At 45.5% G+C, this 102,827-nt stretch carries 80 protein-coding genes and 1 pseudogene; 29 read left to right on the top strand and 52 right to left on the bottom strand.

Annotated elements, in window-relative coordinates:
- Positions 1–472, bottom strand: a pseudogene (locus H735_RS28190) (hybrid sensor histidine kinase/response regulator); the annotation flags it as partial.
- A 303-nt stretch (positions 473–775) separates the two neighbouring features.
- Here H735_RS28190 and H735_RS28185 point away from each other — a divergent pair.
- A complete protein-coding gene (locus H735_RS28185) occupies positions 776–1,393 on the top strand; it encodes an HAD family hydrolase (RefSeq protein WP_020197466.1) in 618 nt (205 codons plus the stop codon).
- 67 nt (positions 1,394–1,460) lie between these two features.
- Here the strand turns inward: H735_RS28185 and H735_RS28180 are convergent, their stop codons facing one another.
- Positions 1,461–2,009 carry a GNAT family N-acetyltransferase gene (locus H735_RS28180; protein ID WP_005437703.1) on the bottom strand — a complete coding sequence of 183 codons (549 nt, stop codon included), beginning with the start codon at positions 2,007–2,009 and terminating at the stop codon, positions 1,461–1,463.
- Positions 2,010–2,302: 293 nt separating this feature from the next.
- On the opposite strand from H735_RS28180, the gene H735_RS28175 reads away from it, so the two are divergent.
- From H735_RS28175 to H735_RS28160, 4 genes are all read left to right on the top strand, one after another.
- A complete protein-coding gene (locus H735_RS28175) occupies positions 2,303–3,427 on the top strand; it encodes an acyl-CoA desaturase (RefSeq protein WP_020197465.1) in 1,125 nt (374 codons plus the stop codon).
- Between the two features lie 375 nt (positions 3,428–3,802).
- A complete protein-coding gene (dcuC, locus tag H735_RS28170; RefSeq protein ID WP_005437706.1) occupies positions 3,803–5,170 on the top strand; it encodes an anaerobic C4-dicarboxylate transporter DcuC in 1,368 nt (455 codons plus the stop codon).
- Between the two features lie 244 nt (positions 5,171–5,414).
- The gene (locus tag H735_RS28165) at positions 5,415–6,005 is read left to right on the top strand and encodes a LemA family protein (RefSeq protein ID WP_009704181.1); all 591 of its coding nucleotides are present in this window, start codon (positions 5,415–5,417) and stop codon (positions 6,003–6,005) included.
- Positions 6,005–7,888 carry a M48 family metallopeptidase gene (locus tag H735_RS28160; protein ID WP_020197464.1) on the top strand — a complete coding sequence of 628 codons (1,884 nt, stop codon included), beginning with the start codon at positions 6,005–6,007 and terminating at the stop codon, positions 7,886–7,888. Before H735_RS28165 ends, H735_RS28160 begins: the two co-directional genes overlap by 1 nt.
- A 65-nt stretch (positions 7,889–7,953) precedes the next feature.
- On the opposite strand, the gene H735_RS28155 is transcribed toward H735_RS28160, so the two are convergent.
- Positions 7,954–8,310, bottom strand: coding sequence for a hypothetical protein (locus tag H735_RS28155; protein ID WP_009704179.1), 357 nt, complete (start codon positions 8,308–8,310; stop codon positions 7,954–7,956).
- A gap of 576 nt (positions 8,311–8,886) precedes the next feature.
- Here H735_RS28155 and H735_RS28150 point away from each other — a divergent pair.
- Together H735_RS28150 and H735_RS28145 are read left to right on the top strand one after the other, a co-directional pair.
- Positions 8,887–10,119, top strand: coding sequence for an L-lactate MFS transporter (locus tag H735_RS28150; protein WP_009704178.1), 1,233 nt, complete (start codon positions 8,887–8,889; stop codon positions 10,117–10,119).
- 95 nt (positions 10,120–10,214) lie between these two features.
- Complete coding sequence (locus tag H735_RS28145; RefSeq protein ID WP_020197463.1) at positions 10,215–11,831, top strand: VRR-NUC domain-containing protein; 1,617 nt, start codon at positions 10,215–10,217, stop codon at positions 11,829–11,831.
- Between the two features lie 18 nt (positions 11,832–11,849).
- On the opposite strand, the gene H735_RS28140 is transcribed toward H735_RS28145, so the two are convergent.
- The gene (locus tag H735_RS28140) at positions 11,850–12,923 is read right to left on the bottom strand and encodes a HEAT repeat domain-containing protein (protein WP_020197462.1); all 1,074 of its coding nucleotides are present in this window, start codon (positions 12,921–12,923) and stop codon (positions 11,850–11,852) included.
- Positions 12,924–12,933: 10 nt separating this feature from the next.
- Positions 12,934–14,256 carry an anaerobic sulfatase maturase gene (locus tag H735_RS28135; protein WP_020197461.1) on the bottom strand — a complete coding sequence of 441 codons (1,323 nt, stop codon included), beginning with the start codon at positions 14,254–14,256 and terminating at the stop codon, positions 12,934–12,936.
- A gap of 176 nt (positions 14,257–14,432) precedes the next feature.
- On the opposite strand from H735_RS28135, the gene H735_RS28130 reads away from it, so the two are divergent.
- The 4 genes from H735_RS28130 (at position 14,433) to H735_RS28115 (ending at position 17,506) form a co-directional block, all read left to right on the top strand.
- Positions 14,433–15,221 carry a formylglycine-generating enzyme family protein gene (locus H735_RS28130; RefSeq protein WP_020197460.1) on the top strand — a complete coding sequence of 263 codons (789 nt, stop codon included), beginning with the start codon at positions 14,433–14,435 and terminating at the stop codon, positions 15,219–15,221.
- A gap of 166 nt (positions 15,222–15,387) precedes the next feature.
- Complete coding sequence (locus H735_RS28125) at positions 15,388–16,368, top strand: HAD family hydrolase (RefSeq protein WP_005431814.1); 981 nt, start codon at positions 15,388–15,390, stop codon at positions 16,366–16,368.
- Positions 16,369–16,505: 137 nt separating this feature from the next.
- Positions 16,506–17,153: an AcfA family outer membrane beta-barrel protein gene (locus H735_RS28120; RefSeq protein ID WP_005437726.1), complete on the top strand. Its 648-nt coding sequence runs from the start codon at positions 16,506–16,508 to the stop codon at positions 17,151–17,153.
- Positions 17,154–17,170: 17 nt separating this feature from the next.
- A complete protein-coding gene (locus H735_RS28115; protein ID WP_005437727.1) occupies positions 17,171–17,506 on the top strand; it encodes a YgiW/YdeI family stress tolerance OB fold protein in 336 nt (111 codons plus the stop codon).
- 65 nt (positions 17,507–17,571) lie between these two features.
- Here H735_RS28115 and yegS read toward each other — a convergent pair whose 3' ends face one another.
- The 20 genes from yegS to H735_RS28015 all read right to left on the bottom strand — a co-directional run bounded on the left by yegS (position 17,572) and on the right by H735_RS28015 (position 37,219).
- Positions 17,572–18,474: a lipid kinase YegS gene (gene yegS, locus H735_RS28110; RefSeq protein ID WP_020197459.1), complete on the bottom strand. Its 903-nt coding sequence runs from the start codon at positions 18,472–18,474 to the stop codon at positions 17,572–17,574.
- Positions 18,475–18,486: 12 nt separating this feature from the next.
- Positions 18,487–19,389: a LysR family transcriptional regulator gene (locus H735_RS28105; protein ID WP_020197458.1), complete on the bottom strand. Its 903-nt coding sequence runs from the start codon at positions 19,387–19,389 to the stop codon at positions 18,487–18,489.
- A 139-nt stretch (positions 19,390–19,528) separates the two neighbouring features.
- On the bottom strand, positions 19,529–19,954 hold the full coding sequence (locus H735_RS28100; protein ID WP_027726810.1) for a bifunctional diaminohydroxyphosphoribosylaminopyrimidine deaminase/5-amino-6-(5-phosphoribosylamino)uracil reductase RibD: 426 nt from the start codon (positions 19,952–19,954) through the stop codon (positions 19,529–19,531).
- 207 nt (positions 19,955–20,161) lie between these two features.
- Positions 20,162–20,599, bottom strand: coding sequence for a F0F1 ATP synthase subunit epsilon (locus H735_RS28095; RefSeq protein WP_020197455.1), 438 nt, complete (start codon positions 20,597–20,599; stop codon positions 20,162–20,164).
- 15 nt (positions 20,600–20,614) lie between these two features.
- The gene (gene atpD / locus H735_RS28090; RefSeq protein WP_005431749.1) at positions 20,615–22,000 is read right to left on the bottom strand and encodes a F0F1 ATP synthase subunit beta; all 1,386 of its coding nucleotides are present in this window, start codon (positions 21,998–22,000) and stop codon (positions 20,615–20,617) included.
- Positions 22,001–22,023: 23 nt separating this feature from the next.
- Positions 22,024–22,884, bottom strand: coding sequence for a F0F1 ATP synthase subunit gamma (gene atpG / locus H735_RS28085; RefSeq protein WP_005431811.1), 861 nt, complete (start codon positions 22,882–22,884; stop codon positions 22,024–22,026).
- A gap of 21 nt (positions 22,885–22,905) precedes the next feature.
- On the bottom strand, positions 22,906–24,444 hold the full coding sequence (gene atpA / locus H735_RS28080) for a F0F1 ATP synthase subunit alpha (RefSeq protein WP_005437731.1): 1,539 nt from the start codon (positions 24,442–24,444) through the stop codon (positions 22,906–22,908).
- 12 nt (positions 24,445–24,456) lie between these two features.
- A complete protein-coding gene (locus tag H735_RS28075) occupies positions 24,457–24,999 on the bottom strand; it encodes a F0F1 ATP synthase subunit delta (RefSeq protein ID WP_020197454.1) in 543 nt (180 codons plus the stop codon).
- An 8-nt stretch (positions 25,000–25,007) separates the two neighbouring features.
- Positions 25,008–25,478 (bottom strand): F0F1 ATP synthase subunit B, encoded by a 471-nt coding sequence (locus H735_RS28070; RefSeq protein WP_005431830.1) that lies wholly within the window; start codon positions 25,476–25,478, stop codon positions 25,008–25,010.
- Positions 25,479–25,521: 43 nt separating this feature from the next.
- Positions 25,522–25,758 carry a F0F1 ATP synthase subunit C gene (gene atpE / locus H735_RS28065; RefSeq protein ID WP_004727739.1) on the bottom strand — a complete coding sequence of 79 codons (237 nt, stop codon included), beginning with the start codon at positions 25,756–25,758 and terminating at the stop codon, positions 25,522–25,524.
- A gap of 49 nt (positions 25,759–25,807) precedes the next feature.
- Entirely contained in the window at positions 25,808–26,575 is a 768-nt protein-coding gene (gene atpB, locus H735_RS28060) for a F0F1 ATP synthase subunit A (protein WP_005533315.1), read from the bottom strand.
- Positions 26,576–26,974: an ATP synthase subunit I gene (locus tag H735_RS28055; RefSeq protein ID WP_005431832.1), complete on the bottom strand. Its 399-nt coding sequence runs from the start codon at positions 26,972–26,974 to the stop codon at positions 26,576–26,578. It lies immediately after the preceding gene.
- 607 nt (positions 26,975–27,581) lie between these two features.
- On the bottom strand, positions 27,582–28,889 hold the full coding sequence (locus H735_RS28050; RefSeq protein WP_020197453.1) for a BatD family protein: 1,308 nt from the start codon (positions 28,887–28,889) through the stop codon (positions 27,582–27,584).
- The gene (locus tag H735_RS28045) at positions 28,886–30,637 is read right to left on the bottom strand and encodes a vWA domain-containing protein (RefSeq protein ID WP_020197452.1); all 1,752 of its coding nucleotides are present in this window, start codon (positions 30,635–30,637) and stop codon (positions 28,886–28,888) included. Before H735_RS28045 ends, H735_RS28050 begins: the two co-directional genes overlap by 4 nt.
- On the bottom strand, positions 30,630–31,721 hold the full coding sequence (locus H735_RS28040; RefSeq protein WP_020197451.1) for a vWA domain-containing protein: 1,092 nt from the start codon (positions 31,719–31,721) through the stop codon (positions 30,630–30,632). Before H735_RS28040 ends, H735_RS28045 begins: the two co-directional genes overlap by 8 nt.
- Positions 31,714–32,265: a DUF4381 domain-containing protein gene (locus H735_RS28035; protein WP_020197450.1), complete on the bottom strand. Its 552-nt coding sequence runs from the start codon at positions 32,263–32,265 to the stop codon at positions 31,714–31,716. Before H735_RS28035 ends, H735_RS28040 begins: the two co-directional genes overlap by 8 nt.
- Entirely contained in the window at positions 32,266–33,228 is a 963-nt protein-coding gene (locus H735_RS28030) for a DUF58 domain-containing protein (RefSeq protein WP_020196640.1), read from the bottom strand.
- A gap of 12 nt (positions 33,229–33,240) precedes the next feature.
- Entirely contained in the window at positions 33,241–34,224 is a 984-nt protein-coding gene (locus H735_RS28025) for an AAA family ATPase (RefSeq protein ID WP_020196641.1), read from the bottom strand.
- Positions 34,225–34,289: 65 nt separating this feature from the next.
- Positions 34,290–35,606 (bottom strand): anaerobic sulfatase maturase, encoded by a 1,317-nt coding sequence (locus tag H735_RS28020; protein ID WP_020196642.1) that lies wholly within the window; start codon positions 35,604–35,606, stop codon positions 34,290–34,292.
- Positions 35,607–35,701: 95 nt separating this feature from the next.
- Positions 35,702–37,219, bottom strand: a complete 1,518-nt coding sequence (locus tag H735_RS28015) for an arylsulfatase (protein WP_020196643.1) — start codon at positions 37,217–37,219, stop codon at positions 35,702–35,704.
- Positions 37,220–37,346: 127 nt separating this feature from the next.
- On the opposite strand from H735_RS28015, the gene H735_RS28010 reads away from it, so the two are divergent.
- The gene (locus H735_RS28010) at positions 37,347–38,216 is read left to right on the top strand and encodes a LysR family transcriptional regulator (RefSeq protein WP_020196644.1); all 870 of its coding nucleotides are present in this window, start codon (positions 37,347–37,349) and stop codon (positions 38,214–38,216) included.
- Here H735_RS28010 and H735_RS28005 read toward each other — a convergent pair.
- The 3 genes from H735_RS28005 to H735_RS27995 all read right to left on the bottom strand — a co-directional run bounded on the left by H735_RS28005 (position 38,203) and on the right by H735_RS27995 (position 44,071).
- Positions 38,203–40,557, bottom strand: coding sequence for a tetratricopeptide repeat protein (locus H735_RS28005; protein ID WP_020196645.1), 2,355 nt, complete (start codon positions 40,555–40,557; stop codon positions 38,203–38,205). The two genes, H735_RS28010 and H735_RS28005, sit on opposite strands and share 14 nt — an antisense overlap.
- Positions 40,558–40,699: 142 nt before the next feature.
- Positions 40,700–42,247: an arylsulfatase gene (locus tag H735_RS28000; RefSeq protein ID WP_020196646.1), complete on the bottom strand. Its 1,548-nt coding sequence runs from the start codon at positions 42,245–42,247 to the stop codon at positions 40,700–40,702.
- A gap of 276 nt (positions 42,248–42,523) precedes the next feature.
- Positions 42,524–44,071: an arylsulfatase gene (locus H735_RS27995; protein WP_020196647.1), complete on the bottom strand. Its 1,548-nt coding sequence runs from the start codon at positions 44,069–44,071 to the stop codon at positions 42,524–42,526.
- 345 nt (positions 44,072–44,416) lie between these two features.
- On the opposite strand from H735_RS27995, the gene H735_RS27990 reads away from it, so the two are divergent.
- The 6 genes from H735_RS27990 to H735_RS27965 all read left to right on the top strand — a co-directional run bounded on the left by H735_RS27990 (position 44,417) and on the right by H735_RS27965 (position 52,997).
- Positions 44,417–45,982, top strand: coding sequence for an arylsulfatase (locus H735_RS27990; protein WP_005437756.1), 1,566 nt, complete (start codon positions 44,417–44,419; stop codon positions 45,980–45,982).
- Between the two features lie 187 nt (positions 45,983–46,169).
- Entirely contained in the window at positions 46,170–46,928 is a 759-nt protein-coding gene (locus H735_RS27985; RefSeq protein WP_020196648.1) for a response regulator transcription factor, read from the top strand.
- Entirely contained in the window at positions 46,925–48,265 is a 1,341-nt protein-coding gene (locus tag H735_RS27980) for a sensor histidine kinase (protein WP_020196649.1), read from the top strand. Before H735_RS27985 ends, H735_RS27980 begins: the two co-directional genes overlap by 4 nt.
- Positions 48,266–48,373: 108 nt before the next feature.
- The gene (locus H735_RS27975) at positions 48,374–50,299 is read left to right on the top strand and encodes a TonB-dependent receptor domain-containing protein (protein WP_020196650.1); all 1,926 of its coding nucleotides are present in this window, start codon (positions 48,374–48,376) and stop codon (positions 50,297–50,299) included.
- A 130-nt stretch (positions 50,300–50,429) separates the two neighbouring features.
- Positions 50,430–52,787 carry a fatty acid cis/trans isomerase gene (locus H735_RS27970; RefSeq protein WP_020196651.1) on the top strand — a complete coding sequence of 786 codons (2,358 nt, stop codon included), beginning with the start codon at positions 50,430–50,432 and terminating at the stop codon, positions 52,785–52,787.
- A gap of 18 nt (positions 52,788–52,805) precedes the next feature.
- Positions 52,806–52,997: a hypothetical protein gene (locus tag H735_RS27965; protein ID WP_005447215.1), complete on the top strand. Its 192-nt coding sequence runs from the start codon at positions 52,806–52,808 to the stop codon at positions 52,995–52,997.
- Positions 52,998–53,063: 66 nt separating this feature from the next.
- Here H735_RS27965 and torS read toward each other — a convergent pair whose 3' ends face one another.
- Entirely contained in the window at positions 53,064–56,027 is a 2,964-nt protein-coding gene (torS, locus tag H735_RS27960; RefSeq protein WP_020196652.1) for a TMAO reductase system sensor histidine kinase/response regulator TorS, read from the bottom strand.
- Between the two features lie 43 nt (positions 56,028–56,070).
- On the opposite strand from torS, the gene torT reads away from it, so the two are divergent.
- Both torT and H735_RS27950 read left to right on the top strand, forming a co-directional pair.
- A complete protein-coding gene (gene torT, locus H735_RS27955) occupies positions 56,071–57,120 on the top strand; it encodes a TMAO reductase system periplasmic protein TorT (protein WP_080637388.1) in 1,050 nt (349 codons plus the stop codon).
- 63 nt (positions 57,121–57,183) lie between these two features.
- Entirely contained in the window at positions 57,184–57,639 is a 456-nt protein-coding gene (locus H735_RS27950) for a methylglyoxal synthase (protein WP_005437764.1), read from the top strand.
- Positions 57,640–57,718: 79 nt separating this feature from the next.
- Here H735_RS27950 and helD read toward each other — a convergent pair whose 3' ends face one another.
- Positions 57,719–59,788 (bottom strand): DNA helicase IV, encoded by a 2,070-nt coding sequence (helD, locus tag H735_RS27945; protein ID WP_020196655.1) that lies wholly within the window; start codon positions 59,786–59,788, stop codon positions 57,719–57,721.
- A 292-nt stretch (positions 59,789–60,080) separates the two neighbouring features.
- Here helD and yccS point away from each other — a divergent pair, with 292 nt between their 5' ends.
- The 3 genes from yccS to H735_RS27930 all read left to right on the top strand — a co-directional run bounded on the left by yccS (position 60,081) and on the right by H735_RS27930 (position 63,021).
- Positions 60,081–62,234 (top strand): YccS family putative transporter, encoded by a 2,154-nt coding sequence (yccS, locus tag H735_RS27940; protein WP_020196656.1) that lies wholly within the window; start codon positions 60,081–60,083, stop codon positions 62,232–62,234.
- Positions 62,235–62,477: 243 nt separating this feature from the next.
- Entirely contained in the window at positions 62,478–62,603 is a 126-nt protein-coding gene (locus H735_RS31945) for a hypothetical protein (protein WP_265100896.1), read from the top strand.
- Between the two features lie 151 nt (positions 62,604–62,754).
- On the top strand, positions 62,755–63,021 hold the full coding sequence (locus H735_RS27930) for a hypothetical protein (RefSeq protein WP_005437768.1): 267 nt from the start codon (positions 62,755–62,757) through the stop codon (positions 63,019–63,021).
- 118 nt (positions 63,022–63,139) lie between these two features.
- On the opposite strand, the gene H735_RS27925 is transcribed toward H735_RS27930, so the two are convergent.
- On the bottom strand, positions 63,140–77,086 hold the full coding sequence (locus tag H735_RS27925) for a retention module-containing protein (protein WP_020196658.1): 13,947 nt from the start codon (positions 77,084–77,086) through the stop codon (positions 63,140–63,142).
- A gap of 280 nt (positions 77,087–77,366) precedes the next feature.
- Entirely contained in the window at positions 77,367–77,630 is a 264-nt protein-coding gene (locus H735_RS27920; protein WP_020196659.1) for a hypothetical protein, read from the bottom strand.
- A 322-nt stretch (positions 77,631–77,952) separates the two neighbouring features.
- On the opposite strand from H735_RS27920, the gene H735_RS27915 reads away from it, so the two are divergent.
- Positions 77,953–78,201, top strand: a complete 249-nt coding sequence (locus H735_RS27915) for a YgjV family protein (RefSeq protein WP_005431786.1) — start codon at positions 77,953–77,955, stop codon at positions 78,199–78,201.
- An 80-nt stretch (positions 78,202–78,281) separates the two neighbouring features.
- Here the strand turns inward: H735_RS27915 and H735_RS27910 are convergent, their stop codons facing one another.
- A complete protein-coding gene (locus H735_RS27910) occupies positions 78,282–78,563 on the bottom strand; it encodes a DUF2218 domain-containing protein (protein ID WP_009704151.1) in 282 nt (93 codons plus the stop codon).
- A 79-nt stretch (positions 78,564–78,642) separates the two neighbouring features.
- Positions 78,643–80,649: a TonB-dependent siderophore receptor gene (locus H735_RS27905; protein ID WP_020196660.1), complete on the bottom strand. Its 2,007-nt coding sequence runs from the start codon at positions 80,647–80,649 to the stop codon at positions 78,643–78,645.
- 116 nt (positions 80,650–80,765) lie between these two features.
- Here H735_RS27905 and H735_RS27900 point away from each other — a divergent pair, with 116 nt between their 5' ends.
- On the top strand, positions 80,766–81,737 hold the full coding sequence (locus tag H735_RS27900) for a helix-turn-helix domain-containing protein (RefSeq protein ID WP_017190703.1): 972 nt from the start codon (positions 80,766–80,768) through the stop codon (positions 81,735–81,737).
- Positions 81,738–82,097: 360 nt separating this feature from the next.
- On the top strand, positions 82,098–82,484 hold the full coding sequence (cueR, locus tag H735_RS27895; RefSeq protein WP_005437780.1) for a Cu(I)-responsive transcriptional regulator: 387 nt from the start codon (positions 82,098–82,100) through the stop codon (positions 82,482–82,484).
- An 87-nt stretch (positions 82,485–82,571) separates the two neighbouring features.
- On the opposite strand, the gene vctC is transcribed toward cueR, so the two are convergent.
- From vctC to H735_RS27875, 4 genes are read right to left on the bottom strand one after another with little or no spacing between them, the layout of a single operon-like run.
- A complete protein-coding gene (gene vctC / locus H735_RS27890) occupies positions 82,572–83,327 on the bottom strand; it encodes an iron chelate ABC transporter ATP-binding protein VctC (RefSeq protein ID WP_020197542.1) in 756 nt (251 codons plus the stop codon).
- Between the two features lie 2 nt (positions 83,328–83,329).
- Positions 83,330–84,280, bottom strand: coding sequence for an iron chelate uptake ABC transporter permease subunit VctG (vctG, locus tag H735_RS27885; protein ID WP_020197541.1), 951 nt, complete (start codon positions 84,278–84,280; stop codon positions 83,330–83,332).
- Entirely contained in the window at positions 84,273–85,208 is a 936-nt protein-coding gene (gene vctD / locus H735_RS27880; RefSeq protein ID WP_020197540.1) for an iron chelate uptake ABC transporter permease subunit VctD, read from the bottom strand. The genes vctG and vctD overlap by 8 nt, the downstream gene beginning before the upstream one ends.
- Positions 85,209–85,230: 22 nt before the next feature.
- Positions 85,231–86,139, bottom strand: coding sequence for a siderophore ABC transporter substrate-binding protein (locus H735_RS27875; protein WP_009703143.1), 909 nt, complete (start codon positions 86,137–86,139; stop codon positions 85,231–85,233).
- A gap of 247 nt (positions 86,140–86,386) precedes the next feature.
- On the opposite strand from H735_RS27875, the gene H735_RS30560 reads away from it, so the two are divergent.
- Positions 86,387–86,542 (top strand): DUF3012 domain-containing protein, encoded by a 156-nt coding sequence (locus H735_RS30560; protein ID WP_005452237.1) that lies wholly within the window; start codon positions 86,387–86,389, stop codon positions 86,540–86,542.
- Positions 86,543–86,626: 84 nt separating this feature from the next.
- Here H735_RS30560 and H735_RS27870 read toward each other — a convergent pair whose 3' ends face one another.
- The 10 genes from H735_RS27870 to rbsD all read right to left on the bottom strand — a co-directional run bounded on the left by H735_RS27870 (position 86,627) and on the right by rbsD (position 95,552).
- A complete protein-coding gene (locus H735_RS27870) occupies positions 86,627–87,307 on the bottom strand; it encodes a Crp/Fnr family transcriptional regulator (RefSeq protein ID WP_020197539.1) in 681 nt (226 codons plus the stop codon).
- A 122-nt stretch (positions 87,308–87,429) separates the two neighbouring features.
- Positions 87,430–88,161: a nucleoside phosphorylase gene (locus tag H735_RS27865; protein ID WP_020197538.1), complete on the bottom strand. Its 732-nt coding sequence runs from the start codon at positions 88,159–88,161 to the stop codon at positions 87,430–87,432.
- 4 nt (positions 88,162–88,165) lie between these two features.
- A complete protein-coding gene (gene pnuC, locus H735_RS27860; protein WP_020197537.1) occupies positions 88,166–88,903 on the bottom strand; it encodes a nicotinamide riboside transporter PnuC in 738 nt (245 codons plus the stop codon).
- Between the two features lie 158 nt (positions 88,904–89,061).
- Positions 89,062–89,280 carry a hypothetical protein gene (locus tag H735_RS27855; RefSeq protein WP_005452242.1) on the bottom strand — a complete coding sequence of 73 codons (219 nt, stop codon included), beginning with the start codon at positions 89,278–89,280 and terminating at the stop codon, positions 89,062–89,064.
- A 226-nt stretch (positions 89,281–89,506) separates the two neighbouring features.
- Entirely contained in the window at positions 89,507–90,514 is a 1,008-nt protein-coding gene (locus H735_RS27850; RefSeq protein ID WP_005452243.1) for a substrate-binding domain-containing protein, read from the bottom strand.
- A 15-nt stretch (positions 90,515–90,529) separates the two neighbouring features.
- Positions 90,530–91,447 carry a ribokinase gene (gene rbsK, locus H735_RS27845; protein ID WP_005452244.1) on the bottom strand — a complete coding sequence of 306 codons (918 nt, stop codon included), beginning with the start codon at positions 91,445–91,447 and terminating at the stop codon, positions 90,530–90,532.
- Positions 91,448–91,651: 204 nt separating this feature from the next.
- Positions 91,652–92,530 carry a ribose ABC transporter substrate-binding protein RbsB gene (rbsB, locus tag H735_RS27840; protein ID WP_005452246.1) on the bottom strand — a complete coding sequence of 293 codons (879 nt, stop codon included), beginning with the start codon at positions 92,528–92,530 and terminating at the stop codon, positions 91,652–91,654.
- A gap of 92 nt (positions 92,531–92,622) precedes the next feature.
- Complete coding sequence (gene rbsC, locus H735_RS27835; protein WP_005452248.1) at positions 92,623–93,606, bottom strand: ribose ABC transporter permease; 984 nt, start codon at positions 93,604–93,606, stop codon at positions 92,623–92,625.
- Entirely contained in the window at positions 93,603–95,108 is a 1,506-nt protein-coding gene (gene rbsA / locus H735_RS27830; RefSeq protein WP_020197536.1) for a ribose ABC transporter ATP-binding protein RbsA, read from the bottom strand. The genes rbsC and rbsA overlap by 4 nt, the downstream gene beginning before the upstream one ends.
- Positions 95,109–95,132: 24 nt before the next feature.
- Positions 95,133–95,552, bottom strand: a complete 420-nt coding sequence (gene rbsD / locus H735_RS27825; RefSeq protein ID WP_009696124.1) for a D-ribose pyranase — start codon at positions 95,550–95,552, stop codon at positions 95,133–95,135.
- A 515-nt stretch (positions 95,553–96,067) separates the two neighbouring features.
- Here rbsD and H735_RS27820 point away from each other — a divergent pair.
- Entirely contained in the window at positions 96,068–98,404 is a 2,337-nt protein-coding gene (locus H735_RS27820; RefSeq protein WP_020197535.1) for an EAL domain-containing protein, read from the top strand.
- 114 nt (positions 98,405–98,518) lie between these two features.
- On the opposite strand, the gene H735_RS27815 is transcribed toward H735_RS27820, so the two are convergent.
- From H735_RS27815 to H735_RS27800, 4 genes are all read right to left on the bottom strand, one after another.
- Positions 98,519–99,274, bottom strand: coding sequence for a 5'-methylthioadenosine/adenosylhomocysteine nucleosidase (locus H735_RS27815; RefSeq protein WP_020197534.1), 756 nt, complete (start codon positions 99,272–99,274; stop codon positions 98,519–98,521).
- 357 nt (positions 99,275–99,631) lie between these two features.
- Complete coding sequence (locus tag H735_RS27810; protein ID WP_020197533.1) at positions 99,632–100,330, bottom strand: aspartate/glutamate racemase family protein; 699 nt, start codon at positions 100,328–100,330, stop codon at positions 99,632–99,634.
- Positions 100,331–100,338: 8 nt separating this feature from the next.
- On the bottom strand, positions 100,339–100,956 hold the full coding sequence (locus H735_RS27805; protein WP_020197532.1) for an NUDIX hydrolase: 618 nt from the start codon (positions 100,954–100,956) through the stop codon (positions 100,339–100,341).
- 187 nt (positions 100,957–101,143) lie between these two features.
- Positions 101,144–101,554, bottom strand: coding sequence for an NUDIX hydrolase (locus tag H735_RS27800; protein WP_020197531.1), 411 nt, complete (start codon positions 101,552–101,554; stop codon positions 101,144–101,146).
- Between the two features lie 574 nt (positions 101,555–102,128).
- Between H735_RS27800 and H735_RS27795 the strand changes: the two genes are divergently transcribed.
- Complete coding sequence (locus H735_RS27795) at positions 102,129–102,773, top strand: murein L,D-transpeptidase catalytic domain family protein (RefSeq protein WP_020197530.1); 645 nt, start codon at positions 102,129–102,131, stop codon at positions 102,771–102,773.
- Positions 102,774–102,827 lie beyond the last annotated feature (54 nt).

Here is a 102,827-nt window from a genome sequence, read left to right as displayed (position 1 = left end):
ACAAGAAGATTGGCACATGCGTCCAATCCATTGTGAGTTCGAGGTGGAACCCTTGCGCTATCCAAGCGAAGAATGTCGCAAGCCCAATACCGGAAAAGGTCTGAGCAAACATCACCCAAGTGATATGGACGAGCAGAATATGAAGAAATATCGCCGACATAAACGACATTACCCATACATTCGACCAGTTGTTCATCAGCAACATGTAAAAGAAGAAACAGGGTAAGCAGAGCGTTATGGCGACTTGATAACAAGCAGGTAAAAACCGACGCCATTCAAATGGCACGCGGTTACGATAAATGATACCGAAGAATAAAATCGAGCAAAGGACACGAAGTGGCAGGTTTTCGTATGGCTGTGGGAACATAAACGCCCAGACCACGTAGTAAATTGGAAAGCCGACAAAACCCATCCATCCTACAAGGGTAAGATTGGGTTCTGCGTACTGATATACTTTGCGAATCGCGTCCATATTTACTTTATCTACTGAGCCTAGCGTTTACTGATTTTGTGTTTTGCATTGTTTTGTTTATATTTGCTTTCCAATTATATATTAGTTAACGCACATAAGCAGTGAGACATTAATCAAATATTTCGCGACGCTCTACTTTAAATTCAGCGCTTTATATTCATGAAACTAATAGCTAGGCAAATTTGATTGTTAATTCAACAGAAAATGGGATGTAACGCAAAGCCTTGTACATGAATGCCGTGCAACATACACACAGCGAAGCAACCCCCTCTCTCCTATTCAACTTATCAAACAAGGACACCTATGCAATCAATGGCAGTTAAAAATGTCGTATTCGATGTAGGTAATGTGTTAGTGAGATGGTCGCCTTTAGAAATTGTAAGGCTGACATTTGGCAATGATGTCGACGCCGAGGCGTTAGCCAAAGACTTGTTTATGAGCACAATCTGGTTAGATTTGAACAAAGGGCTTATTACTGAAGCACAAGCCAAACAGCGATATCAATCAGAAAAAGCACTTTCACATAGCGAAGTCGAACGTTTCTTTTATTACGTGAAACACTCCCAATTACTGATGTATGGCAGTGTCGAGCTTCTTAAACGCATCAAAGCCGCAGGATATAACGTGTTCGCACTGACCGACAACGTGGTAGAGATCGTTGAATTCCTCAAAGCCACTTACGACTTTTGGCCACTATTTGAAGGCGCGACGGTATCAGCAGAACTGGGATTGTTAAAGCCTCAGCCAGAGATTTATCAAAGCTTGTTGGAAACCCATCAACTCCTCGCGCAAGAAACTGTGTTCCTTGATGATATGCCTTATAACGTTGAAGGAGCACGAGAGGTAGGGTTAGCGGCAATTCAATTTAAACATGCAGAACAATGTGAACATGAATTAAAAGCGATGGGATTACGCTTTTAGAGTGGCACGAACTAAAAAGAGCAGCACATCGCTGCTCTTTTCTGAATTAGGCTTCTATTTAGAACCGTTACGAGTAAACCACGTTTTCTTCTATGCCGTTAACCAGTGATTGTGCATTTGACCAACGGAACACTTTCTCAAGGACTTCACCACCACCCGGCGCTTTCCAGTTGCGTTCTTGGCATTCTTGTCCACCAATATGCTGGTAGAACTGGATTGCTGGTTCATTTTGAGAAATCACTTCAAGGTACAAACCACTGTCTTTAAAGTACTGTTGTTGCCATTCTGCAACCGCTAATAGAAGTTGCTTCCCGATCCCGCGACCGCGATAACTGTCATCCACATGAAGCGCTTCAATAAAACTGCCGCGTTCAAAATCATGATTACCAAACACACAAACAAAACCAAGAAGAAGCCCACCCTCTTCGGCTAACACAACATGCTGGTTAAATGGTGGGTTGGTTAAGCGAGTTTGCCAAATCAACAATTTGTCGTCGATGGCTTCGCTATCAAGGTAACCATCACTTAGCATACCACGGTAGTGACGCTTCCAACTGTCCACGTGCAACTGAGCGATGCGTTCATAATCCTTATATTCCGCTAATCGTAATTCCATTACGTATTCCTATGTTCTTTTATTGCTTCTCTAACGAGCTTTGGCATTTTCCACCTCTTTAACTACATATTTTTGGCAGATTTTACAAATCTATAGCCACAGCTCATTGATTAATACTACTCATTATTCGTTTAAAAGCAAAAAATCCCACTGACTACACCAGATTATTGCGAGTTTGACCTTAGCGATATAACTGTCACAACTCGAAACAAAGTCGTCTAACTTTAGTTTGACTTACACGTGTACGCTGATATTCTAGCGAACAGTTGTTAGCTCAAAGTTAGGGACACATCGTGACGCATAATAAACCGCCCATTATCTGGTTGAATCTATTGATATTTTCTGCCAGTTTTATTCTGACTTTTGTTGTATTGCCTTGGTATGCATACCACTACGGATTAGGTTGGGAACATCTGATCTGGGGTATCATCGCCTTTAGTTTTACCAATCTCTCCATTACCGCGGGTTATCACCGTCTGTGGAGCCACAAAACCTATGAAGCCCACCCAGTTTTACGATTCATCTTTGCCATCGGTGGTGCTTTCTCTCTTCAAAACAGTGCAATGCATTGGTCTTCTGATCATCGTGTTCACCACAAACATGTTGATGACAATGACAAAGACCCGTACTCAGCGAAACGCGGATTTTGGTACTCGCATATTGGTTGGATGCTTCGCGATTACAACAAGTCAAAAGAGAACGAGTACACAAACTGTCGTGATTTGAAGCGAGACAAGATCGTTGCATGGCAGCACAAGTATTACGTTCCTTTGGCCATTGCGACTAATATTGGCTTCCCTCTTGCACTAGGTCTTATCTATGGTGATATCTGGGGAATGTTCCTGATCGTTGGTGCCGCGCGCCTGTTCTTGAGTCATCACACCACGTTCTTCATCAATTCGTTGGCGCATGTTTGGGGTAAGCAGACTTTCACCGACAAAAACACTGCTCGTGATAATGGCATCTTAGCCTTCTTCACTTTTGGTGAGGGTTATCATAACTTCCACCACATCTTTGAAAACGATTACCGAAATGGTGTGTACTGGTGGCATTACGACCCGACTAAATGGTTGATCAAATCGTGCTCTTGGCTTGGGTTAACAACCAAACTTCGTACGACATCGACCTTCCGTATCGAAAAAGCGCGTGCAACTCAGTTGCTGAAAAAGGCAAAAGAAAAGTTAGAAACGAAACCGAATAGCCAATCGATTCGTGACCAACTTCAGCAGGAATTCGATGCACTCGTACACCACATGCAAGAATATTATGAAGCGCGAAAAGAAGTGCTTGGTGAGAAAACAGCAACCGTAGTGAAAAAGTACGAACGTTCCGTATCAAAGCTGAAATACGAACAAATTAAGGAAGAATTTGAACGTCAACAACGCAGTTGGAACCTCTTGGTGCGACGCTACGCATAACGTGTAACTCGCGCTTCAATATAAAGACGTCAAAACAAAAGCTCCGTTCATTCGGAGCTTTTTTGTTCAATCAAGCCCCTTTAACGTGATCTAGCTCGAACTATCGCTTTTCCCACTTTTTAATCATTTCGTACGATTTTTATTCGACAAATTGTTCATATTTTCGTTTCTTTAAAAACAACAAAACCAGTACATAACACCTGAAGAACGTAATTTAAACAATATAATCCAACGCAATTATTTATTAATCTATTATTTGTTTTAGATCATGCTAGCTCTAATTTAGTCTCGTGCCACAGGAAAGAATTCTGTAAATTCTCTGACATAAACTGAAACAGTTTCTTTCTTTTTTTCATAATATCTGGAGACAACCCTATGTTAGAGCTCTTAATTGGCTTGGTAGTGACCATTGCTGTGGGTTATTTCATTGTCAAAGGCTACAAAGCCGCTGGCGTGTTATTAACCGCAGGTATTAGTTTGCTTCTTATGACTGGTCTGCTTGGCCATGACGTTCTGCCATCAAAAGTAACCTCAACGGGTAATATGGTGACGGACGCACTAGAGTACGTAAAATACATGCTTCAATACCGTGGCGGCGGCCTTGGTATGCAAATCATGCTACTTTGTGGCTTCGCGTCTTACATGACACACATCGGCGCAAACAATGTAGTAGTAAAACAGTTCTCTAAACCGCTTTCTGTTATCAAGTCTCCATACGTCCTTTTGGTAGCGGCTTACATCGTGGCATGTTTGATGTCTCTTGCCGTGAGTTCAGCAACCGGTCTAGGCGTGCTATTAATGGCTACCCTATTCCCAATGATGACAGCAATGGGTATCTCCCGCCCTGCTGCGGTAGCAGTGTGTGCTTCACCGGCGGCAATCATCCTTTCACCAACTTCTGGTGACGTGGTTATCGCGGCAGAAAAATCAGGCCTAGCGCTTGACGTGTTCGCGGTTCAAACCGTACTGCCTGTGTCTATTTGTGCGATCATCGTAATGGCTGCAGCGGCATTCTTCTGGAACAAATACCTAGATAAGAAAGACAACACGCCAATGGAAAAGATTGACGTATCTGAGATCAAAGCAGATGCACCAGCGTTCTATGCGGTTCTTCCTTTCCTACCAATCATCGGTGTATTCCTATTCAACGGTCGCACGATTCCTGGCCTGACTCTAGACATCTACACTATCGTGGTAGGTTCTATCTTCTTGGGTGCTGTGATTCACTATGTGGTGAACAAGTTTGACGGTAAGAAGTCGCTTGAGGATCTTGATTCTTGTTATGCGGGCATGGCAGATGCGTTTAAAGGCGTGGTAATGCTGTTGGTTGCAGCGGGTGTATTCGCGCAAGGTCTTATGTCAATTGGTGCTATCGATAACCTACTACACCTTGCAGACAACGCAGGCGCTGGCGGTATCGCGCTAATGCTTATTCTAACCGGTCTAACTGTTGCTGCTGCGATTGCGACGGGTTCTGGTAACGCTCCATTCTACGCATTCGTAGAGCTTGCTCCTTCACTGGCTGCGAAGATGGGTCTTAACCCTGCGTTCCTAATCATCCCAATGCTACAAGCATCTAACCTAGGCCGTACTATCTCGCCAGTATCTGGTGTAATCGTTGCGACTTCTGGTATGGCAAACATCAGTCCGTTCGAAGTAGTAAAACGTACATCAGTGCCAGTTCTGGCAGGTCTGATTACTGTAATCATCGGTACTATGGTGCTTGTACCAATGACGGCATAAACTGCGGTTACATCGCGTCAATCAACAAAGGCTCGGCTTCTATGTCGAGCCTTTTTTATTCTACGACTCTTCTCTTACGCCCTTCTCTTCTTCATTCACCAGTCCTTCGTTTTATTAGGTAGTGCGTTTTATTAAGCAATGCGTTCCATATTTTCAAAGTGCTCCACATTCTCAGCAGTCTGATTTGCTTACTATCTCAACAGCTTATATAAAAATCTCATACATTCACAAAATGGAACTTACTATGACTTCACTTATTGTTTTTATCGTCATCATTTTGCTTATCGCGGTGTTTGCGGTCAGCATTTACAACAAGCTAGTGACGCTACGTAATCGCTTTAAAAACAGCTTTGCTCAGATTGAAGTACAGTTGAAACGACGTTACGACTTGATCCCAAACCTTGTTAGCACCGCAAAAGGCTATATGGAGCATGAGAAAGAAACGTTTGAGCGAGTAATTCAAGCTCGAAACCAAGCAATCACTGGTTTAAAAGCAGCCAGTGATGCGCCAGACAGCGACGCCGCCATCAGCCAATTAGCACAAGCAGAAGGCATGCTACAAAATGCGCTAGGCAAGTTAAATGTGGTTGTAGAGGCGTATCCAGAACTGAAAGCCAACGAAACCATGAGCCAACTGCAAGAAGAGCTGACTAGCACAGAGAATAAAGTCGCTTTTGCTCGCCAAGCCTTTAATGATGCAGTCACCAGCTACAACACCTACAAGCAAACTTTCCCACCAGTCTTGTTTGCCAATATGTTTGGTTTCCAAGACGGCAAGTTGTTGGAATTTGCAGACACTGAAGCCATCCAAGAAGCACCTAAGGTTGAGTTCTAATGAATTTCTTTGACCATCAAGATACCGCGCGACAACGCACCGGGCTTTTGGTGTTTCTGTTTTCCTTAGCGGTATTTGTCATTACGGGTTTGGTCAGCGTCCTATCGATTGGTATTTACTATGGGGTGACGGGTGAGCCATTTGATCAAAACACGGCCATTAGCTATGTCTTACTGTGCTTTGCGGGTGTCGTGTTGATCGTAGCAATAAGTTCGATGATTCGCCTATCTGACTTATCTTCGAACGGTGGCCGAGGCGTTGCGGAAAGCATTGGTGGTAAGCTGATTTCCTCCAACACGATAGACGCCAAACACAGGCGACTTCTTAACGTGGTAGAAGAAATGGCGATCGCGTCAGGGATTCCCGTTCCTCCTGTTTATGTGATGCAAGAAGAACGAGGCATCAACGCGTTTGCTGCAGGTATGAGTATTGATGATGCTGTAATCGGTGTTACACAAGGCGCACTAGACACCTTCACACGTGATGAATTACAAGGCGTGATTGCTCATGAGTTCAGCCACATCTTAAACGGAGACATGCGCCTGAACACACGTTTAATCGGGGTACTCTTCGGCATCACTTGCATTGCCCATTTCGGTCATCTGGTGTTAGACAACACACACCACACCAGTCGCGTCTCAAGAAGCTCTTCCGATTCAGATAAAGGCTTTGCCGTCATTATGTTGATAGCGATTGTCTGCTTGATTCTAGGCTGGGTTGGCACTTTGTTTGGTTCAATGATCAAAGCGGCAATCTCAAGACAAAGGGAGTTCTTAGCCGATGCGAGTGCGGTTCAGTTTACCCGTAACGATCAAGGCATCGCTGGCGCTTTAAAAAAGATAGGTGGTTGCAACGCTGGGTCTTATCTTAACGCCAAAGCAAGCAGCCAAATGAGCCATATGATGTTTGGTCAGAGCAACTTATCTGGCTTTACTGGTTTATTTGCTACTCACCCACCACTTGAAGAAAGGATTCGCCGGATTGAGCCTAATTGGGATGGCAGCTTTTTGAGTAAAAGTCGTAGTCAAGGAGCAACTTTCGGTAATGGACAAGTCAGTGGATTTGCGTCGGATGCCGGCTTGAGTACCCAAGACTTAAGTACCCAGAACGTTGAGCCACAGAGTGTCGCGCCAACTTCCTCAGAGTTAAGTGAGACAGGGAAACAGCTCATTAGCCAATTGCCACAAGACTTGGTCGACATAGCACGTGAACCTTATAGCGCTCGTTTTATTGCATTGCTGCTAATTTTTGATGGAAGCAAAGTGCAGCGTGAGATGATCAAAGGTCATATTCCAATGGTGTCGCACGCAAAGTTATTACCTTGGTTAGATTACGAGCTGCCAACGCATTTGCGCCTTCCTCTTTTGGAATTAGCGGTCCCTGCCCTAAAAGCACTCAGTGAAGGCCAAAAGAACCGGTTGTGTGAAGTGCTGCGTGAATTATCACAAACTGACAATCATTACTCTCTCGGTGAGTGGTGCGTCATTAATTTACTTGAGAAGCAGCTCATCGCACCTTTTGGGTTTACTCGCCAGAACAAAACCCTTAAGCAACTGGAAGAAAGTGTACATTGGTTACTGAGGGAGCTAGCTTGGGTCAGTCACTCAGAACCACAAGCGGCGCAACTTGCATTTAATTCAGCCCTAACATCTTTAGGTTTCGCGGAAGTAACGTTAGAGCCTGCAAACAAGAATTGGCGCTTGAGCCGCGCTGCACTAGAGCTGTTGTTGCAACTGAAACCCGTTCAACGACGTCAGTTCGTTAAAGCATGCCGCTTGGCCATTGAATCGGATGGGAAGATCACCGTTGCAGAAGGTGAATTGTATCGAGTGATAGCATGCTTTTTGGAAGTACCAGAGCCTCCGCTGACTGTGACGCTTTAAACACAGAAAGCAAAACGCCAGCGATAATCGCTGGCGTTTTTGTGTTCATCAATTGATTACTTTGATTAAGCCGCTTTGAAGCGCTCAGGAATCTTGGTGATGCTTTGACGGTAGCTGAACCATAGGTAGGTTACTGCTAGTGAGAAGAACAGGTAAGACAAAGCAAATACGATTGGAGACGTAATCAGCTCAGCTGACATACCCCACATCACACCGACCACAGTAATCGTCAATTTAGACAACATGCCACAGATCAGTAAGAACAAAGCAAGCTGTGGGAAACGCGAACTACGGAATGCGAAGAAGTAGCAGCTACCTACTGCAAGCGATGCAATAGAAAGACCTAGCATGAATGAATGGATGTGATCTGCTGATGCGACACCTGCAGAAACAGAAGCCATAAGTAATAGGAACAATTTCATAAGTCACCTCACTACAAGTAGAGAAAAGCATCCTTTCATTAATGAAAACTCATTTTGCGCCCTATTTTGCTTATCTATTTAGCAATTACAAGCACATTTTTTGCTCACTTTGTGTTCAACCCTTCCTTTTGAATCTAGTTATTACAAGCGGTTAACATTCTCGAATTTATAAACCCTTTAGATCCTGCACTTACAAAAAGCAGTCTCTATTTTGGCCACTTTTGTTACAGAACATTAACACTTAAACATTTTGAAACTTTTTGCTTAAACTGTGAGCCAAACACCCATGTTCGAGCTATCAACCTTGTTTCACTTAGGATCTCACTACCAAACCAAAGCTTCTTTACGTTAGATCAACATTTTCGTCATATATAAAACGCCCTCATTACAATCATTTTTAATGTTTCAAATTATTTTTAGCTACAGGGGTAAAAAGAGATTCCAATCACACATTTATTGGTTATAATCCGCGCTCATTACGTTATGTGTTGAAAAACGCAAACTTATTTTGAGTAAACCCTATCTTTAAACCGACCCCTCTTTGCTATCTGCCAAGAGGTATTACTGAGAACAAAAATGAGCAAGATTGATAAAGCTATGCGCATCCTGTTAGCAGGATTCTGTATCAACCTTTGTCTTGGCATCCTGTATGCTTGGAGTGTATTCAACAAAGCACTAGTGACTGAGTCAGGCTGGAGCGCAGCAGAAGCATCTGCACCTTACGCGACTGCAACTATTACTTTCTCTATCTGTCTTCTTGTTGCAGGTATTCTTCAAGACCGTATGGGTCCACGTTTGATCCTAATCCTAGGTACTGTTCTAACTGGTCTAGGCATGATCGCTTCTGGTTTTGTTAACTCACCACTAATGCTGAACATCACTTTCGGTGTGATCACTGGTGCAGGTATCGGTTTTGGTTACGCGTGTCTTTCTCCTTCTGCAATGAAGTGGTTCCACGCATCTAAAAAAGGTATGGTTAACGGCATCATCGCAGCAGGTTTCGGTCTAGCAGCTATCTACCTAGCTCCTGTGACTTCTGCGCTGATCGACAGCATGGGCATCCAAACAAGCTTCTTAGTTCTTGGTGTTGGCATCCTTGCTATCGCTGTTCCTCTAGCAGCAACAATCAACAACCCACCAGCAGACTACACGCCAGCTGAACCTAAAGTAAAAGAAGGTCAAGCACCTAAGGTTGTGAAGAAGTCTGACGACCTAACTTGGAAAGCAATGCTTAAAACGCCACAGTTCTACTCTCTATGGATCATGTACGCGTTCGCAGCTTCTGTTGGTCTTATGATCATCGGTAACATCACAACTATCGCAAGCGTTCAAGCGAACCTACCAAACGCGGTTTACCTAGCGTCTATCCTTGCGGTATTTAACTCAGGCGGTCGTGTAGCAGCAGGTATGCTTGCAGACAAGATCGGTGGCGTACGTACTCTTCTTCTAGCGTTCGTTCTACAGGGCATCAACATGGTTCTGTTCGCAACGTTCAAAACTGAGTTCACGCTAATCATCGGTACAGCAATCGCAGCAGTAGGTTACGGTACGCTTCTAGCAGTATTCCCTACTCTAACGGCTGAATTCTACGGTCTGAAGAACTACGGTACTAACTACGGCGTGCTTTACACAGCATGGGGTATCGGTGGTGCAATCGGTGCAGCTGTTGTTGGTTTCTCAATGACTAACGGTGACGGCTACGGTCTTGCTTACACTATCTCAGCAGTAATGATGGCAGTGTGTATCGTACTAGCGTTCATCACTAAACCACTGACTGAAGCGAAAGTAGCACAACTGAAAAACGCTTAATCGCCAGTCCAGTTCTATTTATCTAATAGATCTGCAGAAATTGATTCGAAAAAGGCTTAACCTATGGGTTAAGCCTTTTTTATTGTTAGTTGGTTATGGAAAACACCGTCGAACTCGCGCCAGATTACTATCTCGATAACTTCTTTAAGCTCACACAGCACGCTACCAAGTGGTACAGCGATTTACTTAGCGAAGATGAACACCAATGGCTATCCGCGTTTAAGAGCTTAAGCAAGCCTGCACAGTGCCTTCTTGTACGCCTATACAGCCGTAAAGGGTGCTGGTTTCGTAGCGACAAACTCAACTATCAAGAAATTGAGAACATCCAGTGGGCTTTGGATGAATTGGCAACTCATGGTTTTGTCTCGCTCTCCCCTGACCTAACGATACGGGAGTTAGCAGCGAATCTACTGACCAAGCCAGAGATCGTCACGCTCTATCCTGAGCATCCTAAATCTCTCAAGAAAGAGGCATTAGTGGCATGTCTAAGTGAAGAGCGTTTCGAGCTATTTGAGGCTCTGGATTTCACGGTGATTAAGCTTAACTCCGCACACATGATTGATGTTTTGCTGACGCTGTTTTTTGCTAATACCCATCAAGACCTCAGTCAGTTCGTGCTTGATGACTTAGGCTTACACCAATTCGAACAATACCAGTTAAGTAAAGCGCGTCGATTCTTCGAGAGTAGAGAGCAAATCGATCGGCTTATTGAACTCAGCCAACTCTCCAACCTTTATTGGCAATGCGACAGAAAACAAAAAGCGAACCTCGATATTCTTATCGAAGCAATGCCAGAAAAGGTTGAACATCGCTACGTCGATCGTAAACGCGAGCACATGATTAACGACATTGCCCGTGATTACGAACGCATAAACGAACTTGAGATTGCAATTGCGCTGTTTGAGACGACCACACTCGCGCCAAGCCGAGAGCGTCGTGCTCGCATTTACGACAAGCTAGAACAAAACGATTTATTTAGTGACATTGTCACGGAAATGCTCACCCACCCTATCGATGTCTCTGAGTTTGAGGTAGCACAGAAGCTCGAACAACGCGTTAAACGTAAACAAGGCTTGAAAGTCCCGAGAGCCACCAAGCCAAAATGCAGCGAATACCACATCGAATTGGATCTGTCCCAACAACGTGTGGAGCTGGCAACCAAAGCGCATTTCGAAAGTTTAGGTTGGACCGTTTTCTATTCCGAGAATACCCTACTCAACAGCTTGTTAGGATTGACCTTGTGGGATGCGATTTTTGCACCGATAGAAGGTGCATTCATTAACGCTTATCAACATCGACCATTGGATTTGTATCACGCCGATTTTGCCGATAAAAGAAAGCAGCTTATCGACAATGCACTTGTGCAAGTTCAACAAGGGAATAAACCGGCGTTGTTTGATACATACAGAGATAAAGTTGGGATCAGCAATCCCTTCGTCAGCTGGGCATACGTGAACGAAGAGCTGATATCCCTTGCTCTTGAACACATCCCTAATGCCCTGTTGGTCGAACTGTTTAACGTGCAATTAAGCGACCTAAAACTCTATCGAAACGGTATGCCGGACTTGATTGCTTTTAAAGATGGGAAGTTTGAATGGATAGAAGTGAAAGGTCCGGGCGATAAACTCCAAGATAACCAATGGCGTTGGATCAAGGAGTTCAATCGCCTCAATGTACCGTTCTCAGTCTGTTATGTAACAGCACAAGCTTAGAAAAGAGCCAGAATGGTCTTAGCTACTTACTTTGGCGTTCTTCTGCCCTTTCTTCTCTTTCAATTGATCAATCACGTAGCTTGGTGCGACTTTCTCTAGTTCGCCCAAGCACTCGTCCGTTTTCGGGTTGTCGTAACGAACATAAATGTCGCAAACCGCGTAAAGTTGCTCTGGAGCACCAGAGATCAAATACGCTTGTTCAAAAGACTTCACCGATTTGTCTAGGTTGTAGTCTTCTTGCAATACGCCATTGAGATACCAGTAGTAGCTGTTATCTTTTGCCATGTTGGCCGCTTTTTCGATTTCTGTCGCTGCATTCTTCTTCTCATCCAAACGTACTAGTGTCAGCGCTTTCGAATAGTGCAAAGACGCATTGTCAGGGTGAAGTTTGATTGCAGAGTCCAACGTCTTGACCGCATCAGCATCGCGTTGCTGCGCTCGGTAGTTGTCAGCCAAACTTAGCCAGATTTGTGGATTCTCCGGCTGATTGGTCACCAAAAATTGATAGATTCTATCTGCTTTATCCCATTCATGGTGCCAACGATAGACATCCGCTAACAGCAGTTTCGAGCCGTCATCTTTCTTGTGCTCTAAGTAGCTGATCAGTTCTGCAACCGGCGCTTCCAGCGTTTGCTGTTGCTCGCTGCTCACGTTAGAAAAGTCACGCACTAAGTTGGTCGCAGCAGTAATACGGACCATCGCCTCTGGATCACTCAATAGTGGCTCAATCATGCGCCAGCGATGTTCAATCGTGTAAGGTTCTGCTCCGACAATCGCGGCTTCACGAACCGCTGGGTCTTGATCTTGAAGGCTGCGTGCAACTGCCACCAGCGCGTTTTGACTTGGGTATTTTGCCAACTCATGCAACGCTTCAATGCGCTTTTCTACTGGTTGTTTCACGTCTTGTGCTTGATAAGACCACTTCGCAACCACTTGTTGCGGCGACATCTGCGCTGAATGGGTTTCCTCTGCACTTGTCACGCTCGCAGAAGAAACTTGGTCCGGTGCTAGCAAGGTCTCATCCTGCGCTGCAACAGATTGGCTTACGGTGACGCCTAGAGCGATGGCTAATAACGTTTTTGAGAATGTCATATCAATCCCCTTAAAATTTGGTTTCGAATACAGGACGCTTCGCCGCTTGTTGGCGTAACACTGCATCACTGTATTTGCCATGTGCCACAGGGTTACCCGTTGCACGAAGAATGTATGCCATTGCCTTATCAGCATGAGAGAAGAACTTTTTCCAACCTGCACATAGGTAGTTCAACCCAGGTTCACCGTCTTTAGTGCGAATGAAACGGTTTTTCGGACACTCGCCGTAGCAAGCAAATTGGTAATCACACTGTTGGCACTGCTTGGTTAGCGAGCGAGTCTTGGCAAAGCCAAACTTTTGTTGTTCAGGACCATACGCCAAGGTGTCTAACTTTTCGTGGTGGATGTTGCCAATCTTGTATTCTGGGTAAACGTAATGGTCACAAGCGAAAACGTCACCGTTTGGTTCCATTGCCAAGCCTTTGCCGCAAATCTCGCCCAGTGTACAAAGTGGGTTTTTGCGCCCCATCCAAGTCTCTACACTCGCTTCAAAGTACTGAACAAACACCTTGCCAATGTCGTGTTGAATCCACTCATCAAAAATCGCGATAAGGAAGTTACCCCACGCCTCGTCTGCCACACACCATGGCTCAACCACAGAGTCTTTGTGACCAGGAATAAGACGCTTGTCGCCTTGTTTCAGCTGCTCTTGCGGGTCCCATGTTTGAGGTGCGGTAGTACGGAACGTTTTCTGTTCCACGATGGGAATAAACTGCATTTGAGGAGAACGCACTTCATCACGCAGGAATCGGTACACCTCAAGAGGATTACGGCTAGTTAGATTGTTTACACAAGTCAGCGTTGCGAACTTCACTTCGTGTTTGTGCAGCAGTTCAACAGCCTTCATCACTTGATTAAATGTGCCACGACCTGCGCGGTTGGTTCGGTAAGCGTTGTGCATCATTTCTGGCCCGTCGATACTCAAACCGACCAAGAAGTTATTTGCTTTTAGAAATGCACACCAATCGTCGTTGAGCAACGTGCCATTGGTTTGTAAGTCGTTAGAAATGACCACGCCTTCAGGCTTGTACTTAGATTGAAACTCAACAATCTTTTTAAAGTAATCCAAGCCCAACATCGTTGGTTCACCCCCCTGCCAGGAGAAGATGATTTCCGGCGTGTTCTGTCCTTCAATGTACTGACGAATGTAGGTTTCTAACGTCTCTTCATCCATCACAGGCGTGCAGCCTTTTTTGTACTCAAGTAAGTCCTGTTTGCTGAGGTAATAGCAGTAAGTGCAATCAATGTTACAAGCCGCCCCAATAGGCTTTGCCATGACATGTAAACGCTTAGAGGCTTTACCGTTGAACTGAGGACCTTGAGTAATGTGCATACGTCACCTTTTTCGTTATGAAATGCAGCTGAGAACGCTCATAAGCGTGCCATTCTCACCTTGATGACCTAATCATAAATCCCATTAATACAAGAGGCTTGTTATACCGTTTATAACCTTTTTTCATAGCGTTTATTGCTAATATTTATCGTGACTTTTTTGGCGAGAAACTATTGATGAAATCATTTAAAAGCAAATCGTTAACCGCACTTTCCATTCTATCATTCAGCGTATTAATGAGTGGTTGTGCGACTCAATCACCGCACCCTATCGCGCTCAACATTGATCAAGACATGGTGTTGGTTGAAGGCGGTTCATTTGTCATGGGATCGGACAGCGACTCCGCCAAGAAGGCAGAAACCCCAGCACGTGAAGTAAAGGTAGACGGCTTCTACATTTCCAAATTCGAGGTCACTCAAGAGTTGTTTGAATCTGTCATGGGTTCTTCAATGAGTTACTTCCAAGGTGCAGACATCCCGGTTAACAACTTGAGCTGGCAACAGGCGAATTACTTCATTGAGAAGTTGAACGAGCTGACCGGTGAAAACTACCGCTTACCGACAGAAGCGGAATGGGAGTTTGCCGCAAAAGGCGGTAACAAGAGCCAAGGTTTCACTTACGCAGGCTCGAACAACATTGCTGATGTGGCGTGGTATGCCGACAACTCCAAAAACCAAGCTCACCCCGTTGGGCAAAAACAACCTAATGAACTTGGTCTGTATGACATGACAGGTAACGTTGGTGAGTTCGTGATCGACGCGTATGACGATACTTTCTACCGTTATGGCCCAGCCGAGAACCCAAACAACGCTAAAGACGAAAAAGCCGGCCTAGCACACAAGTCCGTACGAGGCGGCAGCTTTGCCTATGATTCTGATGAATCAGAGAATTTCCGTCGAGATTTCGCAAGCCAGTCTATAATTATGTCGGACATGGGACTTCGCCTTGCTAAAGATGCTGATTAAGCACGATTACGCATGAGAAGCGACGTTACTGCCCCTTTGCGCATTCTTACCAATTAACACGTCTCTTGGTTAGGGAAATGGTTAGGGAAAGAGGCTAAATCCACGTTGTTCTCATTTCACCTCAAATGTATACAAGCAATACATTCAAACTTAGGTAAATAATAATATGAAGAAACACATCTGTGCCCTTGCAGTCTTATCTGGTTTATCGTTCTCAGCGATGGCTTTAGATTGCGACCCAAGCTTGCTACCTTCTTGGAAAGATGGAGCGAGTAAGACCGCCATCGTAAACTACGTTGACCAATCTTTGGATACAACTAAATCGACCTTCATCCCTGAGCAAGACCGTATTGCCGTGTTCGATAACGACGGTACGTTATGGTCAGAGAAGCCTTTCTACTTCCAGCTGGCCTATGCGCTAGACGAAGTGAAAATCATGGCAAAAGACCACCCAGAGTGGAAGACGCAAGAGCCGTTCAAATCAGTATTGAACGATGATATCGAAGGCGTTTTTAAGGGCGGTGAAAAAGCACTACTTGAGATCGTTAAAGTCACGCACAGCGGCATGACGGTTGAAGAATACCAAGAGAAGGTCGCACAGTGGCTGAAAGCTGCGAAAGACCCACGTTTTGGTAAGGCGTATACCGAGCTGACTTACAAGCCAATGCGTGAAATGGTGACCTATCTTCAAGAACACGGCTTTAAGACCTACATCGTCTCTGGTGGCGGCGTGGACTTTATGCGTGTTTGGGCACCAGAAGTGTATGGCATTCCTGAAGAACAAATCATTGGTAGCGCACTAAAATACAAGTACGACTACAACGACGGTAAACCAACTGTGACTAAGTTAGGTGAGATCCTAACGATTGATGACAAAGCCGGTAAAGTGGAAAACATTCAACACATCATCGGTAAGAAACCTGTTCTCGCAATTGGTAACTCAGACGGTGACCACGCGATGATGCAGTGGGCAACCAGTCAGCCAAACTCGATGGCGATGATCGTTCACCACACCGATGAAGACCGTGAGTGGAAATACGACCGTAAATCTAGCGTCGGCCACTTAGATAAAGCGATGGATGAAGCCAACCAACGCGATAACTGGCATCTTATCGACATGAAAAACGAATGGTGCACTGTCTACTAACACCATGACGACTTCTTTAAAGCTCCCCTTCTTGGGGAGTTTTTTTATTCATTTTCAATCGTTAGCCTTTTCTTCACGATCACTTCACGACTCTTCACACACAATGCCTCCCATCAAAACGAAGAGGTAAAAACAGAATGAAAAGAACAGTCCTGACGATTCTAGCAGCAAGCTCATTTTCGGTAGCCGCAGCGCCTTACGTGGGTTTGGAGTATGGATTCGGCACCACCGACCACGATTTTGAAACATCTTTTGACGCTGACGGTGTGAATCTAAACCCTGAATTGGAAGACGGTATTTTTGGTGGCTTTGTTGGCTACTCTATTAACGACTCTTGGGCGGTAGAACTGGGTTACAACCAATTTGAACTAGAAGATAGCCGCTCAAAGAACCTAGGCATCCAGAATATTGATGGAAAAGACTACCACCGTGAAATGGAATGGGATTCATCCATCAAAGCAAAACAAATCACTCTTGCTCCTGTGTTTAGCTACGCATTAAACGACAAATGGACCACCAAAGTAAAAGCGGGTCTGAGCTACACACAATACGAATCGAAAGCCGGTAAGTACGAAGAGCACGAACTGGTTTCAAATGACGATGTGGAAATGAGCAAAACACTTTTCCACAGCACAGAAAAGAATAACGAGTTGGGTGCCGTGTTCTCTGTTGGCGCGGAATACAAAATCTTCCCTCAATTGACCATCGGTGCAAACGCGAAGTACCAACTTGATAGCTACGCAAACACAGCATCAATCAACGTAGGTTCTACTTACTATTTCTAAATTAGGAAGCCATTAGCATGAAAAAACTGATTCTTGCGTCAATGCTCGCCCTACTTTCAGGCTCAGCATTGGCTGCCTTTACCGGTCCTGAAACCGCTGCAATCAATACCGTCAAAGAAGCACAAAAAGCGGCTGATGACAGCTATGTGTTGTTAACGGGTAACATTGTGCAAGCGTTGGGCAATGAGACTTACCTATTTAAAGACAATACGGGTGAAATCCAAGTGGAGATCGACAACGAAGACTGGATGGGGCAAGACGTGTCACCAAAAGATCAAGTTGCTATCCGTGGTGAAGTGGATTCGGAATGGACGAAAACTCAAATTGAAGTCGATACCATTCAGAAACTTTAAGCACTAGCGATTATCCCTTGTTCCAATTAAGCAAAAGCCACCGTCAGCGGTGGCTTTTCGTTTTTCTAGTGAACACTCAAGCAAGGGCAATGTGGCGGAAGCACCAAGCGAATGCTTTGTGGTTTGACATCAAATCGAATCTTATTAGAACGGTAAGGCTCGCCGTCTAAGTTCAATGGTAGCGTTTTAGGAAAATCAATCTCCAACCAACTCGCCTGAGTATGCTTAACAAACTGCCCAGTCTCAGTTGGATTTTGAATTTCATCAATCACTTGAGGTAGCTCATGAGGCAAGAATGGATGCACCAAAGTAATGTCCATTAAACCATCATCAATAAGTGCGTTTGGCGCGAGCTCCTGTCCGCCACCAGCTAAACGACTATTACAAAACGCGCCAACGAGAATTTCTCCCTGATAGCTGCCCTGTTCTATCGTCAACGAGCCATCATAAGGTTTAAAGCCTAGCGCTTTTACTAGTCCTGTTAATGTGTAAGCGCCACCACCTAAAAAGTTCTTCAGCTCTACGGGCGTCTCTGCGGTAATCTCTGCACCAAAACCTGCTGCTGCAATGTTCATAAAATAACGGTCGTTGGCTTGAACGCTATCTACCGCAACGGCGTCACCATTAACCGCGAGCTCGATGGACTCTCGAATCGTAGTTGGGATTTTTGTTGCCGTCGCGAAATCATTCGCCGTCCCCATTGGGATAATGGCCAATTCAGGCCGAGCATTCGCGTCAATCTGGTTGAGCGCTGTGACTGCTTCATTCACAGTTCCATCACCACCCGCGACAACAATACGTCTAATGCCTTCATGGACCGCTTCTTTAACTAAACGCTCCATATCCGCTGATTCCCAAGTCACACGAACTTGCAAATCTACACCCTGCTCTCGCATTCGCATGATCTCGTTGCAAAGTTCAGGGGTTCCGGCTTTCTTACCGTTTAGAATGGCACGTATTGTCTTCATGCTCGCTCCTCGTTATCGAATCGTTTTACCCGCTTGTTTTAGCTGAGCTCTTAACCATTGATGCGCGCTTTCATTACTGCGGCTAGAGTGCCAGATCGCACAAAGGTCATGCACACTGTCATTGAAAGGCAACGGCACGGCTTTGATGTCATAGGTTTTTGAGAAGTGTTCGATGGTCGACAGTGGCAACATACCGATGTATTCACTGCCGTTGATCACTGGCAACATTTCCATTGCACCCGCCGCACGATACACAATGTTGCGACTCGCCAAATCTTCAATGTCTTCACCCGTTAACAAACTATTGCGAGCGTGCCAACGAGATACAACAACGTGTTCTTCCGCCAAAAATTGCTCAACCGAACAGGAATCTTGAATGCGCGGGTGCTCAGAGCTGCATACCACCATCAAACGCTCAGAAAAGATTGGGTCCATTTTTAATACCGTTCGCCCACGTGGCGGCAAACCGATGATCAAATCGTATCTTTGTAGACGTAAGTCGCTTTCGTAATCTTCGGTAAACAGCGGATGCACTTCCAACCCGATATTAGGGGCTTGCTCGCGGATTTGACGCATCAGTTGTGGCATCAACTCATAGCTCGCTACAGATACACAGGCGATCGAAAAAATGCGGTTAGAAACTTTAGGATCGAAACTGCTAGAAGCGGAAAGCGTAGAGGTGAAGTTTTTTAACGCAGCAACCATTGCGGGATAGATATCCATCGCAAAGCTGGTTGGCTCTACACCAGAAGTACTTCTGTGGAAAAGTGGTTCATCGTAGATATCACGCAGACGAGCCAGTGCTTTGCTCACCGCAGGTTGGCTGATATCAAGACGAGCAGCGGCCTTAGACAGGTTCTGCTCTTCGTAAATCGCCACAAAAATTGGGATAAGGTTTAAATCGGTGCTCTTCATTTTGCAAACATAAAACAGGACATGGTCTTATTTTAGCTAACAGTATGATAGTTAACGACTCAGAACACCGGATTTGAGCGTCTATGCATGTTTTCGCGAGTTTTAACCCTGCATTGACGAAGAATATTCTGAAAATCGCTCAGGATTTTCCTAGGTAAGGGGTTAAAAAGGCACTCACCTCTTCTCCACACAAACCAATTTCTACTTCTACGCCGCCTTCTTTTAGGATGTCGATACCACGACCAGCGTTACGTGGGTCAGGATCTAACATGGCAACCACCACTTTTTTGATGCCGCAAGTCACTAAGGTTTTTGCGCAAGCTGGTGTACGTCCAACAAACGAACACGGCTCTAGTGTTACGTACGCAGTCACGTCACTTAAATCGCCGCTGTAAGCTTTGAGAGCTTCAACTTCTGCATGATTGCCGCCAATCGCCTGTGTATGCCCTTCTGACACGATTTCACCGTCTTTTACCAGCACGCAACCGACAGGTGGGTTTGGTTGACAAGCAGGCAGCGCGTTGCGTGACACTTCCAACGCACGAAGCATAAATTGTTGGCTCATTTGGATCTGATACTCGTTATTCAAAATTTGGGTGATGGATTCTAACGCCAGCATGCTTTCCTCGCTATATAAAAGTGTTTGCAAAGCTCTTACGTTTGGCCTCTCCAAACAAATCAATCCCTTTATGATTTTCACTAAAAATAAAACGGGGCGAACCGAAGTTGCCCCGTTGATTACCACTCTTCAGACCGCATTCCGAAAAAGTGACTAACGAATTCTCATCGTTAGTTCTACTGCACGAAGTTGCGCCAATGCCTTGTTCAACTCCATGTGTGCCTGTGCAAAGCTGATGTCGTCCACATGCGCGCGAATGTTTTCTTCCGCCGCTCTGCGAGCTTCTTCCGCCCTTGCTTTGTCGATGTCTTTACCGTGAAGCGCAGTATCCGCTAGCACAGTAACCACATCAGGTTGGACTTCGATCAAACCACCAGAGACATACAGAATCTCTTCAGGCTTCGACAAGTCACCCGTAATACGAGCAACACCCGGCTTGATTTTACTGATCAGCGGTGAGTGACCCGGACGAATACCTAACTCACCATCCGCACCTGCTACCGCGATAGCGTGCGCTGGACCTGAGTAAAGTGTGCCCTCTGCACTTACCACATTCAGCTGAAACGTATTTTGTGAAACCGCTATGGCCATATTGCCTCCCGCGCTTTACAGTTTTTTCGCTTTTTCAAGCACTTCGTCGATGTTGCCGCAGTACATAAATGCCTGCTCTGGGATGTCATCGTACTGACCATCAAGCAGCGCTTTAAAGCCTGCAATGGTGTCTTTTAGTGGAACGAATACACCCGGTTGACCCGTAAACACTTCAGCTACGTGGTAAGGCTGAGTTAGGAAACGTTCAACTTTACGAGCACGAGATACCAAGCGCTTATCTTCTTCAGACAGTTCATCCATACCTAGGATGGCAATGATGTCTTTTAGCTCTTTGTAACGTTGCAGCGTTTGCTGAACTTTACGCGCCACATCGTAGTGCTCTTGACCAACCACTTGAGGATCAAGCTGACGTGATGTTGAATCCAATGGGTCAATCGCTGGGTACAGACCCAAAGCAGCGATGTTACGAGACAGAACAACGGTCGCATCCAAGTGCGCAAACGTGGTTGCTGGCGATGGGTCGGTCAAGTCATCCGCTGGTACGTAAACCGCTTGGATAGACGTGATAGAACCATTCTTAGTCGACGTGATACGCTCTTGAAGCACACCCATCTCTTCTGCCAGTGTTGGTTGGTAACCTACCGCAGATGGCATACGACCAAGCAATGCCGATACCTCAGTACCTGCCAAGGTGTAACGGTAAATGTTATCCACGAACAACAGTACGTCACGACCTTCATCACGGAAACGTTCTGCGATGGTCAAGCCTGTTAGCGCAACACGTAGACGGTTACCCGGTGGCTCGTTCATCTGACCGTAAACCATGGCTACTTTGTCGAGAACGCCCGCTTCCTTCATTTCGTAGTAGAAGTCGTTACCCTCACGAGTACGTTCACCTACACCGGTAAATACCGACAAACCTGAGTGAGCTTTAGCAATGTTATTGATAAGCTCCATCATGTTTACCGTCTTACCTACACCCGCACCACCGAACAGACCGATCTTACCGCCCTTCGCGAACGGACAAATCAAGTCGATAACTTTAACGCCCGTTTCTAGTAGCGCAGTGCTGTTAGATTGCTCTTCGTAGCTTGGTGCATCACGGTGGATCTCGTAAGACACTTGCTCACCGATTGGACCACATTCATCGATTGGATGACCCAACACGTTCATGATACGACCTAGGGTTTCTTCACCCACAGGTACCGTGATTGGGTTGCCCGTAGATTCCACTTCTAGGCCACGTTTAAGGCCATCCGAAGACCCCATTGCGATACAGCGAACCACACCGCCGCCCAACTGTTGCTGAACTTCCAGCATCAGTGAGCCATCGCTGCCATCGTTGATTTTCAGTGCATCGTAAACTTTTGGGCCTTTGCCTTGTTCGAACTCGACGTCGACCACCGCACCGATGACTTTGACGATTTTGCCAATACTCATAATTTAAACCTCAAATTCTCTCTCTAAACCGCTTGTGCGCCGGATACAATTTCACTCAACTCTTGAGTAATCGCCGCTTGACGCGCTTTGTTGTAAACCAACTGTAGGTCTTCAATCAGTTGCGCTGCGTTATCAGTCGCGGCAGACATTGCCATCATCCGCGCGGCTTGTTCACAAGCGATACTCTCAACCACACCCTGATAAACCAGTGATTCCACATAACGTTGAATCAGGTGGTTGAGAATGTCTTGAGGAGACTGCTCGTAGAGGTAATCCCAACGAGCCTCTTTATCACGTGAAATGTCTTCTTTCGGGAACGGCAGCATTTGCAATACCGTTGGTTTTTGCACCATGGTGTTTACAAACTGGTTGTAAACAAGGAACAAGCGGTCGATTTTGCCTTCGGAGTAATGCTCCATCATGGCATTAACCGCACCCAACATATCTTCCAGTTTTGGTGCATCACCAAGGCCAGAAGTCTGTGCCATTACTTTCCCGAGGGACTGGAAAAAGCTGATTGCTTTCGAACCAATGAGCGTCGTATCTACTTCAACGCCCTTCTCTTGCCAGTCCTGCATTTCTGCCAATACTTTTTTGAACAAGTTACTGTTCAGGCCACCACACAAACCTCGATCGGATGAGATGATGATGTAAGCCACTCGCTTCACTTCACGTTCTTGAAGGAAAGGATGACTGTACTCCAGCGTACCGGACGAGACGTGACCGATAACCTTACGCATGTTCTCCGCGTAAGGACGGGACGCCTGCATGTTCTCCTGCACTTTGCGCATCTTGCTGGCGGCGACCATTTGCATCGCACTCGTAATCTTTTGCGTGCTACTCACGCTAGCAATTTTGGTGCGAATCTCTTTGGTATTTGCCATAACGGACTCCTGTTAGTGGTCCTACGATTGCAGCGCAGTGAACTCTTTCAGCAAGCTGTGTAGCTCACTCTCGATCTCGTCGTTGTAATCACCGGATTGGTTGATCTTGTCCAGTAGCGGCTGCGCGTTTGTACGACCAAATGCCATCAACTCTTCTTCAAAACGAGAGATTTGGTTTAGCGCGACATCCGTGAGGTAACCTTTCTCTGCTGCAAAGATCGCCAGTGCTTGCTCAGCAACCGTCATTGGTGCGTACTGTTTCTGCTTCATGAGTTCCGTTACTTTCTCACCGTGGTCAAGCTGACGACGTGTCGCTTCATCTAGGTCAGAAGAGAACTGAGCAAATGCGGCCAATTCACGGTATTGCGCCAACGCGGTACGAATACCACCCGACAGTTTCTTGATCACTTTGGTTTGCGCTGCACCACCTACACGAGATACCGAAATACCTGGGTCAACCGCCGGACGTAAGCCTGAGTTGAATAGCTGAGTTTGTAGGAAGATTTGACCATCGGTAATCGAGATTACGTTGGTTGGTACGAACGCCGATACGTCACCCGCTTGGGTTTCGATGATTGGCAGTGCAGTTAGAGAACCTGTTTTGCCTTTTACTTCACCGTTAGTGAATCGCTCTACGTATTCTTCGTTAACACGTGCTGCACGTTCTAGTAGGCGTGAGTGGAGGTAGAAAACATCACCCGGGAAGGCTTCACGACCTGGTGGGCGTTTTAGAAGTAGTGAGATTTGACGGTAAGCCACCGCTTGTTTTGATAGATCATCATAGACAATCAGCGCATCTTCACCACGGTCGCGGAAGTATTCGCCCATGGTACAACCTGCGTATGGCGCTAGGTATTGCAGCGCTGCCGCTTCTGATGCTGACGCTACCACCACAATGGTGTTTTCTAGTGCGCCGTGCTCTTCTAGTTTGCGAACCACGTTGGCAATGGTCGATGCTTTTTGACCAATTGCGACGTAAATACATTTAACGCCCAGTTCTTTTTGGTTGATGATGGCATCAATCGCCATCGCGGTTTTACCTGTCTGACGGTCACCGATGATCAACTCACGTTGACCACGACCGATTGGCACCATGGAGTCTACCGCTTTGTAACCGGTTTGGATTGGCTGGTCGACAGACTTACGGTCGATAACACCAGGGGCAATCACCTCAACTGGGTCCATACGATCGAATGACACTGCGCCTTTACCATCGATTGGTTGACCTAGCGTGTTCACTACACGACCTAGCAAACCGTTACCGACTGGCACTTCAAGAATACGACCTGTGCCTTTTACTTTCATTCCTTCTGACAAGTCCGCATATGGGCCCATCACAACGGCACCGACGGAATGACGCTCTAAGTTCAGTGCCAACGCAAAGCGGTTATCTGGCAGTTCTAGCATCTCGCCTTGCATAACGTCTGCAAGACCGTGAATTGTGATGATGCCGTCACTCACAGAGACGATAGTACCTTCATTTCTCGCTTCACTTTCGAGGTTGAAGTTAACAATTCGCTCTCTGATTAATTCACTGATTTCATTTGAATTTAATTGCATTTCTATACCCCGTTACACATGTAGGTTGGTCGCCAATCGGCTTAGGTTGGTGAGGACACTGCCGTCATACACGGTCTGCCCTGCTGTGATCACCACACCACCTACAAGGGATGGATCCAGTTGTGTTTCTAGTGTGATGACTCTACCGTACTTTTCGGTTAACGCTTGTTTAAGCCTTGCCATCTGTTCCTCATCCAGAGGTTCTGAAACACGCACTGTTACTGTCATGGTTCGTTCGTAATCCGCTTTCATCTCTTGGAACTGAACATTTACTTCACTGAGCGCTTTTAGGCGCTTGTTCTCTTCCATAATGCGAAGAAAATTCTCGAAGTTTTGATTCAACCATTCACCACCAGCATGAAGAATCAGATCCAACAATGGTTGTTCAGAACCGTCTTCATCAAGGTCATTCAAGACCAGAAGTGTGTTAGGTTGTTCCAAGACCACTTGGGTAATCGCAAACATTTGTTGCCAATCGTCCAAGCATTCTGCGTCGCGTGCGTAATCAAACGCCGCTTTTGCGTAGGGTTGAGCTACCACTGTCAATTCGGACATGTGCCCTCCTACATTTCGTTGATGAAGCGGTTCACCAAGTCGCGGTTAGCCGAGCTATCCAGATTGCGATTAATCAGCTTGCTGGCGCTTTCAATCACCAGATCCGCCATTTCATCTTTCAGCTCTTGGCGAACTTTGCTGCGTTCGCTTTCCACTTCTGCTTTGCCTTCTGCGACAATGCGCGCTTTCTCTTGATTTGCCAGATCAACCGCTTCCGCAACCATCTGTTCTTGACGTTGCTTACCTTGGTTGATGATGGCTTGAGCTTTTGAGCGAGCTTCTGTCAGTAGCGCTTCACCATTCGCTTTTGCCAGCTCTAACTCTTGTGCTGCTTTTTCTGTTTGCTCAAGACCTTGGGCAATTTCAGCACGACGCTCATCAAGCAGTTTTACAAGTGGTGGCCAGACATATTTCATGCACAGCCAAACGAAAATCACGAAGGAGATCGCCTGACCAAACATTGAGGCATTTAAGTTCATAGCACCCTCTCTTCTATAACGTTATGAAAATTATTAATTCGAATTACGCTACAGCGAAGATGATGTACAAGCCGATACCTACACCGATCATTGGCACCGCGTCCACAAGACCCATCATGATGAAGAACTGAGTACGAAGCATTGGGGTCAAATCAGGTTGACGAGCCACACCTTCAAGGTATTTACCTGCAAGGTTACCGATACCTGCTGCGGCACCCGCTGCACCAAGACCGATCAGTAGTGCACCCGCCACGTAAAGAACTGCGCTAACGATATCCATAACAACTCCTAGAATTGAATTTTTTAATTAAGAAACAAGATTTTTGAAATTAATGCTCTTCAACAGCCATGCCGAGATAAACCACGGTCAATACCATAAAAATAAACGCTTGAAGAACAACAATAAGAATGTGGAACAGTGCCCAAGGAACACTTAGTGCCCATTGCATCCACCACGGCATTAATGCAATTAGAATGAAGATCATTTCACCTGCATACATATTGCCAAACAATCGAAGACCTAAAGATATTGGTTTAGAAATTAACGTTACCAATTCAAGAACTAAGTTCACTGGATATAACAACGGATGTGAAAATGGTTGAGTAGTTAACTCTTTAATAAAACCTTTCACGCCTTTGTTTTTAAACGTATAACCCAACACCAAAATAAATACGCCTAATGCCATCGACATCGTAATATTGACGTCGGCAGATGGTAAGTCACGGAAGTGTTCAACCCCTACAGCACGAGTAAGTGCAGGAATTAAATCAATCGGTAACAAATCCACGGCATTCATTAATAACACCCAAACAAATATTGTCAGTGCTAAAGGACCAATTAACTTGTCCTTGGCTTGAAATATTTCTTTTACGATATCATCGACGAACTCAAATATTATCTCGATCAAACACTGGAATCGTCCTGGTACTCCTTTCGTTCCTTTCGTCACCGCATAACGGAATGAAAGGATGAAAACGAGCCCCGTCAGCCAGACCATGATCATGGAATCAAGGTTAATTCCAAACCAACCGTCGCCGGCGGTGAGAAAGGTCAGGTGGTGCTCAATATATTCATGAGCGGACTGGACAGTCTCCATTTATGCCTTCCTTTCGAAGCGGTCTCTGAACAGCGGCGTTAAGAAGTGACCAAACATCGTCACACAAAAGCCTATCAGGACCACGATGTTGCGAAGAGCCATAAATCGAAACGTCAAAACAAACATCACAATGGTGTAAATGACTTTGATATTTCGACTCAGATGCATGAGGTCACGCAAACTCTCTTCTGGTTTCACCCTAGATTTAATGGACGCGAATACCATGCCGAACAGAGATGGAAGAATCGCGATAAGCACCCCAGTAATCGCTGACTCAGCACTGAGAGAGCCGCTTCGCATGTACTCATACGCGATGAATACCAGACCCAAAGTTGCTTGAGCAATCAGAATCCTCTTGCCTGCCACCAATATTGGATCGTCGTGAATATTAGCTTCCATAAATCACCCTTTAAAATAATTTCGAATTAAACTTCTGATAATTAAACTTCACAAAATAAAGCTGCCTAGTGACGACGAATTATATTAAGATAAATTTAATACACAGAATTAAATTTAATCTGATAATTATTATTCACATATTTAAAAATCAAAACGGAATCACTCCGTATTTCCGTTTCCCCAGAAATATACACCGATAATTTTAATAATCTAAATCGAAAAACTTGCAAATTATCATTCCATTTTTGAAGTGTTATTTTATTTGAACAAACCAAAAATGAAATATACATTGATTAAGCCGTCTTTATCAGGGTTAAGACGAAAAGCTTGTCACATGGAAGTGACACTCCATCAGAAAGGAATTAAAGTGATTTTAGGGTATATATTTTCAAATATAGCAGTTGTAAATATATAACCGACTAATAAACCTGTTTAATATCGCAATGAAATATCTTTTAAATAGAAGCTTAAAAGATAAGAATTAAATATATTTGAAATATATTATTTCTTTACGTCAGTTGTAGCACGTTAAAATAGACATCCCATTTACTTATTGCGATTGAAAAGAACAAAAAAAAGGACGCTGAATCAGCGTCCTTTTTCGTTTTTATTTCTTATTACTTGCCTGCTTATCGAGTTGCGGCAAGGCCTTTGGTATCGCCCACTTAAGGCGTTTTGGCTTCAGCGCTTGTATCCCTTTCCAAAGCGCATTCATCAAGCTTGCGTCCTCCTGCCCCTCTTGTAGGCGCTGTGAACGCTTCTGCCAAATATCAGTGTCACTGGCTTTACTCATTTCAAGGCCACCCGTATTGCTTCTCAGCTGCTTATACAAGCTTGCTCGAGCAGCGCCCCATCGATTCGCTTTCACCATTCGTCTGAACACTAACCATGGCGGCGTAGGACGAGAACGATAATAACGGTGAATGCTCAAGGCGGCGATAACGAGAACAAATAGCGTCACTGCGCAGCCAATCAACCAGCCAGAATAAGCTCTAACAAAGGATTTAAATGTATGCTTGGCTTTGAAGGTCTTACCCTCAATCACCACCGTTTCCAGCTGTTTACTCTTGCTATTCCACCATTGGAACTTGTGTTCAGGCAAGGTGAACTCACCGCCTTGTTGAATCACATACACGCTTTCTTCGATACGACTCGATTGGTAATCGCCACGCGTTTGCTTATCGTCTAAGCGGTTTGGTTGAGGGTATGCTTGATAACTGGCAGTAGAATCATTGGATAACAAGTCTGGAAGCAATACTGACAAACTGTCTTGTGCATTGATCGTTATGGTGCGAGTGATTGCATCACCGACTTTCAGCTCATCGTTAGACGTTGCCCATTTCTGATCCACACTCACCTTAGTCGCGGTAAACCATGCAGATTCATCACTGAGCAACCCAGAAGGCATAGACGCTTCGAACTTAATTGGCTGCGTATAAAGCGTACCAGCCACTTTCGAGCCATCAGGCGCAGAGACTTGCACACCAACGGCGACAGGTGGAATCACAAACTGCCCCGAGGCTTGCGGATACAAGGTTATTTCCCAACGCTGACGAGACCACGTTTGCCCTCCTTTGCGCTCGGTATAGTTGGTTGCTAATTGGTTACGCTGCTTTGCAATCACGTTGGGGATTTCTACGCTGCCAATGCGTGTACCACCAGTGAACCAACGAGGCGTTGCAACTTCGATGTACAAGATCACCTGCTCATTCACACTGAACTTAGGCGCTTCTTTCGTATCTGCTCCTGTCCCCTGCTTGCCAACCCACGCTAATAACTCGACATCATTGCTGCGCTGCAAGTCTTGGATATCTTGTGCGTTCGCCAAGCCAGTAAAAAACAAGGTAAACATCATCAAGATACTGCTTAAACGCCCAACCACGGAGTCAGCGCCAAGTTTGAATGCATTCATCATTGTGCTTGCTCCTCTTCTTGTTGTGGTTGCGGTTGTGACTGCGGCTCCGTTTTCACGGGCTCACGCAGTTGAATTTGGAATTTAGCGCGCAAGAAGTACTTAGGATCGGCTTCTACGCGTTTTAACCACTTATCCGCCAGTTCTTGACTACCAAGGATTTCGTTCGCATTGAGTTTCTCTTTCAGCATTAATTCAGCAGCGGTTTTTTCGTCTGCCCCATCTGCCGTTTGCGGGTTGTCACCCAGTTCAAACGACTCTTCGGGTCCGTCTGTTGTCCCCGCTTGGCTTTCACTGGTGCGATTAATCTCTTCGACAATGCCACCAATGACTTTTAGGTTGTGCTCGACGTCTGGTCGCAATTGCTCACTCAAGGTGTCTTTGTCTGCCAGTGTTTGCAACAAATTACGCGCGGCCAAGTACTCACGTTGACGTGCCAACGCACTCGCAGCGTTGTACAACCCATAGTCTTTTACCGCATCTGATGGATCGTTTTGCATCTCCAAGAAAGCGGTATGAGCCAGTTTGTATTCGCCTGCGTAGTAATAAGCCGTCCCTTTACGCAACGGATCCGTAAAGTGCTTTGCTGCCTCAAGGTATTCGTTTTTGTTGAACAAACGTTGCCCTTGTTGATTTGGGGTGAGCCATAAATCCCACCACCATTGAGACGCTTTATCCCAGACGGTTACCTCTTGCACCACTTCAGGCTTATCCGCCTTGAGCGAGACCGTTTCCGCCATGGCTTTTGGCGTCATAAACAAAGACGTTGATACCATCGCCACCACACACCATTGCACTAACCAGCCTTTGCGGAACCAAAGCATCATCATGAGAGCAATTGGGAACAGCAGTTGATAGCCCATATCTTTCCAAGGCATGGATGATTCGCCATTGAGTTGCATGTTTCGCTCAACAAAACGATTCAGCTTCTCTATGTCGCTGTTGTCGACCGTCACTTCAACAAGGCGTCCACCTGTCGCGCTGGCAAGATTATTTAACGAGTCCAAATCGACCGGGTTGTTAGAAACAATGTCCGAGTTACCCGCTGCCAAGATAAGCAATTGATAAGGCTTGCCAGCAAAATAGTTTTTGTAAGCGGTAATGGTCGCCGGATTGACGCCATCTGTAACCAACAGAACCGTAGAACCCGGTTGGCCTTGTAATTGTTGGTCAATCAAAGGCAACGCCATTTCAGCAAGTTTACCTTCAACTGGCATGATTTCTGGTGTTATCGCCGCTAGAAACGGTTCGAATACTTTGCTGTCTTGTGTCACAGGCATCGCGACATGAGCAGAACCCGCATACACAACCAACCCAGTGCTGCCACCTTTTCGTGCGGCCAAGAGGTCACGGATCTTTTGCTTAGAACGTTCCAAACGGCTTGGCGGAAGGTCTTTTTGCAACATCGAATCGTTGTTATCCAACACCACCAGCATGGAGGCTTTATCTTCGCCAAACGGTGAAGCTTGGCGCTCCCAAGAAGGTCCCGCACAGATGATGATGGCAATCGCCACTATCACCATAAGCAGCTTGAGCGGCAGTTGTTTTCGCCAACCATAGTCGCCAATCGTTAAGGCTTTGCGTAAATGCTCAGGAAGAATATCTTTCCAGCTTGGTTTGGATTCTTCTCGCCATCTTAACCAAAGCAAAAGAAACATTGGGATGAACGCCAATAGCCACATTGGACGAATGAAATGGAACTGTGTGACAAACTGTTCTAGCCCCATGCTAGAGAAAGGAGAATCAAACATGGCGCTCTCCTTCTACGTTGTCTGTTTGTGTAGAAGCTTCACTGTTCACTGATAGTCGACGACGCTTAAATGTCGCTAACGAGAACGCGGTTAGGTACATCGCAACCACCAAAGCCATTAAGTAATGATGCAAACTTTGCTTAGGACGGTAAGTGGTACTTTCATAAAGCTGTGGCTCTAACTTACCAATCTCATCATAGGCTTTAGCAAGTTCGTCACGGTTGAGCGCTTCAAACGCCTCACCACCGGATTCTTTCGCAATACGTTTGATCGTATTCATATCTAGTGCAGTTTCACCCACGGTTTGTGGATCACCCATGGCAATCACGTGGATACGTACATCTTTGGCTTTCGCTACTTTCGCAGCATCAATCGGCTCAACGAAGCTTCCGGTATCATTACCATCCGTTAGAACAATGGCGACTTTCTCTTTGTTCTCTTCCACGTCGGTACGCGACTTTTCACTTTGCTCAAACACCTTAATCGCCAAACCAATTGCATCACCTAAGTGAGTGCTTTGCCCAGCCATCGCCACGTCCGTTTGGTTAAGTAGCTCTAGCCACACTTTTTGATCGGGCGTGAACGGGGTTTGCACAAATGCTGCGTCACCGAACAAGATCAGACCTAAGCGGTCGCCTTTGCGCGTTTTGGCAAAGTCACTCAAAACTTCTTTGGCTGCATGGAGACGAGAGATCTTTTCACCGGTTTTGGACGTGAAGTCTTGCTCTGCCATTGAGCCAGACAAATCGACGACGACCATAACATCTCGGCCTAAGCTTTCACGCACCTGTGGCTCGCCAAGCACTGTCGGCTTTGCCATTGCTGTCACGACCAAAAGCCAAGAGATGATGAGCGTTGCGCGCTGCCACCAGCTCGGAGTGAGTTGGCTTGCCCCTTCTGATGGGGTTTCACCAATGGCGTCCACAAGCTGACTAAAGAACGGCACTTTGATGGCCATTTGTTTGGTGCGGTAAGCTGGGACGAGGAAATACACCACTAAAGGCAGCGGCAAGATGATGAACCAAAGCGGATGCTCAAATTCAAAGCTGCTCATGCCCAGCCATGAGGCAAGAAGATCACCCATGGCGACCTCCTTTTAATGCACGCGCTTTGTAGGCAAGCGTGCGCTTTTCAATGTTGTGAGCGTTCTCATTGTGCTCTTTCACCCACTCAGTTGCGCGTTCAAGAAGTTGTAAACGCTCTGTTTTTTCCAGTTCAATACTTGGGTCAACGATACTTTGCAGCCATCGCTTCGAGACTTCGTCATCAAACATTTTATGCTTAGGGTTAAGCTCATCTAACTTGCGCAGGAACGCAGTATCAAACAAGCGAGCATGAGAGCTATCAAGATGAATCAATACGATTTTCAGAATCGAGAACAGCGCTTTCGGCATGCTGGCATCATCTGGGGTCAAACGAAAAATCGCTTCAATGGCTTCTTTACGGTAACGGTTATCCCACCAATGGTGTGCCAGTCGGTAGCCGACATACATGAGTACAATCGCACCCACAATTGCAAGGATCTTCCAACCAATGGTTTGCGGCACCCAGCTGACGCTTTCTGGCACCGCGACGTCATGCAGCTCACGCAGAATATACGTGCTTGGAGGCGTGTGTAAGTCTGTCATTTATCGACCTCCAACGAGTTTTTGGAATTGAGTAATGTGGTCACCTGTTGTATCGATTTCGATATGAGGCAGCTTTTTGATCGCCATGAGTTGTGCCAGTGATTGACGTTGTAACTGAGCTTTCTCAACCAAGCTGGCGCTGGCTGCATCGACTTTGGCTTTACTGTCTAGGTTTAGCTGGTAACGACCATCACCAATCACCCATTTCACTTTCGCCAAATCTTGAGGAAGCGACTGCTCTAAAGGATCGCTTACCATCACCGCGAGAACATCGTTATGCTGTTGAAGCTGCTTAAGATGATCAAGATGGTGCTCTTCGCAATCGCGCCAATCACTGATGAAAATCAGCGTGGATTGTTTTAGCTTCATCCGTTTAATGAGCTCAATCCATTTACTGAACGTCACTTTGTCTGAATCTAACGAGTCCACATTTAAGCGCTGATTGGCTTGAGAGAGTCGTTTCAGTTGAGCGAGCAAATCGTTTTGGGAACGCTGAGCTTTGCTGTGATATAGAACGGAGTCAGAGGCGATAACAAATCTGACTCGGTCACCGTCTTTCAATACTCGCCAACCACACATAGCCGCAACTTCAGCAGCGACCACAGATTTCATGACCTCGGTAGAGGCGAAAAACATCGCACTGCGCTGGTCAACACAGACAATCACATTACGGTCTTTTTCTTCGGTGTAACTGCGCACATGAGGCTTACCTGTGCGCATGGTGACTTTCCAATCTAGGTTTCGGATGTCGTCCCCTAGTTGGTAGTGACGCAGTTCTTCAAAGTTCAAACCACGTCCGCGGAACAATGAGCTATGACGACCAGAAAGCACACTGCCCGCTTTTAAATGAGGCAGTAAGCTGAAGGATTCGGCTTGGGCTTGTAAACGCACCAATCGTGAGTAATCGCAATACAAGCGAGGGTCGAGCCCTTGGGATTGAGGAGCAAGCGTTGGCTTTGCCATAGTCCCTCCCGCTTATCCGATTTCTACACAATCAAGCAACTCTTGCACCACACGTTGATGATCAACACCATCGGCAAGTGCATCGTAAGAAAGTGAGAAGCGATGTCCCAGCACCGATGGCACCATTGCACGCACATCATCAGGCGTTACATGGTCACGCCCTTGTAGCCACGCATAAGCGCGCGCACATTTGTCTAACGCAATTGAAGCGCGAGGACTTGAGCCGATTTCAATCCATTTTTGTAGCTGGGAATCGGCGTAACGCTCTGGTTTACGTGTCGCCATGACTAGCGCCACAATGTAGTTCTCGACCAAATCGGAAACAGTAATGTTTGGTAATTGGCGTCGCGCTTCAATAACGAGCTCTGGTTCAATGTGTTGTGGCGTCACTAATTCGCTACTGATTTCTGAACCCAACTCTTCGCTACGCACCAAGCGAATAATGTCACGCTCTGCTTCATCTTCTGGGTAGTCGACGGTCACTTTCATAATGAAGCGGTCCATCTGCGCTTCTGGCAATGGGTAAGTACCCTCTTGTTCAACTGGGTTTTGCGTTGCAAGCACCATAAACAACTCAGGCAAGACGTGGGTCTTATCACCCACCGTAATCGTACCTTCTGCCATTGCTTCTAGCAGGGCAGCTTGTACTTTAGCCGGAGCACGGTTTACCTCATCCGCCAACACAATGCTGTTGAAAATTGGTCCCGGTTGGAAGTGCAACTGAGGCTTACCATCCAACTCTTGGTACACTTCGGTACCCGTTACGTCTGAAGGTAATAAGTCGGGAGTAAACTGAATACGACCAAAGCTGGTGTTAAGAAGGTTCGCAAGCGACTTTACCGAGCGCGTTTTTGCCGTTCCCGGTAAGCCCTCTAAAAGTACGTGACCATTGGTCAGTAACCCTATCACCAAAGCCTGAACCACATGGCTTTGTCCAATGACGCTTTTTTCAGTTTGTTCGATTAATTCATTAATGGCTTGTTGTGCGTGGTTCATAGTCTACCTATTGAGTTTACGGGAGCCTGAGCGTTAAAAGTTGAGTATAAGACTGAAAGTAATAACTAAAGGTTATATTCGCTATATTCACCTGAGTTGTAAGACTTTATTAACCTTGATATGCCAACCAGAATTGGCAGCGAATGGTCAAAGAACATTTTTATTCCCGGACACAAGTAGTTTAGACCAGCCTCACCATTCGGCGCGGTAAGTAGCCGATTTTTTGGGCATTCTCCCCAGCAATACTTCAAATATGGGCAATCAAGGCAGTATTGCGGCAAAGAAGACTTTTTCGCCATGCCAAAGCTGTATTGACGAGTCGAGATTGCAATTTCATTCAGAGATCGGTCATGAATGTTAGCCAGCTGGTATTCCGGATAAACGTAGTGATCACAGCTAAACACGTCTCCATTGTGTTCAATCGCTAGACCCTTGCCGCAGAACTCTGCACTAACACACAACTGCGAAGGCATCCCCATCACTTGCGCGACGGCGGTTTCGAACAGGTTGACCAAGACTCTGCCAAGATCGTTGTTCACCCATTCTTCAAATACAGCAATCAGAAACTCGCCCCACTCTTCTGCATCGACCGACCAATCCGTAACGACCGACATCAAATGCCCCGGCTTTGCTAATTCGCTGCCAAGTTTTGGCGACATGTTTTCTTTCCAAAAATGGGGAGCGGTTTGAGTGAAAGAGCGAGGTTCAACACAAGGTGTGAATTGGATATAAGTGACGCCGAGTTCTTGAGTGAGAAAGCGATACACTTCGAGCGGATATTTGGCGTTAAAGCGGTTTACTGTCACCAAAGCATTGAATGACACATTATGACGCTTCATCAAATCAACGGCTTGCATGACGCGTTGAAAGGTCGGTTTTCCACTTCGGGTTTTGCGGTATTTATCGTGGATAAATTCAGGACCATCTATCGATAGACCAACCAGAAAACCATAGTCATGCAGAAACTGACACCAAGCCTCGTTTAATAACAGGCCATTGGTTTGAAGGTCGTTTTCGATGCGAACGCCCGGCTTAGCGTATTTGTTCTGCAGTTCGACGATCTTCTTGAAGTAATCCAAACCCAACAGTGTTGGCTCACCACCCTGCCAAGAAAACACAATCTCGTCACCGTCTTGGCTTTCGATATAGCTCTTTATGAATGCCTCAAGTGTTGCATCATCCATTTTTGGCTGAGTACCTTGATTGAGTAATTCATCTTTATGCAGATAAAAACAGTACTGACAATCGATATTGCATTTCGCCCCGCCCGGTTTCGCCATCACGTGAAAACGTCGTTCAACTTTTTCACTGTTTGATGCAAACGCCGTTTTGAGGGGAGTTAATGCCATTTGAGTGGTATGAATATGAGTTTGTTTTTTCATAAAGAACGATCTCGAAAGCAGAAGAAAGTCAGCGCCCAAGTTGGGCGCTGTATTTAAGGACAATAACTAGGGTCTATCGACCTATGGACAAAACGTTATTTCGGAACAAACGAGCCCGGAGCCATACGCGGCGGGTACTCTTTGAAGGTTTCCATGACCTCTTTTACTTTTTCAACCGCAGGCATCATCAAGAATGAACGTTCGTACATCCAACGGTCGTAACCCATACCAGTATCGCCACGCTCAAATGGGTCGATACTCAAATCATAGATTTGTGGTACACGGAGTTTGGTAAATGGTTTCTTCCAGATATCCAAACCGGTTTCGTTTTCTTGGATCATGAAGTGGTATTTGTACTTACCGTAGCGTAGAGCCAGTAAATCGCCGTCATCACTCCAGTAAACAAACTCGTTACGAGCAGACTTGTCCGTTTTACCGGTTAGGTATGGCAGTTGGTTGTAACCGTCTAAGTGAACGTTGTAGTTCATATCGCCCACTTTCTTGCCTTTCAACAGCTCTTCTTTGACGTTGCTGTTGCCCGCCGCAGCCACCAATGTTGGTAAGAAATCTTCCAAAGACATAATGCCGTTAAACGTCGTGCCCGCTTGGATATGACCTGGCCACTTAATTACTGCAGGAACGCGGAAGCCACCTTCCCAACCGGTGTTTTTCTCACTACGGAATGGCGTCATACCCGCATCAGGCCACAAGTTGATCATTGGGCCGTTATCTGTGGTGTAAACAATGATGGTGTTGTCATCGACGCCAAGCTCTTTAATCTTATTGAGCAAGTGGCCAATTTGATCATCGTGTTGCTTCACACCATCGGCGTAGAAACCTGCGCCTGTTTTACCTTTGTAGTCGTCTGGAACGTGCGTGAAGTTGTGCATGCGCGTGGTGTTAAACCATGTAAAGAATGGCTTGTCGGCTTTGACTTGTTTCTCGATAAACTTCTCAGCTTCATCTAGGAACTCGTCATCAACCGTTTCCATGCGTTTGCGCGTCAACGGGCCGGTGTCTTCAATCTTGCCATCCGCATAAGAATGGATCACACCACGAGGACCGAACTTCTTCTTGAATTCAGGATCTTGTGGGTAGTCGACGTTCTCCGGCTCTTCTTCCGCATTTAAGTGGTAAAGGTTGCCAAAGAATTCGTCGAAACCGTGGTTGGTCGGCAAGTGTTCATCGCGGTCGCCAAGGTGGTTTTTACCAAATTGGCCCGTTGCGTAACCAAGATCACGTAGAAGTGTCGCAATAGTTGGATCTTTCTCAGAAATCCCTTCTTTTGCTCCTGGCAAACCTACCTTAGACAAGCCCGTACGTTTTGGCATTTGTCCCGTGATGAACGCAGAGCGACCTGCGGTTGAGCTTTGCTGAGCGTAGAAGTTGGTAAACTTAGCACCGTCTCTTGCAATGCTATCAATGTTTGGTGTGCTGTAAGCGAGCATGCCACCGTTGTATGCACTCAAGTTCCAGTAACCGACATCGTCACCAAAGATAACGAGAATGTTAGGTTGTTCTGCCGAATAAGCGGTCGCTGATGCCGCTCCAATCGCAAGCGTGCAAGCGTTTAATACCAGCTTCTTGCCGCGTTTTTTATCGTGGTTTGCCATAAAAGGGCTCCATAAATCCGTTGCTGCTAATCTTGGTAGAAAATCAGATACCAAGATTTGATTAAGATAAAACTTGTTATTTGACGGATAAATAGAGTTCAGATACGTTGATATATAAATTTAGTTTATGGGTAAGAAGATGGACTTAAACTTGATTCAAACTTTTTTGGTGGTGGCTGAGTATCAGTCCTACACCAAAGCGGCCGACCATTTAGGCCTTACGCAACCTGCGGTGAGCGCTTCGATTAAACGGCTCGAACAAGTGGTCGGAAAACAGCTTTTCGTCAAACAAGGACGAGGGATCGCCCCTACTTCGACCGCGTATCAACTCATGCCGCAGTTTCGTCAGGCAGTGAGCATCGTAGACAACGCCATTTCAGAAAGAACCACTTTTCAAGTCTGCTGCTCCGAAACCTTACTCCACAGTTTAAATCCGATTGAAAACGTGGTTTTCCACGAGTCTCCACCGGAAAAATACTTGTTGTTTGAACAAATTCGTCAGCAAAAAATGGACTTGGTGATTGATACCATCATCACCAAAGACTCTTCTTTCGTGATTGAAAACGCCTACCATGAACCCGCAATGATCATCTGTCGTCAAAGTCACCCAAGAATCCAAGGAACGTTGAGTCGAGAAGATTTTTATCGCGAAAATCACTGTATGTTTTCAGGTAAATGGAATAACACTTCTGGCTTCGAACAGCTGGCAAAAGAGCCGATTCAGGAGCGAAATGTAGAGCTCGTAACGTCATCGTTAGCAGGTATGGCAATGTACGTAGCACAGCGAGATTGCTTAGGTGTAGTCTCTCGTTCGTTTGCGATGAAATGGAGTAAGGCACTCAAGTTACAGGTCCTTGAGTGCCCGATAGAAATCGACCATATTCCTTATAAATTTGTGTATCACAAGCGCGATGAGCACAATCCTGCTCATCAGCGCTTAAGGGAACAGGTCAAGCAACAACTTGAGTTTGCCCATGCTGCTCCTATTGATTTATAGAAGCTCTTAAACGCTGAATCACATCAGCTGGCGCAAACTCTCCTAGTTGCTTCAAACACTGCTCAAAAGCAAATGCAACAGAGCCGTCTTTGTAGTTTCTAGCCAGCACCTCACATTCCGCAAACAAGTGCTGTGGGTTGCCACCTACTTTGTAAGCGGTGTTCAACGCTTTGCTGGCCGAAAGCACGTCTGATTTCTCCAGAGCGAGCCCATAAACATACCAATACTGTGGGTTTCGCTCTGCGGTTTCCGCCGCTTGTTTTAAGTATTGGTTGGCTTTCACACTATCACCCACTCGCAACCAAGCTAAACCCGCACTGTATGGCAAAGCACTCGATTTCGGCTGAGCTTCAATCCCTGCCATCAGGGTTTCTAATGCTTTTTTGTCGTTGCCCTGTGCACGATACAAATCGGCTAAGTTTGCATAGCTGTTCTCGAAGTAAGGTTCTATTTCAATCGCCTTTTGGTAAGACGCAATGGCTTTGTCTGTGTCACCAAGGTCTCGATAGACATTCGCTAGGTTCGTTCGCCCAAAGCCTCGGTCAGCATTAAAGCGTTGGATTGCCATGTAGTCTTCCAATGGCTGTTTGATCTTGTCACGCTGCAGAGGATTCATTTCCGGATAATGGCGAACCAGTGCACCTGCGGCTTCTGCACGCACAGATAAGACTGGATCGCTCAATAATGGTTCGAGGATTTGCCAGCGGTCACTGAACTCATAACCAGAAGACCCAGCAACAGCCCCGAGGCGAATCATGTCACTTTCATGCTTCACCGTGCGAGCTAGAGATACCAAGGTATTTTGACCGGTATTGCCACCCATACGCTCCAGTGCGGAGGCACGAATAATGTCACTCAACGATGAGTCTTGAGCAGAATACGCTAACGCATCAGGCGCACCACGATGACCAATAGAATCGGCGTAGAATGCCACGGCAAAGTGTTGTTGATTGCGGTATTTCGAATTCGGGAACCACTCACCTATTTTCTGATCCGCCCACTGATTGGTTTCGTCTTCATGACATGATGTACAGACGTTTGGCGTATTGATGTGTTGGCTTAGATCCGGACGTGGCACATGCCAACTGTGGTCACGACGCGGGTCGACTTGCATGTAAGTCGTTTCAGGCATGTGGCAAGTGGTGCATTTGGACGCCTCGGTATTTGCCTCATGGAAGGTGTGATTCTCCGGCATGTAGTCAGACGCAATATGGCACTGAGCACAAACCGCTTCCTCAGGGATTTTTAACTCTGCGGTATGAGGATCGTGACAGTTGGTACAGGTTACGCCTTTCTCTGCCATGGCTGACTGTAAAAATGAGCCATAAACGTAATCTTCATCGTAGATTTGACCATCGTGATAATAGAGCTCTGGTGTAATTAAGCTGAGGCGATATTTATCTAGGAAGGAGCCTTTAACGTGGTCTGCACTTTCATTTAACTGTGTACGACGACTGTGGCACTGCGCACAGGTTTGTACTTGATGAGTCATCGCGATTTCTTTTGGCTGGAGCGTGCTGTGCCCTTCTTCGTAGACCCACTCTTTTACTGCCATACCTAAATCTCGGTCAAAACCATAATGGTTCGCTGAGGCTATGGTATTCCCAGATTTTTCCGCTTGTTTGGCAAGCTCTACGTGCTCACTAGCTGGGCCATGGCATGCTTCGCAGCCAACGTTGATTTCTGACCAAGTCGTCGAATACGTATTGGCTGTTGCATCGTAGTTTTTTTCCAGATTGGTTGAATGGCAATCAGCACACATGAAGTTCCAATTCTGACCCGTGTTCGTCCAGTAGAACTCATCTTTTGGGGTGGTATCGGGATAAAGATGGAACCAGCGCTGTCCGCCTTCTTGCTTGGTTCTCGAATCCCAAGCGAAAGGAATCAACTGCACACGTCCGTCTTCGAATTCCACCATGTATTGTTGAAGCGGCTCCCACGCAAAGGTGTAGCTGATTTTGTAATCATGCCACTCACCATCAGCCCCTTGGATATTGACCCAATACTCTTCCCCTTTCCGATAGAAGCGATTTGGCTTCCCTTCAAAGGTGAATGTGTGGTCATCAAAGTCACCGAGAACAGATTCCGCATCGGCGTGACGCATCGCCATATCGTGATGAGAACCTTGCCACGCTTCGGTTTCTTTCTTGTGGCAATCAATACACGCTTCACTACCAACATAAGTAAGCTTCGAGGAATCGATTGATTTAGGTGTGTCCGTCCCGACTTGCTGCTCAACAAGAGGTTCTTGTGAAGAAAGCGTTTCTTGTGCAAACAGAGAAAAACTGACGAGCGCTGCTAGGCCGATCAGAGCCTGCTTCCAACATGCCCACTGAGTCATAACTGTCCTTGTGTGTGATTCTTTTTATTCTAAAAACAAATATAGTTGAGATTTTGAGCAAAATGACTGAAATGTAAGAAAAACTTCCAGCCGACATCACAAAGAGGCTCATTGAGCCCCTTCGTTTTGTTAACTAATAAATCTATTGATGGTGATTCTCTTGAAGCTTTTCCATTACTTGATCAAGAGAGAAGCTAGCTGCTTTCTGTCTTGGAGGGAACTCTTCAAACGTCGCCAAGAATTTACCGACATAGGCTTGCGCAGGAACCAGCATATAGGCATGGTCAAGAACCCAATCGTAGTATGTATTAGAAGTCACATCAGCCACTTCGTATGGGTCCATACGTAGGTTAAAGATTTTAGGTACTCGCAGTGGTGTAAACGGTTCTGCCCAAAGACGAAGTGTGCCTTGTGCACGTTGCTCTAAGAACACGATTTTCCAATTATGGTAACGAAGTGAACTCAAATCACCGTCATCAGTGAAGTAGAAGATCTCTTCACGAGGGCCTTGTTCTGTTTTACCGGTTAAGTACGGCAAGAAGTTGTAACCATCAAGATGGACTTTAAACGTCTTGTCCCCTGCAGTATGACCTTTCAACAGTTTTTGTTTGATTTGGTCATCACCCGCCGCAGCAAGTAGTGTTGGCATCCAGTCCATGTGGTGCATGATTTCGTTAGAAACCGTGCCTGGTTCAATCTTACCCGGCCAACGAACCATCGCAGGAACACGGTATGCCCCTTCCCAGTTGGTGTTCTTTTCTCCACGGAAAGGCGTTGTACCAGCATCAGGCCACGAGTTCATGTGCGGGCCATTATCGGTCGAGTAGAATACGATGGTGTTGTCGGTAATGCCTAGGTCATCCACTTTCTTCAAAAGTTGGCCTACGTGGTTGTCATGTTCAACCATCCCGTCTGCATAAAAGCTGATGCCAGTGCGGCCAAGGTTGTCCTCTTTGACGTGAGTACGAAAGTGCATTCGCGTTGCATTCCACCAAACGAAAAACGGTTTTTCAGCCTTTACTGCACGGTCCATAAAATCAAGCGCCGCGTCTAATGTCTCTTCGTCAACGGTTTCCATGCGCTTGCGCGTTAATGGCCCCGTATCTTCAATCTTACCGTCAGCATAAGACTTAATGACACCACGAGGGCCAAACTTCTTACGAAACTCCGGATCTTTCGGGTAATCCACATTCTCAGGTTCTTCTTCGGCATTCAGGTGGTAAAGGTTGCCAAAGAACTCATCAAACCCGTGGTTCGTAGGAAGGTGCTCGTCCTTATCACCTAAGTGGTTTTTACCAAACTGACCTGTCATATATCCCATGGGCTTAAGCATTTCAGCAATCGTTGCGTCTTCAGCCTGTAGCCCTAAATCAGCTCCCGGAAGACCAACTTTACTCAAACCTGTTCTCAGAACCGATTGTCCAGTAATGAAGGTCGAGCGACCTGCGGTACAAGATTGCTCACCGTAGTAATCGGTAAACATCATGCCTTCGTTGGCAATGCGATCGATGTTAGGCGTTTTGTATCCCATTAATCCAAATGTATAAGCACTGATATTCGATTGACCAATATCATCACCCCAAATGACCAATATGTTCGGTTTCTCTGCGGCGAAACTACTACTCGTCGCCCCAATAAACGCTGTGGTAAGAATGGCTAATCGGCGTTTCAAACCGTATCTCGTTCTCATATAAACCTCTGTTTAGTAATGTAATGTGCCTCCTGCACAACAAATTTATATTTCACGAACCAATGAGACCAATAGGCATAAAATAAATCTCACCCAAACTTAATGCCTAGCAAATTAGGTATTTCGTCCAGTGATATAAGCAAAATAACCAGACGCCATCTTCTACTCTGAAACCGTATGACACTTGGTTTAACATGGGGTTAACGATGATGACAAAAGCTGAAGCCAAGGCAAAAAAAGAGGCTCCGAAGAGCCCCGCATTTGGTTGCAATCAATCTATTTATTGTGACTTTCCTGCAACTTCTCCATTACCTGATCAAGTGAGAAACTTGCTGCTTTTTGTCGCGGTGGGAATTCTTCGAACGTTGCCAAGAATTTACCCACATAAGCCTGTGCTGGAACCAACATGTATGCGTGATCAATCAACCAGTCATAGTATGTATTCGACGTGATGTCCGCTACTTCGTATGGGTCCATGCGTAGGTTGAAGATCTTAGGCACACGTAATGGTGTAAACGGTTCAGCCCAGATACGTAGTGTTCCTTTTGCGCGCTGCTCTAGGAATACAATCTTCCAGTTGCGGAAGCGAAGTGAACTCAAATCACCATCATCAGTGAAATAGAAGATCTCTTCACGTGGTCCTTTTTCTTCTTTACCAGTTAGGTAAGGCAAGAAGTTGTACCCATCAAGATGGTTCTTAAATGTCTTATCACCTGCTGTGTAGCCTTTTAGCAGCTTCTCTTTGATTTGATCATCACCCGCAGCGGCTAGGAGCGTTGGCATCCAGTCCATGTGGTGCATAATTTCGTTAGAAACGCTGCCTGCTTCAATCTTACCAGGCCAACGAACCATTGCAGGAACACGGAACGCACCTTCCCAGTTGGTGTTCTTCTCACCACGGAATGGCGTTGTACCCGCATCTGGCCAAGAGTTCATGTGCGGGCCGTTATCGGTTGAGTAGAATACGATGGTGTTGTCTTTGATGCCCAAGTCATCCACTTTTTTCAACAGCTCGCCTACTTGGTTATCGTGTTCAACCATACCGTCGGCATAAAAACTGATGCCGGTTTTACCCAAGTTTTCTTCTTTCACGTGCGTACGGAAGTGCATACGTGTTGCGTTCCACCAGACAAAGAAAGGCTTGTCTGCTTTCACTGCTCGATCCATAAAATCAAGCGCCGCATCTAACGTTTCTCCATCCACCGTTTCCATACGCTTACGCGTTAGAGGACCGGTATCTTCGATTTTGCCGTCAGCAAAGGATTTAATAACACCGCGAGGACCGAATTTCTTACGGAATTCTGGATCTTTCGGGTAGTCCACATTCTCTGGTTCTTCCTCGGCGTTCAAATGGTAAAGGTTGCCAAAAAATTCGTCGAAGCCGTGATTCGTTGGAAGGTGTTCATCTTTGTCGCCAAGGTGGTTTTTACCAAACTGACCTGTCATGTAGCCAAGTGGTTTAAGCATTTCTGCAATCGTTGCATCTTCAGCCTGTAGACCTAAATCTGCACCCGGAAGGCCAACCTTACTCAAGCCAGTTCTCAATACCGTTTGCCCGGTAATGAAGGTAGAACGGCCTGCAGTACAAGATTGTTCACCATAGTAGTCGGTGAACATCATACCTTCTTTTGCAATGCTATCGATGTTCGGTGTTTTGTATCCCATTAAGCCAAATGTGTAAGCACTGATATTAGATTGACCGATATCATCACCCCAAATGACCAGAATATTCGGTTTCTCTGCTGCGATACTGCTACTTGTCGCGCCGATAAAAGCAGCGGCAAGAATCGCTAATCGGCGTTTCACGCCATAATTCGCTGTCATATAAACCTCTGTATGTAATAGAAAAGTGCATCCTGCACACAAACGTATAGCTCACAAAACAGACTAATGCGAATCAAATAGCATAATTATACTTTGGTTAAAACTAAGGTCTTATATCCCCATTTAGAAAGCGGATTAACGTGACCTGAGTCTCGCTTCAGTTTTCCCCACAAATCCTAAGGTCGAAACAATCAACTGATAAAACAACAAGTTATTTCTCTACATAACTTATGGTTATAAACACTATAAAGCGACATTCTTCAATTGCATCATTAACTTAATAGCCAACGAAGCATGGGCGGTACCTAAGCTTCTTTTCCAACTTACAACCAATTTGGAGTTTTTATGGCTAACCAAATGAGCAAGCTGGCTGTCGGTCTCGGCGTACTGGCAACCTCAAGCGCAGCAGTGGCGGCAGACAAACCAAACATCCTAGCGATCTTTGGTGATGATGTTGGTTACTGGAACATCAGTGCATACAACCAAGGTATGATGGGTTACGAGACCCCGAATATCGACCGTATTGCAAACGAGGGTGCACTATTTACTGATCACTACGGTCAGCAATCTTGTACTGCAGGCCGTGCAGCATTTATCACAGGCCAAGAACCGTTCCGTACTGGCTTGCTTACAATCGGTATGCCAGGCTCTACTCACGGTATCCCTGATTGGGCACCGACCATTGCAGACCTGCTTAAAGGTCAAGGCTACATGACGGCTCAGTTTGGTAAGAACCACTTAGGTGACCAAGACCAACACTTGCCAACTAACCACGGTTTCGACGAGTTCTTCGGTAACCTTTATCACCTCAATGCTGAAGAAGAACCAGAAACTTACTACTACCCGAAAGATCCTGAGTTCCGTAAAAACTACGGCCCTCGTGGTGTAATCAAGTCTTTTGCTGACGGTAAGATTGAAGATACAGGCCCAATGACGCGTAAGCGTATGGAGCACGCGGATGAAGAATTCCTAGAAACGTCACTGGCGTTCATGGAAAAAGCCGTGAAAGCAGACAAGCCATTCTTCATCTGGCACAACACCACTCGTATGCACGTTTGGACTCGTCTACAAGAGAAATACCAAGGTAAATCAGGCGTAAGTATCTACGCTGACGGTATGCTTGAGCACGATGACCAAGTAGGCGTTCTACTAGACAAACTTGATGAGCTAGGTGTTGCTGATAACACCATCGTTATCTACTCAACCGATAACGGTGCAGAAACAGTAACATGGCCTGACGGTGGTGCAACACCATTCCACGGTGAGAAAGGTACCACTTGGGAAGGCGGCATGCGTGTACCTCAACTTGTTCGTTGGCCTGGCGTAATTGAACCGGGTACAAAGATCAACGAAATGATGGCGCACCAAGACTGGCTACCAACACTAATGGCTGCAGCTGGCGTTCCTGACGTGAAAGAGAAGCTAGCGAAAGGCTACAAAGCGAACGGTAAAGACTGGCGCGTACACATCGACGGTTACAACTTCATGCCCTACTTCCAAGGTAAAGAAGAGAAAGGCCCTCGTGAGTCACTACTTTACTTCACAGCGAACGGCGAGCTAAACGCGGTACGTTGGAATGACTGGAAACTGAACTTCGCGGTTCTTGAAGGTGATATCTCTAACGCGATTCGCTTCTCTCCAAACTGGCCACAAATCATCCACCTACGTGCTGACCCATTCGAGAAAGCACCGCACGAATCAGGTATGTACCTGCGCTGGATGGCTGACAACATGTGGTTGTTCGTACCTATCCAAGACGTTCTTGGTGAATTCTTCAAGACGCTGCCAGACTACCCAATGCAGCAAGGTCAGATGATGAACCCAGCGTCAATTAGCTACCAATCTCTTGGCCTACAAGGCAAGATGAAGCAGCTAGAGCAACTTCAGCAAGAAGTTAAAAAAATGAACTAGTTTCTTTTGCAACTACCGAAAAAGCCCACCGACTCAGGTGGGCTTTCTTTTTGTCGCGACCTTCCCCGCTCAAGCAAAACTTCTAAACAAGTCGCACTTTGAAGCCTCTTTATAAATAACTGATAGCTTTCTCATTCATCACGTTGATTTTAACCAAGTCATTATCGATAATGAGTGATATGTCAACATGTTTAGCCCAACGTCAGCCCCCGTTCAGCCAAAGCCAAACTGGTCATCGAGTTCATCCGTTCCTGCTCCTTCAATCTTATTGGTAGAAGATGACCCAGATCTCAACCTTCAACTCACCCGACTACTTAAAGAGCAACGCTATCAAGTTATCTCGATGTTTTGCGGGGATGAAGCCGTTAAGGTTTTTCAGCAGCAAGACTTTGATTTGGTCATACTCGATGTCAACCTCCCCAACCTCGATGGTTTCGAAGTGCTTAATGTCATTCGTTCTCAGTCACAAACACCCGTAGTTATGCTGACTGCATTTGGTGCAGAAGAATATCGAATTCAGGGTCTTAAATGCGGGGCCGATGATTACATCACCAAACCCTGTAACTTCACCGAAGTGAGTTTACGTATAGAAGCAATTTTACGTCGCACCCAACTCATCAAGCAGCCCAATTCCGCAACGCAACTCAGTGAGAAAGAGTTACTTCTCGATAAGCAAACTCACACGGTAACGCTCCATCATTGCCCTGAGATGAACCCCATTCAGCTGACACCTATTCAATTTAAACTTCTGTGGACGTTAATCGAGCACCGCGAAGAAGTGCTGAGTAAACCCTTTCTTTATCAGACCGTACTAGAGCGTCAATTTAGCCAATATGACCGAGCCCTAGACATGCACTTAAGCCGCGTGCGCAAACGTCTTATCGCGGAAGGTATGTCGAACGACCGTATCCAGACCGTGCATGGTAAAGGGTATATTTTCAAATGAAGAAGATGTTGTTCTGGCGGCTGTTTGTCGTCTTATCTCTCGGTGTGGTGATCTTCTTTTCTTTGATTCATAGCGCTGCCATTCTTTCTAATGAAAAGATGAGCTACCTCAAAAAGTCTCACCGTCAACAGATCCTTGATTGGGGCTCTACAGCACAAACATATATCGACCAACAAGATTGGCAAGGTTTGGACACTTGGTTAGAAGAACTCGCTGCTAATGAGTCTACTTGGGCAACGGTTCTGCAATCACACCTAGATGTAAAAGGCGGCAATCCACTCAACGAGCGCTTTTGGGAAGGCTACGGCATTGGTCGAAGTGTTGAGTGGAAAATCCACCTCGATTTTCCAGATAATCCAATCATGGAAGTGCCACTTTCTCCTTTTGGTTATCATTTTCTGATTCTACTGCCTGACCGAATGCGCCCCGGCACTTACATGTCCCATGCGTTTTGGCTGTTCCGTTTTGTGATTCCATTTCTCTCTTTACTGGCACTTACGGTGTATTTGTACCGTTACGTCATGCGTCCATTACAGCAGTTCCACCGAGCAAGCCAAGCTTTCAGCCAAGGGGATTATTCGGCGCGAATTGGGCAGACCATGAAGTTAGGCAACGATGAAATAAGCCAAGTCGCGCGAACTTTCGACAAAATGGCGGAGCGAACATCAGATGTGATTCAGCACAACAGAAACTTAATCGCCGACATGTCACATGAGATACGTACCCCACTCGCTCGTATAGAAATGGCCATAGACTGCGTCGATAAAAACATTGAGCGCGAGCAAATGTTGCAACGCATTAAGAGCGACACTCATAAGATGCGCAGTACAGCAGAAGACACTCTCACCCTTGCATGGATTGAAAACGAACAACCAAACCTCAGAACGGAAGCATTTGACTTAGCGGAACTGGTTGAAATCATCGTTGAAGATGCACGATTTGAATACCCCGATAGGCACGTGTTCCTGCAGCAAGACGAACCATTACCTATCAATGACTCCAACCAAATGGCACTCAGCCAATCGTTAGAAAACGTCATTCGCAACGGTTTACGTTACACCCAACCCAATGAAGCGCTAAGAATTGAGGTGCGAAGCAGTAGCGAGCATTATCAAATCGTCATTACCGACTCTGGGCCCGGAATCGACCCAAGTTTGTATCAACAAATTTTCAAACCTTTCTTTAAAGCCAATAATCAAGTCGCATCACGTAAGGGCTTTGGTGTTGGGTTGGCGTTAGCGAAAAGGCACATTGAAGCCGTTGGCGGCAAGATCGTTGCCTACAATGCGCCGGAGCGAGGTTTAGTGATGGATATTACCTTGCCCAAACGACGTTAAGCATCACGCGTAACAAGGATTGTAACAGTTGTAAAAGTCGTTTACTCAGCGTGGAAGAATCACCAAAATCTCACTCGATAATAATTCTCATTAACAATGGAGGTTACGGTGTCTGCTTCAACCGTATTTAAGCTAAGCCCACTTACCATCGCGCTTTTAGTAGCGTCACAAACGACTTACGCCAAGGACGATATGGAAGTTATCGAGGTGACCGGTCACACACCGGAAGGCGTTGATATCTCGATAGACTCTGACCAACTAGCTAAATCCCAAGCTCAAGATCTTAATGACATTTTCCGAAAGGATGCCGAAGTCAGTGTCGGTGGCTCATCAGGCATCTCTCAAAAGATCTACGTTCGAGGTCTAGAAGATACGATGCTGAATGTCTCTATCGATGGTGCAGAACAATCCGGTAACCTATTCCACCACCAAGGTCGATTATCTATCGAGCCAGAACTGCTTAAGCAAGTCGATGTGAGTGCAGGCGCTGGACGAGCAACAGACGGCCCTGGTGCACTTGGTGGCGCAATTAAATTCACCACAAAAGATGCACACGATCTACTCGCTGCGGACCAAACCTACGGTGCAATGTTGAAAGGTGGTTACTACACCAACAATGAAGGCTACAAACTATCGGCAAGTCTTTATGGTGAAGTCGCCGATCAACTTGGTTTGTTGGCATCATTCGGCTACATCGATGGTGACAACATTCAAGATGGCAAAGGTGAAGAGCAGCCTTATACAGCGCTAGAACAGCAAGTTGCCCTCCTTAAGCTATCCGGTCAACTTAATGACGAACACTACCTCTCGGTAAGCTACGACTATCGTAATGACGATGGACGACGCTTGAATCGCCCGCACTTCCAACCAAGTTTCAAAAACGAACCTTTAGACCAAGAGACAGACCGTTCTACGTTCACCTTAAACCACAAATACAGCGCGAGTGATCTATTCAATCTCGATACGACCTTCTACTACACGGACAGTCGTCTTGCCCACAAAGATCACCCACGTTGGGGAACGAGCGATGGCTCAATTCAAACTTCAGGCGTAAAGATCTTTAATACCAGTAAACTCACCGACCATACTTTGGTTTACGGCCTAGATTACAAGAAAGACAAATCAGAATTTGAGACCAATTACGATGGCAAAAAGGATGATGAAGAGAAAGGCACTGTCTACGGTTTGTTTGTTCAAGACGATTGGATGCTGACAGACGCTCTCATTCTCACCGCAGGTGCTCGTTATGATTGGTATGAACTTACCGATAACATGGACCAAGACTTTGACTCAAGTGGCTTTAGCCCTAACGTTGGTATCAATTACAACGCCTTTGAAGGTTTGAACCTATTCGCGAGCTATGCGGAAGCGTTTCGTGGGCAACAAATCAAAGAGTTATTTGTTATCGACTACCGCGAAAATGATCCAAACCGTAAACCAGAGGAAGCGCGCAATCTAGAGCTAGGCGCAAACTACCAGTATGACGAATTCTTTGCTGGCTTAACCTTCTTTGACAGCACCATCAAAGATGTCGTCACTAATCAAGGGGCCTTGTACACCAATGTTGGCGATTTAGATAACCAAGGCATTACTGCTTACCTAGGCTATGCGATTTCAGATGTGTCAGCTCGCTTGAGCTACAACCAATCACGCCCAGAGCTCAATGGCACTCCACTTTCGGATGAAGACTCTACCCTAGGCACATCAATCGGTGACACTTGGGTGCTTGATCTGATCTATCAACCGATGGAAACACTGGAGTTTGGTTGGAATGCTCGATTTGTTGAACGTTTAACCGACGTAGCGGATCCAACCGTTCATCCAGAAAAACCAGGCTACGGCGTACACGATGTTTACGCATATTGGATGCCACTCGCTGACGAAGAGTTATCTCTAACCTTGTCAGTTAAGAACGTATTCGACAAATACTACTTTGACCATGCGTCGTACATGGAGTACACCGGTAGTCCTGTCGCCCAAGGCTACGCAAGCCCGGGGCGAGACTTTCGCTTTAACGTGACTTACGCGTTCTAGGTTTGTCTCTTACTTTGGCATTGACCTAACAATAACAACCCGGAAATCGGAGCAATTTGCTCCGATTTTTGGTATTTGGCGACTTATTTTGCTTTAATTAACGCAAATTCAATTTACTCAAAATAACTCAATGAATTTACGTTTAATTTTCACACTGTGTATCGCCACTCTGTTTGCAGGTTGTGCGACCTATGCGGGTCTACACTACGATAAACTGTTTGGCCCTGAAGAAGTGCGCGAGCGTACTGTTGCTCTTGAGACGCCCCAAGCGGACTTCTTTCAATATGAAGTAAAACCTATCGTCGATAATCGATGTGTGGTTTGTCACGCCTGCTACGATGCCCCTTGTCAGTTAAAACTCTCTTCCGTAGAAGGCATTGACCGTGGTGCAAGCAAAGCTTTGGTTTACGAAGGCACACGCTTGACTGCAGCAACCCCAACTCGCTTATTTGAAGACGCGCAAACTACGCAAGAATGGCGTGATGCTGGCTTCCATCCTGTGCTCAACGAGCGTGAGCAGAGCATGGCGGCTAATATGGATGCAGGTTTGATTGCTCGTATGCTTCAACAAAAGGAACGTCATCCACTCCCTGATCAAGTTCAATTAGAAGGCTTCGATTTTTCCATCGACCGTGAACAAACGTGTCCGACGATTGAAGAGTACGAAAAATACGAACAAGACAACCCGACATGGGGGATGCCTTTCGGAATGCCAAATCTAACGGCGATAGAATATCAAACGCTCATGCTTTGGCTGGAAAATGGCGGCATCATGAATGCGCATATCCCGCTTACCGAGCAACAAAAAGCTGAGGTTCAGAAATACGAGACGCTGCTGAACAAGAGTTCTCGCAAAAACCAACTCGCCGCTCGTTATATTTACGAACACCTTTTCTTATCGCACCTGTTCTTTTCTGAACTGGATGGTGAACAACCACGATTCTTCACTCTCGTTCGCTCTTCGACGCCACCGGGAGAGCCAGTAAAACGCATCACAACGCGTCGTCCTTATGATGATCCGGGTGTTGAGCGCGTGTACTACCGCATCATTCCTGAGCAAGGCACTATTGTCGATAAGACGCACATGCCGTTTGCGCTGAACAAACAACGTATCGAGAACTGGAAAAAATGGTTCATTGATGCCGATTACGAAGTGGCGAAATTACCAAGCTACGAGCCTGAAATCGCTGCAAACCCAATGACTGCGTTCATCGATTTGCCGGTGAAGTCGCGCTTCAAGTTCATGTTGGACAACGCTCAGAACACCATCATGGCTTACATCAAAGGCCCGGTATGTCGTGGTCAGCTGGCATTAAACGTAATCAATGATCGCTTCTGGGTGTTCTTCCTAGACCCAGACAAGGCCGACATTCCTGAAGTCAACGAGTTCTATCGCTCACAAGCAGCGAACCTAAAACTTCCCGGCGAGCTTGAGAGCAATACAGTTCCAGTTACCAACTGGGTGAAATACTCGCGTCAACAAGCACGCTACCTAGAAGCCAAATCTGATTTCATCAACAAGTGGTTTAAGAACGGTGAGCACCTATCGACCGACGTTATTTGGGACGGCAACGGTACAAATCCAAATGCAGCTCTTACGGTCTTCCGTCACTTTGACAGCGCGTCAGTAGTGCAAGGTTTGGTCGGCGAACAACCGAAAACGGCTTGGGTTTTGGACTACGCTCTGCTTGAACGTATCCACTACCTACTTGTTGCCGGCTTCGATGTATACGGTAACTTTGGCCACCAGCTGATTACCCGAATGTTCATGGACTTCTTACGCCTTGAAGGGGAAAGTAATTTTATTGCCCTACTTCCTGCTGATATGCGCCACCAAGAACATTCAAGTTGGTATCAGGACCAACCGCGTCAACTAAGCGACTTCTTACAACGCAACGTTGCACCATTTAGCCAACCGACCAGTGTTGTGTATCACACCGACGATCCTAAATCGGAGCTATTGGATACTCTGCGCAAGCAAGTATCACCTGTCTTGTTGCCACGATACGACATCATTGATACCGCGCTTACCGTAGAGAATGAGCAACAGTTGGCGAGCATAAACCAAGTTCGTGGTGAAGGGCTAAAAACGGTACCGCAAATCACAATGCTGATGGTGCGCAGCAAATCCGGTGAAGATGAGCTTTTCACTCTTATTCATAACAACGCTCACATCAACATTTCTAGCCTGTTTGATGAAGAGAGCAATCGAGACTTCGCGAACGATGACATGACCATTGTTCGAGGCGTGGTTGGCAGCTATCCAGCGGCGTTTTTCTCTATCGAAGAAGATCAAGTAAAAGAATTTGTCGATCAATTTAGCACCCTTCAATCCGAGGATGATTACGTTAAGTTACTGGATAATTTTGCTATTCGCCGAAGCTCTGAAAAGTTCTGGCCATTTAGCGATCGTATCCACGATTGGTATCGTACAAAACAACCGATCGAATTTGGTTTACTTGACTATAATCGTTTTGAGAATCGATGATGATTTAAGGGGGTTCTCATGAGTATCCGAGACAACATCGCCGCTCTCGAGCAACAGATATACGTTGCCTGCTCAGAGGGGGATTACGACACGGTCAACATGCTTGAGCACCAACTCGAATACTTGCGTGGCAGAATGGAACATCCGTTCGAAGATGATCCTTATGCTCTAGACACTCGGTTCGAGTGGGAAGATGATCTGACCGAATAGAAAAAAACCTCCGGCGCAAACCGGAGGTTTTTGTATATAAGTGGAGCTGAAAGTAAACGAGTGACGTTATTCAGCCATTAACTCATCCAGCGCAATCACTGAATCACTCACCTGCCCTTTCAAGTCCGATCGAAGCATTGTGTAAGCCTCTAATGACTCTGATGCAATCTCGATGCTTTGGCACGTGTTCATTAGAGCCGTCAAACCTAAACTGCCTGCACTGCCTTTTAGTTTATGAGCGAGATCTTTTACTGCGCGGCTTTCACCGTTTTGTGCAGAACTTTCCATTTGGCTCAAAACATCAGCGCTGGTTTGTCGGAACAGGTCGATGATGTGAAGCATTTTCTCTTTGCCCAAAATCTTCATGTCTGACTGAATCACATTAGGGTTGATGATAACCATCGCTGGCTCCTCTGCTGTTAGGTCTGTTGTGACGGACACAGTGTCGTTGTCACTTGTTGTAATTATCTCATCCTGAGCAAGGCACTCCCCACTTTGGGGAAGCAGTAATTGTTTGCCATCCAACATATCTTGGATGAGTGCAGAAAGCGCTTCTTTTTCCATCGGCTTAGGCAGATATCCGTCAAAGCCCGCCGCCAAATAGCTTTCCACTTCTTCAGCGAATACATGGGCAGAAACCGCGACCATTGGCGTTGGATTGAGTGCTTTATCCGAAGGCTTATTGCGCTCGATACGTTTGAGGCGGTGGATTAAATCAGCACCATTGCAATCTGGCAAGTTGATATCGACCAATGCAATGTCGAAATCATGCTTGTCAATGATCTGCTCCGCCTCTAACCCATTTTCTGCCAAAATAACTTCGTGTCCCATGCTCTCCAAGAAGCCTTCCGCTACCACACGGTTCACGGGGTTATCTTCCACAACAAGGACCTTCGCTCGAATCTTACAACGTGCACTCGCAATCGATACGGTTTCTACCGGTTCGCTTTCCTCTAAAGGAATGGAGAACCAGAAACGGCTGCCGTGTCCCTCGTCTGAGTCTACTTCCAAGCAACCACCCATCGCTTGGATAATGCGTCGACTGATCGCTAAACCTAATCCGGTTCCGCCAGTTTGATTCATGCCGCCTTCAGCCTGAGTGAAGGCATCAAACAACGTCTTTTGATCTTTCTTGGCAATGCCGATACCCGTATCAGAAACTTCAAATAGCACCTGAGTTTCATCTTCTGGATTCAAGCTAACATAGATGTCGATTTCACCCTGCTCGGTAAACTTAATCGCGTTACCAACGAGATTGTTCAACACCTGATTGATGCGAATGACATCACCTTTCCAATAGCGGCCTACATCGCTTTCAATGTGGTAAGAGAACAGCAGTTTTTTCTCTTGTGCTTTGCCGTTCATCAATTGGAACGTATCTTCAACCATCTGGTGTAAATCAAAGCCTAAGCTACGGATTTCCAAATGTCCCGCTTCGATTTTCGAGTAATCCAACACATCGTTCAAAATCGCCAGAAGCGTTTTACCACTGCGGTTGATGATTTCAGCGTAACGTTTTTGAATCGGGTTCAAACCAGAATCAATCAATAGACGTGCCGTACCAAGAACACCATTCATTGGGGTACGAATTTCATGGCTCATGGTGGCCAAGAACGCCGATTTCGCACGGCTTGCTTGTTCCGCTTGCTTGCGTGCTTTTGCGTGGTTCAGCACTTCTTCGTTCAATCGTCGGTTCGCTTGTTTCAACTGAGAAGTGCGCTGTTCGATCAGCTCTTCTAAGTGTTCTTTGTGCTCTTCCAACTCACGTTTCGCTTGCGCTTCACCTTCTGCCACCACTTTTAATGCTTGTGCGGTATTTCTCGCCGTGATGATCGCCTGCCCCATGTGTGCCAGCTCATCTTTGCCCTTCACTTCCAGCTCTACTGCGAGGTTACCCTGCGCAACCGAAAGCAATGCGGAAGAGTATTCACCCAGACGTTTGATGACCGAAACATAAACCACGCGCCAAAGGATGAGTACAACGATAATCAAACCGATGATGGAAATCACCGTCAGTGACCACTGTGCAAACTTGAGCGTACTGGTAAGCTTTTCAACGGCAATTCTGGTTGTCTTGTTAGAGTCGTCCACCAGCTTGTTTACTGTCCCGTTTAGCTCTGAAAAGAGCTCCAGAGTTTTCTGCATTAATTGCTGAGATTGCTCGTTGTTCTCATACTGCTGAAGCAAAATAGTAAACACCACCTGACGCTTGCCAAGCTCGGTAAGCAATTGGCTCATTTGCTCTGAACGCGTCGGATCTTCTACCGCAAGCACGCGGCGCTTCATGATTTTCAGGTTGTCTTCAAAGGCAGTTTGAATTTGTTGGATGCGGTCAACGTTGGTGAGCGTGCGCGCTTCTTCAATTTGGTTAAGCATTTTGAACGCAAGCAAGTGCAGTTCATGAAGTCGTTCTGTCAGGTCTAGATCGACTTCAACAAGAGCATCCAAAGCTTGGAATGCTTGCGCTTTCTTATTAGCGTCAAGAAGGTCATAAATGTGCGTTACGTTCGCGACCGCAATCGTGCTGGTGTTTTGCACTTGGGTACGAGTCAACTGCTCTAGCTCTTCACTCAGCAAACGCATTTCTTCTACGCGCGTGTCGATCTCTTTCGTCAGCCAAAGCTTGCGTTCGACTGTAACGCCTAGCTCTGCTAAGTTATCAATGACGTTCTGTACATTGTTTTCCAATGCTTCAAGCAGCTTCGAATCAAACGACTCACTGCCAAGCTCTTTAATATGCGTAAGTAACGATTCGAGCTGTTCAAAAAGAACGCGCCCAGCTTCTTTACGTTCTTGCTCATTCTGAGCATTAGAGAGCATTTGTACCGACGAAATAATTCGTGTACTGAGCTCAGAAACTTGTCGAGCTTCTAGCATTGCCGGAATGGCACTGTCCACGACGTTCCTTTCTGTTTTTGCTACCAGAGAAAACCCTGATACACCGATTAATGCTGATATCATCACCAGCATTGCCATCGCAATGAAAGACAACAGCAGTTTTCGACCGATGCTTGCAGTAGCTAGCAACATATTTTCCTGACCTTAATGTTCGTGTTCGGCGACATATTACGTTATATTTTGCAGTGTTTACTTAATCTATGCCAACGAACTTCATTTCATGGTTATAAATCAGCGTTCATTTCGCACAATTTTCAAGCATTCTACACTCGCATTGTCACTTTTCGCTTCAGTGCCTACTTTTGCGGCTGAAAAAATCTGTGCCATATACCCTCATTTAAAGGATTCATACTGGTTGTCAGTAAACTATGGAATGGTTTCCGAAGCGGAAAAACTCGGTGTTGACCTTCGTGTTCTCGAAGCGGGCGGCTACCCGAACAAAACGCGTCAGGAACAACAACTCGCCCTGTGTACCCAATGGGGCGCAGATGCAATCATTCTTGGCACCGTTGATCCGCAAGCCTACGAACACAATCTCCAAAGTTGGGTCGGTAAGACGCCTGTTTTTGCCACCGTCAATCAACTTGACCTCGACGAAGAACAATCAAAGTTACTCAAAGGCGTTGTCGGTGTTGACTGGTACTGGATGGGCTATGAAGCGGGTAAATACCTTGCAGAGAAGCACCCGAAAGGATCAGGAAAAACCAATATCGCTTTATTGCTTGGCCCAAGAACCCGTGGTGGAACAAAGCCTGTCACAACTGGTTTTTATGAAGCCATTAAAGACAGCGACATCCGTATCGTCGATTCGTATTGGGCAGATAACGACAAAGAGCTTCAGCGTAACCTTGTGCAACGTGTCATTGATATGGGCAACATTGATTATATTGTTGGCAGCGCAGTAGCGATTGAGGCTGCCATCAGCGAGTTGCGCAGTGCAGAAAAGACCGAGGAGATTGGTTTGGTTTCTGTGTACTTAAGTCATGGTGTTTATCGTGGCTTGTTGCGCCACAAAGTTTTATTCGCACCAACAGACAAAATGGTCGAACAAGGTCGCCTTTCTGTCATGCAGGCAGTCCACTACTTGCGTCATCAACCGTATGAAAAACACGCGTCTCCGACCATCAAAGCGCTGACGCCAAAGACGCTTCATGACGACACAATTGAAGATTCGTTATCTCCGTCAGAATATAGGCCTACATTCAGCGTTAAGGCTGTTGATTGATGGGCAAAAAACGTGTTTTATTGGATGCAGCGAATTTAAAATCATAAAAACGGAAATAACTTGATGCAAAAAACAACTCGTACCATGCCAGCGCACAAACATGTGGCATTGGTTGCCCACGACAACTGCAAACCTGAATTGCTTCGTTGGGTAAAAGAGAACAAAGAGAAGCTGCAAAGCCACTTCTTATACGCGACCGGCACAACGGGTCACATGCTGAGCAAAGAAACTGGCCTTGCAATCAAGAGCATGATCAGTGGCCCAATGGGTGGCGACCAACAACTTGGCGCTTTGATTTCTGAAGGCAACATTGACGTGCTTGTGTTCTTCTGGGATCCACTGAATGCCGTTCCTCATGACCCTGATGTAAAAGCCCTACTACGTATTGCAAGCGTATGGAATATTCCTGTGGCAACGAACCGTGCGACCGCTAAATTCCTGTTCAACTCTCCGCTGATCGATCAAGAAGTGGATATTGAAGTACCAGACTACGAAGCATATCTTGCTGAGCGTACGTAACTCCGATTAACGGCGCTTCCAAATACAACAAAGGCGATACTCAGTATCGCCTTTGTTTTACCCGAGTAATGGGAAGGTATTACCTTGAAGTAACAATCGGATAGTCGCCATTCACCAGTTCTTGTACAAAAGCAGAACCTGCACCTGTGTGGGTGATCCAAACCTTCTCTTTCGCACGAGTCAACGCAACATAGAACAAACGACGCTCTTCTGCATAAGGGTATTTGTCTTTCGACTCACTCAATGCCCCATCGATATGTGCTTGCTTCTTCTTCGCTGGGAATTGACCTTCATCCACCGACAGAATAATCACAAAGTCCGCTTCTCTGCCCTTACTTGCATGACACGTCATAAAGCGAATCTCAAGGTTCGGGAAACGCTTCAACCAATCGTCATATAGATCGGGTTTGTGATAATGGTTTCGCCCTAACAGCAGCACCGACTTAGTTTTCTTCGCTTGTTGGTTCAGTTGGTCAAGGATCTTCTCAACTTGGTTGCTTGGTGCAGTATGCACACTCTTCTGTTTACGCTGCTTGTGGCTGTTAAGCGTCTTCGGCAACTGAGATGGGTTCTCTTGGACAAAGGTATTCGCCACATCACCAATTTGGTTGTTGAAGCGATACGTCGTGTCTAAGTGATGCACAGTTGAATGTGTAAAACGTTCTTGGAAACCAGTCGTCAAATCCACATCTGCACCTGCGAACTGATAAATCGCCTGCCAGTCATCACCTACAGCAAACAGAGTCGCGCCAGTTTGCTTCTCGGTTGATGCACATAACGCTTCAATCAACGCTAAGCGGTCTGGTGAGATGTCTTGGTATTCGTCGACCATGATGAAACGCCAAGGTGAAATGAATTTACCTTTCGTCACGTAATCTGTCGCACGGCTGATCATGGTTGGAAAATCAACCTGATTGGTTTCTTTAAGCATCTTTTGCCACGCACTAAAACATGGCCAACAAAGTGCTAACTCACTGTTCAAACGCGTGTAATCTTGGTGATTCACAAGCTTTTCTTGAACTTGTTTCTTAGTTAAGCCAACGGCAGCCAACTGCGAAAGTTGGTTATCGAGCCAAGCAATCAGTTTCGGGTTTTCTGAGTGGCTACCAAGCTCATCATCGCCTTTCAAGTAGGCAATTGGCCATTTATCTAAATGCTTTTGCCAACGCTTAAAGTTGGTTGGCGTCATCCAATGCTTCTTGAGCCAATCAATGCACCATGCAGAACGTTGGTTGTCGTCCAAAGCAAGCGGGCTAATTTCAACAGGTTGAGGCTCAACTTGATTAAGGATACGTAAGCCAAGTTGGTGGAAAGTATTCACTCGCACGTTTTCTGCCGCAAGCCCCACTTTATCGACCAATCGCTCTTTCATTTCTTTTGCGGCATCACGACCAAATGCCAACATCAATAACTCTTCTGCCTGCGCTTGGTGGCTCTGAAGTAAATACGCCACACGAGCGGTCAGCACACTGGTTTTACCGGAACCCGCTCCTGCAAGAACAAGGTTATGATCATCATTGAGCAGCACTGCATGCTGCTGAGAAAGGTTAAGCGGTGAAGACTCAATACGGCTAAACAGAACTTCCCAGTTCGGACGTTCATTCTCGAGCCACTCATGGTTACGTTCACTCAAGGTCTGAGAGGTCTCAGACAACCATGGCTCAATCTCTGCCATTCGCTTAGGCATACGCATTTTCGCTTCTACCAAGCTGGTTTTGATTTCAACAAGTTCACCGTTAAGTTGGTCGACCCAATTTTGCACTCTCGAGTGCGAGAGATAAGCTGGAAGATGCTTGAGTTGATACAACTCGTCTTCCCACTTAGGGAGGTATTCAGCAAGCTTTCGGCACTGAGTATTGTGCCAGTCTTGATATTGACGAACCGCTTCAACCGCAAATTTACGACATTGTGGCCAAGGCAAACCTTGCACTAACCAGCTTTGTTGCTTGCCATCTTGTTCATGAGCGAAAAACTGCAGAGAGCTCCAGAGCAAACCGCGTTTAACGCCAACTTTGCCATTCCAGATCGTAAATGGAATGTGCTCTTCACTGCCGACTGAACTTAATAAAACACTGTTTTCTTTTATTTCGACTTGGTAATACTCATTTTGAATAAAAAACTGTGCTTTATTGGTGGCAGTAAGCTGCATGAAAGGTGCGCCTTTTGATAGAGAAGTTCTCGTTTTATATCATTTTAGTCAGTTAAATTGTAGCGATGGATGAAGCACAAATCGCCTTCTGTCGGTATTCTTAATTAAAATTCACATTACTGTTGAATTTGTGAACAGCGGTTCGTTCATGATTCTCTCTCAACAAGTTAAGTCAATGACAATTCTGTTGATTTCCTGAGCAAGTGACGTTTTTTATTAAATTAGGTCATAAACACGCTATAGTGAGTTTGTTAAAATTCTCCTGTTTTCCACCGGCAACGAAAGGCGCATCGTGCAAGCTGCTTTAAAACTTCGCCTATATTGGGCAAACAAAACCATTAACTACAGCATTCTAATTCTTATCACCCTTTTAGGCGTGGTGATTCCTGCTTGGTATTTTAAGCAACATACCTTGATTACTCCTCTTATCTTGGGTGTGATTGCTGCCGCTTTGGCTGAGAGCGACGACAGTTTTACGGGCAGGATAAAAGCGCTCATCCTTACCTTTATCTGTTTCGCCGTCGCCGCTTTCTCAATTGAGATTTTATTTGATACGCCGTGGGCTTTTGCCATTGGCCTGTTTGTCTCAACGTTCGGCTTTATTATGCTTGGCGCTATTGGGCCTAAATACGCCAGCATCGCGTTTGGCTCTTTATTGATTGCCATCTACACCATGCTTGGCGCTCATGAAAGCACTAACATTTGGTTCCAACCATTGCTGCTGTTGACTGGTGCAGCGTGGTACTACTTTATGTCGATGATTTGGCAGATGTTCTGGCCACTTCAACCTGTTCAACAAAGCTTAGCAACGGTGTTCTTACAAATCGCCAACTACCTTGATGCCAAAGCGAAGCTGTTCCACCCTGTTACAAACTTAACTCCGCAGCCTATGCGCATCGAGGCGGCAAAGCTAAATGCTGCAACCGTTAATGCACTGAATGCTTGTAAAGCAACGCTGTTAAGCCGTTCTAAGCGCGGTCATATCGATGGTCCAAGCGACCGTTTCCTTAATATTTACTTTATTGCGCAAGACATTCACGAGCGTGTGAGTTCAAGCCACTATCGCTACCAAGATTTGGCGACCGAGTTTGAGCGCTCAGACGTTCTGTTCCGCTTTAAGTACTTACTGGAATCTCAAGCGCAAGCTTGTCGCGATATTGCTCATGCGATTCGATTAGGTAACGAGTACACTCACACAGACCAATCGATTCTTGCATTGGCAGAGCTACAAAACTCGCTGGGCTACTTGGAAGAACAAGAGCAAAGTCATTGGAAACGCTTATTGGCTCAGCTTACTTACCTGTTCAATAACCTAGCGACGGTAGAAAAACAACTCAGCAATATTAATAACCCAGACGCAGAGCGGCTCGAAGAAGATGTGCTGGATGATACGAATCCACATACGCTTAAAGCCATGTGGCAACGCATCTCAGCGAATTTACATAAAGACTCGATGCTGTTCCGCCACGCACTGCGCATGTCGATTGCACTGACAGCCGGTTACGGAATTATCCAAGCGTTCGACATTGACCGTGGTTACTGGATTCTGCTTACTACGCTATTTGTTTGCCAACCTAACTACAGCGCAACACGACAAAAACTTACCGCCCGCGTTATCGGGACACTCGCAGGTTTGTTGATTGGAGTGCCCCTGCTGACCTTCTTCCTTTCTCAAGAGAGCCAGTTAGTCTTCATTGTCATCTCTGGGGTGATGTTCTTTGCGTTTCGCATCAACAATTACGGTTATGCGACCGGCTTTATTACCCTACTCGTGTTGTTCTTGTTCAACCAATTAGGCGAAGGCTACGCCGTGGTGCTGCCTCGACTTGCTGATACCTTGATTGGCTGTGTATTGGCGGTTGGTGCCGTTCTAGTCATTCTGCCGGACTGGCAGTCGAAGCGCCTGCATAAAGTGATGTCCGACGCGATAGATGCCAATAAGCAATACCTGAGTCAGATCATCGGCCAGTATCGAATAGGTAAGAAAGATAACCTAAGCTATCGAATCGCTCGTCGTCAGGCACACAACACTGATGCCAACCTGTCTTCCGCGATCAGCACCATGCTAGCGGAGCCGGGGAAATATCGAACGGCAGTGGATGAATGTTTCCGTTTCTTAACGTTGAATCATGCAATGTTGAGTTATATCTCAGCATTAGGCGCGCATCGTACTCGGATTGACGATGAATCCATCCACCAACTTGTTCTTGATGCTCATCGATGTATTCACCAGCATTTGGATGTATTACATCAACAATTGCATCACAACAGCGAAGAGTGTGATTTGTCGTCGATCGACGATACCAATTTGGAACAACGCCTGAATCAATGGTGTGATGAAGATGATCATTCTGCTCGAATGGTACTTCAGCAATTGCACCTCATCTACCGCATGTTGCCTGAGCTACACTCTCTTGCCTCTAAGTTTGCCGTTCGTGTGAACTAAACAAGCCTCTTGAACCAACGAGGCATATTAAAGGGGTAGACTATGATTCTCCCCCTTTATGATTACCGCCTTGATTCATAGGAAAAGTCTTACAAGTTACTTGGAGCTTACTGACATTACTCGGACAAAAAAACACCATTCAAAAACTAACCTAAGAATATTAGAACATTCTTTAATTGTGACCATGGAGGTCGCTGAGGTGGGTGGATGAAGGAGAAGCCCAAGAAATGTGAGGAGATCGAAATGACCACTCAACAGTTTAATGAACTGAGACAAAAGATTAACGAGCTGACAGCGAGCCAATTAAAGTCGCTTCATCGTGACATTAGTCAATCGCTTAACAAAAAAGGAAAGCCTGCTTCTTTCTAACGAAGAGCGCGATATGCTTTCAAAACTGTTTGCATAATCAAACCGTTCGAATAAAGAACTTGCACGAAATTGCAACACTTCCTATGCTAACAAAAGCATAACAGGTGATAGAGTTAACATGCCAGTGTCAGGAATACAGTCCGGATATAATATGATTCAGCTGTCGCAGAAGATGGCTGAAGGTGCTGCGCATGAAATTCAACAAGACTTTGTGAAAGAAAACGATTTAGCGTTTAACAAAGTTGACCTCGTCAAAGACAACGAGCTTAATTTTAATAAAGTCTCCTCTGAATTGCCTTCAAACCCAATCGAACCGCTCGTTAACTTAACTCAAGCTGCAAGCTATAACCGAATCGGTGCATCAGTTGTTGATAAGAACAATGAAGTGATCGGCAGCCTACTCGACATTCACGTTTAAACATCGCTTCAAATATCAATCAGCACACTGCTTTTTATAATCAGACAAAAAAAATTATACCAGACACAAAAAAGCGCGATAACTCTATGAGCTATCGCGCTTTTGCTTTTAGGCTGCGTTAACCATTGGCAAGCACATTATTGTTTAGCAATGACTCAACGATCTCGTTCGAGCTCAGACCGTTAAAGTCCAGCGCATCACCTAAGTGTTCAACCACGATGGTTTGATGCACATTGGTGTCGGTCGTGATGTTTAACGATACCGCCTCGGTAGCCGCATCGTAGTCTGCCGAAATGTGGCCAAGCAGATCATCCATATCAATCATCGGATTGTTAAGATCAGAGATGACCTCGCGCAAATCGATACTGTCTTCGTTCACTGTAAAGTCAGTAATGGTATCCACTGCTCCTTCGTCAACGGAATCCACCGTCCACTTGAAGGTATCGCTGCCGTCACCACCGGTTAGAATATCTGAACCTAGACCACCGATCAGCACATCATCACCATCGCCACCTACGATAAGGTCGTCACCTTCCCCACCAATTAAGTTAATACCTGTGTCTCCACCAACTAGGTAGCTGTCGTCTGTTGCGCTTGACTGATCAATATCGTCGTTATCGCCGCTCACATCCAAACTAATTTGGACAGGCGAAGACTGCGCTTCATCACCATTAGATTCTGTTGATATCGCAGTAACCGAAATATCGTAAGAACCGATACCAATACCACTGTTGGTGTCTGTCGCCACAATTTCTAGCGTATCAATTTCATCGCTTGGTACTGTCCAAGTGGTGCCATCGAAGCTAATGCCTGATGGAGAAACACCGCTTGTCACCTCTGCACTAGCAGGTACACCCGTTAGTTCCAGTGAAAGCACCTCGTCAATGTCGGTCAACGCCGCCATGATACCCACAATCGCAAGACCTTGACTGCTCGCGGTTTGGCTAGCAGCAATTTGGCGAACGTAGTTAAACTGAGGGTCGATACCCAGCGTTGGCGCATCAGCTACTGGGGTCACATTGATAGTGAAGTCTTGATTCGCCTCCAATGCTGTACCCGATGCATTTTCAAAGTACACACCGTTGTCTTCGACTTTCACCGATAAGGTGATTGAAGCGGCATCCACGTCTCCTGCATCCACAAATACGCCCTCAGAAGCATCTGTCGCACCAAGAACGGAGTTAATGTTATCTGGTGTACCCATTAGGATAATTTCACCAAACATACCCGCCCCTACAGTGACACCACTACCTGCCGGCGGCTCAACACGAACGTCACCTTCAGTCACTGCTAGCGTCACCGTCATGATTTCATTCGCCTGTGCACCAGTGAAGTCGATGTCACTTACACTAATACCCGTAATTTTCTGGCCATCGGCTTCGTTGATCGTATCCGTTACCGACGTAGCTGTGATTTCAGGTGCGTCATTGGTCGCTTCAACATTCAACACTGCTGTGCCAGCAATTGTGATTGGGTCTGGCGCACCGTTAGTGGTTCCGTCATCTGTGATTTCATAAGTGAAGTTAACGTCACCAAAGAAATCTGCAGCAGGTTCAAACGTCCATTCTGTCGCACTGACTTGCGTTAACGTACCCGCCGAAGGGTCTGCCAAAGCAACATTACTAATGGTCAAGTTATCCGATTCAGGGTCGCTCGCATTACTCAGAAGTTCTGTCGCAGTAATCGTCACCGCGCCACCATCTTCTTCCGTACTGCTCAGCGTTACCTCAGATGTTACCGGAGAATCGTTCACCTCGGTGACTTCAAAGGTTGCCGTTCCTGACACTGTCTGAGGATCAGAAGCACCATTCGTCGTACCGTCATCGGTAATGGTGTAAGTCAGATTCACCGTGCCGTTGTAGCCCGGAGCAGGTGTAAATGACCAAGTACCTGAGACGTTATCGAAATCCAATGTACCGCTACTTGGGTCGACCAATTGAACGCTACTCACTGTCAACGTGTCGTTCTCAATATCAGAGGCATTCGCCAGCAAATCAGCTTGGGTAATCTCAACCGCCGCACTGTCTTCCGCAATATCAGAAAGTGTCACTTCAGATGTTGTTGGTGCATCGTTTACTTCCGTTACATTGAACGACGCGCTGCCATTAGCCGATTTAGGATCAGATGCACCATCTGTCGTGCCATCATCTGTAATGGTGTACGTGATTTCGACTGGACCGTTGTAATCTGGCGCTGGAGTAAACTCCCACTCGCCAGTGCCACTGTTGAAAGTAATGCTGCCCGAACTTGGATCGGTTAACTGAACATTGCTAACAGTGAGGTTGTCGTTTTCTACGTCTGTCGCATTCGCAATAAGATCCGCTTCAGAGATAGAGAACACACCACTGTCTTCTTCAATATCCGGTAGCGTCACTGGCGTAGTTTCTGGGGTATCGTTCACCGCTGTCACTTCAATATTGAAGCTGCCGCTGTTGGTATTTAGGGTGTCATCTACCCCACCAATCACAATACCTTCATTGCCTTGGTCATCAACAGTCACGTCCACCTGAACGTCACCAAAGAAGTTCAGGTCTGGATCGAACTCAATCAGGCCGTTTGCAATGGCATTGTTTAGATCGGCCACAGTGCCTTTCAGCTCAACGGAATCCGTACCATCACCGCTCACGGTTAGGTTGTAAGTAGCGATGAGCGTAGGGTTGAGCTCCAATATACCGCTGTCTACATTAACATTGAGCACATACTCTGCGTTCGGATCATCTAACACTGCGTCAACGTCTGTGATGCTGAAGCCATCAAGCAGTAACGGAGTATCCTCTTGTGTTTCAACATCCACTGTATTAACAAACCCTGGGCGGTCGTTAACAGCTTCTACTTCGACATTAACGTCGAACTCTTTTGGCGTGCCTAGGCTTTGGCTTCCATCTAAGCCAGTATCAACGGCCTGCACTTTAAACTCCAATGTGCCATTCCAAGAGTTGTCGTTGCGATCGCCAGAGTTAAAGACCACTTTATCCAGATCTTGAGCATCAATCTCTAGAACGAACACACCGCCACCTTGATCGACAAATGCAGTGCCGTCGGTAAGTTCAATGCTTGCACCGTCTGGCACATTCGCGATTTCTACACGAAGTGTTTCTGGATCGTTCTCTTCATAATTCGCGCCATCACCAATCGACTCTTGGTTATCGACCACAAGAGCATTGATATTGATTTCAATGTCTTCACCCTCATTACCTGAAACTAAGGTATCTGGGTTTACATCAACATCATCACCAATTGGATCAATGATCACTTTGAAGTTACCTGTGTGTTCCGTAGGTACTTTAAGCAACTCTTCCTGTGTGAAGGCAGTAATACCAATATCAACTTCACCACTGAAGTTTTTCGGTGGTTGGATTTGAATTGAACTCAAATCAACGGACGTTTGTGTCAAATCATTTAGTTGAATACTCCACTCACCACCACCGTTGTTTTTCACCGTGTAATCAGGAGAGCTAGAAGTCACAATAAAGTCGGTCGGTAATCCAGTAAGCTTCAAGGACACAAACTGCTCTGAACCATCATTATCGTTCAGACTCACCGATACGCCGGAGCCTGACTGCGTCAATGAAATAAGGGTATCTTCATCGCCTGTGACAACGATAGGTTGAGAAGGATCTGCACCACTTATCGTAATGTCATCAACCACTGGTGTGATTTCAAACGACACGTTATCAGTAAAGGTGCGAACATCGGTATCGTAGCCAGGGTTATCAAGCGTGGTTTGATCGATGATTGCTGTGTCCGTGATCTCCCCTTCGATATTAATTTGAACGGTATTTTGACCGCCACCGACTGGGTAATTCTCTTTCGGCTTGAACAACACTTCATCCAATGCGCCCACAGCAATTTCAGCAGCACTGAACTCGATACTTGTGCCTAATGGGTTGCCACTCGCGTCAACAAACTCACCTAACGTCGTGTCATCAAGCGTGAGCTTAATGTTGGTGAGCGTCTCTCTGCCCGCTTGCAAGTTATTACGGTTGTCAGCAAAGTCGACATTCAAGTTGAGTTGAATCAAGCCGTCTTCGTAGCCAATACCATCGTTGGTTGGGACATCATTGTTAAGGTCGTTCACTGGTTGCTTGTCAGCATCTAAGCCTAACGTACCAGTGATATCGACTGTAACATCTGGTGTCACATTGCTATCAAGAGGTTGATCACCCGAAGAACCTGGGACATCCGCAACTGGCAAGATCTGAACAGGTAGTGACTCTAGCGTAGTGTTTTCATCACCCGATTGAGTATCGGTGGTAACGAAGAGAACTGGCAGCGTGAAGTCACCAGCCCAGTCTTCGGCAACACGTAGGGTCAAACCATCGAGGCCAGTAATGTTGCCACTCGCATCAATCGAAGCTTGGAACACGTATTTGCCGTCAACGAAGTCAACATCAGTGCCGCCAATAACTAGGCCCGGAGGTACACCAGGTGATGAAGGGTCAATAACAAGCGTTAGGACATCTTCTACGCCATCAGCATTGATGGTGGTGACTTTAGATGACAATTGCGTACCCAAATCAACAGTATTGTCTTCGTTGCCATCAATTTGAACCGTGTTATCAAGGTCAATTTCAGCTGCTACGCTGGTTTGAGGCGTGATATCTGTTGGGAACTCGAGTGTGATGTCAGTCTGACGTTGAACTGTTGCGTCTTCTTCGATCGTATCTTCACCCAAGTCGTTCACTTGTGCGTAGATGGTCAAGCCAATTGAAGAAATACCGTTGTTATCACCGTCGTCGGTGTCATCATTAGGTGTAAGATCCAAACCTGCTGGCGCAATAATCGAGAAGTTTTCTTCATCAGTGATCGTCCAGCGCCCACCACCTTCATTCGATGCACCAACAATGACTAGCTGATTCAAGATTTCTGGATCAGTAATACTGAATTGAACCACCAATTGAGTCACGACTTCATCAGAAGAATCATCAAACTCTTGATATTTGATGATGTTGGCACCGGCTTGACCACCAGCACTGGTGTTAATCGTGAAATCGATATGGCCTTGAGCATCAGCACGAACCACATCGGTTGTTGTACCACCCGATTCTTCAACCAGTAGACGAGTTTGATCAGCGACATCACCTGTTAAGTCCTCTGGTTCAACAACCGGATTCACTTGAACATTGACTGTACCGTTAATCACTGTAGATGCGATGCCCTCACCCGGATTGCCTGAGTCGACATACTCTGCATCAATTTCTTTCACCGTCACCTGTGTACTCAAGCTAAAGTCAGTACTTGAGTCCTGTTCAAGCTGGACTTGAATATAGCCATCTTGAGTGATTCTGGCAGAGAAGTCTTGCTCTGATTCGTTAGTTCCCGGAGTGAGCGTGATGCTGCCACCTGCCACGGTTTGCGCGACACCGTCAACATAAACAGTACTGCCATTTGGGAAACCACTAATTGTTAGAGCAGCAAAGAATTCGTCCGCATCCGGGCTTTGCGTTGCTGTAGGCTCCCAATCAATATTAATGCGCGTGTCTTCGTTGCCTTCAGAGCTAACAACATAGTTGTCTTGAGCATCAATCACAGGGGCAACTTTAACGCGGATTTCACCAATTACCTCACGCGTATGACCATCGTTCTCAGTCACGATAGTAGTTGCTGTGATGGTAATATTTTCTGTCGATGACGCTTCAGGTCGAATAACGATGCCCGAGTTTACGTTAGCATTGGTAATGTTTGCTTCGTAAATCGGTTGGCCTGATCCATCGTATCCAACAAACGTCAGGTCGATAGAGGCACCATCGTTATCAAACAGCTCTACACCATCAGGGATATTAGACAGCAGTACCGTGATGGATTCTGAACTATCAGCGGGATTGTCTTTCAGCTCTCCTGAAACCACGCTAAACGCGAGATCAACTTGACCGTTCTCATCGATTTCGGCTTCGATTCCTCGAACGGTACCATCATCGAACACGTTCCAAATGCCAGTTTTATCGTTCAGTTCGATGTCTGGGATATCCGCAACACCTTTCACCGATACAATCACCGATTGCGTGCCCAAAGAACGAATGTCCTGAGCGGCGCCCCCCGATAGAGAGGCGTTATCTTTCACAATACCTTCTACATCAAACGTGAAGTCTTCGTTACTGTGTAATGGAGGAAGCACTTCAACATTAGCAAGGCTTGATTCTGGAATTTCGTAGTAAAGAACATTACCGCCACTGTCTGTAACTGCATTGATTTGGCTTGGATTTGCTGTATCAAGCCAAACCAACGTCACACCATCAATGGAGAAATTGTCAATGCGTACAAACAGTTCTTCAGAGCCATCAATATCATCTGATGGGCTCATCGTAATGACCTCGCTCAACTGAAGCGGATCGTGGTCTGTCACAGGGTCGACGGTATCTTGAGTTCGAGCGTTATCCTCAAAAATGTTGATGCGATTTACCACAAAGTCTGCTTGGTCAGCGACAGGGTTAACGTCAATCACAATTTCTTCGGTTTCAGAACGCGCCGTTTCTTTGCCCGTCAGAGGGTTATTACTCTCAGTCGTAATCGCGGTTACATCTAGCTTAATTTGGCCAGAGAAGTGCTCCGAAGGATCCACTTCAACCTCGTCAATACGACTCGCATCCACTAGGTATTTGCCACCCGCTTCAGGAATAGGTGTACCATCTGAGTAAACCAACGTCGCCTTGTCTCCACCCTCGGTAAAGACAAGTTCATATACGATGGACTCTGGGTTGCTGATGTCTTGCGTGTTCGCCTCGATGTCTAACTCAACATTGTTGCCATCTTCATCAACGGTGTAATCGAAGGTGCTGCTAGCGTTCCACGTTGCAATATCTGCCACGGCATCAACTTCAATATCCAAGCGACCATTAATGGTGTGGTCTGGCGTACCATTGTTAAGAATTTCCACACGGATACGAGGATCGATACCAGAAGCATCAGTTGAGGAATGGCGATCTGGTACAAAGTACAAGTTATCTAGCGAGACAAGCTCACCATTGAATGATTGTTCGACATTTGATGCATCAAGAACAACTGTATTGCCGACAGGCGTTAATTCGATGTAGTTGCCGCTACCGTCTCGATAGTAGAACGTACCGTTGTGAGTATTGGCATCTCGAATAGTGATGTCACCTAGGCTCTCGTTACGATCGATATCATGCAAATCGATAACCAAATCGACTTTCGCTGGCGTCACATCCAAGGTTGATAGGTTATCTTGGGTATTTGCAGAATCCACGCCTGCGACAACACCACCACGACCTTGGTCCTCGAACGCGGTGACGGTTGACGTATTAATCTGTGCGTTACGGTCGGTGATTGAGATATCAACATCTGCATCACTAGTATCACCGTCACCATCGGTTGCAACAACGTTGATGGTGAAATCAATCGAATCGGTTTCTGTATGGTCAAGATCGTCATTCGGACGGAAAGACACGCGGCCGTCGGTTCGCACAATCAAACGACCGATTTCGGTATCCACTCCGTCAAGAACTTTGTGAACGAACACAACTTGGTTACTGCCGTTTAAATCAACAGAGTCCGAGTCAACACCGTTTTGCTTGAAGTAAATACCCGAATCATCAGCCGAGAATGACGTCACTTGTGCGCCGTCCGAACCAAGATCATCATCACCCTCTACAGGGTCTCGGAATAAGCGAACCGTACGGTTACCTTGTCCCTCAATACGTGAAATAGACGCATCGTGCAGGGTTGGAACATCATCGGTAATCGTCACTGGTAAGTTAATGCCGGCCGTATCGCCATCGACATCGGTCGCGAAGACTGGAAGATCGAGTATGAGTGTATCTTCGCCTTGGGTTGAATGGTCTAGCGCCCCCTCAAGCGTAAACTTGTAAGAGCCGTCAGCGTTCAAAACTAGCGTGAACACTGAGTTACCATCCGGTGTTTGACCTTGATAAGTAAAGTTGTTGTTGCTTACCGCGGTTTGAACTAACGTTACCGCGAGACCACCTGAAGTGACTCCTGGGATCGGGTTAGAAGTAAGATCCAACTGGTAAGAGACAACCGTATCTGCCCCTTCTACCGTATCGAAATTGCCTGTTGCTTCTAGGCTGTCTTTGTTGGTTGCCTGAGAGCCATTAGCGAGATCATCCTCGTCAACAGCCAAAGCATCTGCTGATGTAATTTCAGGAATGTCATCAACAATGGTGATTGGAAGGTTCAGTGATGATGACGTATCACCATCAAAATCTGTCACTGTAATTGGAATATCAATGACAAGGTTGTTTTCACCTTGAACAGCGTCATGGTCGATTGGTCCCAATAGTTCAAATTGGTAACTGTCGTTATTCGCATCAAGAGACAACGTGAAGATCTTAGTTGATGTGCCAGTAATGACCGCTTCGTAACTGGTTACACCACCAACCGAGCTCACCACATTCAACTCGATGCTGTTGCCGTTCGAAGTTAAGCCAGACACAACGGCATTGAGGTCAGAAACTTGGTAACTGACAATCTCATCCGCACCATCAACGACTTCAAATCCACCAGTTAATACCGTTGAATCGCTACTTGTCGTGTCTGAGCCACCAGCAAGATCATCTTCATCGACTGTTTGTTGGCTAGTGTCTGTCACTTTCACAATCGCAGGAACATCGTCCACCACTGTGATCGGCAAGGTAATGTTATTGGACACATCACCGTCAAAATCGGTCGCGTTGACTGGGAAGTTGATGACTAACGAGTTTTCATCGTTACCCGCAGGATGATCAAGTGCACCCAACAGCTCAAATTCATAACTGTCTGCTGAACCATTTAGCGTCAGTTTAAAGACGGTGTCCGTCGTACCTTGTATATAAGCTCGGTACTCAATCACACCATTTGAATTTGAAAACTCAACCAATTCAAGTGGTTGACCACCTGAGGTAAGGCCAGAAACAGGCGATGTTAAACTATCCAACTGGAAGCTAACGATAGAATCGGCACCATCAGTAACGTCAAAGTTGCCACCAATGATATTGGATTCTGGCGTGTCGTCCGAACCTTGGCTTGGAATATCATCCTCATCCACAGACAACGTACTACCAGAGCTAATAGCATCAATGGTTGGCTTGTCATCTACGATGGTCACTGGCAAGGTCGCAGTGATGGTATCGTTGTCGCCATCTATAATCTTCACAGGTAGGTTCAACAAAATCTCATCAGAGTTAACCGCGTGATCTAACTGACCAGATAACTCAAAGTCGTATTTACCATCTTGATGAAGTGTCAACGTGAAGACCGTCACTCCACCCGGAGTTTGTCCAACATAAACAAGCGCGTCAGCAGTTGATGCACCAACGTCTTGAGAAAGTGTTACCTCTTCTCCGCCCGATTTCAGATTCGGGATAGGATTTGAGCTTAGATCCAATTCGAAAGCATCAATACCATCTGCGCTAGTGACTTCGAACTCACCTGATACCGTTAATGGCTCTTTAGTACCATCAGAACCAAGAGGTAAGTCATCTTCGTCGACACGTAGACTTTCAATATTGGTAACAACTGGAACATCGTCCACAACGGTAATTGGCAATGTAAAGGCTGGTGAAGTATCACCATCATTATCTGTCGCCGTCACAGGGAGGTTAATAACAATCTCGTTTTGCTGATTACCATCTGGGTGATCAAGCGGCTTCTGTAAATCGAACTCGTAGGTGTTGTTCGTTGCATCCAACGTCAGTTCGAACACCACTTCAGCAGGATTGCCAGCGACACCTTGGTATACGTTCACGCCGTTTGCGCTAGAGGACAGAACTAAGGTGATAGTTTCACCATCTGAAGTCAGTGACGCAACAGGCGTGGTCAGGTCACTCAGCTGAATAGAAGCAACTTGGTCAGCACCTTCAGTGATATCAAAAGTACCTGAAATAACAGTATCTTCTGCACTTGCAGCATCCGTACCTGCTGGTAGGTCATCTTCATCAACGGTTTGTTCGCTGCCTGCTAGCAAACCATCAATGGTCGGAACATCATCCACAACCGTAATTGGTAAGGTGATGTTGTTCGACACGTATCCATCAAAGTCAGTCACGTTTATCGGTAAATTGATGACCAGTTTATTTTGGCCATCAGCATTTGGATGATCGAGAGGAGCAAGCAAATCGAGCGTGTAGCTATCATCAGAAGCATCAAGGGTTACACGGAATACTGGTGTCGTCGTGCCATCAATTCGTGCTTCGTAAACTGAAACACCACCTGCGTTTGATACTTCAACCATAACCAGAGATTGACCACCAGAGGTCAGGCCTTGTACTGGCGTCGTTAGGTCAGAAACGCCGTACTCCACAATGCCATCAGAGCCATCAGTCGCAATGAAGTTACCTGCAATGCTGTTCGACTGCGTACCATCAGATCCGACGGTTGGGATATCGTCCTCGTCAACCGTTTGCACACTTGCTGCTTCGATGCCACCAAGTGTCGGTTTGTCATCAACGATCTTGACAGGAATTGTCTCAGCAGAGGTATCGCCATCAAAGTCTGTTGCGATGATTGGGAAGTTGAGCGTTAACTCATCGCTATCAACAGCATGGTCGATTGGACCTTCAAGCGTAAAGTTATAGCTACTATCAGTATTCACTGTTAGCGTAAAGACCGCTTCAGTACCCGCTGTCGCCTCGTAAGTAAAGCTGCCATCACCATTTGCGGTTTCAGTTAGCGTGACTGCCACACCTTGTGATGTGAGTCCAGCCACTGGTGTTGCAGACGCGTCAAGCTGATAGCTCACTACTCGGTCAGAGCCTTGTGTGGTGGTAAAGTTGCCATCGATTGAAATCGGGCCAGTCTGATCTGAGCCAATCGTGCTTAAGTCATCTTCATCAACGGTAATCGCATCAACATCGGTAATGGTCGGTTTATCATCAATGATGGTGATAGGTAACGTCTTCGATGAGGTGTCGCCATCAAAATCTGTTGCGATAATCGGGAAGTCGATTTGTAGACTGTCACTATTCACCACATGGTCTAGTGGACCTTGCAGAGTAAAGGTGTAGCTGCCATCTGGCTTCACAACCAATTCAAATACGGCATTGCCATCTGCTGTGGCAGTGTAAGTAAAGCTGCCATCACCATTTGTTGTCTCAGCAAGCACAACAGGCTCACCATGAGAGGTCAACCCTGCTACTGGATCTGCGGTTGCATTAAGCTGGTATTTAACAACGCTGTCCGAGCCTTCCGTTGTGGTGAAAGAACCCGACATAAACGCATCATCGTTTTGGTCTGAGCCAATTGACGCTAGATCATCTTCATCAACGGTAATGGCGTCGACGTCATTAATCACTGGCTTATCGTCCACGACCGTCACAGAGATCGTGGCGTTTGTGGTGTCGCCATCAAAGTCGGTCGCGATGATTGGGAAATTGAGTGTCAACTCGTCGCGATCAACAGCATGATCAATTGGCCCTTCTAGCGTGAAGTTGTAAGAGCCATCAATATTCACTGTCAGCGTAAAGACCGCTTCACTCCCCGCAGTCGCCTCATAAGTAAAGCTTCCATCGCCGTTTGCGGTTTCAGTTAGCGTGACTGCCACGCCTTGTGATGTGAGTCCAGCCATTGGTGTTGCAGAAGCATTGAGCTGATAGCCCACGACTCGATCTGGCCCCTGAATTGCGATAAACTTGTCATCGATAGAGATTGGCCCCACTTGGTCTGAACCAATAGTTTCTATGTCGTCCTCATCAACACGAATTACACCTACGTCTGTGAGCGTTAGTTTGTCACGTACGATAGTAATTGGAATCATTGGTTCATCATCCACGATAGTAACTGGGATTGTCGCCATCGAAGTATCGTCATCAAAGTCTGTTACAACGATTGAGAAGTTTAAAATCAACTCATCATTGTTAACAACATGATCAATCGGCCCTTCAAGGATGAACGCGTAAGAACCATCAACATTCACCTGTAATCTGAAAATTGAATCATCGCCAGCCGTCGCCGAGTAAGTAAAGCTACCGTCGGGGTTAGACGTTTCTGTCAAAGAAATCGATCTACCTTGCGACTCCAAACCATTAAGTGGATCGGTTCCACTCTCTAGCCGATAGCTGACAACTTGGTCTGTACCTTGAGTTGTCGTGAAGTGACCTTGAGCAACCACGGAATCATTTTGGTCGAAACCAATATTCGAAAAATCGTCTTCATCGACCGCTAGTGCCTCAACGCCATCAATCGAAGGAACGTCATCTTGAACTTGAATGACAATTTGCGCTGCTTCTGGTGTGTTCGAACCGTCGGTAATAGAGGAACGGTCACCATCCGCATCTACCGCGTAAACTGGCAGTGAGAAAGTAAGCGAGTCATCGTTAGCACCCGTATGGTCAAGTTGTTCATACAAGTTGAATTGGTATTCGCCCAATGCAGGTGCATCAATCGCCACATCAAATACGGTAATACGCACACCATCCAGCTCGATGAAGCCTTCGTAAGTACGTACGCCGTTACTCTCGGACGCTAGTTCTAATTGAACAACTTGCCCTTGAGATTGGAGTTCTCCACCAACATTAAACTCTGTAGGTTCCAACTCATAGTGATCAATGATGTCACTACCGACCGCTGTCGTGATCGACCCAGTCCCACTTGTTACTACCGCGCCTTCCTGTGAACCTTGGTCAACACCCGCCTCGTCTAAAGACAACCCCGTCACGTTTTCAATCACTGGATTATCGCCATCAAGGATGGTCATCGTAAAGGTGTTGCTTGCCGTATCTTGGTCATAGTCGACGATTGTGGTTGGTAAAGAGAGCTCAATCGTATCTTCACCGTTTGTTTGTTCTAACGGCTTAAATTGCTCAAATTGGTAGGTACCATCAGTATTCAGACTGATGGTTAAGACGGTTTCATTCGAGCCGGCAATGGACAAGGTGATAGTACTGCCGTCTTCAGAGAGTACCGCTTCTGTCGCCTGATTATCACTCAGTAGGCCATCGAACTGACTAAGTCCTTCTTGATTAAACGTGACCGTTGCTAATTGATCACTACCAATATCAACAAAGGTGCCAGTGATTGGTGTAGAAGAAGATTCAACGTTTTCAAAAGTAACGTTTTGCGGCGCAGGATCATCGCCATCAATAACGGTTGCCGTAAAATCAATAGGCGCTTGAATGCTGTTACCACCAATATCTGCGCCTGTAATATCAAAAGCGATATTGATTTGATCACCGACGATCGATACTTGACCATCAGCAACAGACGCGACGTGGTCAATACCCTGGCTAATCGTGGTAACGACCTCTAACTCTAAATCACGGCCTAAAGATGTCGCTTCGATCTCGATACGAAGTACTTCGTTACCTTCTTGGGTGCCGATAATGGCATTTTGCGCTTCGTCATAAACGAACGCTACTGGCTGACCACCAGAAGTAATATCACTGTTAAGATCAGTTAACAGAGACTCTAATGAGAACGTCTCAGGTACAAATGAAGCAGTATCAAGTGCGAGATCACCAGCTTCAATTTGCACACTGGAAGAAATGGTTTGCGGGTAGCTTGATAGAGAAATGGAGCCTTCTACTACTTGAGAAGAAAGAGATTGGCCACCATCGGCAAAAACAGTGACATTTAAGCCGTCAGGATCATCTTCAGTATCCGTGTTACCAGTCGGAGCTGAGGTTTCAAAAAACGTTGAGGCCAATACTTCGGGGTTATTGTATTCAACAGTAACAAAGCCTGCGTTTGCAGACCCAGAACCTCCGCCACCACCAGCCGGGCCCGCGGCCGTAGCTTCAAGGATAGCCGTAGGGTCAGCGCCTTCTAAAATGGCTTGTTGGATTGCAGCCACATCTTCTGCGCCAAACTCAGCGTCAGCCGCCGCAGTTGGATCGACATTGATTTGGCCATCAACAGGCGCTTGAACAACCGCGTCTGTCGGTTGTTGCTCTAAAGATGGTGCCGGTATGCAGGCTACACAATTCTCATCCACGAGATAGAGTGAGCCTTCCGCGATCACTTCAATGGAAGCGCCGTTTTCAGTGATGATGACATCACCCGGAACTAATACATCCCCAACGTTTATCGCTCTCACCTTCCCCTCAAGGCTTAGCGCGTAAACATCCCCTTTGACAGCATCTACTACAACTTCTTGCGGCACAGCTTGTGTACTCATCTGACCCCCGCTAATGGCTAACGCACTTCGTTAGACCTTTATAAATTATTTTAGTTTATCGGCTTATGATTCACCGTTTATCACAACTCTGATTTAACTAAGTATTGAGTCAATAAACAATCATATTTTGCAGTTTCGTTAATCGTCAGATACGAAAACTGCACCTAGTCACAATTATGTGACACCAACAAACCACTAAAACACCAACCAAACATATGAAAATAATAGACTATTAATGAAAGCTTAGTATTTATAAATAAAAAGACGAAGTGACATGAAATTATGAAGTTAAGACTAATCCGCCCGTACCGATTAGAAGCGGTAGAAATGCGAACAAAATGTCGTAGCTTGAAGATCGTTTCGAAAGTCGAATAAGGAAAGGTGAAGAGAAAAACATCACCATCAAATACTGAACGACATAGTCAGAAGGAATCAGAATCAGCATCAGAACATGTGTTAATACGTGGATAGCCACTCCCCACGAATGAGGTTTGGTACGCATCATCAAGGCAAATGAAAACAGAAAGCTAATTGCAACAGGCATAAATTACACTTAATTAATAATGATTCTCATTTTCAATATTATGTTATTGTCCTAATTCCTTCAACTCAGTTTTGTCTATTGTTTGCATCGCTATTATCAATCAACATAATAAGTAAAATTATCAATGAATTTTTTCCTAAACGTTTGCGTAATCGCTAACCTTCTCTTAACCTTGATTTGAGGCTTTTATCACGGTTTTTCCATTGCTATAGTTCACCCATCAAAACGAACAAGACCATTCGAGGCATGGAGCTTCCTCGTTAATCTCAAGATGAGAAGAAGTGGTACCGACAAAATTCGGCAGATTTAAGAGGGTCAAATAATGGAAATGAACATGGTTGAGATTCTAGGCTACGCGGCTTCTATCATGGTTGCTATTTCACTAACTATGAAAGATATCGTTAAGCTTCGTATCCTTAACTTTATCGGCTGTGCACTTTTCACAGCGTACGGTTTGATGATCGATTCATGGCCAGTAGTTCTAACTAACGGTTTTATTGCATGTGTTAACGTGTACTTCCTTGCTAAAATGCAGCAGGAAAAAAAAAGCCTAGCGCCTGAAGAAGCCTAGGAAAAACGATTTTGGAAAGCCCGTAAGTGTCACGCTTACGGGCTTTTTTGTTTTTGGTCGCGAGTGCCGATTCGCTTTCGTTAGCGTATCCAGTTCAACTTCAGTGTTTCGCGGCGGGAGAACATTTCTACATGAACCGATACAACGCCCTTCACTTTTTCTAATGACTCTTCAGAGTCCGCCTCACAAGTTATCAGTAAACGCTCCCCTTCTAACTTAAACTCCGTATTTCCAACAGGAAATGTCACCAAACCTTTTTCATCATTCCAAGTCGCCGGCACTTTACGCGCAAAGTGGCGACACAAAGTCACGAGATATTTCGCCGCATGCTCGCTTTCAATTACAGTGGTTTCTTTGATCATTTCAGTCCCTCGTCCCTTTCATAAAAAAGGCTCTCGTACGAGAGCCAAACATCTAAGGTTGTTGTTATTGCCCTTAGAGTTAGAATTGATAAGCGGCAGACAACTTGTAGTTACGCCCAGGTTCGTAATCGTCTAACGTAATCCCCCTTGCTGTGCCTGAGCGAGACGCGTGGGATGTGTAGAGCTCATCAAATACGTTATCAATACCAAAGGTGACCGATAGCCCGTCAACGTTAGAAGGTACCCATTGTGCGTACAAATTGTGAACATCGTAACTGTCTTTCTTCGGTTGGCCATCAAACACGTTGTCTTCCTCAAGCACAAACATTGAGTTCCAGCCGAAAATGGTTTCTAGCGAATCAGATTGGTAATCCAGCGTTAAAGCGATGCTGTCACCCATGTCAATACTACGGCCATTACCACCCGCTACTGGGCCGCCCGTATCTTTGTTCTTTGTATCCGACTTAGAGTAAGACAGCTTGCTTCCGAAGCTCTCGTAACCGTAGAAAGCGCTTGCTTCAAAACCTTTGATCTCGACATCACCTTCATTGTAAATAAGGTATGTTTGAGTCGCTCCTTGATACGCTTCTGCAATATAGTCATCGATATCGGTTTGGAACACGGTTAGGTTTGCGCCAAATGTGTGTTCATCTAACGTCTTATTGAAACGAACACCACCTTGGGTGTTAAGTCCCGTTTCTGGTTTCAAACCATCTTGTAGATAAGCCACATCTTGGTAAGCAATAAAGGTTTCCATTAGCTCTGGACCTTTAAACAGCGAGCGAGAACTTGCAAACAACGTCCAGTCTTGTGTTGCTGCCCATTCTGCCGCTAGTGCCCATGTCACTTCGTCGTAATCGTTGTTACCTGTTTCTGCTTTGCGTTGGTAGTCGTCAAATCGTAGGCCGGCTGTGATCGAAAACGCATCCGAGATAAAGAATTGGTCTTCGACGAACAAAGCTGTAGAAACCGCAGATTCATCCATGAACTTGCTGCTGCCATAGTAACTTTCAGAAGTCTTATCCATGTAATCAAGGCCGTAAGTCGCGCGATGATCAAAGTTCCCCAGAGTGAGCAATGATTGGAATTTTGCGCTTAGGCCAAAGTTCTGGTTTTTCGCGGTATTTTTCGATAAGCGGTTTGCTGGCCAACGCGGCGCCATGACAGATTCATCACGGACGATTTCGGTTTCAGTGTTATATAACGTGACGTCCCCTTGGTGTTGCTCACCACGAAGCTCATAACTTAATGTGACAGTGTCGCGGTCATAATCGGTTGGAATTAGAAGCTCACTCGACAAACCGTTATTGGCATCACCAGACATATCAGGACGTGGGTTGTAATCACCACTGTCACGATACATATCGTATGAGATTTCTAGTCGGTGAATATCGCCAAACTCATAGCCGAGCTTACCTAAAATATTGTAAACATCTCCTTCCGCACCAAAGGTTTTATTACCATCACCATCTTTAAAGTCATCACGTGTTACGTAGTGACCATAGACCATCGCGTCCACGTTTTCAGACAGCAATCCATATAGCGTTAGAGAACCTTGTTGGTTGTCGTTAGACGCATAACCGCCGTAAACGCGAGCACCAAAGTTTTCATCGTAACGCAGCAGATCACGTGCATCTTTGGTTTCAAAGTACACCGCCCCACCAAGACCACTTTGAGTTACCGAGTTATTACCCACTTGGATATCCGCTGACTTCAAAATGTCCGGGTTAAGCGTAAGGTTACCAATATGGTGGAACATGTTGGCGTGCTGAGAGGCTCCGTCCAAACGGATATCAAGGTCGGTTTCACCAAGACCGCGAATCGTAATGCGTTGGTTGACAGAGTGCGTACCACCCACATCAACGCCCGGAATATCACGAAGTAAATCCGACATGTGATCGGCTTGCTTGAGCGACATATCGTCAGCAAACATTGATTCGGTGTTGCTGGATACTTTCGTCCCCCACACAACTACCTCTTCGAAGTGAGAGTCTTGATCTTGAGCTAAAGCTGGATGGGCAAGCGCCATCCCCACTGCTAGGCATAGGCTTGAGAGCTTAATTGGTGAGCGAACAGGGCTTTCCATAAACGTCTTCCTAAATATAAATGATAATAATTCTCATACATGATAGGATCTCAATTCATAAATACAAAGACGAATCACTTATGCAAAATCGCATAGGTGTTATGAGGAAACGTCAAATGGCGGCAGAGACCAAAAAAAGAACTAAAATTGCCAAAGTAGCTCTCACCAAAAAGCTTGAGCAGACGGAAAAACAAATAATTGTTACGCAAGGTCAAAGCAGCCAAACTCAGCTTGCTGAAGGGAAATTTCTCTCCTACCAATACAACGACCAGATCTTTGTCCATGGCGGACGATGCATCGAATTAGTCGATTCCAATATAGTCTCTACTGCCCATTCAGCCCTACTGATTACTATCCTTCTTGAGGGAAAGCTATCTTTTGGCTATGACGATCTTCAATTCGACTTTGACGCTAACAAAGCACCACAAGGTGTGGTTGTTAACCTAGCAAAACCCGCTAACTTCCGCCGCTCACTGATTCAAAATAACAGAATGAATAAGATCAACATTCTTATTAAACCACCTTGGTTAGAATCGAGAATGGCGGGAAATTGTGGACACAAGCGCTTCATTGAAACTCACCAAGCTTTTTACACACTGGAGCTTAATGAGACGTTAATTGAGCTTGCACGCTCTCTCACTCAACGTGAATCTCCGACAAATATGAAAGATCGTATAGAGGTCGAAAGCTTGATTTACCAAGTGCTTTCCCACTCAATCGGGCAAATGCCTGACGATTACTGCGCGGTATGTGAAAAACAGCATCGCTCCGCTGACACTCGCGTAGAAAATGTGGTCAGTTACATAGAAACACATCTCGATGAAGATTTAACCTTAGAGCGTCTAGCAGAAGAGTTTTCAATGAGCGTTTCAAACCTCCAACGACGTTTCAAACAGGCTTTTAACATGACCATTAATGGTTACATCCGCCATCGCCGCTTAGAGATCGCTCGCCAGCATTTGGAACGGGGATTAGTGACTATCACAGAAGCGGCATACGAAGCGGGCTATCATCATCCATCAAACTTTACCAACGCCTTCAAGAAAGTATTTGGTGTTCCCCCACATGAAGTCGTCAACAACCATTGAGTATACCCAAGTAACCTCGAGATGCTAGGTTCAGCGAGAATGACTTGGTTTGTAGACGCGGCGGCGATTTAAAGATCTAGTCATTCTAAATCAAGAATCGACAACAAAGTATACAAGCCAAGGCAGCTCGCCCTTTGGGAGCGTGTCATTGACCCGATTGCTGCGTCAAACAACTTGGAAAGAGCTGGCTATTACACTGCGTTGTTTTCCTTACTCTCGAATCAATGACAACGCTCTGAATCCTGCATCTTGAAGTCACTTGGGTATATATCCATATAAATTTGCTCTCAAAGCTATTTGGGAAGACAAACACTTGGCGTTATACTCGCGAGAAAGGTTATCTGAAATACAGAGGTCATCATGAATATTGGTGCAGTTGCGAAACTAACGGGGTTGTCTTCTAAATCGATTCGTATGTATGAAGACAAAGGCATAATTTCGTCACCAGCTCGTAGCGATTCAGGTTATCGCGAATATTCTGATAAACACATCCAAGAGCTCAACCTTGTTTCCCGGGCAAAAAATGCGGGATTCTCACTGCAAGAATGCAAAGAATTTGTGCAACTGGCGCATAATCCAAATCGCAAAAGTAGCGAAGTGAAAGCGCGTACGATGGATAAACTTCATGAAGTGGAGCAAAAAATCGCTCACTTGTTGGAAATTAAAAAGCAATTAGAAGGTTGGGTTTCATCTTGTCCGGGCGATGCCGAGAGCCGATGTCCAATCATTGATGAGCTCACCAAGTAAGCTCATCAACATTTCTATTTCGGTTTACAGGGCTATTGTTCTAATAAGGTACTGTTTTAACGTAATTCTGTTTTAGTAAATATCGCTTTAATGGTAAGTACACATACGCTTGCCATTAAGCTCAATGATATTAAAAGGTGTCTCGTAGATATCTTCTAACATGGACGCCTGAATTACCTCATCTACCTTGCCACTGGCAACCACTTTACCCTTCTTCAGAGCAAGGATCTCATCGGAATAACAAGCTGCAAAATTAATATCGTGGATCACCACCACCATAGCTTTATTCATATCGTGCGCAAAACGTTGAACGATTCTCATGATTTGTAGCGAATGCTTGATATCAAGGTTATTCAATGGTTCATCGAGAAAAACATAATCCGTATCTTGGGCTATCACCATCGCAATAAACGCCAACTGTCGTTGACCACCACTCAATTCATCTAAGAACTTATCTTGAATTTCTTTCAGATCTAAGTAGTCAATTGCTTGGTCGATAATCGCATGGTCATCTTTGGACAAGTTGCCTTTTGAATAAGGGAATCGCCCAAACGATACCAATTCTTTTACGGTAAAACGCATCGTAATCGTGTTAGCTTGACGCAATACCGCCAACTTTTTCGCAAGTTCTTTGGTGTCCCAATCTGCAATCTCTTTGCAGTCGATCATGACACTACCACCATCTCGCTCGGTCAATCGTGACGCCATGGACAGCAAGGTACTCTTTCCTGCTCCGTTTGGACCAATAATCGATGTCACCTTCCCTTTCTCAAATTGGGTATCCGCGCCATCAACCACTTTGTTGGAACCAAATGCTTTGGTTAATTTATCTATAACTATCATGTTTATACGACTTTGTTTTTCAGCAGTAGATACAAGAAGTAGATACCACCAATAAAGTTAATCACTACGCTCAGCGTCGTTTCAAATGAAAAGACGTTTTCTATAATCCATTGCCCCGACAATAAGGCACAAATTGCCATCAAAGAGCAACCTATTAACAAGGTACGATGCTGGTAAGAGCGGAACATTTCACGGCTCAAATTTGTCACCAATAAACCAAAGAACATGATTGGTCCGACTAAAGCCGTCGAAATGGCAATGAGAACCGCAGAGAGAATAAAGACATTGCGCGTCACTTTAGGGACATCAACCCCAAGACTCTTAGCATTGTCTTGGTCTAGCCAAAAAACATCTAAAGTACGATGCATGCGATACAACAACCAGCAAGCGATGAGCAATATTGGTGAACTGAGATACACCAAGTTCACCTTCACATTATTGAAACTCGCGTACAGTTTAGATTGCACAAACGCAAAAGTATTTGGGTCCATAAGAAGGGAAAAGAACACCGCAATGTTGTTAAACAACTGCCCAAAGATCAGCCCAACCAATAGCAAAGTGGTGAGGTTGCGCCCGCCTTTTGAAAAATAAAACCCAAACAGCAATAGCGAAAATCCCACCATGACCAGCACAGCAATCGAGAAGTTGATGTAGACATTCAGAACGAGAGCGCTTAAACCACCAAACAACAAAACAATCAGTACTTGCGTTAACACATACAACGCATCAAACCCCATGATGCTTGGAGTAAGAATCCGGTTGTGGGTAATGGTTTGGAACACCAACGAAGATTGAGCAATCGCAATACCCGCCAATACCATAGCTAACACTTTAGGCACACGTCGCGACAAAAAGTACTGGTAGTTATCTGCTGTTAAGCCAATACCAATAAACAAAAAAGCAAAAAGCAGCGCGAGGGCTGCCAATAAGAACAGTTTCTTGGAATCACGCACTTTGCTTACCTCGCAACAACATCGCGATAAACACCACTCCGCCCAAGATGCTGATCACGATTGAAATCGGCATTTCATGAGGGAAGATGATCAATCGGCTAACCAAGTCACACGCCAAAACGAGTATTGCCCCGTACATGGCAGTAAGCGGGATATTGCGTTTGAGATTATCACCGTAGAAGTAACTGACTAAGTTTGGCACGATAAGCCCAAGAAATGGCAGTTGACCTACGATCATCACCACACTGGCTGACATTACCGACACCAAAAGTACGCCTAACGTCACCACTTGCTGATAGTTCAGCCCAAGGTTTACTGCAAAGTCTTTACCAATGCCAACCGCAGAAATGCGTGCCGCAAATAGGTAACTTAAAAGAGCGACGGGAACTGCAATATAAAGCAGCTCAAAATCACCACGCAAAATGTTTGCAAAGTTTGCGACGCTCCATGCTGACAGGCTTTGTAGTGCATCGTATTTGTAGGCAATGAAAGTAGTAACAGCGTCAACAACGTTACCAAAGATGATGCCCACGAGTGGCACAAACACGACGCTTTTGAATTGAATACGTTGAATGAACTGGACGAACATCAAGGTACCCAGGATAGAGACAGCAAAGACAAGCCAAAGCTGTTCGCCATTACCAAAAAACACCACACTCATTACGTAACCAAGCATGGCACACTCAATCGTACCTGTTGTTGAAGGCGCGGCGAATCGGTTTTGGCTAATTTGCTGCATCACTAATCCAGCGATGCTTAGCCCTGCTCCCGCAAGAAGGATGGCAAATAAACGCGGAACCCGGCTAGTAAAGAAAAGCTCTAGTGCTTTTGCATCGCCTGAAAACAACTGTTGGGGTGTCATATTTGCCACCCCAACAAACAACGATGCAACGCTTAGAACAACAAGAACAAGCAATAACTTTTTCAAAGTTAACCTCAGCTAGCTTCGCTTACAGATCGATCGTGTGTTTAATTTCACTCACCATCTTTTCCGTTGCGGTCACGCCGGACATTGCTAAATACCATGCGTCAACATCTAGAAAAGTAATTTTCTTGTTCTTGTAAGCCGAAGTCGCTTTAACCAAATCGTTATCCAGCGCTTTAGCGAGGTCATGATCAGACTTTGCGTGAAGTGAATTTCTATCAATAACTAGAATATTTTTCGGATTAGCTTCGCGAATAAACTCATAAGAGATTACGTCACCGTGCGTGCCTGTTTTGAGGTTCTTCACTGTTTCTGTAAAGCCAAAATCTGTGTAAATCGCCCCAAAACGAGATTTCGCACCAAATGCGCTGATGTTGTCACCAATACTTAGAATCGTAAGCGCATCATTATTATGAGCTTGGTTATAGTCATGAATTGCTTTGAATTGAGCGTCTAACTTCGTAATTTTTTGCTCGACCTTATCCTCGATATTGAAGATTTTGCCAATATTTCGCCATTGTGCTTTGGTCCCTTGCCAGTAATCTTCATTCTCGCCTGAAGCAAATACTACCGTTGGGGCAATTTCACTTAACTCATCGTATTTTGACGAACCGCGAGGACCAACCAAAATCAAATCTGGTTTTTGCATGTAGATGGTTTCGAAGTCTGGTTCGAACAGACTACCTGCCGATTTGTAATGAGCTTTACTGTACTTAGATAAGTACTTTGGAAGATGGGAGGCGTTCGATACCGCTACAGGGTCAATACCAAAACTGTCGAGTGTATCGAGTGGACCAAAGCCAATCACAACCACACGTTTTGGCGATTGTTCGACTTCTGTCGTTCCCATGTAGTGATCGATTTTGACGGTTGCAGCAAAAGCAGGTGAGATTGTTAGCAGCGAAACAAGAGCCGCACTGACGAGTTTTTCCATTATTCTAAGCCTTAAATGAGATCCATTATCATACGCATTCGCAATATATCGTTACTCACATAGGCATTCAACCGATTATTTAATAACTTTACATTCGTTACACTTCTAAATTGGCTTAATAAATCAACAAATTACACTGTACCTATATCGAATTTGAGACGGTAAGCGCAAAGTTATCAAATTAATATTTATCACTTTAATGAATGTTTATACTTCTTTTAAATGACTCACTAAAAAGGACTAGATAATGAAGAAGTTAGCATTGGTTTTATTTGTAGCAGCACAGCTAATGGCATGTACGGAAGTTGGCAGTGAAGCGTGGTGTAACGATATGAAAGAGAAACCAAAAGGCGATTGGACTGCTAACGAAGCTTCCGATTTTGCTAAGCACTGTGTTTTCTAATTCAGAAATAAGCGCTTGTCGCTCTTAGTAAAAAGTGATCATGATGACCCACAACATTGTATTTCGGAATTCTAACGTTGTGGGTTATTCGTAAGCATCAAGAAATGTTTTTAGTGCCGCTTCATCAACAATCTCAAGCCCCTGCTCGCCTTTTCTGATCAAACCTTTGTCCATCAGATCTTTTACCGCTCGACGATAAACGCGTCCTGACGTGCCAAATCTTTCAGCTTCTTGGTTTACTTTGTCAAACCCGCCCAACAAGGTGTTGGTCTGTTTTTGTACTAGCAAATCATAAGCAATGTTGTAAGTAATTGGGTGTAACAAGCGATTGGTATAGATGTCCATTGAATCCTGATAATCCTCCGCCAAAGCAGAAGCAAAGAAGAACATCATGTCAGGTTGCTGATGCAGCGCCTCAGTCAGTTTTTGGATACAGATGATATCCACCTGCATGTGTTCATCAGCTACCACATTCCATTGGCAAGGCGTTTGTGTGAAGTACTCCATTTCACCATAGATGTGATAATCGCAATTGGCTTCACCCAGTTGGAAACGACGTCCATTAGCTGCAATGATGCTCATCGAAACTCGACCGACTGGCACAACATAGAGATATTGAAGTTGTTCACCTTGGCGAAGGAGCTCTTCACCAGAGTCAAAATATCGACTGCCGATTTGGCATTGATAGATTAAGTCACGAAACTCGGCACTTTTCTGTTCTAGAAAGCTTTTGAAACGTCCAGTCGGATAAGGGCTTATTTTCACGTGAGTTTCTCTTTAATGACAACAATCTCAAATAGATTGTACTCGCTAGAATCGTTTGATGACAGCCAATAAAAAAGCGACACCAAGGTGCCGCTTATAAAATTAACTAAGCTGTGATCTGGTTAACTCTGTGCAATTAAGGCTTCAAGAGCAGCGTAAGACGCTAAACGCTCCCCTTCCATCATCACTTGCGCTTCGTCTACGTACTGCCCTACGCCTTCTTTCACATCCTGCTGATACAAAACCACATTGTTCAAGATAGAGGCGACATTCAGACCACGCAGTCGACCCACAGTAAACAAAGCCGAGGTTTCCATATCCGCACCGAGAATACCTTTCTTGTTCCAGTACTCGCAGATCGCTTCTTCTTCGTCGGTATAGAAGCTGTCATGAGAACGAACCACACCTAAATGATAGCGCGCCTCTTTTTCGGCTAAATAACTGTCCAGCGCTTTCAGTAATGAAAAGCTTGCGTAAGCCGGATACGAAGAACGAACGTACGCTTTCGAGCCACCTTCGTCTCTTACTGCGCCTTCAACCACAATCAACTCACCAAGTTGAATGCCAGATTGCATCGCGCCAGCCGATCCCACACGAATCACATTTGTCACACCACACTGCTTTAGCTCTTCCACCGCAATGATCATCGAAGGTGATCCGATGCCTGTACTGCACACTGATACGCGTTGACCTTGGTATGTTCCCGTAAACACTCGATACTCACGGTTTTCAGAGACCAGTTCTGTGTTATCAAACAACGCGGCAATACGGTTCGCCCGATCTGGCTCACCACAGACGATCACTCGAGGTGCTATCTGGGTGCTGTCTACGCCAATATGAGGTTGTTTCATCATTGGCTTAACCTTGAGCTGTCGCTTGAGTTAGGGTTTTCTCACCGTTGCGTTTTGCGCTACGTGCCCACTCTCTTGTGCCGTTTGCTGCGATGAACATGAGAATCGCATATTGAACTGACATTGCGTACACACCTTGTGTCGCGTAAATCCCAACACTGATGATGTTGATTACGACCCAAAGAATCCAGTTCTCAACGTACTTACGTGTCATCAAGATTTGCGCCACGATAGAAAGCACGGTCATGGTTGCATCCCAGAATGGGAAAGCATCTGGCTCTAAGACTGGCTCAGACAAACCTGCACCGAACACATTCAGCGTATCAACGGCAATGTTAGCCAACGCGAAAAAGAATGGGTCGATATAGATGGTTAACAGCGCAATCGCAACAATGCTTACTGAACCTGTCGCGATGAGCTTCTGCTTGCTTAACCAGCGCACCTCTAGTGTCTCACCTTGTGCATTTGGTCTTGTCCACGCATACCAACCATAAATGTTGGCGCAGAAGAAGAACAATTGAAGCAGAAGCAATCCGTAAAGCTGAATCTGGAAAAAGATAACGGCGAAAAGTGTTACGTTCAGCAAACCGAACAAGTAGTTGATGGTTTTTTCTTGGCTCGCAAACCAAATACAAAGCAGACCGAAAACCGTACCAAAAGCTTCGATCCAACTCATCGCATAGCCACCACCAATAGGAATATTAACAAGGGTGTTATTGATGTCTAACAGGGCAAATAGGTCCATGAAGATGTCCTTTATTATTGTGCTTGGGATGTGCTCATCTTATTGCCTCGCAGCAAACAAAAAGGAGGACATTTGTCCTCCCTTCGATGTATCCGATCATAAATCAGATCAATACTTGCTTTAAAGTGCCTGAAGCACACTTATTCCTTCGCCACTATTTAGGATTCATGTCCCAAGTAACGCTTCTTGAAAGATGATGCCGCAGCAAATAGTGCTGTAGCTATGAACGTAAATGCGATACCCAATAAGTAAATGAATTCTTCATTGGCAAGCAACTCATAAACACTCAAAGAAAACACGAATAAGACTAAGAGAATATTGATACGGTGAAACCACGGTCTCTTAACTGAATGCAGTGCGTATCTCTTGACGAACATAAAAATTTTCCATTTGCTACAATAATTTATAAATCTATTTATAGACCCTTTTAATAATAAGCTTTTTGGAATATTTCTACACGAAATCTTTTACTTTACGCGCAAAAAATCACATTTTGTTGGGCTTATTGTTCAAAAGGCGTGGGGTTGCTTCCTAAATCCTTATAAAAAGCACCTTCAATAAAAGTATAGGTTTATAACTTATTGAGAATGAATAAATTTTGAGCTAAGAGAGACGCTTCACACTTTTACGTTCAATCAGTGTCGGCTCTAATTGCACAACCTGAGCTTCGTCAGACTTATCATCCAATTTACGCAACAATGTCTCTACAGCAGCTTGTCCAAGACGGTACTTAGGCTGATGAATAGTGGTGAGGGATGGCGACATAAACTTAGCGATGTGGATATCGTCATAACCAATGATAGAAAGCTGCTCAGGTACTTGAATACCCAACTCATTTGCCGCGTTAATTGCGCCCATGGCCATCATGTCGTTGGAAACAAAAATAGAACTTGGTAACGGACCACGTTCCGCCATTTTTTTGAAGGCTTGATAACCACCTTCGCATTCAAAGTCCGATTCAACAATCCAGTTGGCGTTGAACTCAAGCTCTGCTTCGATCATCGCGCGTTTGTAGCCTTCGTAACGCATTTGCGCTTGATGCTTAATTAATGGTCCAGTGATACAACCAATCTCTTTGTGACCACAATCGATAAGGTATTTGGCTGCCAAGTAACCACCACGAAGTGAGTTATCTTGGATCTTATCGCTTGTGAACAGCATTGGTCCCCAATCCATCACTACAACTGGAATATCAGGGTAACGTTCGAATACATCAATGCGCTCCCCTTCTAACGATGAACACATTAGAATCAGACCATCAACTCGCTTTTGTAGCAACGTATTGATGGAATCACGCATGCGTTCGTTATCGCCTTCAGTGTTACACAGGATCAGGCTATAGCCTTTATGGTAGCAACTGCGCTCAACACCTTTTACGACTTCACCGAAAAATGGGTTGGTTGAGGTAGTCACCAGCATACCAATGGTTTTGGTGCGATTGACTTTGAGGCTACGCGCCAAAGCTGAAGGCGCGTAGTAATTGAGCTCTTTGGCAGCGTTGTTGACTCGTTCCGAAATCTCTTCGCTGACAAAGCGAGTTTTGTTAATAACATGGCTCACAGTTGAGGTGGAAACCCCTGCCAGTTTTGCGATGTCTTTCATCGTTGCCATGTTATTACTCCTTAATTAGTTTTTAACCAGAAACTCCTCAACCTCTTTTCGGGTTGGAATGGAGGTTTGCGCGCCAAAGCGAGTTACTGAGATCGCTGCTGCTGCGTGGGCAAACTTAATCGCTGATTCTAAAGGTAAGTCTTCCAATAAACCAGTGACTAATGCCCCATTAAACGTATCGCCCGCCGCTGTGGTATCTGTTGCTTCTACGCGGAAACCAGGAATGATTTCACCGCGACCGTTTTGACTCAACCACACCCCTTTCGCACCGAGCGTGATCATGACAATTTCAATGCCTTTCGAATGCAGGATGTTTGCCGCTTCTTGTGCGCTGTCATCGTCCGTTACCGTCACACCTGTTAGTACTTCCGCTTCCGTTTCATTTGGTGTGATGACATCAATGCAAGACAGTAACTCATCAGACAATTCACGCGCTGGCGCTGGGTTCAGAATAACGTTGGTTTTGGCATCTTTCGCGATTCGCGCAGCTTTCTCGATGCCGCACATTGGCGTTTCTAGTTGCATCAACAAGTAATCAGCCTGACGAATGCGCTCTAGATCAGGCTCAATCGCCTCTGCAGTCAGCTTTGCGTTGGCTTCTGCTGAGATACAAATGCTGTTCTCGCCACTGTCCGCCACTTGAATCATGGCAATGCCCGTTGGACAGTTTGGCTGCATTTTCACGCCAGCAATATCGATGCCATCCATTTTGAAGTTCTCACGAATGTTGATGCCGAACGAATCATCACCCACACACGCAATAAAACCGATGTCTGCGTTTAATCGAGCTGCCGCCACAGCTTGGTTGGCACCCTTGCCACCTGGGATAACTTGATAGTTGCGACCATGCAGCGTCTCGCCAGGGCGAGGGAAAGAAGGCACTTGAAGAACATGGTCAGCGTTTACACTACCTAACACCACTAACTTATTCATACGGTTATCCTCGGTTCTGATTGAACCCTTTATATTTGAACAGGAGTAATAGGTTTACGCTCTTTTAAAAAACGTAAGCGTATTACGATTCAACTAGTTTTAATTTTCTAACTTACCGCTTTTGTTGTTTGGAATGACCCAACACACTCATTGGGTCATTCTGTTATCTTCAACAAAGAAGAATCACTGAGTCAGGCTCTAAACTTACTTAGTCACGACTTTAAGCGGAACAGGAATGTACTCCTCAACCTTCTCGCCTTTCAATACTTTGTCGGCCGTTTCTACACCCAAAGCACCAATAAGATCTGGCTGCTGCGCGATAGTTGCTGCTAGCTTGCCACGGTTAACTGCTGCAATGCCGTCGTCAGTGCCGTCGAAGCCAACGATGAGTACATCTTTACCAGACGCTTGAACTGCGCGAAGCGCACCCAGTGCCATCTCATCGTTCTGAGCAAATACTGCTTGAACGTCAGGGTTCGCTGCAAGCAAGTTTTCCATTACGTTCAGACCTTTAGTACGGTCAAAATCAGCAGGTTGGCTTGCTAGTAGCTCCATGTTGCTGCCCTTCACTGCTGTCATGAAGCCTTCACCACGCTCACGCGCCGCAGACGTACCGGCAATACCTTCTAGTTGGATAACTTTCGCTTTCTCACCTACTTTTTCCATGATGTAGTGACCAGCCATTTCGCCACCAACTACGTTGTCAGATGCGATGTGGCTCACTACGTCACCGCGGCTTGCACCACGGTCTAGTGTCAACACAGGGATCTTAGAACGGTTCGCCATACGAATCGCGTTTGACACAGCGTCTGAATCTGTTGGGTTAATCAGAATCGCTTTTACGCCACGAATCGTTAGGTCTTCGATGTTTGACAGTTCTTTACTCGGGTCATTTTGCGAGTCCAGTACAATCAAGTCGTATCCCAGTTCTTTCGCTTTCGCTTCTGCACCGTCTTTCATCGTTACGAAGAACGGGTTATTCAATGTAGAAACTACAATCGCCATTGTATCTTGAGCGTGCGCCGCTACCGATACGGTTGAAGAAAGAAGTGCAGCAGAGATAAGAGTTGCGAGTTTTTTCATCGTTCTAGTCCTTTGTGTAGGGTGAGCCAGCACACGTCCTCTGGCTCGGTTTGTATTCAGGATGTAATGGAGCTCTTTATTTTAAATATCAATTACTTGTTTTTGTTGTCTACCAGTACTGCTAGCAAGATAACCACTGCTTTCGCAATCATTTGGTAGTAAGAAGAAACATCGAGTAGGTTCAGCGCGTTGTTTAGGAAGCCGATGATCAGAGCACCAATCAATGTACCCATGATACGACCTTTACCGCCCATCAAGCTGGTGCCGCCAAGAACAACCGCTGCGATTGCATCTAGCTCATAACCCATACCTGCTGTTGGCTGCGCCGAAGACAGGCGAGACGTCACGATGATGCCTGCAAGCGCCGCCAACATACCGCAGATGGCGTATACACCAATTTTTACACGGTCAACGTTGATACCAGAAAGGCGCGTTGCTGATTCGTTGCCGCCAAGTGCGTACACATAGCGACCAAAACGAGTGTGGTTCAGTAGGTACCAAGCTGCCGCAAAGACAATCACCATCAACCAAACTGGAACCGGGATACCAAGTGCGTAACCTGTGCCAAACCATGCAAATGCATCTGCTGTGTCAGTAAAGCCCGTAGAGATAGGACGACCGTCGGTGTAAACCATGGTTACGCCGCGTAGTAACGTCATGGTAACCAGTGTTGCGATAAAGGCTTGAACCTTACCTTTGGCAATGATGATACCGCTGATCGCCCCCAAAGCTGCACCAGCGAACAATGCAGTCGGAACTGCGATAAGCACAGGCACTTCTAATGCAATCATGCTCGCGGCAAACGCACCACATAGTGCGAGTACAGAACCTACGCTTAGGTCGATGCCTGCGGTCAGGATAACCAACGTCATACCTACCGCGATGATTGCGTTAACTGAGGTTTGACGAAGGATATTAAGAATATTGTCTACCGTAAAAAAGTTCGGGTTCAAAAATGACACGACAACAATCAAAAATAACAGTGCAATCAGTGACTTTTGTTCAATCAGCCACTCTTTAGTGAACAGCTTCTTGCTGCCCGTTTCGTTTGGTTTGCTCATGGTATTAGTACTCATGCTGCTTCCTCATTGATCTTCTTGCCTACGGCACAAGCGAGTAGTGTTTCTTGGTCGGCGTCTTTCGCATCAAATTCGCCCGTGATTCGACCTTCGTGCATCACCATGATGCGGTCGCTCATGCCTAGCACTTCAGGCATCTCAGAAGAAACCAAGATGATGCTCATGCCATCGGCTTTAAATTTGTTGATTAGCTGGTAGATTTCTTTCTTCGCACCCACGTCGACGCCGCGAGTTGGCTCATCCAGAATCAGAACTTTAGGTTTGGTCATCAGCCCTTTTGCGATTGCCACTTTCTGCTGGTTACCACCAGACAGGTTACCAATGATTTGGTCTCGGGTTGGCGTTTTGATGTTGAACAGTTTGATGAAGTCTTCTACCGCCACGACTTCTTCGCCATGTTGGATTTGGAAGCCTTTGGTAAGTTTATCCAATGCACACAGAGACATGTTCTCCTTCACGGATAAGCCAAGCACCAAGCCATCGCCTTTACGGTCTTCAGAGATGTAAGCAATACCATTCGCCAAGCCATCTTGTGGGCTAACCGGGTTAATGGTCTTGTTGTCTAAGTTGATGACGCCACGCTCACTTGGTAGCGCGCCGTAAATCACCTTCATCAACTCTGTACGCCCCGCGCCCATCAAGCCTGACACACCAAGGATTTCACCACGTTGAAGCGTGAAGCTAATGTCATGAACACCCGAGCCCGTCAAACCAATCACTTCAAGACAAACATCACCATGCGTCACATCGATACGCGGGTATTGCTCTTCCAACTTACGACCAACCATCATTTCGATGAGTCCTTCTTCGTTGGTGTCTTTAACTTGGCATTCGCCAATGAACTTGCCGTCACGTAACACAGTAATGTCATCACAGATTTCGAAGATTTCTTTCAGACGGTGTGAGATGTAAACGATGCCGCAACCTTGGTCGCGAAGTTCGTTAATCACTTTAAACAGTGATTCCGTCTCTTTGTCGGTCAACGCATCCGTTGGTTCATCCATGATGATGACTTTGGATTCGAAAGACAGCGCTTTGGCAATCTCCACCATTTGCTGCTCACCAAGACTTAAATCACCAAGCAATGTTTTTGAAGAGTGCTTTACGTTAAGGCGTTGAAGCAACTTATCTGCTTCTTCGTACATTCTGCTCCACTGAATACGTCCCATCGTGCCGGTAAATTCACGACCTAAATAGATGTTTTCAGCAATCGTCAGCTCAGGGATCAAGTTCAATTCTTGGTGAATGATACTGATGCCCGCTTCTTGAGAATCACGCGGACCTTTAAACGCCGCTGGCTGACCTTGATATTTGATGCTTCCTGCATCCATGTGGTAGATGCCTGTAAGCACTTTCATCAAGGTCGACTTACCTGCCCCGTTCTCGCCCATCAGCGCCATCACTCGACCCGGGTATACATTAAGGCTGGCTTTATCCAACGCCTTAACACCCGGGAAGGCTTTCTCAATGTCGCTTAGTTGTAGAATGGCTTGAGTCATAATTTGTCCTCAATTAGTTGTGGCTTAAAACACCACGCCAGCTTGGAAAATCACGTTCGCATACGGTGTGCACTCGCCTGTTCTAACAACAGCGCGACTCTGTTCTGTACGAACTTTAAAATCTTCATGCGATACATAGTTAATCGCGATTTGCTTACCTGTTTGCTCACTCTCTTTGGTTAGTTCAGAGATCAGCGCATCGTGGTGAACTGGGCTAACTGTTGCGAATTCTTCAGCAATGATGACCCCTTCAATTTGGGACTCAGACAGAATCACGCGAACGGTATCAAGGAAACCAGGTACGCCATGAGTCAACGCTAAATCAATACGTTGTACATGATCAGGAATTGGCAAGCCCGCGTCACAAATGGTGATTTCGTCGGTATGACCCAGCGTCGCCACCAAGTAAGAAATTTCTGAGTTAATTAGGGTACTTTTTTTCATCTCATCGACCTTTCGGTTACACGTTCATACAACTGTGAGTGTCTCTCTTGGACTAATTTCTATATTGACAAAACACCCATCGAAACGTTTCGATGCAATAATAGAACGCCAAGGAGAATTGACCAGTCGCAGATCGATAAGGTGTGAGAATGATCCGTAATTGAAGCTTATGCGATGAAGAAAAAGATATTGGGGTCACATTTCACCATCGAAACGTTTCGATAAAACAAAAATCAATGAAAGGGAGACTGTCATAGGTGTATTACTCATTTGCACATTCATCCTGTAAATGTGTTTTGTGCTTTTGAAACGGTACAAATATGTCTAAAGTTTGAGACTTCTTCTGGTCAATCTCGTAAAAAACCGCACACAGCATCACAAATTAAGTAAGGGTGTCTGACTTTCGAAAATCACCCACTTACAATTTGAAAAACACAGAAATACTATCGTCATCCGTTCGGAACCTTTAAGTAGGGAACGTTTGTAGGGACACAAACGGAAATTGAAGAACCATAATGAAACTAAGCAATAGAGTTGTTTTGCTTGTCGCGCCAGTCATTCTTATTAGCGCGTTGGTGTCGAGTTACATCATTTATAGCATTCAAAAAGTCACATTGATCAAGCGAGAAGACAGCTACATTCAGCTGCAAATGGAGAAGCTCGCAGGGCAATTTCGTCAAGCCAATATCTTCCTCAACAGTTACGCCTATACCCTAGGGAAAAGTGAAGTTTTACAGGATTACTTCGTTAACCACGAAGACCCGTACCGAGAACGACAGCTATTCAACCGATTGGACGAAACGGTGGAAGTGCTGAGCCATGGTTATAATGGCGATGCGAACATGGCAATACTGGATGGCGACCAACACCTACTCTATTACACCGAGAATCAGTTTTATGAGTCCAACGGCAGCGTCGATCCTAAGATCCTCGAATACGTAGAAAAGAGCTATGCCCAGCACGGTAAAACCAGCCATACCGGCTTTATTTACAACTCAAGTGGGCAAAGCATACTCCTGCAGTACGAACTGTTCGATAAGCGAACGGGCGAGCACCCACCCAGCTTTGATCCGCACAACGCGTTCTTTGTTGTCGTCTCCGTCTCTCTCGAAGCATTTAATGACATCAAACACGAAATCGAATTTGATACCCACAGTGTCATCACATTTTCTGACAAACCGATTCACCTAGACATCCCCCTAGCCCAAACTATTGAACTCTTACCCCATTTCCACGCAATTTTGTCACCGGCAGAGTATTTAATGTGGAATAAGGTCGATAAGGTCTGGTTGGAGCTTGCTCTTTCGTTTGGTATAGCGTCGTTTTGTACCATCACTTTGATTGTCTTAGTTTTATATCGTTACGTGCTCAGCCCTGTTTCTAAACTGGACAAACAACTGCGCGAAATAGAAGCAAACAAGCGCACTAACATTGAAAAGCTAAACAGTGACGATGAAATTGGTCGCCTCTCTTCGCGCTTCTTCGACATGTATGAAGAACTCAATAATATCTATCATAAAACCAAGCACTTAGCGGAAACAGACCACCTAACTCAACTCGCGAACCGTCATCGTTTTCATGAGTTGGCAACTCGCGAGTTAGCTGATCCCTCTGAGCAACTTTGGGTTGTTTACATCGACCTAGATAACTTCAAGTACGTAAACGACAAATACGGCCACGAATTGGGTGATAAGCTATTACAAGTCTTCTCTCGTCATATAAAAAATGTCTGCCAGAAGTTTACCCAACAACACAACAGCCCTTGCTTTGGCGCTCGTTTGTCTGGCGATGAGTTTGCCATCCTACTGAGTACAAACCAAAAGAAAGCCGACATACCAGATATGTTCGCTTCAGAGTTACTCAAACCCATCCATAATCTGAGCCAATCTTCGACAAATTCGTTTCCGGTGACGGCAAGTGTTGGTATTGCTCAATATCCAAGAGATGGCGCTGATATTGCCAAGTTGCTTTCAAGTGCAGATGCGGCGATGTACCAAGCAAAACGCGGCGGCAAAAACCAATACGCTTACTATTCGGCGGCGCTCAATATTGAAGCTCAGCGCCGTAGCCAGATCGAACGCGCTTTACGTAAAGCCAATGTGGAAGACGAGTTCCATTTGGTTTTCCAGCCATACATGAACAGTCACGCCAATGAAATCGAGGGTCTGGAGGTTCTCTTACGTTGGGAAGCGGGAGGAATTGGTTCGATTCCACCAAAGGAATTCATCCCTATTGCGGAACAAACCGGGTTGTTCGAGAAAATCGACCGCTGGGTGTTTGCTAACGCCATGGAAGAGTACCACCAGCTTAAGAGTATTTTTGGCAAGGACATCATTTTATCCATTAACCTATCATCAGCAGAGCTGAACTCCCTCTCGATGGCCGAGTTCATCCACGACAAAGCGAAGCAAAATGGTGTGCCCCCTCACTGTATTGAGTTGGAAATCACAGAAACCTTCGCCGCAGACCAACAAGGTACTGCCCTGCTCGATGAACTAGCCCAACTTGGCTATAAGCTGGCAATTGATGACTTTGGCTCAGGCTATACCTCATTAACGCAATTGGTTCAGTATCCTGTTCAGAAAATAAAATTCGACCGGGAATTTCTGCTCACCTTGATGAATACTGACAACGGCCACGTTATCAAACCAATCATTGAACTGTGCCATGCGCAAAATAAAAAGGTAACGGCAGAAGGGATTGAGCATAACGTGATGCACGAATGGCTATCTTCGTATCGTTGTGACTTCATGCAAGGCTACTTGTTTGGTAAGCCCATGAACAAAGAGCAGCTAGATCAATGGTGGAAATCAGCTAACGACCAACCTTTCACCCGCTCTGATATTGCGTAGCTTAACGGCTTATATCGCTCATTGCAGAACAATTGAAACCCAACAAAAAAAGCAGCACCGTGTGTGCTGCTTTTTCGTGTTCTCAAAAGACAATTTAGCCTAGTGAACGTTTTCTCACATGCGCTTTAGCATATTAAGGGTAATGTTTGCTGAGTTGTCGGCCGTTGCTTTTTTAAGATCTGAGTAGACAACATCTGCCGAACCATCCGCTTTGTCTGAAATCGTACGGATAACGACGTAAGGTACTTTGAACGCATCTGCTACTTGGCCTAACGCTGCGCCTTCCATTTCCACAGCCATTGCGTTGTATTCTTGGTAGATACCCGTCACTTTCACTTTGCTTGCAATGAACTGGTCACCAGATGCGATAACGCCATGGTAAACACTCTCTTTGCCAAGCGTATCAACGGCTGCATCAAATGCGTATTTTTGCAGTGCTTTATCTGCGTAGAAGTAGCGCTCTTCGTAATCAGGCAGTAGACCTTTCGGCATATTGAATGCGGTTAGGTCAACATCGTGCTGAACCAAACGCGTAGAAACCACGACATCCAACGGGTCCAATTTAGGGTCGCTAGCACCAGCAATGCCCGTGAAGATCAGTTGGTCGACACCGAAAGATTCAATCAGAAGAGTGGTCGTCATTGCTGCATTGACCTTACCTACGCCGGATTTCGTCACGACAACGGTTTTGCCCTCAAGCTCCCCCGTGTAAAAGCGATGGCTACCAATTTTCTTTACTTGTTGGTTTTGGATTTTTGGCAATAGCGCTTCAACTTCGACATCCATCGCACCGACGATACCGATGGTCGAACCTGCAACGGAAGGAAGTGAGTACGCAGCAAGCATTAGAGCAAGAGATTTCTTCAACATGGGAATCCTGAAATGTAATACGCGCCACCAAAGTGTGACGCGACGCAAATTATACAATACATTCCCAAGGGAGCAATCGTTTGCATCAATCAACTAATACTGATTGATTAAGAAATTCTCAATTAATGAGAACGACTTAGCCATTTTTACTTTTTAAAGGAGAAACAACTCGATCTTTAACCCGAATCGTCAGCATAAAATAATCGCAAGCTGCACGGTTCGCATCCGTTGGATGACCCCAAGCCCCGCAAATATCAGCGCTGCTCTTCTGTCTCGTAAACTGGCGACATTGTCCGCATCGATAATTCATAACTCTTCCTTGAGTGATTTAATCCTGTCGACCAATTCTGTAGAGAATTACGCTTCATTCAGCGCAACTTCCACAGCGGCCTTAGCGTGAATCTCTGTTGTATCGTAAAGCTTCACGTCTGTGTGTTGAGGTTCAACTAACATCGCAATCTCAGTACAACCAAGAATGACCGCTTCAGCGCCCTCTTCAACTAACTTATCGATAATAGCGAGATACTGTTTACGAGAATCCTCACGAACTTCTCCTTTGCACAGCTCGTTATAGATAACCTCATGAACAATCGTTTGGTCATCTGAACTCGGTACGACGACATCAACACCAAATTTATCGATGAGTCGCTGCTTATAAAAGTCTTGCTCCATGGTAAAACGTGTACCAAGCAAACCAACCTTCTTAATGCCATCCGCCACCAGCTTCTCAGCGGTCGCATCAGCAATATGAACAAGCGGTACATTGACAGCTTGCTGAATTTGGTCAGCGACTTTATGCATGGTATTAGTACAAATCAGAATGAAGTCCGCACCGCCTGCTTCCACCGATTTTGCTGCTTGAGAAAGAATCGTGGCCGTGTCGTCCCATCGACCTTGATGTTGAAGTGTTTCAATTTCGGCGAAATCGACACTGTACAGACAGACTTTTCCTGAATGTAAACCGCCTAAACGCGCTTTCACTTCACGGTTAATGATCTGGTAATAGTTCGCGGTAGACTCCCATGACATACCACCAATTAGACCTATCGTTTTCATTTTCTTCCTTAATCGACGTGTACTTGAAAATCTTCACTGTAAAAAGCATCGAAGACCATTTCAATATCTCTTGGTAAAACTCGGCTCTGTGAAAGTGGTGGAATCTTATGCTGCGCGAAGAAGTCGATTTCCGAAACTTCAATGTTCTCTTTAGGCTCACCAGAAACGTATTCGCACAAAAAGAACATCTTATAGATGTGGAATGGATAAGGCGGCTGATAGTCATGCATCGCTCTGTCGCGAATCGCAATCAGCTTCGGTTTAGCAACCACGAGGCCAGACTCCTCCAACACTTCGCGTACAACCCCACTACTTGGCGTTTCACACACGTCAGCCCAACCACCAGGCAAAGTCCACCATCCGTCTTCGCGCTCTCTTACGAGAAGTATCTTGCCATCTTTTATCACCCCAGCACGTAGGTCGACTTTGGGTGTTGGATAACCCGATTCAGGGATAAACAAGTTTTGAATATCGGCAACTGACTTATCGCTGATGTCAGCAAACATCTGATGAGCGATGTCTTCTACCATTTTGAATCGTTCCAGATCGTAAGCATCTTTACTGTATGCTTCCCCTGCTTGAGCAATCGCCTGTAGTTGCTTTGCCCAATCTAACCACTTCGACATACACTTCCCTTTTTCAACTTACCTTTGCAGAAACTAGCATAACCAACTGAAAGCAAAGTTTATTTTTGATCAAGTTTTCGCAAAATATTTATCCGCTATATTTTTTTATAAGATAATTCGAATATTTTCGATATTTACAATTCAATCAAAAATATTATTACTCGTCACAAATATTATTTATGGAACTTCATTTATTAAACACAGTTCTTAGCGCTGTATTTAATCGAAGATATTCACTTAATGCGACGCGATCGACTTCCGTCGAGACTGGTGCATTTATTATTGGATACCAGTTAACGGATTCCGCTTCTAAGCTCTGAATATCACCTTGCCAGTTGGTCACCACATAATAGTGAATCAATTGCAGTTCTGTAGTTGGGTGATATAAAGAACATAAATAACCAAATTGAAGTGGCTTGATATTGAGCTCTTCCTCCAATTCTCTAAACAACGTTTGTTGTTGGGGTTCGTTAAACTCCATGTGACCGCCGGGTATTGCTATTGCCCCAGGATCAGATTCCTTATCCTTTGCTCTAGTTTCCAGCAACACTTGATCGCCCTTAACTAAGATAAATGAGACACACCCATGAACTTCCATCTTCATTGCCCTTTGATAACAGTTTTATAGCAAACTAACATAAATCATTTCGATGATGTGAACAGCTATAGTCAATAAATTGACCACATACAACAACCTAGCTGAACGTTTAGTTGAATATGCAGAATTAGGTATTCGCTTAATCTATCAATTGTCTGTAGTTGGGTAATGATTTGTTACGACTAGGATCACAGTCTAAAAAAATTTTGCACAATGCTAAGTATGAAATAAATACATTGAATTCAAACGGTATTTTTATTTCATTTATAATTAAACGACGTTTTATTAGCACCACTGCTTAGTAAATCACGGTAAACACAGTTTTATTAATTACCCAAATCGGCTAGTATTTGTCTTGAAGATTTTTAAAGTCATCGATTAACCTCTCAATGTTGATTAATTTCAGCGAGTTAGTTGGCAGAACTCTACCAAATACCAAAAATGGTTCGGTAATACGTGTCACTACGCATAATAGGAAACGTTGAGAATAGAATTAAATTGATGTGCATGCTGTATTAACGACTGCAAGACGCAATCGCTGAATTTGCTACACCAAGAGTTTTATTTAGTACAAATGAAAAAGCTATTTTTATTATTGATATGGACATCGCTTACGGTTTCACCTTTTGCCTTTGCTCACCACTCATCAGCGAAAGCAACGGAAACTAAAGCTACCAAGCAACTTGTTGAAAAGACATTTAAAGAAGCCAATTTGGAAGGAGTCATCGACTTCAGTTTATTCAACGATGCATTTTTAGCTTACAAAAAAGCACATGACCGTAAAAAGCCAGTATTAACCATCATCGACTACAGTAAACCCTCTACTGAAAAACGCTTTTATGTGGTCGATTTAGATAAGAAAAAACTTATCTTTAATACCTATGTTTCTCACGGCGTAAATAGTGGTAAAAAGACTGCGACAAAGTTTTCTAACGTAGTGAACTCTCGTAAGACTTCTTTAGGTACGTTTTTAACTGATACCACTTACTATGGTTCTAACGGATACTCGCTGCGACTCGATGGATTAACATCTGGTGTCAACGACAAGGCACGTGAGCGTTACATCGTGGTTCATGGCGCAGACTACGCAAACCCTTCTTTTATCAAGAAGAATGGCTATCTTGGCCGCAGTTGGGGTTGCCCAGCACTACCGCAAAAGTTATCACGACAAATCATTGATACCATTAAAGGTGGCAGCGTTATCTACGCAAGCGCTTAACGCCGCTTTTACCAAGTTCAAAAAGGGAGCAGATTTGCTCTAATGCCGTTCACT

Origin of the sequence: Vibrio owensii CAIM 1854 = LMG 25443 (assembly GCF_000817815.1) — a bacterium.
Classification (GTDB): Bacteria; Pseudomonadota; Gammaproteobacteria; order Enterobacterales; family Vibrionaceae; genus Vibrio; species Vibrio owensii.
Note: the sequence above shows the minus strand (reverse complement) of the source record. Positions and strands in the feature narration are given on the sequence as shown.

What these genes read in the sequence shown, in the direction of transcription:
- H735_RS27990 (WP_005437756.1), top strand. Translation starts at nt 44,417, where the DNA reads ATGGCTAACCAAATGAGCAAGCTGGCTGTCGGTCTCGGCGTACTGGCA.
- H735_RS28000 (WP_020196646.1), bottom strand. Translation starts at nt 42,247, where the DNA reads ATGAGAACGAGATACGGTTTGAAACGCCGATTAGCCATTCTTACCACA.
- H735_RS27915 (WP_005431786.1), top strand. Translation starts at nt 77,953, where the DNA reads ATGGAAATGAACATGGTTGAGATTCTAGGCTACGCGGCTTCTATCATG.
- H735_RS28165 (WP_009704181.1), top strand. Translation starts at nt 5,415, where the DNA reads ATGACTTCACTTATTGTTTTTATCGTCATCATTTTGCTTATCGCGGTG.
- rbsB (WP_005452246.1), bottom strand. Translation starts at nt 92,530, where the DNA reads ATGAAAAAACTCGCAACTCTTATCTCTGCTGCACTTCTTTCTTCAACC.
- cueR (WP_005437780.1), top strand. Translation starts at nt 82,098, where the DNA reads ATGAATATTGGTGCAGTTGCGAAACTAACGGGGTTGTCTTCTAAATCG.
- H735_RS28160 (WP_020197464.1), top strand. Translation starts at nt 6,005, where the DNA reads ATGAATTTCTTTGACCATCAAGATACCGCGCGACAACGCACCGGGCTT.
- helD (WP_020196655.1), bottom strand. Translation starts at nt 59,788, where the DNA reads ATGCAGCTTACTGCCACCAATAAAGCACAGTTTTTTATTCAAAATGAG.
- H735_RS27965 (WP_005447215.1), top strand. Translation starts at nt 52,806, where the DNA reads ATGAGTATCCGAGACAACATCGCCGCTCTCGAGCAACAGATATACGTT.
- H735_RS27970 (WP_020196651.1), top strand. Translation starts at nt 50,430, where the DNA reads ATGAATTTACGTTTAATTTTCACACTGTGTATCGCCACTCTGTTTGCA.
- H735_RS31945 (WP_265100896.1), top strand. Translation starts at nt 62,478, where the DNA reads ATGACCACTCAACAGTTTAATGAACTGAGACAAAAGATTAACGAGCTG.
- pnuC (WP_020197537.1), bottom strand. Translation starts at nt 88,903, where the DNA reads ATGGACCTATTTGCCCTGTTAGACATCAATAACACCCTTGTTAATATT.
- H735_RS27910 (WP_009704151.1), bottom strand. Translation starts at nt 78,563, where the DNA reads ATGATCAAAGAAACCACTGTAATTGAAAGCGAGCATGCGGCGAAATAT.
- H735_RS27820 (WP_020197535.1), top strand. Translation starts at nt 96,068, where the DNA reads ATGAAACTAAGCAATAGAGTTGTTTTGCTTGTCGCGCCAGTCATTCTT.
- H735_RS28050 (WP_020197453.1), bottom strand. Translation starts at nt 28,889, where the DNA reads ATGATGAATGCATTCAAACTTGGCGCTGACTCCGTGGTTGGGCGTTTA.
- rbsD (WP_009696124.1), bottom strand. Translation starts at nt 95,552, where the DNA reads ATGAAAAAAAGTACCCTAATTAACTCAGAAATTTCTTACTTGGTGGCG.
- H735_RS28075 (WP_020197454.1), bottom strand. Translation starts at nt 24,999, where the DNA reads ATGTCCGAATTGACAGTGGTAGCTCAACCCTACGCAAAAGCGGCGTTT.
- H735_RS28025 (WP_020196641.1), bottom strand. Translation starts at nt 34,224, where the DNA reads ATGAACCACGCACAACAAGCCATTAATGAATTAATCGAACAAACTGAA.
- atpA (WP_005437731.1), bottom strand. Translation starts at nt 24,444, where the DNA reads ATGCAATTAAATTCAAATGAAATCAGTGAATTAATCAGAGAGCGAATT.
- H735_RS28130 (WP_020197460.1), top strand. Translation starts at nt 14,433, where the DNA reads ATGAAATCATTTAAAAGCAAATCGTTAACCGCACTTTCCATTCTATCA.
- H735_RS27855 (WP_005452242.1), bottom strand. Translation starts at nt 89,280, where the DNA reads ATGTTCGTCAAGAGATACGCACTGCATTCAGTTAAGAGACCGTGGTTT.
- H735_RS27950 (WP_005437764.1), top strand. Translation starts at nt 57,184, where the DNA reads ATGCAAAAAACAACTCGTACCATGCCAGCGCACAAACATGTGGCATTG.
- H735_RS28135 (WP_020197461.1), bottom strand. Translation starts at nt 14,256, where the DNA reads ATGCACATTACTCAAGGTCCTCAGTTCAACGGTAAAGCCTCTAAGCGT.
- H735_RS27905 (WP_020196660.1), bottom strand. Translation starts at nt 80,649, where the DNA reads ATGGAAAGCCCTGTTCGCTCACCAATTAAGCTCTCAAGCCTATGCCTA.
- rbsK (WP_005452244.1), bottom strand. Translation starts at nt 91,447, where the DNA reads ATGAATAAGTTAGTGGTGTTAGGTAGTGTAAACGCTGACCATGTTCTT.
- H735_RS28095 (WP_020197455.1), bottom strand. Translation starts at nt 20,599, where the DNA reads ATGGCCATAGCGGTTTCACAAAATACGTTTCAGCTGAATGTGGTAAGT.
- dcuC (WP_005437706.1), top strand. Translation starts at nt 3,803, where the DNA reads ATGTTAGAGCTCTTAATTGGCTTGGTAGTGACCATTGCTGTGGGTTAT.
- H735_RS27920 (WP_020196659.1), bottom strand. Translation starts at nt 77,630, where the DNA reads ATGCCTGTTGCAATTAGCTTTCTGTTTTCATTTGCCTTGATGATGCGT.
- H735_RS28125 (WP_005431814.1), top strand. Translation starts at nt 15,388, where the DNA reads ATGAAGAAACACATCTGTGCCCTTGCAGTCTTATCTGGTTTATCGTTC.
- rbsC (WP_005452248.1), bottom strand. Translation starts at nt 93,606, where the DNA reads ATGAGTACTAATACCATGAGCAAACCAAACGAAACGGGCAGCAAGAAG.
- H735_RS28150 (WP_009704178.1), top strand. Translation starts at nt 8,887, where the DNA reads ATGAGCAAGATTGATAAAGCTATGCGCATCCTGTTAGCAGGATTCTGT.
- H735_RS28020 (WP_020196642.1), bottom strand. Translation starts at nt 35,606, where the DNA reads ATGAAAAAACAAACTCATATTCATACCACTCAAATGGCATTAACTCCC.
- H735_RS28010 (WP_020196644.1), top strand. Translation starts at nt 37,347, where the DNA reads ATGGGTAAGAAGATGGACTTAAACTTGATTCAAACTTTTTTGGTGGTG.
- H735_RS28105 (WP_020197458.1), bottom strand. Translation starts at nt 19,389, where the DNA reads ATGAAGAGCACCGATTTAAACCTTATCCCAATTTTTGTGGCGATTTAC.
- atpB (WP_005533315.1), bottom strand. Translation starts at nt 26,575, where the DNA reads ATGGAGACTGTCCAGTCCGCTCATGAATATATTGAGCACCACCTGACC.
- H735_RS28100 (WP_027726810.1), bottom strand. Translation starts at nt 19,954, where the DNA reads ATGAGCCAACAATTTATGCTTCGTGCGTTGGAAGTGTCACGCAACGCG.
- torS (WP_020196652.1), bottom strand. Translation starts at nt 56,027, where the DNA reads ATGTTGCTAGCTACTGCAAGCATCGGTCGAAAACTGCTGTTGTCTTTC.
- H735_RS27995 (WP_020196647.1), bottom strand. Translation starts at nt 44,071, where the DNA reads ATGACAGCGAATTATGGCGTGAAACGCCGATTAGCGATTCTTGCCGCT.
- H735_RS28015 (WP_020196643.1), bottom strand. Translation starts at nt 37,219, where the DNA reads ATGGCAAACCACGATAAAAAACGCGGCAAGAAGCTGGTATTAAACGCT.
- H735_RS27810 (WP_020197533.1), bottom strand. Translation starts at nt 100,330, where the DNA reads ATGAAAACGATAGGTCTAATTGGTGGTATGTCATGGGAGTCTACCGCG.
- vctC (WP_020197542.1), bottom strand. Translation starts at nt 83,327, where the DNA reads ATGATAGTTATAGATAAATTAACCAAAGCATTTGGTTCCAACAAAGTG.
- H735_RS27815 (WP_020197534.1), bottom strand. Translation starts at nt 99,274, where the DNA reads ATGTTGAAGAAATCTCTTGCTCTAATGCTTGCTGCGTACTCACTTCCT.
- H735_RS28040 (WP_020197451.1), bottom strand. Translation starts at nt 31,721, where the DNA reads ATGGGTGATCTTCTTGCCTCATGGCTGGGCATGAGCAGCTTTGAATTT.
- H735_RS28140 (WP_020197462.1), bottom strand. Translation starts at nt 12,923, where the DNA reads ATGACATTCTCAAAAACGTTATTAGCCATCGCTCTAGGCGTCACCGTA.
- H735_RS28005 (WP_020196645.1), bottom strand. Translation starts at nt 40,557, where the DNA reads ATGACTCAGTGGGCATGTTGGAAGCAGGCTCTGATCGGCCTAGCAGCG.
- H735_RS27800 (WP_020197531.1), bottom strand. Translation starts at nt 101,554, where the DNA reads ATGGAAGTTCATGGGTGTGTCTCATTTATCTTAGTTAAGGGCGATCAA.
- H735_RS27930 (WP_005437768.1), top strand. Translation starts at nt 62,755, where the DNA reads ATGATTCAGCTGTCGCAGAAGATGGCTGAAGGTGCTGCGCATGAAATT.
- H735_RS28035 (WP_020197450.1), bottom strand. Translation starts at nt 32,265, where the DNA reads ATGACAGACTTACACACGCCTCCAAGCACGTATATTCTGCGTGAGCTG.
- H735_RS27805 (WP_020197532.1), bottom strand. Translation starts at nt 100,956, where the DNA reads ATGTCGAAGTGGTTAGATTGGGCAAAGCAACTACAGGCGATTGCTCAA.
- H735_RS27850 (WP_005452243.1), bottom strand. Translation starts at nt 90,514, where the DNA reads ATGGCAACGATGAAAGACATCGCAAAACTGGCAGGGGTTTCCACCTCA.
- H735_RS27985 (WP_020196648.1), top strand. Translation starts at nt 46,170, where the DNA reads ATGTTTAGCCCAACGTCAGCCCCCGTTCAGCCAAAGCCAAACTGGTCA.
- H735_RS28055 (WP_005431832.1), bottom strand. Translation starts at nt 26,974, where the DNA reads ATGGAAGCTAATATTCACGACGATCCAATATTGGTGGCAGGCAAGAGG.
- H735_RS28185 (WP_020197466.1), top strand. Translation starts at nt 776, where the DNA reads ATGCAATCAATGGCAGTTAAAAATGTCGTATTCGATGTAGGTAATGTG.
- H735_RS27865 (WP_020197538.1), bottom strand. Translation starts at nt 88,161, where the DNA reads ATGATGAAACAACCTCATATTGGCGTAGACAGCACCCAGATAGCACCT.
- H735_RS27900 (WP_017190703.1), top strand. Translation starts at nt 80,766, where the DNA reads ATGGCGGCAGAGACCAAAAAAAGAACTAAAATTGCCAAAGTAGCTCTC.
- H735_RS27795 (WP_020197530.1), top strand. Translation starts at nt 102,129, where the DNA reads ATGAAAAAGCTATTTTTATTATTGATATGGACATCGCTTACGGTTTCA.
- atpE (WP_004727739.1), bottom strand. Translation starts at nt 25,758, where the DNA reads ATGGATATCGTTAGCGCAGTTCTTTACGTGGCGGGTGCACTACTGATC.
- H735_RS28030 (WP_020196640.1), bottom strand. Translation starts at nt 33,228, where the DNA reads ATGGCAAAGCCAACGCTTGCTCCTCAATCCCAAGGGCTCGACCCTCGC.
- H735_RS28180 (WP_005437703.1), bottom strand. Translation starts at nt 2,009, where the DNA reads ATGGAATTACGATTAGCGGAATATAAGGATTATGAACGCATCGCTCAG.
- H735_RS27875 (WP_009703143.1), bottom strand. Translation starts at nt 86,139, where the DNA reads ATGGAAAAACTCGTCAGTGCGGCTCTTGTTTCGCTGCTAACAATCTCA.
- yegS (WP_020197459.1), bottom strand. Translation starts at nt 18,474, where the DNA reads ATGAAGACAATACGTGCCATTCTAAACGGTAAGAAAGCCGGAACCCCT.
- H735_RS28145 (WP_020197463.1), top strand. Translation starts at nt 10,215, where the DNA reads ATGGAAAACACCGTCGAACTCGCGCCAGATTACTATCTCGATAACTTC.
- H735_RS28115 (WP_005437727.1), top strand. Translation starts at nt 17,171, where the DNA reads ATGAAAAAACTGATTCTTGCGTCAATGCTCGCCCTACTTTCAGGCTCA.
- H735_RS30560 (WP_005452237.1), top strand. Translation starts at nt 86,387, where the DNA reads ATGAAGAAGTTAGCATTGGTTTTATTTGTAGCAGCACAGCTAATGGCA.
- H735_RS27925 (WP_020196658.1), bottom strand. Translation starts at nt 77,086, where the DNA reads ATGAGTACACAAGCTGTGCCGCAAGAAGTTGTAGTAGATGCTGTCAAA.
- H735_RS28155 (WP_009704179.1), bottom strand. Translation starts at nt 8,310, where the DNA reads ATGAAATTGTTCCTATTACTTATGGCTTCTGTTTCTGCAGGTGTCGCA.
- H735_RS28070 (WP_005431830.1), bottom strand. Translation starts at nt 25,478, where the DNA reads ATGAACTTAAATGCCTCAATGTTTGGTCAGGCGATCTCCTTCGTGATT.
- atpG (WP_005431811.1), bottom strand. Translation starts at nt 22,884, where the DNA reads ATGGCAAATACCAAAGAGATTCGCACCAAAATTGCTAGCGTGAGTAGC.
- atpD (WP_005431749.1), bottom strand. Translation starts at nt 22,000, where the DNA reads ATGAGTATTGGCAAAATCGTCAAAGTCATCGGTGCGGTGGTCGACGTC.
- H735_RS27980 (WP_020196649.1), top strand. Translation starts at nt 46,925, where the DNA reads ATGAAGAAGATGTTGTTCTGGCGGCTGTTTGTCGTCTTATCTCTCGGT.
- H735_RS28120 (WP_005437726.1), top strand. Translation starts at nt 16,506, where the DNA reads ATGAAAAGAACAGTCCTGACGATTCTAGCAGCAAGCTCATTTTCGGTA.
- H735_RS28045 (WP_020197452.1), bottom strand. Translation starts at nt 30,637, where the DNA reads ATGTTTGATTCTCCTTTCTCTAGCATGGGGCTAGAACAGTTTGTCACA.
- rbsA (WP_020197536.1), bottom strand. Translation starts at nt 95,108, where the DNA reads ATGACTCAAGCCATTCTACAACTAAGCGACATTGAGAAAGCCTTCCCG.